Source organism: Streptomyces zhihengii (assembly GCF_016919245.1).
GTDB classification, from domain to species: domain Bacteria; phylum Actinomycetota; class Actinomycetes; order Streptomycetales; family Streptomycetaceae; genus Streptomyces; species Streptomyces zhihengii.
The window spans coordinates 398,509-512,458 of the sequence record NZ_JAFEJA010000001.1; the positions used below are offsets into that span (position 1 = coordinate 398,509).

Genomic DNA, 113,950 nt, shown 5'->3' on the forward strand with positions numbered 1-113,950 from the left:
GTCCGCGAAGGTGAACACGGTGTCGAGGTGCATGGCGGCCCGCAGTCGGGGCATCCCCGCCACGACGACGTGCTCGGCCGCGCCCTGCTCGAAGAGGGCGGCCGCCACCTGGGTGATGGCCTGGCGGGAGGTGCGCTCGCTCATCCCCATGAGGACGACGCCGCCGCCGACGGGCATGATGTCGCCGCCCTCGAACGTGGCCTGCCCCCAGTCCCGTTCGGGGTCGCCCCACCACACCGTGGAGTCCTTGAAGTCGGGATGGAACCGGTAGACGGCCTTCATCAGCAGGGTCTCGTCGTGGCGGGCGGGCCAGTACAGGGGGTTGAGGGTGACACCGCCGTAGAGCCAGCAGGTGGTGTCCCGGGTGTAGAGGGTGTTGGGCAGGGGCGGCATCAGATACTCGCGGACACCGGTGGACTCGCGGGCCAGGGCGACGTAGCCGGGCCGGTAGTCGTCGGGGAGGTCGGAGGTGGCGAGCCCGCCGATGAGGAACTCGGCCAGCCGGCGCGGCTCCAGGGTCTCCAGGAAGGCCCTGGTGGAGTCGACGAGTCCGCCGCCCACCTCGTTGGGCACGATCTTCCGGTCGAGCAGCCAGTCCCTGGCCCCCGGCAGGGCCATCGTCACCGCCAGCAGCTCGTGCAGCTCGACGACCTCGACCCCGCGCGCGGTGAGCTCCTTCACGAAGTCGGCGTGGTCGCGCCGCGCGTTGTCCACCCACATCACGTCGTCGAACAGCAGATCGCCGGCGTTGGTCGGGGTGAGCCGCCGGTGCGCCAGTCCGGGGGCGCAGACGAGCACCTTGTGCAGCCTGCCGACCTCCGAGTGCACACCGTGCACGCGCCCGGCGGCCGTGTTCGTCCCACTCGGCATCGCGAGGACCTCTCTCTCCGACGGGGCCGGACCGGGCAGCGCGGCCCGTCCTGCACAGACAGGCGAAGTCTGCCACCCGAAGTCCGAAATGCCCGATCAGCGCGCCGCCGCGCGGCCTCTCGTTCCGGGAACATGCACGGTCGCCCGGGGCCTGCCAGCATGAACAGGGGTTCGGCACCGGGCGCTCCGGTATCCGGTCGTGCGGATACGCCTCGCCGCCCGGGCACGCCCGCGAGCATGGGAGCCGCGCATGAAAGCACTCCAGTACCGCACCATCGGCAGTCATCCCGAAGTGGTGGACGTGCCGCGTCCGACGGCCGGTCCGGGGCAGGTCCTGCTGAAGGTCACGGCGGCGGGCGTGTGCCACTCCGACGAATTCGTCATGAGCGTCCCCGAGGACCAGTACGTGTTCGGGGAGTTGCCCCTGACCCTGGGGCACGAGGGCGCGGGGATCGTCGCGGAGACCGGGGCGGGCGTCACCCATGTCTCGGTCGGTGACGACGTCGCCGTGTACGGGCCGTGGGGATGCGGCCGGTGCCTCAACTGCTCGGCGGGCAGGGAGAACTACTGCACCCGGGCCGCCGCCGAGGGCATCCTGCCCCCGGGGCTGGGCGCTCCCGGCGCGATGGCCGAGTACATGCTGATCGACGACGCCCGGCATCTCGTCCCCCTGCACGGTCTGGACCCGGTGAAGAACGTCTCGCTGACGGACGCGGGGCTGACGCCGTACCACGCCATCAAGACCTCCCTGCCGAAGCTCGGCGCGGGGACCACGGCGGTGGTGATCGGCACCGGCGGCCTCGGCCATGTCGCGATCCAGCTGCTGCGCGTGCTGTCCGGGGCCGTCGTCGTCGCGCTCGACGTGAACGAGGAGAAGCTGGAGCTCGCGCGGCAGGTCGGCGCCCATCACGCGCTGCTCAGCGACGACGCCGCCGTCGCCGGCATCCGGGACCTCACCGAGGGGCTGGGTGCCGAGGCGGTCTTCGACTTCGTCGGCAGGCCGGAGACGGTCACCACCGCCGCCGCGGCCGCGGCCGTCGAGGGCGACGTGTCGATCGTGGGCATCGGCGGCGGGACGCTGCCGGTGGGCTTCGGGGCGATCGCCTACGACGTCGCCGTGCGCACCCCGTACTGGGGCTCGCGCAGCGAGCTGATCGAGGTGTTCGAGCTGGCCCGCCGCGGACAGGTCGAGGTGGAGGTCGAGACGTACAGCCTGGACGACGCCCCCAAGGCGTACGAGCGGCTGGCGGCCGGCAAGGTGCGCGGGCGTGCGGTGATCGTCCCGGGCGGGTGAGGTCAGCCGCCCGCAGGCGGTGCGGCCCGGGGCACGAGGGAGGCAGCGGTGACACTGCACCGGAGCGCCGAGGAGCGTGCCCGGGCCGGGCGGGCCGCCCGCAAGCGGCTCTCCCGCTCCTCGCACGCCGCCTGGATCCCGTCGGCGGACCGCCCCGACCCGGTCTCGATCCTGCGCCGTCAGGACGCGGGGCGGATCCCGGAACTGCTGCCACTGCGGTACGCGCGGATGGCGGCCTCCCCCGCGGCCTTCCTGCGGGGCGCCCCGGCCGTGACGGCGGCCGATCTCGCCGCCGTGCCGCACAGCGGGCTCGTGGTCCAGCTCTGCGGCGACGCGCATCTGCTCAACTTCGGGCTCTACGCCTCGCCGGAGCGGCCCCGGGTGTTCGACATCGGCGACCTCGACGAGACCCTGCCGGGTCCGTTCGAGTGGGACGTCAAGCGCCTGGCGGCGAGCGTCGCGGTCACCGCCCTGGACAACGGGCACGACGGCCGGGCCGCCCGCCGGAGCGTGCTGGCCTCGGTGCTGGCCTACCGGCGCATGGTGCGCCGGCTGGCCGGACTCGGTGAACTCGCGGCCTGGTACGAGCGGGTGGACATCCGGGGCATGCCGTCGCCGCTGCCGCACGGGCGCGGTGCGGGCAGCGGGCGGTCCGCGCCGCCGGACACGGAACTCCCCCCGCTCGGCCGGCTGACGGAGGTGGTGGCCGGGCGGCGGCGCTTCGTGCCCCACCCTCCGCTGCTGGAACCGGCCGGTGACACCGACCGGTCGGTGCTGCTCAAGGTCTTCGCCGACCACCGTTCCACGCTCGGCGGCGAGCGGCGGCGGCTCCTCGACCGCTTCCACGCGGTCGGGGTGGCGCGCACGGCGACAGGGGTGGCCGGTGTCGGCATCCGCGGCTTCGTGGTGCTGCTGGAGGGACGGGACGTGGACGACGTGCTGTTCCTGCGGTTCGCCCAGGCCCGGGCATCCGTGCTGGAGGCCCATCTGGGGCCGGGGCCGCACCCGCACGCGGGCCGGCGGGTGGTGGCGGGCCGACGGCTGCTCCAGGCGGAGGAGGATCTCTTCGCGGGGTGGGTGACCGGGCCGCTGGGGCGGCACTTCTCGTGGCACCGGCTGCGCGACGTCCGGGGGCCGGCCGAGGTGCCCGCGATGGCGCCGGGGCCGCTGCGGCGGTACGCGGCGCTCTGCGGCGCGGCCCTGGGGCGGGGGCACGCCCGGAGCGGGGACCGGATCGCGCTGGCGGCCTATCTGGGCGGCGGCGACGTCTTCGACCGCGCCGTCTGCGACTTCGCGATGCGGTACGCGGACCGCGCGTCGGCGGACCATGCCGCCCTGCTCGCGGCCCTGGCGGCGGGCACGCCGACGGCCGCCGCGGGTCCGGGCGGGCCGGGGCCGGCGCTGCCGGACCTGCTCACCCGGCGCTGAAGCGGGACAGGTCCACGCCGAACGGCCGGATCTCGTACGAGGGCCTTCGGGCGCGGCCGGTGCCACCGGTGTCCCGGCACGGCGTCCGCTCCGGGGCGGCGCGCCGGGCGGCGGGGCCGCCGATCCGGGCGGGTGCACCCCGGCCCTGGCCGGGCACGCTGCGGCGTTCGTCGCGCCAGGAGCGGACCAGCGCGTCGTAGATCGGTGCGCCGCACGGGGTCACGGACGGCCCCGCCTCCCCGTCCGGTGCGGGGGTGAGCGGTCCGGGCGGCCCCTCCGGGGGCGGTGTCGGTGTCATGCCCTGTCAACGGAGAACGGGCGCGTGAGGCGCACCCGTCCGCTGTACAGACCCGCAAAGTATCCATCGGATAACGAATCAATGTTTCCCGGGGCATAGTCCACAAGATTCAGACATTTTGTTCCGCAGTCGGACGCGGGAGGCGGCTCCGGGGCGGGGACGGACGCGCCCAACAGCCGCCGCGGAGCCCGGGGTTCAGCCCCGGACGCGTTGCGTCCGACGACAGCGCAGGTCAGATGTCCCGGCCCCCGCCGGGACATCGCGAAGGGGGCCGCCGGATGCGACCCGACGACCCCTGATCGACCACCCCGCAACCAGAAATGGGGAAGGCCTTGAATCAACAGGTTATCCGAAGAACCCCCCGGTCAGCGCCCGAGTTGACGGTCCAGCACGCGCGGGAGGGCGACGAGCAGGCGTTCGCGCTTCTCTACGGCGCCTACCGCCAGGAGGTCCTCGGCTTCGTCCGCGCCCGTGTGCACGACGCGCACCTCGCCGAGGACCTCACAAGCGATACGTTTCTGCGCGCGCTGGGCGCGATCGGGCGCTACTCCCCCACCGGCGCGGACATCGGGGCGTGGTTCTGTGCCATCGCCCGCAACCTGGTCATCGACCACTACCGGTCGTCGCGGGTGCGCCGCGAGGTACTGGTCGCCGACAGCCGGGTGTTCAGCACCACGACCGCGGCGTCCGCCGAGGAGAGCGCCCTCGCCGTGCTGCTGCGGGAGCCGGTGCGCGACGCGGTGGCGGCGCTGCCGGCGCAGCACCGCCGCACGATCGTGCTCCAGTACTGGGCGGGCTGGCCCAACGACCGCATCGGCGAGGCGCTCGGCGGGCGCACGCCCGGCGCGGTGAAGGCGCTGCGCCGCCGCGCCCTGAGCCGGCTCGGCACGGTCCTGGGACCGGACATGTCCCCGGGCGCGGGCCCCCGGCCGGACCGGTCCTCATGAGGTGGCGTGCGCGCTCGCGCCCCTCGCCGCGGGCCACCCCGGCGCACACCCCGGTACTCCCGGTGACCGTGCCCGGGTTCACCGCGGAGCCGGGACGGGCACTGACAGCCGCCGACGCGCACCGGGTGCTGCTCCACTGCGCACTGGACGCGGCCGGCATCCGCCTCACCGAGGCGGACCGGCAGGCCGTCGCCGACATCGCGGCGCTGGACTTCAGGGCGGTGAACAGCGTGATCGGCTGGCTGGCGGCGACACCGCTGCGCGGCTGACCCGCACCCCCTCCCGCCGGGGGCCGCCCCGCAAGGTGCGCCGTGGCCGCGCCCCTGCCGGGGCGGGGGCGCGGCGCCCGGGGGGCGCGACGGGGTGATGCGGTGGGCCGTGGGGCGCGATGCGGCCCACCGTCCCGGAGCGGAACGGCACCGGGGGCGCGCCCGCGCGCGGGTCCCCGGCCACACGCCCGGCTGCCCGCGAGCGCCGGGGACGCAGCGCCCGCGGCGCAATGCGGTGGACCGTGCGGCGGACACGACCCACCGCCCCGGGAGCGGAACGGCACCGGGGGCGCGCCCGCGCGCGGGTCCCCGGCCACACGCCCGGCTGCCCGCAAGCGCCGGGGGCAATGCGGTGGACCGTGCGGCGGACACGGCCCACCGCCCCGGGAGCGGAACGGCACCAAGGGCGCGCCCGCGCGCGGGTCCGCCGGTGCCGGGCGGGCTACGGCAGGGGCTCGCCGCGGGCGGTGATCCAGAGGTCGTACCACTCCTCGTGGGAGAGTCGCGCCTCGCCGCGGGCCGCGTCCGCGCAGGCGCGGATGCGCTCCGGGCGGGCGCTGCCGATCACCGGCACGATGCCCGCGGGGTGGCGCTGGAGCCACCACAGCAGCACGGTCTCCGGCGTGGTGCCCTTCGCCTCCGCGAGCGAGGCCACGAGGCGGGCCGTCGCCCGCTCGGCGGGCGTCTCCTGCCGGCCGGAGTAGCGGCCCTGCGCGAGGGCGCCCCACGCCTGGAGGCCGACCCCGTGCGCCACGCAGTACTCGACGGTGCCCGGGCCGATCCCGAGCGTGGCGGCCGCCGGGGTGTTGACCAGGACCCCGGCCTCCAGCCAGTCCCGCCGCTGGAGGCTCATCTCCAGCTGGTCGGCGACCAGGGGCACGTCGAGACGGGTGCGCAGGGCCTCGATCTGCGCGGCGCCCATGTTGGACACCCCGAACGCCCGGACCAGGCCCTGGCGGTGCAGGCCGCTCAGGGCGGCCGCGATGTCGTCGGGGTCGGCCAGCGGATCGGGGCGGTGCAGCAGCAGGACGTCGAGGACGTCGGTGCGCAGCCGGGCCAGGCTCTCCTCGACCCGGCGCACGATGCTCGGGCCGCGCAGGTCGTAGATGCCGGGGCGTTCGCCGTCCGCGAGCCGGATACCGCACTTGGTCTGGAGGACGATCCGGGAGCGCAGTCCCGGGGTGCGCGCCAGGACCTCGCCGAAGACCGCCTCGGCCTTGCCGTGCCGGTAGATGTCGGCGTGGTCGAAGCCGGTGATCCCGCTCTCCAGCGCGGCGGCGACCGCCGCTTCGGCGTGGTCGATGTCCGCCGCGCCGTACGGCCCGGGGTCCCAGCTCCCGCCCAGTCCCATGCAGCCGTAGAGCAGGCCGTTCCCGTCTCCGCCCTGGTGGCCCGTCACGTCGCCCGCCCCGTCCGTCCCGTTGATCGTCACGGTGGCCACCCTATGCGGACGCGGACGCGCGGCCGGGAACGGTGACGGGGTGTGCGGCGGCGGTGGCGCTGTGCTCCTGCGGTGGGACGGATGCCAGAAGGCTTCTACCCTGGATGAAACAGTGCATACACGACCTTTGACTCCTGACGGCTGTCGGGCGGGTGGCCGCTCAGGGCTTCGGGAGGAGAGCTGTCATGACCGGAGCGATCGACGCGGTCGAGGCCGACCGTGCCCTCAAGAGCAAACACCGCGCGATGTGGGCGCTCGGCGACTACACGGTGGTGGCCGCCGAACTGATCCCCGAACTCGGGCGCAGGCTGGTCGCCGCCTGCTCCGTCCGTGCCGGGCAGCGCGTGCTGGACGTGGCCGCCGGATCGGGCAACGCCGCGATTCCGGCCGCCCTGGTGGGCGCGGACGTGGTGGCCAGCGATCTCACGCCCGAACTGCTGGAGGTGGGGCGGCAGTCGGCGGACCGCAAGGGCGCGGTGCTGGAGTGGCGCGAGGCCGACGCGGAGTCGCTCCCGTTCGGCGACGCCGACTTCGACACCGTCATGTCGTGCGTGGGCGTGATGTTCGCTCCGCACCACGCGGCCACGGCCGCCGAACTGCTGCGGGTCTGCCGTCCCGGAGGGACCATCGGCCTGATCAACTGGACTCCCGAGGGCTTCATCGGGCAGATGTTCGCCACCCTGAAGCCGTACGCCCCGCCGCCGCCCCCCGGGGCCCAGCCGCCGCCGCTGTGGGGGCAGGAGGAGCATGTGCGCGAGCTGTTCGGCGACGACGTGACGGATCTGGGGATGCGGCGTGAGACGGTCACGGTCGACCGGTTCGCCACCCCCGAGGCGTTCCGCGACTTCTTCACCACGTTCTACGGGCCGACCATCGCCGTCTACCGGAACATCGCCGACGACCGCGAGCGGACCGCGGCGCTCGACCGCGAACTCGCCGATCTGGCACGCCGGCACGCCGGTCCCTCGGGCGCCATGGAGTGGGAGTACCTGCTGGTCACCGCCCGCAGGCGCGCCTGAGCGCCGTCGGGAGGGGCCGAAGGGGCCGCTCCGGTGGGGGACGCCCGCACCGGGTTAGGCTGCGGGGTGCCTCCTTCGCCCCAGCCGGTTCCCGCGGCAGACCCCGCCGGTACCGCACCGCCGGACGCCGGGGAGACGCCCCCCGCGCCCGCACACGCCACCACCGCGCCGTCCGAATCCGCGCCGTCCCAATCCGCGCCGTCCGACGCCGCGCCCTCCGTCCGCGCGCCGCGTGAGGCAGCGCCGCGTGAGGCAGCGCCGCGTGAGGCAGCGCCGCGTGAGGCAGCGCCGCAGGAGGCAGCGCTGCGCGACGCCCCGCTGCTGACCCGTGAGGAGAGCGGCGGGCGGTGGCCGATGGTGCTCTGGGTCCCGGGCCGCGGCATGCGCATGATCTCCAGCGCGCCGCTCGGCGGCGGCACCGGGGAGCGGGAGTGGGTGCTGAACGCGCAGGTGCCGCCCGGCTACCGGCGTATGGACCCGGCCGCCCATCTCGCCTCGCTGGCCCGCGCGGCGGGCGCGACCGGGCCGGGGGTGGGCCTGATGACCGCCGCTGACGTCCGCGCCCGCCGCTGGGCCGCGGACGGCGGTGTGGAGGCCCTGGTGACCGCGGGGATCGGCGTACGGGGCTGGGCCGCCGTGCCCGCGCCGGGCGAACCGGGGCCGCGCCGGGCGGGCACGATCAACATCGTGGTGTCCGTGCCCGTGCCGCTGTCCGACGCCGCCCTCGTCAACGCGGTCGCGACGGCGACCGAGGCCAAGGTGCAGGCCCTGCTGGACGCGGGCGCCGACGCCTCCGGCACCCCGACCGACGCCGTGTGCGTGGCCGCCGCCCGGCCGGTCGCCGGGCAGCGGCCGGAGCCGTTCGCCGGGCCCCGTTCGGTGTGGGGGGCGCGGGTGGCGCGCGCCGTGCACCGGGCCGTCGCGGAGGCGTGCCGGGCCGAACTCGCCCGCGTGCCCGGGCAGTCCGCCGTCCCCGCGCCGCGGGAGCGGCCCGCCCGCTGAGCGCGTCCGGGCCCCGGTGACACCGGTGATTACGCCGATGCCTCCCGGTCCGCCGCGCCCCGACAGTGGCACCGCCATCGAACACGGCGATGCCACTCGCGGGATCCCCGACGGCGCCCGGTCCTCCCCGGCCGGGCGGCCGTCCCCGCGGGGGCCGCCACGACCGAGAGGACGACTCCGTCGTGCAGCTCACCCCCACCACCTCCCCCACACCCTCCGGCTCCGCGCCGGACACCCGGCCCGGACGGCGCCGTCACCGGACGCTCCTGGCCGGACTGCTCGCCACGGCGGCCGCCGCCGCCCTCACCACCGTCGCGGTGCCCGGCGCGCAGGCCGCCGACAACCCCTACGAGCGCGGCCCCGCGCCGACCACGTCGAGCATCGAGGCCGTGCGCGGGTCGTACGCCGTCTCGCAGACCAGTGTGTCCTCGCTGAGCGTCACGGGCTTCGGCGGCGGCACCATCTACTACCCGACGTCAACCTCCGACGGCACCTTCGGCGCGGTGGCCATCTCGCCCGGCTTCACCGCGTACCAGTCCTCGATCGCCTGGCTCGGGCCGCGCCTCGCCTCGCAGGGCTTCGTCGTCTTCACCATCGACACCAACACCACGCTCGACCAGCCCGACAGCCGGGGCCGCCAACTGCTCGCCGCCCTCGACTACCTGACGCAGCGCAGTTCGGTGCGGGCGCGCATCGACACGACCCGGCTCGGTGTGATGGGCCACTCCATGGGCGGCGGCGGCACGCTGGAGGCCGCCAAGAGCCGGCCCTCGCTCCAGGCCGCCATCCCGCTGACCGGCTGGAACCTGGACACGACCTGGCCGGAGGTCAGCACCCCGACCCTGGTCATCGGCGCGGACGGGGACACCGTCGCGCCCGTCGCCTCGCACTCGGAGCCGTTCTACCAGTCGCTTCCGAGTTCCCTGGACAAGGCGTACCTGGAGCTCAACAACGCCAGCCACTTCACGCCCAACACCTCGGACACGACGATCGCGAAGTACAGCATCTCCTGGCTCAAGCGGTTCATCGACAACGACACCCGCTACGAGCAGTTCCTCTGCCCCATCCCCCGCCCCAGCCTCACCATCGACGAGTACCGCGGCACCTGCCCCCACTCGTCCTGAGCCGCAGCCGCACCGGCCGGCCCGACGCACCACGGCCGGACGGCGGTTGCGCTCCGAGCGCGCCCGCCGTCCGGCACGGGTACCGGCGAATCCGCCGGTACCGCCATGCTCCACCCGAGAGGACGGGACCCCCTCATGCAGCGCAAGGACGACAGCGCCGGATCCACCACATCCACCGCATCCACCGCGCCGGCCGCCCGGCCCGGACGGCGCCCGCACCGCCGGCTCATGGCCGGGGTGCTGGCCACGGCCGCCGCGGCCGCCCTGACCACCGTCGCGGTGCCCGGCGCGCAGGCCGCCGACAACCCCTACGAGCGCGGCCCCGCGCCGAGCACGTCGAGCATCGAGGCCCTGCGCGGGCCGTACTCCGTCTCCCAGACCAGCGTGTCCTCGCTGAGCGTCACGGGCTTCGGCGGCGGCACCATCTACTACCCGACGTCGACCTCCGACGGCACCTTCGGGGCCGTGGTGATCTCCCCGGGCTTCACCGCCTACGAGTCCTCGATCGCCTGGCTCGGGCCGCGCCTGGCCTCGCAGGGCTTCGTCGTCTTCACCATCGACACCAACACCACGCTGGACCAGCCCGACAGCCGGGGCCGCCAACTGCTGTCCGCGCTGGACTACCTGACGGGCCGCAGCGCGGTCCGCTCCCGGGTGGACTCCTCGCGGCTCGGTGTGATGGGCCACTCCATGGGCGGCGGCGGCACGCTGGAGGCCGCCAAGACCCGGCCCTCGCTCCAGGCCGCCATCCCGCTGACCCCCTGGAACCTCGACAAGTCGTGGCCCGAGGTCAGCACCCCGACCCTGGTCATCGGCGCGGACGGGGACACCATCGCGCCCGTCGCCTCCCACTCGGAGCCGTTCTACCAGTCGCTTCCGAGTTCCCTGGACAAGGCGTACCTGGAGCTCAACAACGCCAGCCACTTCACGCCCAACACCTCGGACACCACGATCGCGAAGTACAGCATCTCCTGGCTCAAGCGGTTCATCGACAACGACACCCGCTACGAGCAGTTCCTCTGCCCCATCCCCCGCCCCAGCCTCACCATCGACGAGTACCGCGGCACCTGCCCCCACTCGTCCTGAGCCACCGCGCCGGGACCCTCCGGCACCGCACCACCGCACCACCGCGCCGAACCCTCCGGCGCCGAACCACCGCACCACCGCGCCGGGCCCCTCCGGCACCGCACCACCGCACCACCGCACTCCGCCCGGCGGCGGTCGCGCCTCCCGCGCGTCCGCCGCCTTCGCGCGCCCGGACACCGGCGCGCCCCCGCGGCCCCCGCCCCACCGCCTGTGCCGGCGCACAGAGTTGCCCCGCCCGGCTTGGGAGAACGGCCAGCGTCCTGACCCCGGACGCCGCCTTCGGCGCAGGTCAGAGTGGGTGCGACGGCCGCCCGGGCATGCGGAGCAGCCGCTTCCCCGGCGGGTTACGCGGACGTAACGTACCGGGCGTGACCGGAGACATGACCGCACAGGATTCCCTGCGGCTGTACGGCCGCACCACCGAACTGGCCGATGTGGCCGCCCTGCTGGAGCGGCTGCGGTCCGGCCCGGGCGGCGCCCTCGTCGTCGCCGGAGACCCTGGACTCGGGCGCAGCGCGCTGCTGGAGCACGCGATGCGCGGCTTCGGCGCCGGGGCCGCGCTGCTGGTCCGCGCGGAGCCGGGCGAGCGCCATCTGCCGTCGAGCGGGCTGAGATCGCTGCTGGCCTCCCACGCCCAGGTGCTCGGCCCGGCGCCGCGTTCCCCGGACGGTCCGCCGGAACCCGGGGAACTGCTCGACGCGCTGGGCAGCCGGCGCGGCTCGGGCGGGCCGCTGCTGGTGTGCGTCGACGACGCCGACCTGTGGGACGCGGGCTCCCGCGCCGCCCTCGGCTTCGCGGCGCGCCGCGCCGGCCGGCTGCGGGGCGTGGGGCTGCTGCTGACGGTGGCCGGACGGCGGGTGGACAGCCCGGAGTTCGCCGGCGTGCCCGCGGTCCGGCTGCGCCCGCTGGACGACGGGGCGGCCGGGGAGCTGCTCGACGAGCTGACCGGCGGCTCCTGCCCGTCGGCCGTCCGTGAGGAGCTGCTGCACGAGGCCGCCGGCAATCCCGCGCTGCTGACGGCGCTGGCGGACCGGCTGACGGCCCCGCAGTTGTCGGGGGTGGCGCCGCTGCCGCGGCCGCTCGCCGACGGCGGTGTCCTGATGCGCGTCGCCGGCGGGCGGCTCGCGGAGCTGGCCCCGGACGCGGGGACGCTGCTGCTGCTGGTGGCCGCGGCGCAGGAGCTCGCCCCCGAAGGACCCGGCGCGGACGCGGCGCTGGTGCTGCGGGCGGCGCGGGCGGCCGGGGTGCCGGCCGGGGCGCTGGACGCGGCCGAGGCGGCCGGGATCGTGCGCACCGCCGGGAGCCGGATCCGCTTCGACGACCCGCTGCTGCGCCGCGCGGTCCACGCGGGCGCGCCGCTGTCGCGGCGGCGGGCCGCGCACAGTCTGCTGGCCGCGGCGCTGCACGGGGTGCGGCACCGGCTGCCGCGGCTGCTGCACCGGGCGATGGCCGCGCAGGGGCCCGATCCCCGGCTGGCGGGCGTCCTCGCGGCCGTCGCGTCGTCGCCCGACATCCGGGCGGGGCACGGGGAGCGGGCGGTCGCGCTGGCCCGGGCGGGTGAGCTGTCGGCCGCGGGCAGCGCGCGGACCGCCCGGTTCACGGCGGGGGCCGAGCACGCCCGGCTCGCGGGGCTGCCGCACCGGGCCCGGGAGCTGCTCGCGGCGGCGGGCGAGGGGCCGGCGCACGACGCGGTGCGCGGTTCCGCGGAGCTGGTGCGGGGCACGCTGACGCTCCAGGACGGTCCGGTGGGCGACGCGTACGGCAGTCTGCTGCTCGCCGCCTCGCTGCTGGGTCCCTACGATCCGGAGCGTGCGCTGGTGGCCCGGCTCACGGCGCTGGCCGCGGCCTGGTCCGGGGGTGATCACGCGGCCTGTGTGGCGGCGCTCTCCGGTGTCGGACGGGGTCCGGTGGACGACTACCGCACCGGCATGCTGGCGGCGCTGAGCGCCCGGCTGGACGAGGCGCGGGCGCCGCTGCGGCGGGTGATGGAGCGCGCCGAGGCGGAGCAGGACCCGGAGCGTCTGGTGCAGGCCGGCAGCGCGGCGCTGGTGCTGGGCAACATCGCGGGCGCGTGCCATCTGGGCGCGCGGGCGCTGGCCGCGGCGAGGTCGCACGACGTGGCGGCGTACGTCCCCCGGGCGCTGGAGCAGCTCGCCTACGCCGAGCTGCGCGCGGGCCGGCACACCCGGGCGAGGGCCCATGCGGAGGAGGGGCTGCGGGTGGCCCACCGGGCGGGGCAGCGCAACACCGCGGCGCACCATCACGCCGTGCTGGCGTTCGTGGCGGCGGTGGAGGGGGACGCGCCGGCGGTGGCCCGGCACGCGGACGCGTCGCTGTCGGTGGCCGGGCCGCACGGGCTGGCGCAGGCCGCCACGCTCGCGGAGTGGGCGCGGGGGCTGGCCGATCTGGGGCGGGGCCTGGCCGCCGAGGCGGTGGCACGGCTGGGGCCGCTGGTGCGGCCCGGCCACCGCACGGGGCACTTCGCGCTGCGCTGGCTCGCGCTGCCGTGCTTCGTCGAGGCGGCGGTCCTGGCCGGTGAGCGGGAGGAGACGGCCGCCGCGGTGGAGGAGTTCGCCCTGTGGGCGGCGCAGGGCGCCGATCCCCAGGCGTCGGCGCAGCTCGCCCGATGCCGGGCGCTGCTGGCGCCGCCGGCCGCGGCCGAGGAGTTGTGGGGGCAGGCGCTGGCCCGGCACGAGCTGGCGGGCGGCGACTTCGAGCGGGGGCGGACCCTGCTGCTGTACGGGATGTGGCTGCGGCGCCGGCGGAGGCTGCGGGAGGCGCGCGGGCGGCTGCGGGACGCGCTGTGCGCGTTCGAGCGCTGCGGGGCGCGGGTGTGGGCGGACCAGACCCGCGCGGAGCTGCGGGCGACGGGCGGTGCGACGGGCGGGAGCGCCGGGCCGCTGGAACGTCTCACTCCGCAGCAGTTGCGGATCGCGCGGTGCGTGGCCGACGGGGCGACGAACCGGGAGGTCGCGCTGCGGCTGTCGGTGAGCCCCCGCACCGTCGACCACCATCTGCGGAACGTGTTCGCCGCGCTCGGTGTGCGATCGCGCGTGGAGCTGTCCCGTCTGGTCGACCGTGCCGAAAAGAGACCTTCACACCCCTAGGGACCGACCGGACGGTATGCGATCCTTCGGGTTCGACGCAATGTCCGGTTCGCGGGCCCGCACGCCCACGCCGGACGGAACCGATTTCGGTGGAGGGCCGCGATGCAGCACGTCGTACGAAGCCGGATCAGGGCGCTGCCCGACGTCCCGTCCGCCGTGGCGCACGGCACGGCGCGCGTCCGCTCGCTCGTCAACGCCGAGGCGCTCGGCGTGCTCCACCGGGCCGCGCGGGTCCTGCTGGACGACCTGCCGGAGCTGACCGACCGGCTGGTGGCCGAACTGCGCGACCAGGAACCGGCCTACCAGGCGGCGATCGAGTCCGACGCCGCCGATGTGTGGCAGGAGGTGCACCGGTCGCTGCGGCACAGCGTGAACTCCCTCATCGATCCCCGCAGCAGCCGGGACGCCGCCCGCCGGTGCTCCTGGAAGATCGGCGCGGGCCGGGCGGAGCAGGGGCTGCCGCTCGACGCGCTGCTGCACGCGTTCCGGCTCGGCGGGGCGATGGTGTGGCAGGGCCTGGTCGAGGAGACCGCCCGTCACCACCCCGACGACGTGCGGCTGCTGGTGCACGTGGCCGCCGACGTGTGGAACTTCGTGGACGAGCACTGCACCCTCGTCGCCGAGGCGTACCGCCAGGTCGAGCGCCGGCTCACCTGGCGCCGGGAGAACCGGCTGCGGGTGATGACGGCCGCGCTCCTGGACGGCACCACCCGGATCGCCGATCTCGCCGAGGTCTCGGCCGCGCTCGACCTCCCGGAGCAGGGGCGGTACGCGGTGGTGCTGGTCGACGGCCCGGGGTCCGCCTACGCGGGCGCCCGCACCGCGGCCGTGCTGCCGGGGACGCGCGTGGTGTGGCACACCGGGGCGGACGTGGAACTCGGCATCGTGCTGCTCACCGGCGAGGAGGGTCCCGACGGCACCCTGGCGAGGCTCGCCCGGGACGTCGCGGGACCGCCGGGCGCGCGGATCGGCATCAGTTCGGCCGTCGACGGCCTCGCCTCGGTGGGCGACGCCCGCCGGCTCGCGGAGACCGCGCTGCGCGCCTGTCCCGAGGGCGGCGGGACGGTGCTGCTCGACGAGCACCTGCCGGCCGCCCTGGTGGTGTCGGCCCCCGCGCTCGGCACCGCGCTCGCGGACCGGGTGCTCGGACCGCTGCTGCGGCTCGACCCGTCCGACCGGGACCTGCTGCTGGACACGCTCGCCGTGTGGCTCGACTGCGAGGGCTCGGCCCAGCGCGCCAGCAGCCGGCTGTACTGCCACCGCAACACCGTCCTCAACCGGCTGCGCCGCTGCGAGCAGCTCACCGGCCGGTCGCTGGCCCGTCCCGCCGACGTCGTGGAGATCTCCCTGGCCCTGACGGCCCGCCGGCTGCTGCGCGTCTGAGCCGGGTTTCCGCCCAACACCCTTACGCGGTAAGCCGGTTGTGAGCCCGCACAGCACGTCCGCACAGGTGCCGTGCGGGTGCACCGCCGGCCCGCCGCGCACTGGTCGGCGCGCCGGGCCCGTGGTGCCGTGACCGGCATGTCGATTACCCGTACGCGCCACCCGCGCGAACTCGTGTGGGCGGTGCGGCTGCTCGCCTTCCACCTCGCCCTGATCGCGGCCGGCGCCGCGGCCGGCGGCCTCCTCCCGGCGCCCCTGCTGTTCCTGCTCACCGCGGCCGACGCCGGTCTGCTCCTGTGGTGCCTGTCCGCCTTCGTGACCGGCGGCCGCGGTGCCCGGGGCACGGACGGTGAGGCGTCGTGACCGGCGGAAGCATCGACGGACACGCCCTGGCGCTGGTGCTGTTCGTGGCGTTCGTGTCCGTGTCCCTGCTGCTGTGCGGGCTCGCGGCGGCGGACTCCGACGACCCCGAGCAGTTCTACACCGGCAGCGCCACCGCACGGCCGGCGGCGAGCGGACTGGCCGTCGCCGGCGACTACATCTCGGTCGCCACCCTGCTGAGCACCACCGGCTCGGTCGCGCTCGTGGGCTACGACGGCGTCCTCTTCGCCTTCGCCACCGTGCTGTCGCTGACGCTGCTCGCCGTGGTGCTGGCCAAGCCCCTGCGCGGCAGGAACCGCTTCACCCTGGGCGACCTGCTGTCCCAGCGGCTGGGCGGGCGTCCGGTGCGGGTCGCGATGGGCGTGGCCGTGCTGGTGACGGTGCTGCCGCTGCTCGTCGTCCAGCTCGCCGCGGCCGGCGAGATCATGACCGTGATGCTCGACCTCCCCGAGGACGCCCTCACCGGCTGCACGATCGCCACCGGGGCGCTGATGGTCTGCTTCGCCGCGTCGGGCGGCATGCGCGGCACCGGGTACGTGCAGATCCTCAAGACCGTGGTCCTGGTGGCGGCCGTGCTGCTGCTCGCCGGGCTCGTCCTGGACCGCTTCGGCTGGAACCCGTTCAGCCTGTGGGACGCGGCGGCCGAGGGCAGCGGTCAGGGGGCCGCGTACGGCACCCCCGGGCTCCAGTTCGGGGACTCGGCGGCCGGCACCCTGGACCTGATCGGCTTCCATCTGACCCTCGCCCTCGGCGCGGCCTGCATGCCGCACGTGATGATGCGCCTGCACCCGATGCGCCCCGGACGCCATGTCCGGGCGACCATGGGCTGGGCCGTGGGCGCCGTGGCCGTGGTCTGCGCGGGCATCGTGGTCGTCGGCCTGGGCGCCGCGGCCCTGGTCGGCGCGGAGGTGCTGCGGGCGGCCGACCCGGCCGGCGGGACGGCCCTGCTGATCGTCACGGCCGCCCTGGACCCGGGGGTGGCGCCCGCGCACAGCGTGCTCTTCGCGTTCGTGGCGATCGCGGTGTTCGCGACCACCCTGGCCGCCGTCGCCGGGATCGCCGTGGCGGCCGCCGCCTCGCTCGCCCACGACCTCGCCCCCGCCGCGCGGCGCCGGGACCGGGCGGCCGGCCTGCCCGAGACCGGACGCGCCCGGCGCGCGGTCCTGGCCGTCGGCGCCGTCGCGGTCCTGCTGTCCGTGCTGGCACAGCACCGCAATCCGCAGATCCTGTTCTCCTTCACGTTCGCCGTCGCCGCGTCGGCCGTCGCGCCGGTGGTGATCCTGACGCTGTTCTGGCCGGGCACCACCGCCCGCGGGGTGCGGTGGGCGCTGTACGGCACCCCGGTGCTCACCGCCGTGCTCATGGCCATGTCCCCCGCCACCAGCGGCATTCCCACCGCGCTCTTCCCCGACCGGGACTTCCATGTGTTCCCGCTCCAGACACCGGGCCTGATCACCGTTCCCGTCGGCTTCGCGCTGTGTGTGCTCGGCTCGCGGTGGCGCCCGCGCCGTGGCGACGGGCCCGGCGGGGACCCCGGGCACTGGGCAGCCGCACAGCGGCCGGCCGCCGAGTCTGGGAACCGGCCCTGAGCCTGGTCCGGCGCCTGTACGGCGTCGTCGCGGCCGTGTTGTCGTAGCGCCGTCCCTCCCTCCGTCCGACTCCGCCGCCGCGCGGAACCGAGGAGCCGTGATGCCCCAACCACCCCCCGACAGCCGTCCGGCCCTGTGCGTCGACGCCCTCGACGTGCAGTACGGCCGGGCCGTGACCGCCCTGAACGGCGTGCGGCTCGACGTGCCGCACGGCGGGGTCGTGGCCCTGCTCGGTGCCAACGGCGCCGGCAAGACGACCCTGCTGCGCGCCGTCTCCGGGACGCTGCGGATGCACCACGGGGCCGTCACCGGCGGCACCATCCGCTACGGCGAGGTGACGCTCGACGGCCAGGACCCGGTCGCCGCCGTACGGGCGGGCGTCGTCCAGGTCCCGGAGGGCCGGCGGGTGTTCGCCGGCCTGAGCGTCGACGACAACCTGCGGGCCGGCGGCCTCGGCCTCGGCCGCCGGGCCCCCGCCCAGGTGCGGGAGGCGCGCGACAGGGTGTTCGGCCTGTTCCCGCGGCTCGCCGAGCGGACGGCCCAGCGGGCCGGTCTGCTCTCGGGCGGCGAGCAGCAGATGCTCGCCATCGGCCGCGCGCTGATGGCCGCGCCCAAGCTGCTGCTGCTGGACGAGCCCTCGCTCGGCCTCGCCCCGCTGATGGTGGAGCGGATCGCCGAGGTGGTGCGGGAGATCAACGCCCAGGGCACCTCCGTGCTGCTCGTCGAGCAGAACGCGGCGATGGCGCTGGCGCTGGCCGACGAGGCGTACGTCCTCGACGTCGGCGAGGTGCGGCTCTCCGGCCCCGCCGGGGAACTGGCCCGCACCGACGCGGTGCGCCGTCTGTACCTCGGCGAGGACCCGGGCGCGGCCGGTGACGGGGCCGCGACCCCCGCCGGCGCGGCGTCCGCTCCCGCGCCCGCCGACGAGGGGAAGGGCGCCGCGTGAGCACTGCTCCCCCGCCGCTGCACGTCCGCGGCATCACGGTGCGCTTCGCGGGTCTGACCGCGCTCGACGACCTGTCGTTCACCGTCGCGCCCGGCACCATCCACGCGCTGATCGGCCCCAACGGCGCCGGCAAGTCGACCTGCTTCAACGTCCTGTCCGGTCTGACCCGTCCCGACTCCGGCACGGTCAGCCTGGGCGAGCAGGAGCTGACGGGTCTGCCCGTCCACAAGATCGCCTCGCTCGGCGTCGCCCGCACCTTCCAGAACATCGTCGTCACCGCGGGCACCGTCGGCGACAACCTGATGCTCGGCCGGCACACCCTGTCCAGGGCCGGCTTCGCGGCCAGCGCGCTGCGCCTGCCCAGCGCCGTCCGCGAACAGCGCGAACACCGCGCCCGGGCCCGTGAGATCGCCGAACTGACGGGCCTCGGACCGCTCTTCGACAGCCCGGTGGCGCTGCTCTCCTACGGCGACCGCAAGCGGGTCGAACTGGCCCGCGCCCTGTGTCTCGAACCGCGCGTCCTGCTGCTCGACGAGCCGGTCGCCGGCATGAACGGCGGCGAACGCGCCCGCACCGTCGAGGTCCTGCGCACCGTGCGCGAGGAACTCGGCCTGTCCGTACTGCTGGTGGAGCACGACATGGCCCTCGTCATGCGCCTGGCCGAGGACGTCACCGTCCTCGACTTCGGGCGGCGGATCGCCGCCGGCGCGCCCGATGTCGTGCAGGCCGACCCGGAGGTCCGCCGCGCCTATCTCGGCGCCCCCGCCACCGAGGAGCGAACCCCATGAACACCGTGCTCGACATCGTGCTGAACGGGCTGGCCCTCGGCTCGGTCTACGCCCTCGTGGCACTCGGCTTCGTCATCATCTTCAAGGCCTCGGGCGTGATGAACTTCGCCCACGGCTCCCTGCTGCTGCTCGGCGGCTATCTGACCGCGGTCCTCCACGACAGCCTGGGCTTCGCCGGCGCGCTCGCGGTCGCGGTGCTGGCCACCGCCGCGGTGGCCGGGCTGGTCGACCGGGTGCTGCTGCGGCGGCTCGGCACCGACCCGCACACCGCGCATGTGCTCACGATCCTGACGATCGGCGTGGACATCGTCCTGATGACCGACCTCGCCCGGCGGATCGGCGGCGACCTGCTGTCGCTGGGCGACCCGTGGGGCGGCTCGGTCGCCACCCTCGGATCGGTGACCGTCGCGCACAGCAGGATCGCCGCGATCGTGACCTCCGTCCTGGTCATCGGCGGTGTGTTCGCGCTGTTCCGGTACACCGGCTGGGGACTGTCGCTGCGCGCGGCGGCCGAGGACCGGGAGGCCGCGGCGCTGATGGGCATCCGCCTGAGCCGCATCCGCACCCTGTCCTGGTGCCTCGCGGGCCTGCTCGCGGCGCTCGCCGCGGTGTTCCTCGCCGCCTTCCCCGCGCCGGGCCTGGAGCGCACCACCGGGCAGATCGCGCTGAAGGCGTTCCCCGCGGCCATCCTCGGCGGGATGACGTCACCGCCCGGGGCGCTCGCCGGCAGCCTGCTGATCGGGGTGACCGAGGCCGTGGTCGCGGGCTACCAGTCCGAACTGTCGGTGCTCGGCGACGGGTTCGGCGACGTCGCCCCGTACGCCGTGATGGTGCTGGTCCTGCTGGTGCGGCCCGCCGGGCTGTTCGGTGCGAAGGAGTCCGTCCGTGTCTGACCGCATCGTGAAGGCCGCGGGACTGGTCCTGCTGTGTGTGCTCCCGCTGTACGTCGACGCCTTCTGGCTCCAGGTGGGCCTGTTCGCGATGGCGGCCGCGATCGGCGCCGTCGGGCTCAACGTGCTCTCCGGCACCGCGGGGCAGCTCTCCCTCGGCCACGCGTTCTTCCTCGCCGTCGGCGCCTACGGGTACGTGTGGCTGGCCGGCGAGCCGGGGCCCGGGCTGCCGCCCGCCGTGGCGCTGGTGCTCGCGGTCGCGCTGGCCGGCGCCGCGGGCGGGCTGTTCAGCCCGGTCGCCGCACGGGTGCGCGGGGTGTACCTCGGAGTGGCCACGCTGGCCCTGGTGTTCATCGGCCACCATGTGATGCTCAGCGCGGAGCCGGTCACCGGCGGCTTCAACGGCCGCTCGGTGCCGCCGATGGAGATCGGCGGGTTCACCTTCGCCGCCACCGACCCCGAACTGGTCGTCCTCGGTGTGCCGTTCGGCGCCGAGGAGCGGCTGTGGTACCTCGGGATCGCGCTCCTCGCGCTCACCTGGTTCACCGCCCGCGGCATCCTGCGCGGCCGCCCCGGCCGGGCGCTCACCGCGCTGCGCGACAGCGAGACGGCGGCCGCCGTGATGGGCGTCTCCCTCGCCCGGCACCGCTCGTCCGCCTTCGTGCTGTCGTCGATGTACGCGGGGCTCGCCGGAGTGCTGCTGGCCCTCGCGTTCCGCCGGATCGTGCCCGACTACTTCGGGCTCGCGCTGTCCATCGACTATCTGGCCATGATCGTCATCGGCGGGCTCGGCTCGGTGGCGGGGGCAACCGCCGGCGCGGTGTTCGTCACCGCGCTGCCGCTGCTGATGGCCCGGTACGCCGACCAGCTCCCGCTGGTCGCCGCCCCGGGGGCCCCCGGTCACGCCGTGGGCCCGACCGAGGCGTCCCGCTACCTCTACGGCGTCGCGATCATCCTCATCCTGCTCTTCGCCCCCGACGGCCTGCACGGTCTCGCGCGCAGGGCACGGCAGCGCCTGCGCCGCGGCCCCGCCCGGACGCCGTCGCCCGCCGCCGCACCGTCCGACCCCTCCGGCCCCGCCGCCCGACCCAAGGAGCACATCTCGTGAACCGCACCGCAAGAACCGCCATCGCCGTCTCCTGCGCGGCCTTCGTCCTCGCAGGCGCCGGATGCAGCACCAAGTCCGGTGGCAGCTCGACCGACGACGCCGGCGCCGACGGGGTCAAGGGCGGCCCCGGGGTCACGGCGGACGCCATCACCCTGGGCGCGCTCACCGACCTGAGCGGCCCCTACGCCACCCTCGGCAAGAGCATCGTGCAGGCCCAGCAGATGTGGGCCGACGACGTGAACGCCCAGGGCGGCATCTGCGGCCGCAAGGTGGCCATCACCGTCAAGGACCACGGCTACGACGTGCAGAAGGCGGTGTCCGCGTACACCGAGATCTCCCCGTCGATCGTCGCCATGCCGCAGGTGATCGGCTCCCCCGTGGTCGCGGGCCTGCTCGACGACATCCAGCGCGACAAGGTCCTCACCTTCCCGCAGGCGTGGGCCGCGTCCCTGCTGGGCAAGGACGCCGTCCAGGTGCTCGGCACCACCTACGACATCGACATGATCAGCGCGGTCGACTTCCTGACCCGCACCAAGGGCGTCGCGAAGGGCGACAAGATCGGCCACGTGTACTTCGAGGGCGACTACGGCTCCAACGCCCTGGAGGGCTCCACCTGGGCGGCCGGGAAGGCCGGCGTCACGGTGGTCGGCCAGAAGATCAAGGCCACCGACACGGACCTGTCCGCGCAGGTCACCGCGCTGCGCAAGGAGGGCGTGAAGGCGATCCTGATCAGCGCCGGACCGGCGCAGACCGCGTCCCTGGTGGGCGTCGCGGCCTCGCGGGGCATGCAGGTGCCGGTCGTCACCAGCGCGCCGGGCTTCGCCCCGCAGCTCATGGAGACCCCGGCCGAGCCCGCGCTCGCCGCCATGCTGCACGTCGTCAGCGCCGCCCCGCCCGTCAGCTCCGAACTGCCCGCGGTGAAGAAGATGGTGGCCGACTACACCAAGAAGTACCCGGGCTCCCCGGTGGACTCGGGTGTGCTGTCCGGCTACAACGCGGCCCAGCTCATGGCGGCCGACCTGAAGGCGGCCTGCGAGGCGAAGGACCTGAGCCGCGAGGGCCTGGTCAAGGCGCACCGCTCGCAGTCGGCGGTGGACACCGGCCTGGGCACGCCGCAGAACTTCTCGGACGTGTCGCGCCCGGCGACGTACCACACGTACATCACCAAGCCGGACAAGAAGGCGGCCGGCGGGACGGTCCTGGTGGAGGACGCCCACGAGCTGCCCGCCTCCAAGGAGTACATCGAGTCCCGCGGCTGACACCCCGTCCCGCCGAACGAGCCGGCCCCCGCCCCCGCCGAGGGGTCGGGGGCCGGTTCGCGTGTCCTGAAGGGGCGCGGGCGGTGCGCCCTTCGGCACGTGGGCTGAAGGAGGGAGTGCGGTGCGCCCGTGGCGAGTGAGCCGAAGGGGCGCGGGCGGTGCCGAAAGGGAGAGCGCGCGGAGGTCCCGAGGAACGAGGGATCGAGCACGGTCGACCGTCGGGACCGTCTTGAGCGCCCCGGAGGCGAACCGAGCCCTACGAGATGGGCGCGTCGCCGGTGATCGCAGTGGTCTCGCCGGTGAGGTCGGTGGGGAGCGTGTCCAGCTGGCTCAGGGCGTCCCCGGGGTTCAGCGCCCCGTCGAGGGCGTCCGCCTGGGCCGCGGGCGGCGGGCTGACGGCGGCGATGACCGCGCCGGTGGCGAAGGACATGACGGCAAGGATGCTGCGCTTCTTCATGGCCCTTCCAACGGCGCGGACGGCCCCGGGGACACGGGCTCGGCCGGACCAACCCCGGTTCGTCCGCGTCCGCCCAGGTCATACGGGTGCGACGGCCGGGAATGCTCTGGGCCGGACGGGGCCCGGAGGGATAGCGTGCTGCCGCGTGCGCCCGGCGGGAGGGCCGCGCTGCGACGGAGGGGGACGCGGATGCGACCGGCGGAGCGGGCCGTGCGCGCGGTGAACGGGCTCACCGCCCGCTGGGCGGCCACCGCGGACGGCGGGGACACCGTCTTCTCGGCGGCCGGTGTGTGGCCGCTGCTGGCCCTGCTCGGCGCCGCCGCCGACGAGCGTGCCGCGCCCGGGCTGGAGGACGCCGTCGGCATGCCCCGCGGTGAGGCGGCGTTCGCCGCGCGGGAGCTGACGGCCGCGCTCGCGGACGTGCGGGGCCTGCGCTCGGCGACGGGTCTGTGGGCCGCCGAGGGGCTTGCGCTGCGGCCGGAGTGGGTGGCGGAGCTGCCACCGGACACGCTGGGCCGCCTGACCGGCGACCCGGTGGCCGACACCGCCGCCCTGGACGCCTGGGCGTCCGCCCGCACCGGCGGGCTGATCGGCGCGATGCCGCCGGTCTGCGCCGAGGGGACGGAACTCGTGCTCGCGGCCGCCCAGGCGGTGCGCACCCGGTGGCTCCAGGGCTTCCGGGAGGTCCGGCTGTCTCCGGCGTCCGGGCCGTGGGCGGGGCGTTCCCTGGCGGGGCTCGCCCGGACGACGTCGCTGCTCGCCGGCCTGGGGGTGGCGGCGACGGACGCCGGGCCGGTGTCGGTGCTCAGGGTGCTGGGCGACACCGGGATCGACGTCCATCTGCTGCTGGGCGGCGAGGACATGGCGCCGGGCGCGGTCCTGGAAGGCGGCATCGGGGTGCTGTCCGGCCGCCGCACCGCCGTGCCCGCCGACCGGCTGCCCATCGGGGCGGCCGGCCCCGGGGTGAGCGTCGGCACGGTGCCCGCCACCCGGCGGGATCCGCAACTGCACGCACGCGTCAGCCCGTTCATGCTGCGCTCGGATCACGATCTGCTGGAGCAGGAGGCGCTGGCCGGACTCGCCGACGCCCTGGGCGGCGGCGGGCACTTCCCCGGGATCGGTTCGCGGGCGACGGCGCCGGCCGCGGCGGCGCAGTCGGTGATGGCGGTGTTCGACGCCGACGGCTTCGAGACGGCGTCGGTGTCGGCCGTGGGCACCCGGGCGGGCGGGGCGCCCCGGGCGGCACGGCACGTGGTCCGGCGGGTGGAAGCCGTCTTCGACCGCCCGTTCGGATTCCTGACGGTGCACCGGACCTCGTCACTGGTGCTGTCCGCCGGATGGGTGAGCAGCCCCGTGCCGAGCGCCTGAGCCGCGGACGGGTGAGCCGTGGCCCGGTATCCGAGCCGCGGACGGGTGAGCCGTGGCCCGGCATCCGAGCCGCGGACGGGTGAGCCGTGGCCCGGCATCCGAGCCGCGGACGGGTGAGCCGTGGCCCGGCGCACGGGCCCCGCGCACGAGGCGGTCCCCGGGACGGGCGCGGCCGCGCCCGTCCCGGGGAGTCTCAGATGCCGGCGCGCAGCGCGGCGGTGTGCTCGCGGACCTGGTCGTCGCTGAGGTACGCGTCGGTGTACTCGAAGTCCCGCAGCGTGCCGGGCTTGCGGGCCAGGAAGCCGGTGCGCACGAAGTCGTCCCCGGCCACGGCGTTGAGCAGCCAGTTGGTGAGGACCCGGGTCTTGGCGACCCCGGTGCGCACGGCGCCCCAGTGGTAGCCGCGGGCCACGACCTGTGCGGGCAGTCCGCGCAGTTCGATGCCGAGCGGCTTGGAGACGGCGTCCTTGCCGCCCAGGTCGACGACGAGCCCGAGGTCCTTGTGCACATAGGGCTCCAGCGGCGCGCCGCGCAGGGAGGCGATGACGTTGGCGGCGGCCTTGCGGCCCTGGCGCATGGCGTGCTGGGCGGTGGGCGGGCAGACGGCGCCGTCGCCCTTCGCGAGGTCGGGCACGGCCGCGGCGTCGCCGAGGGCGAAGACCCCGTCCGCGCCGGGGACGGTCATGTCGGGCCGTACCAGCAGCCGGCCCTTGACCGTCTCGGTGCCGAGGGTGGCCATCAGGGGGCTGGCCGCGACTCCGGCCGTCCAGATGAGGGTGCGGCAGGGCAGTTCGCGGCCGTCGGTGAAGGTGACGGTCTCCGGGCCGGCCTTGGCGACGGAGACGCCGAGGGAGACCTCGATGCCGCGCCGGTGCAGGATGTCCAGGGCGACGGCGCCGAGCCGGTCGCCGAGTTCGGGCATCAGCTTCGGGGCGATGTCGATCAGGTGCCACTTGATCTGGCGGGGGTCCAGGCGCGGGTAGCGCTTGACGGCGGCCGTGGTGAGGCGTTGCAGGCAGGCCGCGGTCTCGGTGCCCGCGTATCCGCCGCCGACGACCACGAACTGGAGCCGGGAGGCCCGCTCGGCCTCGTCGTGGCTCGCGTCCGCGATGTCGAGCTGGGCGATGACGTGGTCGCGGATGTAGGCGGCTTCGGCGAGCGTCTTCATCCCGCGCGCGTGTTCGACCAGTCCGGGGATGTCGAAGGTCCGGGTGATGCTGCCGGGCGCGAGGACCAGATGGTCGTAGCGCTGGGCGACGGTCTCCCCGGTGATCTTGCGGACGACGACCGCCTTGGCGGCGGTGTCGATGCCGATGGCGCCGCCGGGGACGATACGGGTGCGGTGGCGGGTGCTGCGCCGCAGGGACAGGGCGACCGACTGGGGTGTCAGCACGCCGGCGGCGACCTGGGGCAGCAGCGGCAGGTAGAGCTGGTAGGAGAACGGCGTCACCAGGAGGATCTCGGCTTCCCCTGGGGACAGTTCGCGTTCCAGGCGGCGTACGCACTCGACTCCGGCGAAGCCGGCGCCCACCACGAGAATCGTCGGTCGTGCCACGGTTTCTGTGTCCCTTCTGCGACGGTGAGGTCTCCTCGCCGGCTGCGGTGTCTCCCCCCTGTCCCGGCGGTCCGGGGGCCGCGGGGCGGGCCGTGGGGGCGAGCCGCCAGCACGTCGATTCTCCGCCAGCGGGCGCGACGCTGCCTGCCCAGACGCCCGGGTGCCCGCTGCGGGCGGCGCCATGCCCGTCCGGCGCCTCCTGTCCCGCTTTATAGGGGTCGGTGCCCTCTGTGCGCGTGGCCGTGGCCTGATTACGCTGCGCTGGAAAGGATCATCTTCAAGCCATGGAGCGTTCGTGGAACTCAAGCGTCGTAAGCCGTACGTACTCGACCCGCAGGCCGATCCGGTGGCCCAGGCCAGGGAGTTGCGCGCGCTCGGGCCCCTGGTAGCCGTCGAGCTGCCGGGCGGGGTCGCGGCCTGGTCGGCGACCGATCTGGTGACGGCGCAGCAGGTGCTGGCCCACGAGGACCTCACCAAGGACGCGGCCCACTGGCCGGATCTCGTCGAGGGGCGGATACCGGACGACTGGGAGCTGATCGCCGTGGTACGCGGTGCGGCGATGCTCCACCAGGGGGGTGACGACCACCGAAGACTCCGGAGTCTGGCGAGTGCCGCCTTCACCCGGGCGCCGATCGAGGCGATGCGTCCGCGGGTGGCGGAGATAGCGCGGGAGCTGCTGGACGCGGCCGACCGCGGGGACGGCGGGGTGGTGGATCTGCGGGAGAGCTACGCGTACCCGCTTCCGGTGCGGGTGGTCTGCGAGCTGCTGGGCGTGCCCGACACCGCGGTGTCGGAGCTGCGCGACCGCTTCGAGCGCCTGGTCACCCCCGGCGCGCCGGGCGACGGCGGGAACATCCAGGAGGCCGTGGGGGCCATCTACGCCTCCCTCGGGGAACTGATCCGCGCCAAGCGCGCCGCGCCCGGGGACGATCTGACCACGGCCCTGATCCAGGCCAGGGACGACGAGGACCGGCTGAGCGAGCAGGAGCTGGTGGAGACCCTGTTCCTCATCATGATCGCCGGTCACGAGACGAGCATCCACGCCATCACCAACACGGTGCACGCCCTGCTGGACGACCCCGCGGCCCTGGAGCGGGTGCTGGCCTCCGACGCGCCCGGGAAGTGGGCGGACGCCGCCGAGGAGGGGCTGCGCTTCTCGTCGCCGGTGCCGCACGCGCTGATGCGCTACGCCGTCAGGGACACCGAGATCGCGGGTGTGCGGGTGGCCCAGGGCGATCCCGTGATCGCCAGCCTCTTCACCGTGGGACGGGACCCGGGCCGCCACAGCGACCCCGAGCGCTTCGACCACACCCGCTCCACCCGCCGCGACCACGCCGCCTTCGGCTTCGGGGCCCACTACTGCCTGGGGGCGCGGCTGGCCCGGCTGGAGATCGAGGTCGCCCTCGGCACGCTGTTCGAGCGCTTCCCCGAGCTGGCGCCCGCCGACGAGTCGTTCGGGTCGGACCGCTACTCGTCCATCCCGATCCAGGGTCTGCGCACCCTGCCGGTGCGGCTGCGCGCCTTCGCCCCGGCCACCGGCTGAGGGACACGGCCCGGGGCGGGAACCGGCCACCGGGGGACGGACGGGCGGAGGCGACGCAATCCCCTAGTGGTCCAGACCTCTCGACTGGTAGACCTCGGGTCCGTGACAGACGAAACCGCGACGGGCCCGAAGGGCCCCGCCTCCCCCGTGCTCCCGGATCCGCCCGCCCCGCTCCGGGCGGATCCGGGGCCGGGCCCCGGGAACCGCAACTTCCGGCTCTTCTTCGCGGCCCGCGCGGTCGCGGTCCTCGGGGACGGCATGATCCCCGTCGCCCTGGCCGCCGGGCTGCTCGACGCCGGCCGGCCCGCCTCGTCGGTGGGCTACGCCCTGGGGTCCTGGATGGGCTCGTTCGCCCTGCTGGTGCTCTTCGGCGGGGTGCTGGCGGATCGTTTCACCGCGCGTCGCATGATGATCGTCGCCGACATCCTGCGACTGGTCGGCGGCGTGGTGCTGACGGTGCTGTTCACCACCGGCAACCCGCCGCTGTGGGCGGTGTACGCGCTCAGCGCGCTGGCGGGTGTCGGCGCCGCGCTGTTCCAGCCCGGGGTCGCCAGCACCATCCCGCGGGTCGCCCCGGACGTGCAGCGCGCCAACGCCGTGCTGCGGGTGTCCGAGGCGCTGATGACCATGGCGGGCCCGGCCTTCGCCGGTCTGGTGGTCTCCCTCGCCGGCGCGGGCGCGGTCTTCGGGGCGAACGCCCTCACCTTCGGCGTCAGCGCGGTCTGCCTCGCCCTGATGCGCCTCGCCCCGCTCCCCGGCGACGACGCGAAGCGCGGCTCGATGGCGGCGGAACTGGTCGACGGCTGGCGCGAGTTCCTGGCCCGGAGCTGGCTGTGGCAGGTCATCGCGGTGTGGACGGTCTACGGGCTGACGGTCCTCGGGCCGATGCTGCCGCTCACCGCGACCCTGGTGACGCAGGAGCACGGCTCGGCCTCCTACGGCGTACTGATGGCGGTGAACGGCGCGGGCAGCGCGGCCGGCGGTCTGCTGGCCCTGCGCACCCGCCCGGCGCGGCCGCTCGCCGCCGGCGCGGTGGCGCTGCTCGGTGTGCCGGTGAACACCGTCCTGCTGGCCTCGGACGCGCCCGTGGCGGTGCTGGGGGCCGGGCAGTTCGTGCTGGGCACCTCGTTCGCGTTCTGGCTGGTGATGTGGTCGACCTCGGTGCAGACCCATGTCCCCCAGGAGGCCCTCAACCGGCTGCACGCCTACGACGTGGCGGGCTCGCTGCTGATGCTGGCGGCCGGCCGGGCCCTGGCGGGGCCCGCGGCGGAGGTGCTGGGGCTGCGCCAGGTGCTGCTGGGCGGCTCGGTGATCGGCGTGGCGGTGATGTGCGTCCTGCTCCTGCTGCCGTCGGTGCGACGGCTCCCCCGGGCCGGGTAGCCCCGCCCGGACGGGTGCGCCGCGGGCGGGGGCTCAGCCCGGGCCCGCGCCGTCCGCATCGGCGGGCCGCCGGCGGATGCGGGCGGCGAGCACCGCGACGTCGTCCTCGGCGTGCTCGGCGTCGCACCGCGCGAGGACGGCGTCCAGCAAGTCCTCGGCGCCGATGCCCGGCGCGGCCCAGCGCCCGGTGACACGGGCCAGGGAGACGTCGATGTCCTCGTCCCTGCGCTCCACGAGGCCGTCGGTGAACATCAGCAGCGTCTCGGTGCCGCCGAGGGCCAGGGTGAGCGGCTCGTACCCGCCCGCGCCGGTGCCGAGGGGCGGCCCCACCGGCACGGGCACCAGTGCCGCGTCGCCGTCGGCGGTGAACAGCACCGGGGGCAGATGGCCGGCGCCGGCGAAGGTCGCCATCCCGCGCGCCGGATCCACCCGCACCAGCAGACAGGTGGCCGGCCTGCGGTCCGTCATGGCCGCCACGGTGGCGTCGAGGTGCCGCAGCACCCGGTGCGGCGGAAGGTCGGCGGAGGCGACGTAGCGCAGGGCCGAGCGGTAGGCGTTCATGTCGACGGCGGCGTCGAGGCCGTGGCCCATCACGTCGCCCACCACGAGCAGGGTGCGCCCGTAGTGCAGCCGGACGGTCTCGAACCAGTCGCCGCCGACCAGGTTGCTGCGGCCGGACGGCAGATAGCGGGTGGCGATCTCCAGGTTCGGGTGCGGCCGGCCGGGCTCGGCGAGCAGGGCGCGCTGGAGGTTGAGCGCCGTGCCGCGGGCGGAGGCGTGGGCACGGGCATGGCCGATCAGCAGCGCGGTCAGATGCGCCGCGTAGCGCAGGCTCCCGGTCTCGTCGCCGGTGAACCCCTTCCCCTCCCGGGCGGCGACCAGCACCCCGTGGACCCGGCCGTGGGCGAGCATCGGGATCCGCAGCACGGTGGGGGCGCGTCCGCGCGGGGTCCGCGCGGCGGGAGCGCCCAGCAGTTCGGTACGCCCCCGGGCGACGGCGCGCACCAGGGGCCCCGCGGCCCCGGGCGGCCCGGCGGCGGGTGAGGCGCCACTGCCGGCCACGGGTGCGGCCGCAGCCGCGGCCCCGTTCCCGGACTCCCCGCCGGGCGCGGTCCGTTTCCCGGTCCCCGCCCCGGATCCGGACCCGGTCGCGGGTGGAGCCCCGGTCGTGTCCCCCGACCCGGACCCGGTCGCGCCCCCGGCTCCGGGGGCTCCCGCGGCGGCGCCGGCCGCCGCCTCGGGCAGGACGTCGACCGCGGCGGCGTCGCACAGCCCCGGGCACAGGTATCCGGCGAGTTCCTCGCACAGCACCCGCTCGTCGAGGGCCGTGCCGATGGCGTCCAGTGCCCGCTCGGCCGCCCGCAGGCGGGCACGCGCACGGTCGCGCCGCCCGTGTATCCCGAACAAGGCCACCTCCCTCGGCCGCCCTCCTACGACGTCACCACATCGGCGGTGCCGCCGCACGGCGGGCCGTGGCCCGCCGTGCCGGGGTCATTCCGGGGCGAGCACGATCCAGACCTGCCCGGGGGCGAAGGTCATCCGCTCGCCCGCGGCGGTGGTGAAGACGGTGTCGCCCGTCGCCGTCCGCCGCTCCCAGCGGGTGTCGAACGCGCGTCCGTCGCGCAGCACCAGGGCCCGCCCGGATCCGACCGTCTCGGTGTAGGGGGTGACACCGCCGAAGCGGTCGCCGAACTCCGAGGGCCGGACGGTCGTGTACTGCACGACGACGGTGGCCGGAGCGAGCGGACCGCCGTCGGTGGTGGCCGCCGGCGTGCCGTCCATCGCGACGCGCCAGCCCTTGTCGGCGGCGGACCAGGTGAAGGTGTAGCGGGCGGAGGGGTAGCGCACGGTGTGCGTGGCGGCGGGGCGGCCCTCCTCGGGCGCGGGGCCGAAGCGCAGCCCGATGTCGGTGGCGTCGCCGACGTCGCCCGCCGCGGTCAGGGCGCGCTCGGGGCGCAGGTAGAGGTTGTGCGGGGCGGGCCGGTCGCCCGAGCGTTCGTATGCGCGCGGCGCCGTGCCGGGCGGGACCGCCTCCAGGGGTGCGGCCTCGATCAGCGGACGCAGCGCCGTCTGGGCGCCGGAGTAGGCGAGCGCCGGGCGGTCGAACTGCCGGAGCAGTTCGAGGTCGGACTCACGGGCGCTGCGCACCGGGCCGACGCGGGGCGGCAGCCGGGAGGAGAACACCGCGAGGATCCGGGTGAGGCCCGCCTCGACCTGTTCGACGTAGACGAGGTCGGCCTGGCCGAGCCCGGTGTGGGGGCGGGCCGGGCGGACGTTGTCGATCTTGACGGCGAGGACCGGGGCCGGCCGGGCGGGCAGGCCGGTGAAGTACGAGGTGTCCTGCGCGCTGCGCCCGCCGGAGGGCGTGGGGGAAGGCCCGCCGCCGGCACACCCGGTCACCAGGCCGAGGACGAGGGCCGCGGCCGTGCACGCGGCCGCCGCGGCGCCGCCGCGTCCCCGCTGTCGTACGCCCCGTCTGCCCATGGGGCTCCTCCTGTCTCACGCACCGCCATCGGCACAAACGGACATTCACCGGCACTGAAGGGGCTCTCACGGTTCGCGCATCGTCCGGGGGACGCGCGGCCCCGCACGCGATCGCGCCGGCGGCCGGCGCGGGTGCCTCACGCGTGGGCTCCGGCGGGGCTGCGCCGGTCGCTCCGGCGGCGCCCGTTCTCCCTGGTGCCGTGCAGCGCGAAGGCGGCGTTGACCAGGGCGACATGGCTGAACGCCTGCGGGGTGTTGCCGAGTTGCCGGCGGACCACCGGGTCCCACTCCTCGGCGAGCAGCCCGACGTCGTTGCGGACGTCCAGCACCCGTTCGAAGACGTCGCGCGCCTCGTGCCGGCGCCCGGTGAGCGCGAGGGCGTCCGCGAACCAGAACGAGCAGGCGAGGAAGGTGCCTTCGCCGCCGGTGAGGCCGTCGACGTCGTGCACCTCGTCGCCGCCCGTCGAGTAGCGGCGCAGGAAGCCGTCGTCGCCGAGCCGCCGCACGGCGTCGATGGTGCCCAGCAGCCGGGGGTCGTCGGGGCGCAGGAAGCCGAGGCGGGGCAGGAGCAGCGCGGAGGCGTCGACGTGGTGGGTGCCGTAGTACTGGACGAAGGTGGAGCGCTCGTCGTCCCAGCCGAGCCGGCAGACCTCCTCGGCGATCTCGCCGCGCATCGCCCGCCAGCGGTCCGCCGATCCCCGCAGGCCCGCGACGCGGGCCATCCGCAGGGCGCGGTCGGCCGCGACCCAGGACATCACCTTGGAGTGGACGAAGTGACGGCGCGGGCCGCGAACTTCCCAGAATCCGGCGTCGGGTTCCCTCCAGTGCTTGCCCAGGTAGTCCATGAACGAGGCGAGCAGCGCCCAGACGTGCCGGCCGATGGGCACCTCCGCGCGCATCGCCGAGTAGACGGTGTTGACGACCTCGCCGTACACGTCGAGCTGGAGCTGTCCGACGGCGGCGTTGCCGAAGCGCACCGGCTGCGAGCCCTCGTAGCCGGCGAGCCACTCGGCGTTGCTCTCGACCAGCCGGCGCTGGCCGCCGACGCCGTACAGCGGCTGGAGATCGGCCGGTTCCCCGGCGATGGCCCGCACCAGCCAGTCCTTCCAGGCGACGGCCTCCTCGCGGTATCCGCTGCGCAGCAGGCAGGAGAGGGTGAACGTCGAGTCGCGCAGCCAGCAGAAGCGGTAGTCCCAGTTGCGCTCCCCGCCGATGTGCTCGGGGACGGAGGAGGTGACGGCCGCGACGATGCCGCCGGTGGGGGCGTAGGTCAGCGCCTTGAGGGTGATCAGGGAGCGCATGACGGCGTCGGAGAAGGGCCCCCGGTAACGGCAGTTCGCGGCCCAGGAGCTCCAGAACTCCAGGGTCTGGTCCAGGGCTGCCAGGGGGTCGATCGTCATGTCCGGCGCGATGTGGGAGGGGCTCCAGCCGAGGACGAAGGCGATCCGCGTCCCGGCCGGGACGGTGAACCGTGCCGAGGTGCAGCGCCTGCTGACGTCCGTGCCGAGGGTGCGGTCGCAGTGGAGGAAGGCGGAGTCCGGCCCGGCGACGGCGGCCGCCGTCCGGGCGTCGACGCTCCAGGACCAGGGCACGATCCGGCCGTTGTCGAAGCGCAGCCGCAGTTCGCTGGCCATCTCGACCCGGCCGGACAGCCCCTCGACGATGCGCACGACCAGGGGGCCGGAGCCGCGTGAGGGCATGAAGTCGGTCAGGCGCACGGCGCCCGCGGTGGTCTCCCACACGGTGTCGAGGACGAGGGTGTCGCCGCGGTAGGAGCGGCGGGTGCAGCGCCGGCGGTCGGCGGGACCGATCCACCAGTGGCCGTTCTCCTCGTCGCCGAGGAGGGCGGCGAAACAGGCGGGGGAATCGAAGCGGGGCGCGCACATCCAGTCGATCGACCCGTCGGTCCCGACGAGTGCCGCGGTCTCCCGGTCGCCAATGAGGGCGTAGTCCTCGATTCGCCCGGCCATAGCCGGAATTCTAGTCCTGTCGGTGCCCGGCGCGCTGCCCGGCGCGTGCGGGGCCCGTTCCGCTTGCCCCGCCGCGCACGCCGGAAGCATCATGAAATGTCCGAGTGCACCGGTCGGTGCACGGGCCGGCTCCGCCGGAGGCGATCGCCTTGGTCAGTCATCCGCTGCGCCGGGCCACGGACCGCGCCCCCGACCGGGCCGCGGCCGCCGCTCCGGCCCCCGCCCCGTCGCGCCCCTCGGTCTCCCTGGTCGTCCCCGTGCGCGGCGACGCCCGCGGCGCGGACTGGCTGCTGGAGCAAGTGCCGGGCTGCGTCGAGGAGATCGTCCTGGTCGGTGACGCCCGTGCGCTGGCGCGCGTGCGGGTGCCCGCGCCGGTGGCGGGCGCCGTGCGCAGGATCGAGCAGCCGGGCGCCCGCAAGGGCGACGTGCCGCACGCCGGGATGCTCGCCGCGTGCGGTGAGCGGGTGGTGCTCATCGCGTCCAACGGGAGCATGTCGCCGAAGGAGATCCCGCACTACCTGCACTACCTGGACAGCGGGTACGACTTCGTCAAGGGGTCGCGCTTCATCGCCGGCGGGTGCAGTGCGGGCTATCCGCTGGTGCGCAGGGCCGGGCATGTGCTGCTGCTGTTCGTCGCACGCCGGCTGTACGGCCAGCGTCTGACCGACCTGTGGTACGGCTTCTGCGCCTTCCGGCGGGAGTTCGTCCCGGTGCTGGACCTGCGGCCCGACGGTGTGGAGCTGGGCGCGGAGATGGTCGTGCACGCGCTCCACTACGGCCTGCGGGTCACGGAGGTCCCGGGGATGGAACGCGCCCGCCCTCCGGAGGCGTTGCGGGCCGCGACGTTCCGCGACGGCACGCGGATCCTGCGCACGATGCTGCGGGAGCGCCCCCGGACCGCGCTGCCGCGGCTGCTGCGGTTGCTGACGCCGGGTGCGCGGCGCCCTCCGAGCCGGGGCGCGGCACCGGGCGGCGGCGCTGCGCCGCCGCCCGGCGACAGGGCGTGAACGCTGCCCCGGGGACCGGCTCCCCCGGGGCGGCGGCTCCATTGACTGCCGGAATTCGTTGGGTTTAGCCTGAATTCAGGCTTGTGTACCGTATGGGGTCCGATGCCGCTCGGACCCGGTGCGGATCCGCGAGCGGACGGGAAGAGGTTCGGATGCCTTCACAGCAGGTCGGCCGCACCGCGGCGCCGCCGGTTCCGCACCCGCTGCGCCGGGTGACGGACTGGCCCGCGCGGCCCGCCCCCGCCGCCCGCCGGCGCCTGGGGACGCATCCCGCACGGCGGGCCACCGACCACCTCCACCACGCCGCACCGGACCGTCGCCCGGCCGCCCGCCGCCGGTGCCCGACCGCGCGGCGCAGGCGCTCGCGCTCGGCCGGCGCCCACTCCTCCCGAAGCCGGGGCGCCGACGACTCGGACGGCGGTCCGGAACCTCCCCCGCCCACGAGCCGCCGCCGCGACACCCCCGGACCCGCGTCGCCCCGACGGGGGGGACGTCATGTCCGGTGAACGGGGGCCGCAAGTGCTGCTGCTGACCGCGGGGCCGCTGGACGGGCCGGAGACCCCCGGCACCGACCTCGCGCGCGAACTGCTGGGCACCGTGCCGCACGTCGAGTACGCCTGGTTCCGGCGCTGGTGGGGCAGGGTCCGGCGGGCCGGCGAGGTGCCCGGCGGGCAGGGGGTGTCCGTGATCAGCCGCGAGGGCGCGCCGTCGCCCGCGGTCCGGCTCCAGATCCTGACGGCCGCGGTACTGTCGGCCCGGCGCACGGATCTGGTGCACGCCGTGCTGCCCGTCGGCCCCGGCTTCGCCGCGTTCTCCCGGATGTGGCCGCGGGTGGCCGGCCGCCGCCCCGTGCTGCACACCGTGCCCGCCGCCGTGGAGGGCGCCGACCTGGCCGACTGCCGGCCGCTGGGGCGGACGGTGGCCCTGTCGGAGGCGACCGCGCGGCAGCTCATGGAGGCCGGCTTCGGTGACGTACGGGTGGTGAACCCCTCGATCCGGCTGGACCTGTGGCCGCTGCGGCGGCGGCAGGAACGCACCCCGCCGATGGTGCTCGCGATCGGCGACGGCGGCACCGAGGAGGCCATGCTGTCCGCCGGGGTCGCGGCCCGGGCGGGCGCCCGCTTCCAGCTCGTGCTGGCGCTGACCGGGGACGGCCCGGGCGCCGCGGCGTCCCGGCCGCCGGAGGACCTGCTGCGCGGCATCGCGGCGCGGGAGGGGCTGCTGGACATGGAGGTGCTGCGGCACATCGGGGACCTCCCCGGGCTGCTCGCCGCGGCGGACGTCCTCCTGTACGTGCCCCGGCGGATGACCGGCCGGGCGGACGTGCCGCCGATGGTGCTGCGGGCGCTGGCGACGGGCCGGCCGGCGATCCTCAGCGATCTGCCGGAGTTCGCCGGGCTGAGCGACACCGTGCTGCGCACCCCGCCGGCCGACCCCCACCACACCGGCCATCTGCTGCGGCAGTTGCTGGACCGCCCCTGGTGGTGGGACCGGATCGCCGAACGCGGACGCGCCACGGTCGCCGGCCGCTTCGGCCCCGACCGCTGCGCCGCCGCGTACACCCGCCTCTACCGCGAACTGCTGAGCTGACCGGACCGCGTCCCTCCGGACCGGGCCGCACACCCGAGGCCCGCACGGGCCGCCCACCCGGAGCCACGCCGACCCACCAAGCCCCGCCGGCGATGGAGGCGCGGGGCGCGGGGCAGAGCCCCGCCGGGCCGGGCCCCCCACCCGGAGCCCGCCCGCCCCGGCAGCACGGCACGCCCTGCGGGCGTGTCCTCAAACGCCGGACGGGCTGGAGCTGCCCACCTCAACGCCCCCGAGCCCAGGAACGCCCCACGGGCTGAGATGCACCGCCTCCGCCCCCGAGCAGGAACTCCGCACGGGCAACCCACCAAGCCCCGCCGGCGATTGAGGCGCGGGGCACGGGGCACAGCCCCGCCGGACCGGGCCACCCATCCGGAGCCCGCCCGCCCCGGCAGCACGGCACGCCCTGCGGGCGTGTCCTCAAACGCCGGACGGGCTGGAGCTGCACGGCATCGGCGCACCCGCGAACCGGCCCCGTACGGGCGCCTCCCCACCCCGTACGGCCGCGAGGACGCACGGACCCGGGGCTACCCCCGCCCCCCGGGGCCGTGCTCCGTGCGGCGCGACGCGCGGAGGAGGACCATGCCGTCGTCGCCGTACTCGGGGAGCGTCGGGTCCTTGGGGACCCGGGTGAGGCGCAGCCGTTCGGTGTGCGGGGCGAAGACCTCGCGCACGGCCTCGGTGTCCACCGGGAACGCGGGCCACACGGGGCCGCGGCCGATGCGGTAGCTCGGCATCCCGGCCATGAAGGCGGCGACGAGCAGCCCGCCGGGACGGACCTGGCGGACGAAGCGCCGGCACAGGCGGGCGAACTCCGCCCCGCTCTCGGTGACGCTCTCGGCGACGAACGTCATGGACGCGAGCCCGTAACCGCCCTGCGGAGCGCTCCACAGGTCTCCCTCGACGACCCGCACCCGGGCCAGCGCCGCGTCGAGCCGGGGCGGCAGTGCCGGGTCGTACCCGCGGCACAGCGCGTAGAACGGCTCCCAGCTCGCGTCGGCGCCCCCGTCGAGCTGGGAGCGGAGGTACGCCCGGCCGGCCGCGCCCGGTTCGAGGGCGTCGACGCGCCGGCAGGCCGCGGCCGCGGCCATCAGCGGATAGAGGTTGGGCCCGGCGCCGCACTCGACCGAGGCGTCGATGCCGTCCGGGGGCAGGGTGCGGTAGAAGGCGGCGTGGTGGCGGATGACGGCGGCGTCGCAGGGGTGCAGCTCGCGGTAGTTCTCCCGGAGGTAGTCGTGGACGGGCCAGCGGTCCCAGTCGGCGTCGCCGTTGCGGCGCGCGGCGGCGGGCGCGGCGGGGCCGCCGCCGGTGTCCGCCCCTCCGGTGCCGCTCACGGGAGCTGCCGGCGCGCCGGGGGCCGCTGCTCGAGCGGGACGGGCGCCAGGGGATCCTCGCCGTGCCCGGTGCGGCGCTTGAGCGGGAAGCGTTCGGTGAGCGCGGTGAGCACCTCGTTGAGTTCGTCGATCTCCTCGTCGGTGTTCAGGGCCGTCATCTGGACGCGGAAGCCCACCTGGTCGTGGGGGACGAGCGGATAGGCGGCGAGGGTGACGTAGATGCCCCGGTGCCACAGGAAGTCGCCGACGGCGTCGAGGTCGCTGTCGTCGCCGAGGGGGATCTCGATGATCGGCAGCCCGTCGGTGTTGGGGGTGGCGAGGCCGAGCCCGCGGACGTGGTCGAGCACCCGGGCCGTTTTGCGGTGCAGTTCGGAGCGGAGTTCGTCGCCGCGCCGGTCGTTGACCTCCAGTCCGGCGAGCGCGGTCGCGAGGGAGGCGGTGGGCGAGGGCCCGGAGTACAGATAGGGCGCGGCGGCCACCTTGAGATGGGCCTTGAGCGCGGGCGGGGCGGTGAGGAAGGCCAGCAGCGAGGAGTAGGCCTTGGAGAAGCCGCCCACCAGGATCACGTTGTCGTAGCCGATCCCCAGGTGCCGGATGATGCTGTTGCCGCGGCTGCCGTAGGGCGAGCTCTCGGCCGCGTCGCGTTCGCCGATGACACCGAAGCCGTGCGCGTCGTCGATGTAGAGCAGGGCGTCGCGCTCCCGGCAGATGTGGGCGAGCGCGTGGAGGTCGGGCAGGTTGCCGGTCATGCTGTTGACGCCGTCGATGCAGACCAGCAGGGGGACGCCGCGGGGCGCCTCGGCGAGCAGCTGTCTCAGTTCCTCGGGCCGTTCGGCGTGGAAGCGCATCACGGACGCGCCCTGTCCCCGGGCGACGAGGCAGCCGTCGTACATGGTCCGGTGGGCGCGGGCGTCGACGAACACCTGCCCGCGGCCGGCGAGGACGGGGATGACGGACGCGTGGATGAGGGTGATCGTCGGCAGCAGCAGGGTGTCGGGGGCACCGAGCAGTGCGGTGAGCCGTTCCTCGATCTCGGGGTAGAGGCGGGGGTTGCCGATCAGGCGCGACCAGCTCGGGTGGGTGCCCCAGCGGCGGATCTGCGGTTCGACCGCGTCCATGACCTCGGGGTCGAGGTCCAGGCCGAGGTAGTTGCAGGAGGCGAAGTCGACCAGCCACTGCCCCTGGCTGCGGATGCGCCGGCCGCGCACCTCGTCGATGACCGCGTCGCACATGCGGCTGGACTTCTGGAGCCTGGCCAGGTCCCGCCAGCGCTGTTCGCTGCGGACCCCGCCGCCGGCGGGCAGCCTGCGGCGGCCCTGGCGGCCGGCGACCCGCGCGGACTGCCAGGTGTGCCCCTCGTCGAGGAAGCGCTGCGCCTCGGCGGCGGTCATGGGGTGCGCGAAGAGGAAGCCCTGACCGAAGCGGCAGCCCATGGCGGAGAGCAGGTCCCGCTGGCCGCTGTTCTCGATGCCCTCCGCGATGACCTGGAGCCCGAGCACGTCGGCGATCCGGACGATGCCCTCGACGAGGGCGACCTGCTGGCCGTCGGTGACGATGTCGTCGATGAACGACTTGTCGACCTTCAGCACGTCGATGGGGAACTCCCGGAGGTAGCTCAGCGAGGAGAATCCGGTGCCGAAGTCGTCGATGGCGAGCGAGACCCCGAGGCTCTTCAGCACCCGCATCGCGGCCCGGATCTGCTCGTTGCGCACCAGGACGGACTCGGTGAGCTCCAGCACCAGCGACCCGGGGGCCAGGCCCGTGGTGTCCAGGACGTGGCGTACGCCGTCGACGAAGCCCGGGTCGGCGAACTGCCGCGGGGAGACGTTGACGTTGAGGTAGAGGGGGGTGGCCCCGGGGCGCGCCCGCTGCCAGCGGGCGACCTCGGTGGCGGCGCGCTCCAGCACCCAGGCGCCGAGCGGGGTGATGTGGCCGGTCTCCTCGGCCAGGGAGATGAACTGGGCCGGCGGCACCAGCCCCCGGCGGCGGTGCGGCCAGCGGACGAGGGCCTCGAAGCCGGCCACGGTGCCGCCGGCGAGCTCGACGATCGGCTGGTAGCGCAGGGCGAAGGACTCCTCGCTGATCGCGTCGTCCATGCTGGCCTGGAGTTCGTGGCGTTCCACCATGCCGGTGTGGAGGTCGGGCCGGTAGCGGCGCCACTGGCGCTTGCCCGCGGTCTTGGCCGCGTACAGGGCGAGGTCGGCGTTGCGGAGCAGTTCCTCGGCCTGCGCCCCGTCGCCGGCGGTGGCGACGCCGACGCAGGCGGAGACGCTGTGCGAGCCGCTGCCGAGGCGGAACGGCCGGCCGAGGGCGTGCACGACCTGCGCGGCCAGCACCTCGGCGTCGTACGTCTCCTTCACGCCTTCCATGAGCACGGCGAACTCGTCGCCGCCGAGCCGGGCGGCGGTGTCGCTGAGCCGGAGGGTGCCGGTCAGGCGGCGGGCGACGGCGACCAGGAGTTCGTCGCCGACGGAGTGGCCCATCATGTCGTTGACGATCTTGAAGTCGTCGAGGTCGACGAAGAGGACGCAGGTCAGCGTGGAGTTGCGGCGGCCCCGCAGCAGCGCCCGCTCGATCCGTTCGAGGAGCAGCAGACGGTTGGGCAGACCGGTCAGCGCGTCGTGGAAGGCACGGTGGGTCAGCTCGCGTTCGAGCTGCCGCTGCTCGGTCACGTCACGCAGGGTGAGCACGATGCCGTGCACGGTCCGTTCGTGGCGCAGGTTGCTGCACCGGACCTCGACGTCGACCCCGGTGCCGTCGTTGCGCAGCACCCGCCAGTCGTCGTGCAGGTCGGGGGCGTCCGCCTCGCGGGCCCGGGCCAGGGTGCGCAGGGCGCGCTCCCGGTCGCGCGAGTCGACGAGCCGGGTCAGCGGCGTGGCGGCGAAGGAGGTGCCACCGAACATGCCGTCGGCGGAGGGGCTGGCGTACCGGACGGTGTTGTCGTCGTCCAGGATCAGGATGGCGTCCGAGGTGTTGTGGACGAGGGTGCGGAAGTAGGCCTCGCTCTTGCGCCGGTTGATCTCCTCGCTGAGGCCGACGCGCTCCAGGGCCAGTGCGGCCTGGGAGGCGAGGGACTGGACGGCTCCGGCGAGGTCTCCCACCTCCTCCTCGGACACGGCGAGCAGCAGGGCGCCGGTGACGGTGGTCCGCGAGTCGGGTGCCTCGACGACGAGCGGGCTCAGCAGCCCGGAGCGGAAGGGGGCGGCGGCGGCCTCGATCTCCGGCCCGAGCGCGGCGGTGGCGACGATCCTGGTGCCCGGCCCCGGCAGGGCGGGCGGTCCGCCGCCTCCGCCGGGGTCCTCCCCGGTGTGCGGCAGGTGCCGGTGCCAGCCGCCGTCCTCGGTGGGGACGGGGCTGAGGTGCCCGCCGGTGTCGACGAGGAGCAGGGCCTTGTGCTCCACGGGCCGGGGGAAGAGGGCGCCGATGGCGACGTTCACCGAGCGGGCCACGTCCTCGGGGGTGACGGCGCCCACGAGGGAGGCGGCGGCGACCCGCAGGCCGCGCTCCCGGGTGACGGCCTTGCGGTGGTCGGTGACCAGCCCCCACAGCCGGGCGAGCACCAGCAGGAACATCACCGCGGAGAACGCGGCGGTGACGGCCGTGTCCTGCACATTGCCCCGCAATGACTGGGAGAGCAGCATCGCGGGGGCGACGAGCGAGGCGGCGGCGAGGACGGCGAGCCGGCGGTGGGCGATCCCCGGCGGCTGCTCGGGGGCCCGTTCGGTGAGCTTGACCATCGACGGGTGGAGGGCGGCCAGGCCCCAGGCGGTGAAGAAGACCACCCAGCCGAGGTCCATCCAGGTGCCGACCCGCCAGGTGCCTTCGAGCTGGAGCAGTCCGTAGACGACGTCGTTGGCGAGGATCCCGATGGTGCCGAGGGTGAGGAGCTGGACGGATCTGTCGCGCATCCCGCCGAGGGTGAGCAGGCGGACGAGCATGGCGAGGATGAGGACGTCGCCGAGCGGATAGGCGATGGTGATCGCCTTCTCGTACCAGCTCATGGAGCTGTCCTCGGACAGCGGATGGATCAGGTGGACCCAGGAGAGCAGGGCGAGGCCGCTGGTGAGGAGCAGGGCGTCGAGGAGGCTGGCGATGTCGCGGGACACGCAGCGGAAGCGGATGAAGCCGAAGATCCCGGCGGCGAAGAGCGGATAGGTGACCAGGTACAGCAGGTCCGCCACGGAGGGGAACGGGTTGTCCTGGTGGAGGAAGGTCTCCAGGATGTTGTACGAGGTGTCGCCGGCGGTGAAGGTGAAGTTGGCGGCCGCCAGGAGCAGCCAGGGCCAGCGGCGCGCGGGCCGGTTGACGTGGATGCCGGCGAGGATGGCGACGACGCTGCCGAGCCCGATGACGGCCCAGGCGACGGTGTGCCGATCGGGGACCGCCAGGTACACGACCACGGGCGGGATGACGCACAGGACGTAGATCAGCATCATCCGCCGGTGGGCGGTGGGCGGATTCCCCCGGCCCGCGGGGAGCGCGAGGCGCTGAGGAGGATCGGAGCCGGACGGCTTCCCACTCGCTGGAGGCTGCTGCACAGTGCCCGCCCGGTACGTCTCGACGCCAGTGACTGCCCGATTCCGTGACGATTCAGACCCTTATGTACACTCTGCGCCTCCCGCCAAAGGCGGGCAAGGCGGCCGAAAGGGTCACTGAACGGGGCAGACCGGACGCCCGAGCGGGCGGTCAGCGCAGCGCGCCGGCTCCCTGGAGGTCGAAGTCGAGCGTGCGGCCCACCTCGCGGAGGGTCTCCTCGGCCGTGCGCCGGACGTCGGCGGGGACGTCGCCGCGCTCCTCGACCAGGCTGTCGTAGATCGGTGCGTCAGCCCTGTCGGCGGAGCTCACTGTCGGTACCTTTCGTCGGTTTCACGGTTCGCTCGGCGGCACGGGCAGGAGGCCCTGCCGCCAGAGCACCGGCGAGTGTACGGGGTCCCCACCTGGGCTCATGTCGGCGGCCCCCCGCTTCCGCGGTGTGGCCGAAAGACGACCGGCAGGGCATCACCCTCGGCCAATCGCCTGTACCGGGGTGCCCAGCCTCCCTAGCATGTTCGTCCCAACGGCCGAATCGTCATCGACGCGGGTGAGGACTGGATGCAGCGCAAGTCGTGGAGCCCCGAAGCCATCGACACCAAGGTGCCGAGCGTGGCACGCATGTACGACTACTTCCTGGGGGGCGACGACAACTACCAGTCGGACCGTGAAGCCTGCGAGCAGTTGCTCCAGCAGGTGCCGAGCACCAAGGTGCTGGCCGTCAACAACCGCCGCTTCCTGCGGCGCGTGGTGCGCATGCTCGCCGCCGAGTACGGGATACGCCAGTTCATCGACCACGGCTCCGGCCTGCCGACGCAGGACAACGTGCACCAGGTCGCCCAGACCGTGGCCCCGGACTCCCGGGTGGTCTACGTCGACAACGACCCGATCGTCCTCGCGCACGGGCGGGCGCTGCTCGACGAGAACGAGCGCACGGCCGTCATCCAGGCCGACATGCGTGACACGGAGGGCATCTTCGGCCACGAGGAGACCAAGCGGCTGATAGACCTCAGCCAGCCCGTCGCCGCCCTGTTCGTCTCGGTGATGCACTGCATCCCGGACACGGACGACCCGGGCGCCCTGGTCCGCCGGGTCGCCGAACGCCTGGCTCCGGGAAGCTTCCTGGTGGTGTGTCAGCTCGTCAGCGACCGGCCGGAGATCAGGGCCTTCGTGACGGACTTCATGGAGCAGGCGACCGGGGGCAACTGGGGCCGGGTGCGCGAGGAGCACGAGGTGACGCGCTTCTTCGACGGCCTCCAGATCCTGGAGCCGGGGCTGGTGGAGGTGTCCACCTGGCGCCCGGACACCGAGCTCGCCCCCGTGCAGCAGACCGACGAGTGGATCGAGTGGGGCGGCGTCGCCCGGCTCGCCTGAGCACAACACCGGAGCCGGCCGGGTGACCGCCCCCACGGGCGGCCACCCGGGCCGGCTCCTCGTCGTACGCGGCACCCCCGGGCGGTCAGCCCAGCGAGGCGAGCCGCTCCTCCAGCTTCCGCACGGTCTCCTTGGGCGTCAGCGCGCAGGCGCCGAGCCGGTCCAGCATGTCCCGGTACTGCTCGACGGTCGCCGGCTTCTGGGAGAACGTGCTGTCGGTGAGGTGCTCGATGTAGACGGCGTCCTTGAGGTCGCCGAGGGCGAAGCGGAGATAGCTGACGCCGGTGCCCACGCCGACCGCGGCGGTGACGTCCAGCGGCGCTATCTGGAGGGTGACCCGCGGTCGCCGCATCATCTCGACGAGATGGGTGAGCTGATCGCGCATCACCTGGGCGCCGCCGACCGAACGCATCAGCACGGACTCGTCGATCACCGCCCACAGCCGCGGGGCGTCCGGCTGGTCGAGCTGCCGCTGCCGTTCCTGCCGCAGGTCCACCCGCCGCCGGATCTCGTGCGCCAGCAGATGGCCGGGACCCGACTCGATGACCGCCCGCGTGTAGGCGGGGGTCTGGAGCAGCCCGGGGATGTAGAAGGGCTCGTAGGTGCGGATGGTCGCGGCGGCGCCCTCCAGGGCGACCAGCGGCGTGAAGAAGTCGGAGAGCACGTCACCGAACGACCGCCACCAGTCGGGCTGCCGGGACTGCTGCACCAGCCGCATGAACTCGGCGACGTCCTCCTCGTCGCGCACGCCGTAGAGCGCGAGCAGCGCCTCGGCGTCCGACGGCTTGCAGCCGTGCCTGCCCAGCTCGATGCGGCTGGTCTTGGACCGCGAGAAGCCGAGCTTCTCGTCGACGTCGGCCGGGTCGAGTCCGGCACCGGTCCGCAGCTCGCGCAACTTGCCGCCCAGGATGAGCTTCAGGGCGGTCGGGTTGCTCTCGACCGCCCCCAGCGGCCGGACGAACAGCGACGGACTCGGATCGGCGGCAGTCATCGCACACTCCTGCGGAGACTATGGAAGGCGCCAGTATCCCAGCACATCGCCGCTCGCACCAATGGCCGAACAGCCCCGGCAGCATACGATTTCAGCCAACCATGGCGTCGAAATCACCGTCCCTGGCGCCGGCCACGAACGCGGCGACCTCGTCCCGCGTATAGACCAGGGCCGGTCCCTGCGGGTCACGGGAGTTGCGCATCGCTATACGCCCGTCCGGCAGCGCGGCGAGCTCCACGCAGTTGCCCGTCGCGTTGCTGCGACTGCTCTTGACCCAGACGGCTCCGGTCAGCTCCCCGGCCGCCATTCCGTTGATGAACTCCATTCGTACCAGCCCCTCGCCAGTCGTACGCCAGTTCCGCCGTTCCTCCGGTGCAATCCCAGATGCAATTGCATCATGGGACACGCGTCGACAATACTCGTCCAGCGCCGGCTGTCGAACAGCGAATCCTCCAGGGAGACATGACCCGTGACGATTCATCTGCCGCACCGCGTCAGCAGTGGCACAGGGCACGAAGAGGCGTTCGGGCACGCGGGCACGGAGGCGGTGCCGCCCGCGCGTTCCACGGAGTTCTGCGGCCACGCGCCGCCCTGCGCGCTCGGCGGGTTCGCCGCGTGCGGGCTCGACGGAAACCCGCGCAACGCCGGGCAGGCACGGCGGTTCGTCAGCACCACGCTCGACGGGTGGGCACTGCCCCAGCTCACCGGTGACATGCATCTGCTCGTCACCGAGCTCGTCACCAACGCCGTCTGCCACGCCCTCGGCCCCGGTCCTCGCGAAGGCTCCGACTACCCCGTCTGGCTGGGCCTGTTCAGGCATCCGCGCCATGTGGTGTGCGCGGTCACCGACCCGAGCCCCGAGCCGCCCCGGCCCCGCGCGTCCGACGCCTCGTCACCCGGCGGGCGGGGGCTCGCCCTGATCGGCGCGCTCTGCGACACCTGGTCCTGGTGCCCCACCGCGCCGCACGGCAAGACGGTGTGGGCGACGCTGCCGCTCCCCGCCCCCGCCGGCTGAACTCCCGCGCACGGCCGGGAGCCGCGCCTCCCGGGACGGCCCGGGAGGCGCGGCGCGGTCAGCCGGCCGCGGGCTCCTCGCCGCCGGCGCGGCGGGGTTCGCCCCCGTCGTCCCGGCGCCGTTCGGCGGGCGGTTCGGCTCGGTGTCCGGTGTCCTCGGGCACGGCGGTCCTGGTGGCTTCGGCGCGCACCATCGCGTGGAGCGCCGCGAAGGGATCGATGGGCATGGGTCACACCTCACTGCTGTCGCTGGATGACGGTCGGGCGGGGCCCCGGCCGTACCGGGGCGCGGCCCCGTCAGCAGCGCAGCACCGTCCAGCACACGGCCCGCGCCGCGGTGCGCGCGGCGGCGGAGGGGGCGGCGCACCTCCTGGGCACCGGCGTCCTGCGGGCGCGCCGGGCTGGGAGTGCGCGGCGGCGGGCCGGGTATCCGGCCCCTGACCGCACCCGGCCCGCCCGAGCCGCCGACGCCTGTGTCTCGGCCTCCTCGGCCTGTCCGCCCTGCCCTCCCGCGTCGAGCGGAGCCTGCGCCGGCACCCGGGGTCCCGCGGCCGGGGAGGCGGCGGCACCGGCCGTGACGGCGAGCAGAGAGACAAGGGACAGCAGTACGAGGAGCACCGCCGGCAGCGCCGGCACCCGTGGCCGCCCGGCGGCGCGCCGGTGGCGCACGGCGGGCACGGACACGGGGGCGGTCATGGCGGAACCTCCTGGACATGCGTCCCCTGCCCACGGCGGCACGGGACCGGGCGTGCCCGCGGGCGGAACCGCTCCATCGGGGGAAGCCGTTGGGCCGAACCCCCGACAGCGCGGCGCGCCTGAGGGCCGACACACCGCCGTCCATGCGATGAGCGGGGGGCGTGAACCGGCCGGGCGCGAGCGCCCCCATGGCGCAGCCGTCCACGCACCCGCCGCGCGGGGCTCCTCGGCAGGGCGCGTCCAACATGGCTGCTTTCAGGTCCCGTTGACCGGTGCGGCCCCGGCGCATCCGGGAGGCGCACGCGGGCGCACGCCGTCAAGTGCCGCACGGCGATTGAATATTTCACGACATTTGTGCAGGTCCGCGCCGTTTGCGAGGTTCTCCGGACTGGGTTCCACTGGTACTGCATCTGCTCATGGATCCCGAAAGGGGATGGCATGTCTTCCACGAAGCCCGTGACTCAGCAGCCGCGTACGACGGCCCTGGACACCGACCTCGAAGCAGCTCTCAACCCGGTCGAGCCCGAGGGTTTCTACCGTGACACCCGCGAGTGCGCGTCCCTCGCGCTCATCGCGGGCGGCGGGGCCCTGTTGCTCTCGCCCCCGACTCCGCGGCCCAAGAAGGGCTGACGGGATTCACGAATGGAGCAGCCCGGCACGTCCCGTCTGACGGAGGCAGTGCAGGAACTCGCTTCACAGGTGGTCTCCGCTCTTCGGAGCGGGGACCACCTCGTGGCGTTCCGCAGCGCTTCCGGCCCGGCCGGCGACGAGGATCTCGCCCTCGCGGCGACACGTGTTCTGGGGGCGGACACCATGCTGCCCGCCCTCCTTCCGGGCCGGACCGCCGCGCCCGACGACCTGGCCGGCTTCGAGAAGGCCGTCGTCGGCTTCCCGCCGGCCCCCGATGCCGCGCCCACCACCCGCTGGAGCCACTGGGCGATGACCCGGACGCTGACGCGTCTCGGCGGTTCCGCCGCCGGCCGGGCCGGCGAGGCGGAGCCCGACGCCTCCTGGCTCGACGGCGCGCCCTGGCAGCAGTTCACCCATCAACTCGCGGTCCTGGGCGCCCTCGCGCTGCCCGGATCGCCCTGCGCCGTCACCAGGGCCGCCGCCGAACGGCCCGTGGACGTGGCGCGCGGCTTCGTGCGCGCGGTACGGCGACGGGACTGGCTCCAGGCCGCGGCGGCCGGACGCTGGCTGGTCCTTCTCGACGGCGTCCCCGACACCCTCGGCCTCGACACCGGGCTGGAGTTCGTCGGGCAGATGGGCGGCGCCGACGCGCGGGTGCGGATGCACCTGGAGGCGGCCCGTCTGCTGAGGGAAGGGGAGCCGCGGTGACCACCGGCATCGGAGCCCTGGCCGACAACGCGCTCGGCTGGGTGTCGGCGAACAGGGACGGCTTCCGGCTCGGCGAGGACGCGCTCGCCCCGGAGGCCGATGTGAACCGCTCCTGGAAGCCGCTGGGCGAGCTGGCCCAGGTGTGCGTCACCGTGCGCTCGCGGACGGCCCCGGGCACCGCACTGCACGAGCGGGCCGGCGAACTGCTCTCCTTCGCCTGGGAGCAGACCCGCGAAGGCGGGCTGCTGCTCGACCTCCAGCGTCTCGAACCGGCCTCCACCTACCCCCTGGAGATCTACGCCGCGTTCGCCTCGGCGGGGCTGCGGCACCCCGGGTACGACTCCTACGCGGCCCTGCTCGCGCGCACCCGGAGCTGGCGGCTGACCGAGCACCAGCCGAACCGCCGGCTCGGCCTCCTCAACTCCGAGCGGCGCTGCGGACTTCCGGCGCGCGACGACGCCGGGGCGGTGCTGCGGAGCACCTGGCTCGGCGGTCTCCCGGAGCCCTGGACCTTCGAACGCGCCGCCGGGTACACGCTGACGCATGTGGTGTTCCATCTCACCGACTGGGGCCACGACATCGAAGCCGTGCCGGGCGACGTCGTCGCCTACCTCGACGACTGGCTCCCGCCGTGGCTCGACGGCTGTCTGGAGGACGAGCAGTGGGACCTCGGCTGTGAGCTGCTGGCCGTGGCGGCGGCCCTGCCGAGCACGCCCGACCCGGCGATGCTCGCCCGCGCGTTCGCCGGACTCGCGGGCGCGCAGGAGGAGTCGGGGGCGATCCCGGAGATCGGGCCGGGCCCCTCGGGCCGTCCGGTGCGGCGCGACTTCGTCGGCACCTACCACTCCACGCTGATGGCGCTCTTCGCCTCGGTCCTGGTGCTCGCCCGCTCCGGCGGGCCCGTACGGGCGGGGGTGCCGGCGTGACGACCGCGACCCGCCTCTTCCACGACGTGGGGCAGCAGGCGGTGGCCTGGCTGCACACCCACCGCGACGGCTTCCGGCTGGAGCCGGACGCCGACCCGGAGACCGGCTTCCTGGAGCGGTTCAAGCCGGTCGGCGAGCTGGCCCTGATCTGCAAGGTGCTCTTCCGCGAGGGTGTCTCCGGCTCGCGCGAGTCGGCGATGGCCCGGGCGCTGATCGACCACGCCTGGCGCGAGGTGCTGGACGGCGGGCGGATGCTGGTGCGCGCCCAGCGCACCGAGCCGGCCTCCCCCGTCCCGTTCGAGGTGTACCTCCCGTTCAGGGAACTGGGCTACTCGCAGCCGGAGCTGGAGCAGGCCGTGCGGCTCAACCACCGGCTGGCGAGCTGGGCGGCGCTGGAGGTCACCCCGGTGCGCCGGCTGGGGCTCTCCCGGTTCGAGCAGCGGTTCGGGCTGGAGGCCTCGCTGGATCCGGCACAGGCGCTGCGCCGCACCTGGCTGGGCCGCAGACCGGAGCCGTGGACCGTCGAGGGGCACACCGGTTACGCGATCACCCACACCGTCTTCCATCTCACGGACTGGGGCGAGCGCCCCGAGGGCCTCCCCGGCGAGCTGGCCGGCTATCTGGGCGACTGGCTGCCGGTGTGGCTGGACGACTGGCTGGACCTGGGGCGCTGGGACCTGCTCGGCGAGCTGCTGGTGGTCGACGCGTGCCTGCCCCGTCCCGCGCTCGACGAGCGGATCTGGGAGGGCTTCGCCGCGGCCCAGTTGCCGGACGGTTCGATGCCTGCGGTGGGCGAGGCCCCGACGGGCGACCCGCAGGACGTGTTCGACATGCTCTACCACCCCACGCTGGTCGCCGCGTTCGCCTCCGTGCTCGCCACCTCGCGCTCGCTCGACCGGCTCTCCGGATGACGGCCGCTCCGGTGGCCCCGGCGGAGTGCGACGAGGCGGAGCCGGTGCCCGCCCTGGAGGAGGCGGTGGCGGCGGTCGACGCCCCGGACGTCGTGTTCGCCCTCTCCCGCGACGGCCGCCGCACGGTGCTCGCCGGGGGCACCGGACCGGCCCCGGCGGTGCCGCGGGAGAGTCTGCGGTACGAGATCGGGTCGGCGTCCAAGACGTTCACCGGACTGCTGCTGGCCCGGCTGGAGGAGACGGGCCGGCTGACGGGCTCGGAGCCGGCGGCGCGGTACTTCGATCCCCGGCGCGCCCTGGGCCGGGACCCGGTCACCCTGACGCATCTGATCACCCACACCTCGGGGCTGCCGCCGCTGCCCGCGGACTTCTACCCGCAGGCGGTGCGCCGCTGGTCCACCAATCCCTACGCGCACTACCCGGCCGACCGGGTGGTGCGCGCCTTTCTGCGGGCGAGGCCGCGCCACCGGCCCGGCAGCCGGTGGCGCTACTCCAACTTCGCGGTGGCCTCGCTCGGGCACGCGCTGTCGGTGGCCGCCGGGACGCCGTGGGATGAGCTGCTGTCGTCCGAGGTGCTGCGCCCGCTGGGGCTGTCCGGGACCGCGCTGCGGCCCGGCGGCCCGGAGACCGACGCCACGGGCCACGGCGCGGACGGGGTGCGGCGCACTCCCCCGCTGGACATCGGCGGCTTCGCGGCGGCGGGCGCGGTGCGGGCCACCGTCCACGACCTGCTCGGCTATCTGGAGGCCCATCTCCGCCCGGACGGACACCCGTTGGCCGGGGCGCTGCGCGAGGTCCGGCGGCCGGTCCTGCGGCGCGGGTTCCGGCACCGGCATGTGCACACGCTGACGTGGTTCCGTCATGCGACCGACCACGGTCACCTGTACTTCCACTCCGGCGCGACCAGCGGCCAGCAGGCGTTCCTGGGATTCAGCCCGGCGACGGGCACGGCGCTGGTGGCCGTGTCCACGCGCCGCTTCCGGCTCCGGGACAACCTGATCCCCGTCGCCTACGGCCTGCTGGCCGGCGCCGGACCGCCCCGCTGACGGGTCGCCACGGGCGGCGGGTCAGCCGCCCGTGGCGAAGTCCTGGACCCACCAGGGGCCGCCCGGCTCCAGGCTCACGCCGACCCCGGTGTCCTTCAACGCGCAGTCGGTGACGATCTGTTCATGGGTGGGGCTCTCCAGCCAGCCCGTGACGGCCGCCTCCGGTCCCTCGGGCCCCTTGTGGATGTTCTCGGCCCAGCGGCTCCACCGGTATCCCTCGGCGGCGATGCGGTCTCCCCCGTCACGGCCCTCGGGGCTCTTGTGCTCGTAGTAGCCGCGGGAGGCCATGTCGCCGGCATGGGCGCGTGCCGCGGCGGCGAGGCGGTCGTCGGTCCGCAGCGGTTCGCAGCCGGCCTGCTCGCGACGGGTGTTGACGAGGGCGACGACCCGGCGGGCGTACTCGTCCGCCGTGCTCCGCGCGCCGGCGCCGGGCGGCACGCCCAGGGCCGCCGTGCTCCCGGCGGCGGCCGGCTCGCGTGCGGTGCAGCCGCCGAGCAGCGCGGTGACCGCGAGCAGGACGGCAAGGGCGGGGGCGGAGCGGCGGTGCTGCACGGGGCCGGGCTCGCTCTCTGTCACGGGGGGTACGGGACGGCCGCGGCGGGGCCGGGGCGGTCCCGGTCGTGATCGTCATCGTGGCACGCCCGGCGCGCGCACGGCGGCGGACCGGCGGCGGTCCCTCCGATGGAGGGACAGCGGGATGTCCTGGATGTCCGATACGATGGAACACCTGAGCGAAACCCGGTCACCCGCCCCGGTGCGGGGCACCGACCCCGTCCCCGGCCCCGATCCGGAACGCCATGACATCACTGCGCATCCTTCCCCCCGTCCTCGCAGGCACCCTGCTGGTCGCCCTGGCCGCCTGCGGCGCGCCCCCGGCCGAGCGCTCCCCGGACCCGGCCGCCTCGTCCCCGCGCGCCGCCGCGACGGCCGGCGAACTCCCCGTGGCCGCCGTGAGCGGTCCGGCCGGCGGGGCCGCTCCGGCCGAACCGTCCCCGGCACCCGATCCGCGGACCCGGGCGGCGCTGCTGTCCATCCCGGAGATCGGCCTGGCGGAGCTGAAGGTCGTGCCGTACGAGGGGACGACGGACGACTGGCCCGGAACCCGGATCCAGAACCGGGGGCTCGGCGCCAGCCCGTACGGCGAGCACGGCGGGGTCGGCCCCGGCGAGGTGGGCAACTACCTGGTGACCGCCCACCGGCTGTCCGCCGGCGGGCCGCTGCGCGATCTGCCGTCGCTGGACGAGGGCGACCTGGTGAAGGTCACCCTGGGCGGCGAGGTCTTCACCTACGAGATCACGGGGACACGGGAGACGTCGTTCCGCTCGGAGCGCTCGCTCGCCGAACAGCGGGCGGCGGTGCCCGGGCACCCTGGCCGTGAGCCGACCCGGGCGATGATCACCATCTCGACGTGCGCGACCCCGGAGGACGACGCGGCGGGCAACCACTGGCGCGACGACCGGGGCAACCCGGAGCACCGGATCGACAAGATCGGCGTGCTGCGCGAGCCGTGAGGCCCTCGGGGGCTCCCGCCGCGCCGGCGGCTCAGGCCCGTCGCGACCAGCGGTGCCACCAGTGGGTGCGGCGCGGGTGCACCGCGCGGCCGAGCCGGCGGCCGAGCAGCAGATAGCCGATGAGCGCGCCGCTGGTGTTGAGGATGACGTCGTCGATGTCGAACGCGCGGCCGGTGATCAGCGAGCCCTGCACGAGCTCGACGCAGATCATCACGAGGGAGGTCAGCACCGCCACCCGCAGCAGACCGCGGGCGCGCGGCGCGAGGACGGGGAGCAGCACCCCGAACGGCACGCCCAGGGCGATGTTGCCGCCGAGCTGCTTGACGGTGTCCTTCAGCGCGGGCTGCGACAGATAGGCGCGGATCGAGTCGCCCGGCTGGAGGTTGTTGTGGGTGAGGTGCTCGGAGGCGACCGAGGGCTCCAGGGTCAGCCGGGCCAGCACCAGACTGAAGGCGACGGTGCCGGCGAACGCCAGCAGCATCGCGGCCGCTCTGAACAGGGGCCCCGCGGGGGCCGCCCCGCCCGGTGGACCGTCGACGACCGACGCGCCCTTGCCCGTTTCCGCTCCCGAGCGCCCCATGACTGCCCCCACTTCGTCCTGCCTGCTGGTCCACGACAGGAGTGCGACTACCCCCTGTGACGGCAAGCATGTGGCGGCCTGCGGCAGGCTTGTGAGGGACGCGCCGCGAGGGCCGCCAGGACCCCTCAGCGCGCCACCGGGTCCTGGCGGCCCTCGGGGTCGATGTGCGGCAGCAGCCGGTCGAGCCATCTCGGCGTCCACCAGGCCGCCTTGCCCATGAGGGTCATCGCGGCCGGGACGAGCAGCAGCCGCACCACGGTGGCGTCGATGAGCACGCTGGCGGCGAGACCGAGGCCGAGCATCTTGACGACGATGTTGTCGCTGAGGATGAACGCGGCGAACACGCTCACCATGATCAGCGCGGCGCAGGTGATGACCCGGGCGGTGATCTCCAGCGCGTGGGCGACGCTCGCCTTGGCGTCCCCGGTGCGCACCCATGCCTCGTGGACACGGGACAGCAGGAAGATCTCGTAGTCCATGCTGAGGCCGAACACGATGGCGAACATCATCATCGGCACATAGCTCTCGATGGGCACGTCGCCGGAGACGCCGAGGGCGGGGCCGCCCCAGCCCCACTGGAAGACGGCGACCACGACCCCGTACGAGGCGGCGATCGACAGCACGTTGAGCACCGCGGCCTTGACGGCGACGAGCACACCGCGGAAGACGGCGAGGATCACCAGGAAGGCCAGCCCGACGACGACCAGGATGATCAGCGGCAGCCGGGAGGAGACGATGTCGAGGAAGTCGACCTGGGCGGCCGTGGTGCCGGTGACATAGGTGGTGGCGTCGGTTCCGGACACGGCGTCGGGCAGGACGTCGTCCGCGAGGTGGTTGGTGAGTTCGGTGGTGCGCTCGTCCTGAGGGGGCGCCACGGAGTACGCGGTGGCGATCAGGACGTCGCCGTCGGACGTCGCTTTGGGCGGGGTGATGTAGGCGGCGTTCGGGACGCTCTTCAGCGCGTCCTGCACCTGGGTCGCGAGGGCCGAGCGGTCCGACTGGGACACCGAGGTCTGGTCGACGACCAGGGTCAGCGGCCCGTTGGAGCCCGGCCCGAAGGCGGAGGACATCAGGTCGTAGGCGCGGCGGTCGGTGAAGGACTTCGGATCGGCGCCGTCGCCGATGTGGCCGAGCTGGATGGAGAACAGCGGGACGGCCAGCACGGCCAGCACGGCCACTCCCCCGCCCAGGAACCACCAGGGGCGCCGCTCGACCCGCTGGGCGTAGCGGTGCCAGGTGCCCTGGACCTCCTCGCCGGGCTCGGCCTCCGTCTCGGCGACCGGTCTGCGGACGTGCAGCCGGTCGATGTGGCGGCCGATCATCCCGAGCATGGCGGGGACGAGGGTCAGCGCGCCGAGCACGGCGGTGACCACGGTGACGGCGGCGGCCAGACCGAGCTTGCCGATGAACGAGATGCCCGAGACCCACAGGCCGGAGAGGGCGATCACCACGGTGCATCCGGAGACCAGGACGGCGTGGCCGCTGGTCGCCGCCGCCCGTCCGGCGGCCGTGACCGGATCCTGTCCGTCCATCAGGTTCTGCCGGTGGCGGGTGAGCAGGAACAGCGAGTAGTCGATGCCCACACCGAGGCCGATCATGGTGGCCAGGGTGGGCGAGACGGTGGCGAAGGTGGTCGCCGCCGCCAGCAGGCCGAGCAGGCCGAGACCGCAGACGACCGCGAGCAGGGCGGTGACCAGCGGGAGGACCGCGGCGATCACGCTGCCGAAACCGATCAGCAGGACGATGATCGCCACCGCGAAGCCGATGCCCTCGCTGGTGCGGTCGTCCGCCTCGGGCCGGGCCAGTTCGCCGAGGGATCCGCCGTACTCGACGGTGACGCCCGCGGAGCGCAGCGGCTCGACGGAGTCGTCGATGCCGTCGAGGTAGGAGGAGCCGAGGACGGACGGCTGCTGGTCGAAGCGGACGGTGATGTAGGCGGTCTTCCCGTCGGTGGAGAGCGGGCCCACATCGGTGCTGCCGGAGGACGGGGGCGGGGTGCCGGGCGGCGGCAGCGGGTTCTGCGCCGACAGCACGTGCGGCAGCTTCTCGAGATCGGCGACCGTGGTCGAGATCTGGTCGGAGAAGTCGGTCAGCGGTTTGTCCGCGTCGTGCAGCACGATCTGCGAGCCGTATCCGCCGGCGGACGGTTCATGGGCCTGGAGGACGTCGAGTCCGTCCTGGGACTGGGTGCCGGGGAGGGCGAAGTTGTCGGAGTAGTCGCCGCCCCAGACGCGGTCGAGGGCCTGGGCGCCGACGACGGCGGCGACCCACAGCACGAGGACGACGACGAAGTGCCGGGCGCACCACTCGCCGATGCTCCGCAGCGCTCCTCGGGGCCGCGGTGCGGCGGGCGGCTCGGGCGGGGCGGACGCCGTGGACGACATCGGGGCTCCCGGGGAGTCGGGCTCCGGCAGGCGAAGCGGTGGATGCTCTCGGGCCGTGCGCACGAAACGCAGGGGACGCGAACATTGGAATCCGGCCGGGCCTCGTCGGCACTCCGGCGCGGGGGAACGGGTGACGGCGCCCCGGCGGGCGGGGCTCCCGGGACGCCGAAGGGGCGCACCCGTGACGGGTGCGCCCCTCCTGGTGTGACGACGTGCTGCCGCCGCGGGATCAGTTCCGGTTGCGGGCCTGGTCCTCGTCCAGCATCTGCTGGCGCGGCTCACGCTCCTGACGTCCGCGCTCCTGCTCCTGCCGGCCGTTCTCCCGGTCCTGGCGGCCGCGCTCCGGCGTGTCGCCCATGCGCTTCTGGGCCTCCTGCTTGAGCTGCTCGGCCTTGTCCTGGAACTGGTCCTTGATACCCATCAGTCTCTCCTTCGAGGTGGGGTAGGGGCGGGATCAGCCTCGCACGGCCGGACATTCCTCGCATTTCTGTTGAATACGGACGGTCATCGGGGCCGGTCGGAGCCCGTTCCGGGCCGCTTCAGTGGGGGTGCGCGTGCCGCGCCCCGGGGGGCAACTCGCTGATGCGCACGAGGCGGTCGAAGTCCACGGCGGCACCCCGCAGCAGGAGGTCGGCCAACGGCCGTGCCGGGAGCGGCCGTTGCACACCGCCGCCGAGCAACGCCCGCTGGTAGACGGCGGACGCGAGCAGGTCGACGAGCAGGTCGGGGTCGACGTCGGCGTGCAGATCGCCCCGGTCGACCGCCCGGCGCACGGCGGTCGCGGCGGCCTGCCGGCTCGGCTCCACGACCGTCCCGAGAAGCCTCCGGTGCAGTTCCGGATCACGCGCGCAGTCCGCGAGCAGCGGGGCGAGCACACCGGGCGGCAGGCGCTCGTCCAGCGCCTCGGTGAGCAGGCGCACGGCGGCGGTGAGGTCGCAGCGGGTGCAGCCGTTGTCGGGGACGGGGGGTGCGACGAGGACCGCGGCGAGGGCGTCGATGACGAGGTTCTGCCGGACCGGCCAGCGGCGCCGGATCGCCGGCTTGGTCGTCCCCGCCCTGGCGGCGACGGCCTCCAGGGTGAACCCGCCGTACCCCTGCTCGCGGAGGACGTCGAGCGTCGCGGCCAGCACGGCGGCGTCGATCGCCGGGTCCCGGGGGCGGCCGGCCGCGACGGGGCTCACGCCGGGACGTCCTGCGGGTACCAGCGCAGCTCCACGGTGTTGCCGTCCGGGTCCTCGACGTAGACCGACGTCGCGTCGCCCCGGGCGCCGAAGCGGCCGACCGGGCCCTCCAGGACGGTGAAGCGGCCGGAGTCGATGACCTCCTGCCAGTCGAGCGGGTCGACGACCAGGCAGATGTGGTCGACGTTCGACGTGCCGCGCGGCCGGCGGAAGAGGTCGATGATCGCGGTGGGGCTTATCCGCACGGACGGGAAGGGCACCTTGCCGGCGCGCCACTCCTCCACACGGACGGGCTCCAGACCGAGCGGACCGCAGTAGAACGCGAGCGAGCGCTCCACGTCCTCGACGTTGAGCACCACATGATCGAAATCCTTGACGCGCACGGTGACCCTCCCCTAGATCCATTTCCATTCCGTTGCGGAACGGATCGTAACACGGGAACGCCGGTGACGCACGGGGCGTTTGGGGCGATTTGTCACGGTTACCCGCTTGATGAGGGACTCCACGGAAGAGGGAGAGACATGATCACGCGAGAGCAGATCCCGAAGGTGCTGGACCATCCGGTCCACGACTCCGAAGGCAACAAGGTCGGCAACGCCAAGCACGTGTTCGTCGACGACGCGACGGGGCAGCCCGACTGGGTCAGCGTGCAGACCGGGCTGCTCGGCACCGGTGAATCGTTCGTCCCCATACAGAACGCCACGATGGTCGACGACCACCTCGAGGTGCCGTACCCGAAGGACAAGATCAAGGACGCCCCCGACGTCGACGTGGACGCCAGCGGCCACCTCTCCCGGCAGGAGGAGGAACGGCTCTACCAGCACTACAGCCTCGACTGGGACGCCGCCTGGCGGGACGCCAACCGTCCCGACAAGGGCTGGGCGGCGGACGGTTCGGACACCGACGGCACGGGTGCGGCCGGAGCCGCGGGGGCGGCGGGTGCCGCGGGGGCGGCGGGTGCCGCCGGGGCGCGGGGGAAGCAGGACGGCGGCGGAGCTGCCGGGGCGGCGGGTGCCGGCGGGACGGTGGGCGCTGCCGGGACGGTGGGCGCTGCCGGGACGGCGGGCGCTGCCGGGACGGGGCGTCACGCACGGGCCGGGGACACGACGGCGGCCGGGATGACCGCGAAGGAGGCCGGTGCCGCGAAGGCCGCCGGGCGCGGCGCGGGCGAGAGCGACATGGCGATGACCCGGTCCGAGGAGCACATGCACGTCGGCACCGAACGCCACGAAGTGGGCCACGCGCGGCTGCGCAAGTACGTCGTCACCGAGGAGGAGAGCCAGAGCGTGCCGCTGCGCCACACCGAGGTACGGCTGGAACGCGAACCCATCACCGAGGCCAACCGCGAGGCGGCGCTCTCCGGCGCGGAGATCTCCGAGGCGGAGCACGACGTCACGCTCTACGAGGAGCGCCCGGTCGTCGAGACCCGCGCCGAACCCGTCGAGCGGGTCAGGCTCAACGTCGAGGAGCACGTCGAGGAGACGACCGTCACCGGCCAGGTCCGCAAGGAGCGGATCGAGGCCGACATCCCCGATGAGAAGGGACGTGAGCGCCCGGCCTGACGCTGGCGGGACGGAGGTCCCCGGCCTGGCGACGGGCGGGAGGACGGCCCCCGGCCCGACGACGGTTCACGGCCCGACGGCGGTGGGACGGAGGTGTTCGGCCCGACGGCGGTGGGACGGAGGTGTTCGGCCCGACGGCGGTGGGACGACGGCTCCCGGCCGGCTCTCGCGGAAGCCGGCCGGGAGCCGTCCGCGGACCGGGGCCTCGCGCCACGTCCTAGCGGTGGTGCTGAAGTTGCTCCAGCCGGTGCTGGAGCAGCTTCAGCGCGCCGCGCTGGCGTCCGGGGACGCGGCGGCGCAACTGCACCAGCGGCGGCGCGAGCCGGCGGGCCCGCGCCATGTCGCGGACCTGCTCCCACTGGTGGTGCGCGCGGTCGACGGCTCCTTCGACATCGGGGTCGTCGGTGGTCTGCTGCCTGCGCAGCCTGCTGTCGGCGACCGCCATCCACAACTCGCAGCTACGCGCAGGGTCCCCGGCGAGGCGGGCCAGATCGGCGCGCACCTCCAGCCAGTGGAGCGCCTGCGCGGAGGCGGGTCCGTGGGTGCGCAGCGCCTCGCCCTCGCACGCGGCGGCGGCAGCGGCGGCCTCGGTGTGCCGGCCGGCCCGCGCGGCGTCCAGGATCGCCGCATGGGGGTCGGTCCCGGCGGCGGGCGACGGCACACCGTGGACGGGCCGGCCGGCAGCCGCGATCACCTCGCGGACGGGGCCGGTGGGAACGGAGGTGGTGGGAACGGGGGGCGTGGGAGCGGGAGTCGTGGGAGCGGGGGTGGCGGGAACGGCGGGCGTGGCCGGTGCGGGCGCCGGGCGGGTGGCGGCGGGGTGCGGCTCGGCCGGCGTCGCGCCTGCCCGGGAGGTGGCCCTGCTCCCGGAGGTGGACGGGGCCGGCACCGGCGGGGCGGGTGTCGCGGGGGACGGTACCCCGGGAGCCGCCGGCGCGACCGGCGCGGGCAGGGAGGTGTGGCCCGGCGCGGGCGACGGGTCGGGTGACGGGGCGTCAGGAGCGGTGGGCCGGGCGGGCGGGTGCGGGGCCGGCATGGGCGCGTTCCCCGGAGAGGCGGGCGCGGCGGGCCGGAGCGGCTGTGCGGCGACGAGCGCCGGGGCGGGGACGTACGGCGTCGGCGTCGGCGTCGGGGCGCTTGATCCCCGGAGCGGGAACAGCAGTTCTCCCTCGACCCGTTCGGCGCGAGCGAGGGCCGCCTCGTGGAGCTCCGCCAGGGGCGGCCGGGCTCCGCTGCGCCAGATCTCCGCCATCGCCCTGAGGTACGCGGGCTGTGCGAGGTTCCTGCGGCCGGTGGCGGGCACGGCCCTGCCGTACAGGAGGACGGAGGAACCGAGACCGGCGCCGCCCTCCTCCAGTTGCCGCCAGGCGTCCCCGTCCGCCACCAGGTCGACGACCAGGGTGGTCGAACCGGGCGGGCGCGGGCCGAGTTCGGCGGCCAGCCAGTGCCAGGGCAGTGCGGTGTAGCGCAGTGTCGTGGGGGTGGAGCGTGCCAAGGCGAAGTGGAGGCGCCGCTGCTTGCGGTCGAGGTGCAACTGGCCTGCGAGATAGAGGAAGAGCGGGCCGGGCGCGGCCGCGGCGGCGCGGATCCTGGTCAGGACGGTCTGCGGGTCGAGCGGGTCGGCGAGTTCGACGACCGTCGCGGCCGTGCTCCCCGCACCGGTCAGCACCTCCGCGGGAACGGCGGCCAGGGACGGCAGCACGGACGCCGCGTCGACCAGCCGCCCCTTGCCCGCCGGGGCCGCTGCCAGCAGCAATGCCGTGCCCGGCGCCGAGGTCTCCCTTGTGATCACCACACCGGAACCGTATCCGACGCCGGGCTCCGCACCGTGCCGCCGCCCGGGGAGGGACGGCGGCACGGCCCGGTGACACGGGGGACGCGTGTGCGGGGCGACGGCGATCCGCACGCGCGGCCGGGGTCAGGCGGTGTGGAGCGTCAGGCCGTAGCGGCCGAGGATCTCGTTGATGGGCTGGTGCCAGGTCTGACCGCCGGTGCTGCAGTTGCCCCAGCCGCCGGAGGTGACACCCTGCGCCTGGTCGCCGCTGATGAACGAGCCACCGGAGTCGCCGCCTTCGGCGCACACGCTCGTCTTGGTCATCTGGTGCACGGCGCCCTGGCTGTAGTTGACGGTCTCGTTCTTGGCGAGGACGTTGCCGCAGTGCCAGCGGGTCGTCGAGCCGGAGCGGCAGACCGAGGCGCCGATCGGCGCCTCGTTGGAGCCGCGGACGAGCTGGTCGGGCACGGTGCCCCAGCCGAGGACCACCGGGACCGTCCACCAGCCGCTGCCGACGCTCACCCAGGCGTAGTCGTTGCCCGGGAAGGACGAGCCCTGGAAGTGGCCGATGTGGGAGCCGTCCCAGCCGCGCACGGCCTGGCCCTGCGGTCCGCAGTGACCGGCGGTCACGAAGCCGCCGTGCACCGAGAAGCCGATGGAGCAGCGGACGTTGCCGGTGTAGTACGGGTCGCCGCCGACGGTCCCCGCGGCGAAGGTGCGCGGCGCCTCGGCGACCTCCGCGACGGCGACCGGACCGGCCGCGCGGGCCCGGTCGAGGAAGCGCCGGACATCGTTGTCGGAACGCTCCGACGCGACGACGGAGACGACGACCCGGTTGCTCTTCGGGTCCACGTGCCAACTGCTCACACCGGCGGGGGCGGGCAGCGCGTCGATCGCCGCCTTCGCCGCGTCGAGGCGGCGTTCGGTGTGCCGCACGACGCGGGTGTCCGCGCCGGTCGCCCGCACGGCCGCGGCGCGGTCCGCGTCGGTGACCGCCACGGTCAGGTTTCCGCTGGCGGCGTCGAACCAGGAGCCGCCGTACGCGGCGCCCGCGGCCTGCCGGGCCTCGGCCTCGATGCGGCCCGCGGCCTTCTCGGCGGCCATGCGCTCGCGCGCCTCGGTCGCGGTCAGTCCGAGGTCCCGCTGCATGGCCTCGACCAGGCCGGTGGAGACCTCGGCCGTGGCCGCCGGTGCCTGTCCGGCACTGCTGGCGGCGGCGACCTGGCCGGCTCCGGTGGCGGCCCAGGCACCCAGCAGCAGGAGCGTGGACAGACCGGTGCGCAGCACGGTGGTGCGTCTCATGGCGTCGACCTTTCGGTTGTTCCAGCAAAGGTGGGGGTGGAACAGGCGCGCATTTTGAGAGCGCTCTCAGAGGCGCCCGGGGCGGAGCGTAGCGGAGATCGCACGGCAGGTCCATGCCAATCACAACGGGGCGGTCCGTCCCGGCCAACTCCGCTCCCCTCCAACCCCGTTCGCCTTCGTGGGCCTGGCAGCCGTGTGCCGGGCGCGCCCCGCACGCCGGGCGCCGGGAACCGTCCGTGGAGAAACGGTGTCTGTGCCGGGGACGGGACGTGGCGCTACGGTGTGCGGCGGCGACGGCCGGTTTCGGGGGGAACGTGATGGGTGTGTGGACGGTACCGGGCTACACGGAGTCCCGGGAGCTGGGATCCGGCGCCGGCGGGCGCGTGGTGCTCGCGGTGCACGACGCCACCGGTGTGCCGGTGGCCGTGAAGTACCTCGGTGAACGACTGCGGAGCGACGCCTCGTTCGTGCGCGAGTTCCGGGCGGAGGCGCGGCTGCTCGGCGGGCTCGACACGCCGTACGTCGTCCGTCTCTACGAGTACGTCGAGGCCCCCTCGGGCGCGGCGATCGTGATGGAGCTGGTCGACGGGATCGCGTTGCGCGCGCTGCTGGCGCAGGAGGGCGCGACGGGGCCCGAGGCCGCGCTGGTCGTCCTGAAGGGGTCCCTGCTCGGGCTGGCGGCCGCCCACGCGCGCGGGGTGGTGCACCGGGACTACAAGCCGGAGAACGTGCTGGTGGCGGCCGACGGCTCGTCCAAGCTGGTCGACTTCGGCATCGCCACCCGGCACGGCGCGACACCCGGCGTCGCGGGCACACCGGCGTACATGGCCCCCGAGCAGTGGGAGGGCGGCGCCGCCTCGCCGGCCGCCGACGTGTACGCGGCCACGGCGGTCTTCTACGAGTGCCTGACCGGGCGGAAGCCGTTCCGCGGCGAGAACTTCGCCGAGCTGGCCCTCCAGCACATCGGCGCGCCGGTCCCCGAGGACGACACGCCGGAGCCGGTACGGCCGCTGATCCGGCGCGGGCTCGCGAAGGCGGCCGCGGACCGGCCGGCGGACGCCGCGGCCTTCGTCGCGGAGCTGGAGGAGATCGCCGGTGCCGCCTACGGCCCGGACTGGGAGGAGCGCGGGCGCGGGCGGCTCGCCGCGCTCTCCGCGCTGCTCCCGCTGCTGTTCCCCTCCGCCGCCGGGCGGGCCGCGGGGACGACCGACCGGGCGACCACGGCGCTGGCACCGCCGGGAGCCGGGGGCCCGCCGGGCGCGGGCAGGCGGCTGGTCCCGGGGCTGCCGGGCATCGTGGCGGCGATCGTCGCGCTGGTGCTGGCCGGGCTCGCCGCCGTCGCGGCGCAGGCGGGCGAGGACCGGCGGGAGACCACCGCCGAGGCGATGGCGACCACCAGCGCGGGACCGGCCGCCCCGGGCGCGCCGTCGCCGTCCCCGGGCACGCCCGGCGGACCGTCGCCCTCGGCCACCCAGCCGTCCCCGACGCTCTCCCCGTCCCCCACTCCGTCCGGCCCCTCCGCGTCGCCGACGGCCTCCCCCACCACGAGCGCGGCCACCTCGCCGGCGCCCGGGCCGACACCGACGCCCTCGGTGTCCCCCACGGTCTCCGCGACGCCGACACCCGCCCCCGTGCGGGTCGACTCCGTCGCCGTCACCCTCTTCCGGCAGACGGGCACGGCCACCGGGCAGGCGTCCGTCGACGTGGCGACGGACGGGCCGGGGCCGGTCACCGTCGTGATCACCTGGTACACGGGCAACGCCAAGGGAGAGCTCGGCGTCCCCGACGGGAGCGAGACGTTTCGCCGCAGCGGCGCCACGCGCTACACGCTGCCGCTGACCCACACCTTCCAGGGGCAGGGCTGCTACTGGGGCGTGGTGGCGTCGACCGACCCCGCCCCGGGCAGCGGGAGTTCGACGCAGCAGCTGCTCACCCGGAGGGGGTGCCCGGTCTCGTGAATGGCCACTCCGCGACGCCGCCCGGGCAGGGGCGGGACGGCGCGCCCGGGCAGCAGCCGGGCGGGCACGAGGACACACCGGCCGCCGGGGCGGCACCGACCGCCGGGACCCACGAGGGCGCCGTGCAGGACACGGTGCGGCTGCCCGCGGCCGGGGACGGCGCGTCCGACACAGTGCATCTGCCGCCGACCGGGGACGGCGTGCCCGCCACCGTGCGTCTGCCGCTGACCGGCGATGCCGGTCACGAGGGCTACAGCGCGACCGCTCTGGGCAGCCACTGGTTCGAGCGGCCCGGACCGGAAGGCTCCACCGCGCGGACGGACGCGCCCACGGCACGGGCCGCCGGCCCGGTGGGCGGAGGGGCGTTCCGGCCGGAAGGCCCCGTGGGCGGAGGGGCGTTCCGGCCGGAAGGCCCCGTGGGCGGAGGGGTGTTCCGGCCGGACGCGGAGGTGGTGCCCGACCGGGTGGAGGGCGAGGTGCTCCGGTTCGGCCCGGGGGTGACCGCCGTGGTCCGGCAGCGGGGGGACGCCGCCACGCTCGCCGGGGTGTGGCACGGCACCCTCGCGGGCGAGGCCGGGTCGTCGCGGGGCACGCCGGACGGACGGACGCGGCGCGGGCGGCCGGCGTGGCGGCGGTACGCGCCGGCGGCGGTGATCCTGGTGGCGGTGCTGGTGTTCCTCGCCTGGCAGCGCTTCGGTCCCGGTGTGGAGGTCCGCGGGGTCTCCGTCGAGGCGCCGGCGGAGGGGCCGGGGTGCGGCGGCACCGCCGATGTCACCGCGCTGGTCGAGACGAACGGGCGCGCCGGGACGATCGCGTACCGGTGGGAGCGCAGCGACGGCACGTCGTCCGGGCCGCTGTACGAGACGGTGACGCGCGGGCAGCGCCAGGCGCGGCTCCACCTGGGGTGGACGTTCACCGGGGTGGGCGCGTACGCGGCCCGGGCCGAGGTGCGGATCGAGTCGCCCGGGCGGCACACGGCCGCGGCGGAGTTCGTGTACGTGTGCCGCTGACCCCGCCCGGAGGTACCGCTGACCCCGCCCGGGCCGCCGGACGCGCGGTGGTGCCGGGGCCCCGGGCGGGGCACCGGCACCACCGGGACCGCCGCGCGCCGGGGCGCGCGGCGGCGGTTCGCCGTCAGGGGAAGCTGACGACCGTGGAGGGGACCGTCGACGTGCCGGAGGTCGGCGATCCGGTGCTGTTGATCACGTGCTCGAACTGCCCGTTGCCGCCCAGGGACACGACCAGCAGGTTGTGGAACTTCACGCCCGGCTTGACCGGGGCGCGGAATCCGTGGTCCTGGCGGATCGTCGGGTCGACGTTGTAGTAGCAGTAGCTGCCCATGCCCCAGCCTTCGTGCTGCTCGACGGAGTCGTCGACGCGGTACGCCGCGTAGCCCTTGACGGAGCCGTTCTGGATGGCTGCCTGGTTCGGGGCGTCGTACGCCTTCTCGTTCTGGAAGAAGATCGTGCGTCCGCGTTCGCCGTACCACTCGACGTCGTACTTGTTGAAGTGCTCGACGAACAGGCCGGTCGCGAGGACGTCGTCGCCGTTGACCCGCACGCCGTAGTCGGCGCGGTTGGTCTCCCAGCCCCAGCCCTCGCCGTGGTCGGCGCGCCAGACCCAGGTGTGGTCGATGATCGTGTCGTCGCTGTTGACGACCATGCTGGTGGTGGCCTTGCCGGGGCCGGCCCCGCCGATGCGGATGAACACGTCCTGCACGGTGGTCGGGTTGGCCGCGTGGTCGGCGGAGGAGCCCTGGGGGCCGATCTCCAGCAGGGTCGGGGAGTTGACCGGTCCGGCGTCGATGAGGAAGCCGGCCAGCCGGACGCCGTCGACGTCGGCGACCTTCATGGCGGTCACACCGTTGTCGGGGATGATCGTGGCGAGGCCGAGGCCCAGCACGATCGTGTCGGGCCGGTCGATCTCGATGGTGCGGTCGATGTGGTAGACGCCCGGGGTGAAGAGCAGGTGCAGGCCCTGGTCGAGCGCCGCGTTGACGGTGGCGGCCGTGGCGCCCTGCTTCACTACGTAGAACCGGTCGAGCGGGATCGACGTGCCCTGCGGTGTGCCGTTGCCCCAGGAGGTGCCGCGCGCGTCGACGCGCTTGGCGGGGGCGAAGACCTTGTAGTCGTCGCCGTCGAGGTAGAGGAAGGGCTTCTCGCGGGAGATCGGCGTGGTGTCGAGCGTGGTGTAGGGCGGGTTGGGGTAGCTGGTGGCCGGTGCGCCCTGGACGCCGGAGAAGGTCATGTTCCAGACCGCGTTGGTCCAGCCGCCGACCGAGCTGTCGCGGGTGTACCACTGCTGCTGCGAGTAGGGGCCGACCGTGCCGTCGATCCTGCTGTCCGCGATGTAGCCGCCGCTGGCCCAGCCGTAGCCGTCGGGGGCCAGGTTGAGCCCGCCCTTGACGTGCATCCGGCGGAACGGCGCCGCCTGCGACACGGCCCAGCGGTTGGTGCCGCTCACCGGGTTGAGGGCGAGGTTCTCGGCGGAGCGCCAGAAGTTCTGGGTGGCGTTGCCGTTGAACCACCCGGCGTCGACGGTCACATCGCCGTTGAAGGTGGTGTCGTCGGGGTTGAGGCCGAGGCCGGCGATCGAGGTGTAGAAGCCGATCTGGGCGTTGATGTCGTCGTAGGTGCCGGGCTTGAAGAGCAGGGCGTGCCGGCCCGGGCCGAACTGCGCGGACTCCTGCTGCTCGAAGATCGCGTCGACCTTGCCCTGGATGTCGGGCGTGGCGGGGTCGAAGACGTGGACGTTGGGGCCGAGGTCACCGCCGCCGGGGATCTCGGGGCCGCCGCCGTTCGTGGTGCCGTAGACCTTGAACTCCCAGAGTGAGTAGCCGTATCCGGTGGAGCGGGCGGTGCCGGTGAGCCGCACGTAGCGGGCGTCGCCGCTGACGTTCAGGGTCTCGTCGCCGCCGGGGCCGGTGGTGGTGGAGTACGCGGTGGTCCAGTCGTTGCCGTCGGTGGACAGCTCGATGCGGTAGGCCGTGGCGTACGCGGCCTCCCAGGCGAGCTCGACAGCGGTGACGGAGGCGGTGGCACCCAGGTCGATCCGGATCCACTGCGGGTCGGCGAAGGCGCTGGACCAGCGGGTGCCCGGGTTGCCGTCGACCGCGTTGGCCGCGGCCGTGCCGCCGTTCTCCTGGCTGGAGGCGGTCACCGCCTTGCCCTGGGAGAGCAGGGCGGGGGCGGCCGTCGCGGGGGCGGCGGGCAGCACGCCGAGGAGCGCCGCGACCAGGGCGGTGACGATCAGCGCGCCGAGGGTGCGCCATCGTGCGGGACGGGTGGCGGGTGGTCGCGGTGGGCCGGTGAGAGCAGCAGGCATGGGGGGTCTCCTGGCTGGTGCGGGTGGAGGCGGGCGGGTGCCGGGCCCGCGCGAGAGGCGGAGAGCGCTCTCATGGGCAGGGATGATTCTCCGGGCGTCACATCCGCGTCAAGAGTTGTGCACGAATGCCCGGCGTACGGGCCGAGATCGCACCCTTCACCTTCAACTTCCGAAGCCATGCCGGCAGTTGGTGTGCCGCCGGAACCGGACAAGAGGCGTCGATGCGGACGCCGCTCCGGGCGGGGCGACGACAAGGTCCGACGGCGGGGCCGCCCACCGGGGGCCGGGCGGCAACGGGAGCGCGCGCCGTCGCCCCGAGGCCGCACACCGGGACCGTGTTCCCACTGTTCCGCTGAACGGAATATATTTTCCGCATGACGACATCCGAGGAGAGACCGCCGGGACTGCCCCGCCGTGCCGCGGCCGAGGCGATCGGTACCGCGGCACTGGTGACGGCCGTGGTCGGCTCCGGCATCAAGGCGGACGCGCTGACCCCCGACGCCGGGACGGCGCTGCTCGCCAGCTCCCTGGCCTCGGCGATCGCGCTGGGACTGCTGATCACCCTGCTGTCACCGGTGTCCGGCGGTCATCTCAATCCGGTGGTGACCCTGTACGCGTGGTGGAGCGCACGGGAGCGCGGCTCGCGGGCGGGGCGCGACGCCCTGGTCTTCGTCGTGGCGCAGACGGCCGGGGCGCTCGTCGGCGCCCTGGCAGCGGACGCCCTGTTCGGCCGCGCGCCGGGCGTCCTGTCCGTACAGGACCGGTCGGCGGGGCATCTGCCGGCCGGCGAGGCGGTCGCCACGGCGGGCCTGGTGTTCCTGATCGCCGGGCTCCGGCGGACCGGGCGCGCCCGGTGGACACCGCTCGCCGTGGCCGCCTATCTGATGGCCGCGATCTGGTTCACCTCGTCCGGTTCGTTCGCCAACCCGGCCGCCACGGTGGGGCGTTCGCTCTCCGACTCGTTCGCGGGCATCGCACCGGCGTCGGTCCCCGCCTTCGTCGGCGCCCAGGTGCTGGGCGGGGTGCTGGGCTGCGCGCTGGCGGCGGCGCTGTTCGGCGGCATGCCGGCGCGCGGCGGCGCCGGGCGCGGGCCTGCCGGGCGGCACCGGGCCGGCGCGCGGCGGGACGCCTCGCGCGAACGCCGGTGGCCGCGCCGTCAGTACCTGATCCGCGCGAGGACCGGGAGATGGTCGCTGCCGGTGGCCGGGAGGGCACGGAGGCCGACCACGGCCGACGTCCGGGCGAGCACCTGGTCGATCCGCGCCACGGGGAAACCGGCCGGCCAGCTCAGGGCGAACCCCGGGCCCTCGGCCTCCAGGCGTGAGGTCAGCGGACGCAGACCGCGGTCGTCGACGGTGCCGTTGAGGTCACCGAGGAGCAGGACGCGTTCGACGGGCTCGGCCTCGATCGCCGCGCCCAGCAACCGGGCGCTCTCGTCCCGGTTGCCGGATCGCAGCCCCTGCACACCGAGCCGGATCGACGGCAGATGGGCCACGTAGACGGCGATGTCGCCGTGGGGGGTGCGGGCGGTGGCCCGCAGTCCGCGGCTCCAGCCGGGCTCCACGGCGCGGGGCCGGATGTCCACCGGCGCCACGTCCGTGAGCGGGTACCGGGACCACAGTCCGACGGTGCCGATGACGGCGTGGTGGGCCCAACCGGGGGCGAGTGCCCGCTCGTAGGCGGGGAGGGCGGCCGGAGTGACCTCCTCCAGGGCGATGAGGTGGGGTCGTTCGCGGGCCAGCGCCCGCGCCGTGCCCGCCGGGTCGGCGTTGTCGTCGGCGACGTTGTGCTGCACGGCGAGCAGGTCGTGCCGTGCGCCGTCCGCCGGTACGAGCAGCGGTCCGAAGAGGGCGAGCCAGGCCACCACGGGGAGCACCAGCGCCACCAGCGCCGTCGCGGAACGGCGCAGCAGGCCCGCGAGGAGCAGCACGGGGACGGCGAGGCCCAGCCAGGGCAGGAACGTCTCCAGCAGGCTGCCGAGCCGGATGCCCGCGTTCGGCACCAGGCGGTGGAGTGCGAGCAGGGCGGCGGTGAGGACGGCGCACCCCGCGAGGACCCGGCCGCGCCGCCACCGCGAGGGGCGTGCGCCGGGGCGGCCGGATGGCGTACCCGCCGTGTCGTCGCCGCCCGTGCCGCCCGTGCCGTCCATACCCGCCCCGATCTCCGTGTGGTGCCCCCGCGGGGAATCCTGCCAGGCCGGCGGGGTGAGGCGTCGTCAGCGGGTGGCGGCGGGGGCGGGGCGCTCCTCGCGGCGGGCGATCAGCAGGCGGGCCCGGGGCGCGCCGTCCGGGCGCCGGCCCAGGGCGGTCAGCGGGGTCGACTCCACCGAGAATCCGGCCCGGTGGAGGTCGGTGAGGACGCCCGAGAGCGGGAACGTCCGGTAGTACATGACGAACCGGGGCCGCCACACGGCGTTGCGCACCCGCATGGTGGCGTCGAAGCCGAGCAGGGCCCAGTAGAGCCAGGAGTCGGGGCCCGGGGGCGCCAGGACGGGGAAGGCGAAGCGTCCGCCGGGGCGCAGCGCGGCACGGACCTGCGCGAAGAGCAGCGGCCGTTCCTTCGGGAGGAAGTGGCCGAACGCGCCGAAGCTGACGGCGAGATCGAAGACGCCGTCGAAGGGCAGGGCGCGCGCGTCCGCCTGTACCCAGTCGACCCGCGGGCCGGGGCCGGGCGGCGCGGTCCGGGCCGCGACGCCGAGCATGCCGGCGCTGAAGTCGACTCCGGTGACGCGCTCCGTGCACACCTGCCGGAGCACGTCGACGCCCGCGCCGGTGCCGCAGCAGACGTCCAGACCCGCACGGAACGGACCGAGGGTCCGCAAGGTCTCGCGCACCGGGTCGAGGACGGCGTCCGGCGTGCGGAAGGGGGTCCGGTCGAACGCGGGAGCCAGCAGGTCGTAGCCCCGTCGCGTGGAGGAGAGGGCCTGGACGGCGAGCTCGGTGAGGGTGGGTCCCTGTGCGGTGAACATCGGCACCCAGCCTACGGGCCGGGCGGTCCGGGGGACGGGGAACGGAGGCACGGACTCCCCTTTTTCGTCTGCTTGACGACAACCACCGGGCTCGATATCGTCATGAAGACGAAAAGGGGGTTCCCATGGCAGACATCACCGCGCGCCTCGGCTGGCGTCATCTGCGGGCCGCGCCCACCGCCCATGTGCGGTGCCACCGGCGCGGCCGGCTCGTCCACGACGGGCCGGGGCTGAGCTTCTGGTTCCGGGCACTGACCGCCGCCCTGTCCGAAGTGCCCGTCGACGACCGGGAACTGGCCGTCTCCTTCCACGCGCGCACCTCGGACTTCCAGGACGTCGGCGTCCAGGCGACCGTGACGTACCGGATCCACGACCCGGCGACGGCGGCCGCCCGTCTCGACTTCTCCATCGACCCGGACACGGGCGCCTGGCGCGGCGCGCCGCTGGAGCAGATCGCCACCCTGCTCACCGAGTCCGCCCAGCAGCACGCGCTCGACGTGCTCGCCCGCACCACGCTCGCGTCGGCGCTGGCGGACGGGGTCGCCACGGTGCGCGAGCGGGTCGGCGGCGGCCTCGCCGCCGAGCCGCGCCTGCCCGCCACCGGTATCGAGGTGGTCGCCGTGCGGGTGGTCGCGATCCGCCCCGAGCCCGAGGTCGAGCGCGCGCTGCGCACCCCGGCCCGCGAGCAGATCCAGCAGGAGGCGGACCGCGCCACCTACGAGCGCCGGGCGGTGGCGGTCGAACGCGAACGCGCCATCGCCGAGAACGAGTTGGCCAGCAAGATCGAACTCGCGCGCCGCGAGGAGCAGTTGGTCGAGCAGAGCGGCATCAACGCGCGCCGCCGGGCCGAGGAGAGCGCGGCCGCCGACGCCGTCCGGGCCGACGCCGAGGCCTCGCGGACGGTGCGCCTGGCCCGCGCGGAGGCCGAGGCGGCCGAGCGCATCGGCGCGGCGCGCGCCGAGGCGCAGGCCGCCTGGCTGCGGGTCCACTCGGCGGCCGACCCGGCCACCCTGCACGCCCTGGCGGTGACCCGGCTGGCGGAGAACCTGCCGCGCATCGACAGCCTCACCCTCTCGCCGGACGTCCTCACCGGGCTGCTGGCGAAGCTCGGCGCGGCGCCGGCCGGCGGGGCCGCGGGCGCGGAGGGCGCCGGGGGCGGGCCCGCGGCCGGAGCGCGGCCGTGAGTCTCGCCCCGCGCGCCGTGCTGGTCCACCGGACCACCGAGTACGAGGAGCTGATCGCCCGGCACGGCACCCGCGGCCAGGCGGAGTTCTTCCTCGCCTCCCGGGGCCGGAGCATCGCCGAGGTGGCCGAGCGCCACCACCGGGCGGTGCAGGCGCTCGCGGACGTCGCGGCCGCCGTGCCGCTCACCTGGCGCAGGGCGCGGGTCGAGCGGGCCGATCTCGACCGCTTCCTCTTCGGCCCGGAGGACGTCGTGGTGGTCGTGGGGCAGGACGGGCTCGTCGCCAACACGGCGAAGTACCTGTCGGGGCAGCCGGTGGCCGGGATCGACACCGATCCCGGCCGCAACCCCGGGGTGCTCGTGCGTCACCGGCCCGGGGACGCGGGGCGGCTGCTGCGGTCCGCCGTGTCGGCGAGCCCGGCGGCGGACGCGCTGGCGATGGTGGAGGCGGTCGCGGACGACACCCAGCGGCTGGTCGCCCTGAACGAGATCTTCCTGGGCCCGGCGGGCCACCAGACCGCCCGCTACCGGGTCGGCCCCGACCTCGACGGGGCCGACCCGGAGGCGCAGGCGTCGTCGGGCATCCTCGTCGGCACCGGCACCGGGGCGACGGGCTGGCTGCGCTCGCTCTGGCTGGAACGGGCCAGCACCCTCGCGCTGCCCGCCCCCGAGGAGCGGCGGCTGCTCTGGTTCGTGCGCGAGGCCTGGCCGTCGCCGGCGACGGGCACCACACGGGTGTCGGGCGCCCTGTCGGGCGCGGAGGGCCTGCGCGTCACCGTGGAGTGCGACCGCCTCGTCGCCTTCGGCGACGGCATGGAGACGGACGCGCTCACGCTGACCTGGGGGCAGAGCGTGCGCGTCGGCGTCTGCGACACCGCCCTCCACCTGCTGTCCTGACGGTGCCCGGCGGGGTGCGGCCCACTGCTGCGGCCGCACTCGCCGCCGGGCCACGGCGAGCTACCGCCCGGCCTCCCGCCACGGAGTAGCCGCACCGGCGCCACCGCGGGCGCCACTCCCCCGGCCGGGTGCGGGCCCCGCGCGGCGGGCGGGGCGCCGGCGGCGGCCCGGTCCTTGCAGGCATGCTCGCTGCGGCTCGACGGGCGCAGCGGCGCCGCCGGGGACGAGCGTCGCCCGGCATGGCCCCGGCCCGGGCGGGCCCACCGTCGGTCGATGGCCGGGCCCGGACGCCGTCCCGCCGCCGGTGCCGCCTTCCGGGCCGGGCCACCGCCCGAGCCTGGCGGCACCGGCAGGTCGGGCCATCGGCACGGCGGGGCCATCGCCGGGTGCGGCCGGGTGACGGGCCCACCGGCGACCAGGGCACCCGGCCCGCCCCGCGCGTACCCCGTGGCCGGCGGACCGGCCCCGGTGCATCGGGGGGAACGCCGGTACCGGCCAGTTACGGGCGGGGTGGAGGGGTGTCATTGGCCGGGCATCGTCCTGCCCGGCCGGGCCGGGACTCTCTAGCATTCGACCACTCCCCGCCTCCGGTACGGGCGGGGCGAAGCGAGAGACCTGACATGTGCATGATACTTCAACCATCGTGGCCATGCCAGCCCCACCACCCCGCCCGGCCCACGAGCCGCACGAGCCACGCGTGTCGCGCGGGCTCGGCGCGTCCCGCGGGATCCGGCGCGGTCGGTCCGTGACGGCCGCCGCACCACGCGGTGTACCGCACCCCCCAGCCCGAGGCCCGGCCCCGGTGGGCCGGGCCGCCCGGCACCGAAGCCATGGACGGAGAACCATGAGAGCACCGCTCCTGGTGGGCGCGGCGACAGCCGCGCTGTTCACCTCCGCACTGCCCGCACAGGCCGGCGCGTCGTCGATCGTCGACCCGCCGCCGGACAGGATCGTCATCGATGTCGCCACCGTCAACGGGTCCGGCTGCCCGCTCGGCACCGCGGCCGTCGCGGTGTCCGAGGACAACACCGCGTTCACCGTGACGTACAGCGACTACCTCGCCCAGGCCGGCGGCGACGCCGCCCCCACCGCCGCACGCCGCAACTGCCAGCTCAACCTGCTGGTGCACGTGCCGCAGGGCTTCACCTACGCCGTCGCCAGCGCCGACTACCGGGGATACGCCTCCCTGCGGCCCGGGGCTAGCAGCACGGAGAAGGCCTCGTACTACTTCCAGGGCTCGCCGAGCACCGCGTCCAGGACCCACACCTTCCGCGGCCCCTACGAGGACAACTGGCAGGCGACGGACGACACCGACTGGGCGCAGCTCGTCTGGGCGCCGTGCGGTGTGCAGCGCAACTTCAACATCAACACCGAGCTGCGCGTCAACGCCGGCACCTCGGACCCGGCGGCCACCAGCTACATGACGATGGACTCCACCGACGGCGACATCAGCACCGTCTACCACCTCGCGTGGAAGGAGTGCCCCGCGCGCTGACCGGCCCGGGGCCCTGATCAAGGGCCCTGATCCGGTCCTCCGGACAGCCCCGGCCGGGCCTCCCCCTCCCGGCCGGGGCCCTCGTGCCGCCGGTGCCGCACGCGCCTCGGCGCCCGGCGGCTCCGGCGGCGCCGCACGTGGCCTACGCTGAGCGGCGACAGACTGCGGGCCGAGCGGACGGGGAGGGCGCGGATGGACCGGCGTGTGCGCCGCACCGCGGCAGCGGCCCTGCCCTCCGTGCTCCTCGGGGTGTGGGCCGTCTTCCTGGTCCTCCTCGGTACCTCGCCCGGCTCGCCGGCCGTCCCCGGGCAGGCCGCGGCCTCCCCCGCGACGGTCCGGCCGGCGGTGCTCCCCGCCTCCGCTCCCCCGCGTGACGGCCGGCCGCACGCCGAGGTGCGGGCGCCCTCCCGTTCCGCGGCGGACAGCGCCGTGCAGCAGACCGCGGCGGCCGAGCACACCGTACGGCTGCCGGGCGCCCCGCCGGCCGTGGCCTCCGCCGTCCACACCGCCCGCCCGGCGCAGCCGCGCGGCATCGCGGGCGCCGGACCCCGCCAGGAGCGGGCGCCCCCGCGCGACGCGTACGACCCCCGCCACACCCGCGGTCCTCCCGCCACCCGGTTCAGCTGACGTTTCCTCGCGCCCGCCGTACCGGGAGCCGCGGCATGCCCGCGGACCGGTGCCGAGGGGTGTCGGCCACCGTGTGCCGGCGCCCGGCGGACGCGCCTTCCCCTGCGTCCGCCCGTCCCCGGGTGCGGCGTCCGCCGCCGTGCGGCCGTCCCGTCCCCGCGGACCGCCCGTGGAGTACCCATGTCATCTCGCCGTGCCACGTACTGGCGCGCGCTCGTCGCGCTCGCCGTCGTCGGCCTCTCCCTCTACATCGCCCTGACCACACCCGCCCGGCTCGGACTCGATCTGCGCGGCGGGACCCGGATCGTCCTGGAGACCGAGGACTCGCCGACCGTCCGCGCCGACGCCGCCGCCACCGACCGGGCCCTGGAGGTGCTGCGCAAGCGCGTCGACGGCCTCGGCGTGGCCGAGCCGTCGCTCGCCCGGTCCGGGGAGCGGCGCATCGTCGTCGAATTGCCCGGGGTGCAGGACCCCCGCAAGGCCGCCGAGGTGATCGGCCGCACCGCCCAGCTCACCTTCCACCCCGTCACGGGAGCCGCCGGCGCCGCGGACGCCGGGCCCCCGGCGGCGGACGGCTCGCGCGTCCTGGCCGATCCCGGGACCCCCGGGAGCCATCTGCGGCTCGGACCGCCGGCGCTGACCGGCGACGGCGTCGACGACGCCGAGGCCGTCCTGGACACCCAGTCGGGCCGCGGCTGGACGGTGGACCTCTCGTTCCGCGGCAAGGCCGGCGACACCTGGGCCCGGCTGACCGGCGAGGCGGCGTGCGCCGCGCCGTCGGACCCGGGCCGCCGGGTGGCGATCGTGCTCGACGACCGGATCCTGTCCGCGCCCGGCATGGAGAGCGGTGTGCCCTGCGGCGCGGGCATCACCGGCGGGTCTGCGCAGATCACCGGCGGCTTCTCGGCCGACGAGGCGCGCGATCTGGCGGCGCTGGTCAAGGGCGGGGCCCTGCCGGTGCCGGTGACCGCGATCGAGCAGAGCACCGTCGGTCCGACGCTCGGCGCCGAGGCGATCCGGGCCAGCGCGGCGGCCGCACTGATCGGCCTGGTGTGCACGGGCGTCTTCATCATCGTGGTCTACCGGCTGCTGGGTCTGCTGGCGACCGTCGCGCTCGGGCTGTACGGGCTCATCTCGTACGCCGCCGTGGTCGGGCTCGGCGCGACGCTCACCCTGCCGGGCCTGGCCGGGTTCGTGCTCGCGATCGGGATCGCGGTGGACGCCAATGTGCTGGTGTTCGAACGTGCCAGGGAGGAGTACACCAAACCGGGGGCGGGCGGCCGTGCCGCGGTCCGCGACCTGCGGGGGCCCCTGCGCACCGGCTTCGCCAAGGCGTGGAGCGCGGTGGCCGACTCCAATGTGACGACGCTGCTCGCGGCGGGGCTGCTGTTCGCGTTCGCCACCGGGCCGGTCAAGGGCTTCGGGGTGACGCTCGTCATCGGTGTGCTGGCGTCCATGGTGTCGGCCATGCTCATCACGCGGCTGCTGGCCGAGTGGGCCGTGCGCCGGCGGTTCGTCGCCCGGCGGCCCGCGATCACCGGCATGGCGACCACCGGCAGGCTGCGGGCGCGGCTGGTGCGCCGGCCGCCCCGGCTGATGCGCAACCGGCGCCGCTGGCTGGGCATCTGCGCCGGTCTGCTGATGCTCGCCCTGGGCGGGATCGGGGCGCGCGGGCTCGACTTCGGGGTCGAGTTCACCGGTGGGCGGGTGGTGCAGTACACCGCCGAGCGGCAGGTCGACGCGGACGCCGCCCGGGCCGCGGTGGTCGACGCCGGCTTCCCGCAGGCGGTGGTGCAGACGACCGGTGACGAGGGCGTCTCCGTACGCACCAAGGAGACCGGCGACGACCAGCAGGAGCGCATCCGCGAGGCCCTCACCGGGGCCGTGGGCGAGGTGTCGGTGGAACGGGACGACCTGATCGGCCCGAGCCTCGGCGACGAGCTGCGCACCTACGCGCTGATCGCGCTCGCCCTGGCGGTGACGGCGCAGCTGCTGTACCTCACCGTCCGGTTCCGCTGGACGTTCGCGGCGGCCGCGGTGGTGGCGATGGTGCAGGACGTGCTGCTGGTCGTCGGGCTCTTCGCCTGGCTGGGCAAGCCCGTCGACAGCGTCTTCCTGGCCGCGCTGCTGACGGTCGTCGGGTACTCGGTCAACGACACGGTGGTGGTGCTGGACCGGCTGCGCGAGCTGCGGCGTACCGGCACGACGCTGAGCTGGGCGGAGCTGGCGGACCGGGCGGTGGCGCAGACGCTGCCGCGGACGGTCAACACCGGGATGGGCGCGCTGTTCGTCCTGATGGCGCTGGCGGTCCTCGGCGGGGACTCGCTCACGGACTTCTCGGTGGCGCTGCTGGCGGGCGTGGTGGTGGGCATGGCGTCGACGGTGTTCACCGCGATGCCGGTGGCCGTGCTGCTCCAGGGCCGGTTCCCGGACCGGCCGCGGTCCGGGGCGGCGTCCCGGAGCGGCGGCGGCACCCGCAAGGACGGCCGGTCGCGGGCGGGCGACCGGAGCGGGGCCGTGGTCTGACCGTCCGCCGGCCGGGGCCGGTTCCCGTGTGGCGCGTTCGCGCGGTGCGCGGGGACCGGTCTGGACCAAGCTCTTGACACCCCCTTATTTCACTTCTTGAATCACATGCTGAGGTAAGCGCCCGTCACCCGCGGGCCCCCCTCGCAGCGACCTGTCATATGCACGACAGCCCCTTCCACCCCCACGTACCGGAAGGGAGAGTCATGGACTCCCCCCGCATTTCCCGGCGTCCGCTGCGCCGCCCGGTGACCGTACTGGCGCTCGCCGCCGCCATGGCCGGCCTGCTGGGCGGCGCCCCCGCCGCCGGCGCCGACCGGACACCGGCCCCCGCACCGGCCGCGGCCGCCGCGGCGGTGACCTTCTCCGACGACTTCAACGGACCCGCCGGCGCGGCCGTCGACTCCGGCAAGTGGCAGATCGAGACCGGCGACAACGTCAACAACCACGAGCGGCAGTACTACACGGCCGGCAACAACAACGCCGCGCTCGACGGGCAGGGCAACCTGGTCATCACCGCCCGCCGCGAGAACCCGGGCAACTACCAGTGCTGGTACGGCCGTTGCGAGTACACCTCGGCCCGGCTCAACACCGCCGGAAAGTTCACCACCACGTACGGGCACGTCGAGGCCCGTATGAAGGTGCCGCGCGGACAGGGCATGTGGCCCGCGTTCTGGATGCTGGGCAACGACATCGGCCAGGTCGGCTGGCCCGCGTCGGGCGAGATCGACATCATGGAGAACGTCGGCTTCGAACCGTCCACCGTCCACGGCACCCTGCACGGACCGGGCTACTCGGGCTCCGGCGGCATCGGCGCGGGCTACACCCTGCCCGGCGGGCAGAAGTTCGCGGACGCCTTCCACACCTTCGCCGTCGACTGGTCCCCGAACGAGGTGACCTGGTCGGTGGACGGCACCGTCTACCAGCGCCGCACACCCGCGGACCTCGGCGGCCGGCAGTGGGTCTTCGACAAGCCGTTCTTCCTCATCCTGAACCTGGCCGTCGGCGGCTACTGGCCCGGCGACCCGGACGGCAGCACGGTCTTCCCGCAGCAGCTCGTCGTCGACTACGTGCGCGTCAGCACCGGTGACACCCCGGCGGCGGGCGGGCCGATCACCGGCATCGGCGGCAAGTGCGTGGACGTCGCCGCCGCGAACACCGCCGACGGCACCCCGATACAGCTCCACGACTGCAACGGCAACGCCGCGCAGAAGTGGACCGTGGGCGCCGACGGCACCATCCGCGCGCTGGGCAAGTGCCTCGACGTCGCCTCGGGCGGCACCGCCGACGGGACCGTCGTGCAGCTCTGGACCTGCAACGGCACCGCTGCCCAGAAGTGGGTCGCCAACACGGCCCGCGACATCGTGAACCCGCAGGCGAACAAGTGCCTGGACGCCACCGGGAACAGCTCCGCCAACGGTACCCGGCTCCAGATCTGGACCTGCGCGGGCACGGCCAACCAGAAGTGGACGGTCACCCGCTGACCTTCCGTCACCTGCGGCCGGGCAGCCTCACGGCGCCCCGGCCGACGGACCACGGGCGCCCCGGTCGGGCGGGGCGCCCGTGACCGGGGCACGGTCCGGCGCCGTCCGGACCGTGCCCCGTTGCTTCACAGGCCGGTGGCCCGTCACCGGCCGCCCCCGGCCGCCTCGCGCAGGGCGTCCAGCATGGCCCGCAGCGCCGGGCCCTCCCGCTGCGTGCGCCGTCTGACGGCCTGGACGACACGGACGGGCTGCGGACCGCGGACCTTGCGGACGACGACCCCCGGGTGCCCGCCGCCGATGCCGAGCAGCGGCATCAGAGCGACCCCCAGCCCCGCGGCGACGAACCCCAGCGCCGTGGCGTGGTCCTCGCTGCGGACCGCGAAGCCGGGGACGAAGCCCGCCTCGGCGCAGGCGTCGGTCACCAGCTCCAGGCAGGGGCCCGGCGGCCATTCGTTGCCGACCCACGGCTCGCCCGCGAGCCGGCCGAGGTCGACGACCCGCTTCGCCGCGAGCGGATGGCCCTTCGGGAGCACCACGCGATAGGGATCCTCGGCCAGGCGCTCCGCCATCAGCAGCTCGTCCGCGTCGCCCTGCCGCGCGAGCGGGACCACCAGGGCGATGTCGGCCTCTCCCCGGCGCACCGCGCCCAGCGGGTCCTCGGGGTCGGCGAGCGCCAGGTCGACGCGTACGCCGGGGTGCTCACGGCGGAAGGCGGCGACCGCGGGGGCGACCAGACCGGCCCCCGCGGTGGCGAAGTAGCGGAGGGAGAGGCTGCCGGTGCGCCCCGCCCTCAGATCCGCGAGCGCGGTCTCGGCCTCGGCGATCCGCCGGCCGATGGCGGCGGAGTGCTCGGCGATCAGCCGCCCCGCGGCGGTGGGACGCACCTGCCGGCCGACCCGCTCCAGCAGCTCCGTGCCCGTCTCCTTCTCCAGGGCCCCGATCTGCTGACTGACCGCCGAGGGCGTGTAGCCGAGCTCGGCGGCGGCCGCCGTCACCGACCCCAGGGTCACCACGGCTTCGAGCATCCGCATCCTGCGCACATCGAGCATGTAGCACAGGTTAACGGAGTGTCCAGAAGCTTTCACTGGTGCTTCAGCGGGGCCGGGGTGCACGGTGGACTCCTCGAACGGTGGGCTCCCCGGACAGCGGACTCCCCGCCGCGGTGGAGGGAGACGGACGTGGCGCGCGGTCGTGGCACGCTGATGCGGATGGGACTGCTGGCCCTGCTGTGGGGATCGGCGTTCCTGTGGACCGAACTCGCCCTGGAGGGCGGCCTGTCGCCGGGCCTCATCGCCTTCGCCCGCTGCGCGCTCGGCGCTCTGGTGCTGGTGGCGGTCTGCCTCCTGAGCGGGCGGCGGCTGCCGTCGGACGCGGTCACCTGGCGGCGGCTGCTGGTGGCGGCGTTCTTCTGCAACGCGCTGCCGTTCGTCCTGTTCGGCATCGGTCAGCAGTCGGTCGACTCGGGGGTGGCCGGAGTGCTCAACGCGACCACACCGCTGTGGTCGCTGCTGATCGGCCTGGCCACCGGAGCCGAGCGCGGCATCCGCCCGGTGCGGGTGGCCGGTCTGCTGCTGGGCTTCGCCGGTGTGCTGCTGATCTTCGCGCCCTGGAGCGGCGCCGGGCTCCTCGGACCGGGCGCCCTCGCGATCCTGGGCGCGGCCCTCGCGTACGCCGTGGCCTTCGCGTACATGGCGCGCAAGCTCTCCGGGCTGGGCGGCGACCCACTGGCGCTGTCGGCCGCGCAGTTGGTGACGGCGACGGGCTACGGCGCGTTCGCGGTCCCGCTCACCGGGCGGGGCACGGGTTCCTGGGGCGCGGTGGAGCCGTCGGGGGTGCTCGCCGTCGTCGCGCTGGGGGTCCTGGCCACCGGGTTCACCTTCGCGCTGACCAACCGGCTGATCGCCGACGAGGGACCGACGACGACGGCCACGGTCGGCTATCTGCTGCCGGTGGTCTCGGTGGCGCTCGGCGCCGTCGTGCTGGGCGAGGAGGTGGGCCCGCGGGTGGTGGCGGGGATGGCCGTGGTCCTCGTCGGCGTGGCCATGAGCCGCCGCGGGACACCCCGCGGTACGGGTGCCGCGCGGGGCACGGTAGCGTCGGGCGGCCTCGACGATCGGAGTCATGACGATGCCACGGATCTTCACCGTCTCGGACAGCGTCGTGATCGACGCGTCCCCCTCGGACGTCTACGCCCAGGTGAGCGACCCGACGCTGATGGGCCGCTGGAGCCCCGAGAACCGCGGCGCCGTCGTGCGCGACGCCCCGGGCGGGACACGGGTGGGGACGGTCTTCGACGGCCGCAACACCCGGGGGCCGCTGTCGTGGACGACGCGCTGCACGGTGACGGCGGCCGATCCGGGTGAGCGGTTCGCCTTCCGGGTGCGGGCCATCGGACTGCGGCGCCCGGTGCTGCGGGGCCCGATCGCCACCTGGGAGTACCGCTTCGAAGCGGCCGAGGGCGGCGGGACGCGGGTCACGGAGACCTGGACGGACGACCGCCGGGCCTGGCCGGACGCGCTGGCCGGGGTGTTCGACCGCATCGCCACCCGCGGCCACACCTTCGCCGACTTCCAGCGCCGCAACATCCGCACGACGCTGGCCAACCTGAAGAAGGCGCTGGAGGCCCCGGCGGGGTAGTCCCGCCGGGGCGGGGCGGGGGTTCCCGGGCGGAGCCGGGGCAGGCAGGCGGGCCGGTCCGGGGGGCCCGGGCCGGGCCGGGAGCCCGAGCCAGAGGGCTGAAAGCCCGAGCCAGGGGCGGGGGTTCCCGGGGCGGGGCCGGGAGCCCGAGCCGGGGGCGGGCGCGGCGGCGGTCGGCGCCTGGCGGCGGAGCCGCGGGCGTGCTGCCGCGAGGGGGCTCCCGCCTGCGCGTGCCGCGCCCGGCCGGCGCGCGGTGCCGGCGCCCCGCGTCGCGGTTTCGCCCGGACGGCGCGCGGTGCCGGCGCCCCGCGTCGCGGTTTCGAGCCGCGCCCTCCGGCGGGCGCGGCGGGGCCGGTCCGGGGAGGACTCGGCACCGTGGCCCGGTAGTGCCGGGCGGGCGGGGCCTGGTGTCGCGTTCCCCCGCGCCGCCGGGACGTGTGCGCGGCGACCGGCGGGCGGGCGGGTCGGGTCCGTCAGGCGGTCGGGGCGGTGTCGGCCGAGAGGCCGGAGGCCGTGGCCGCGAGGGCGTCCAGGACAGGGCGGATCAGGGGGTGCTCCTCCGCGCCGCGGCGGACCGCCGCGAACACCCGGCGGGTGGCCGCGGGGCCCGACACCGAGCGCACCACCGCGCCGTTGAGCTCCATGCCGCGCAGCGCGGAGCGGGGCACCAGGGCCACCCCCGCACCGGCGCCGGCGAGGGCGACCACGGCACGGAAGTCGTCCGACTGGTGCACCAGCCGCGGCTGGAACCCGGCGAGCTCGCAGGCGAGCAGCACCATGTCGTGGCAGGGGTTGCCGGGGTAGGGGCCGATCCAGTCGCTGCCGGCGAGCCGGGCGAGCTCCACCCGTTCCGCGGCGGCCAGCGGGTGGTCGGCCCGCAGCACGGCGTCGAACGGCTCCGCGTACAGCGGCACCCGGGACAGCCGCCGGTCGTCCGCGCCCGGCGCGCCCCGGTACTCCACGGCGACGGCCAGATCCGCCTCCCCGTCGAGGACCAGCGGGAGGCTCTCGTCGCCCTCGGCGTCCCGGACCCGCACCCCGATGCCCGGCCGCTCACCGGCCAGCCGGACGATCGCGGGGGCGACGACCTCGGCGATGCCGGTGGCGAACGCGGCGACGGTCACCTCGCCCGCGGCGCCCTGCGCGTAGGCGGCGAGCTCGGCCTCGGCCCGTTCGAGCTGGGCGAGGACGGCGTGGGTGTGGCCGAGCAGGATCTCCCCCGCCGCGGTGAGGGCCGCGCCCTTGCCGCCGCGGATCAGCAGGGTATGGCCCGTCTCCTGTTCCAGCGCGTTGAGCTGCTGGGACACGGCGGACGGGGTGAGGTACAGCGCGGAGGCCGCGGCGGTCACCGTACGGTGGTCCGCCACGGCCCGCAGGATGCGCAGCCGGCGGGGGTCGATCACGCGGTCATTGTGTCACCGGCCGCGACACCCGCCGTCCGCGCCCGGGACCGGTGCCGCGCGGGCCGGTCTCCGCCCCGGGGGCGGCGCGATTCCCGGCCGGCGTCCACCCCGGGGCGGCGCGATTCCCGGCCGGCGTCCACCCCGGGGCGGCACGGTTTCCGGCCGGCGTCCGCACCGGGGGCGGCGGGCCCTCAGGCCGCCGTCTCCGCCTCCAGGGCGGCGCGGGCGTCGGTGAACGCGGCGACCACGCGCTCGACGTCCCCGGTGGAGTGCGCGGCGGAGAGCTGGACGCGGATGCGCGCCTGGCCCATGGGGACGACGGGGTAGGAGAAGCCGATCACGTACACCCCGCGCTCCAGCAGCAGCTCGGCCATCCGGCCCGCCTTCGCCGCGTCGCCGATCATGACGGGGGCGATGGCGTGGTCGCCGGGGAGGATCTCGAAGCCGGCGTCGGTCATCGCCGAACGGAACAGCGCCGTGTTGGCGGCGAGCTTCTCGCGCAGGTCGCCCGCAGACTCCAGAAGGTCCAGCACCTTCAGGGAGGCGGCGGCGATCACGGGCGCGAGGGAGTTCGAGAAGAGGTAGGGGCGCGAGCGCTGGCGCAGCAGCTCGACGATCTCGGCGCGGGCGGCGACGTAGCCGCCGGAGGCGCCGCCGAGCGCCTTGCCCAGGGTGCCGGTGATGATGTCCACGCGGTCCATCACACCGTGCAGTTCGGGGGTGCCGCGCCCGCCGGGGCCGACGAAGCCGACGGCGTGCGAGTCGTCGACCATGACCATCGCGTCGTAGCGGTCGGCGAGGTCGCAGATCTCGGCGAGGGGGGCGACGTAGCCGTCCATGGAGAAGACGCCGTCGGTGACGATCAGCCGGCGGCGGGCGGCCTGGGTCTCCTTGAGCTGCTGCTCCAGGTCGGCCAGGTCGCGGTTGGCGTACCGGTGGCGGCGGGCCTTGGACAGCCGGATGCCGTCGATGATGGAGGCGTGGTTCAGCGCGTCGGAGATGACCGCGTCCTCGGGGCCGAGGAGGGTCTCGAAGACACCGCCGTTGGCGTCGAAGCAGGAGGAGTAGAGGATCGTGTCCTCCTGGCCCAGGAAGGACGACAGGCGCTGCTCCAGCTCCTTGTGGATCTCCTGGGTGCCGCAGATGAAGCGGACGGACGCCATGCCGTAGCCCCAGCGGTCGAGGGCGTCCTTGGCGGCGGCGACGACCTCGGGGTGGTCGGCGAGGCCGAGGTAGTTGTTGGCGCAGAAGTTGAGCACCTCACCGGCGGCGCCGCCGGCGGTGACGGCGACGGAGGCGCTCTGCGGGGTGCCGATCACGCGCTCGGGCTTGTAGAGGCCGGCTTCGCGGATCTCGTCGAGGGTGGTGCGCAGGTCGTCGCGGACGGACGCGTACATGAGGGGTCTCCTTGAGGCTGTCGCCGGGCGGGCGAGGGGCGGGACGCGGGCGGTCCGGACGGGCTCAGACGGTCCAGTCGAGGATGATCTTGCCGCTGCGGCCGTGCGCGGCCTCGTCGAAAGCGGCGTCGAAGTCGCGGTAGCCGTAGCTGCCGGTGATCACCGGGCTGAGGTCGAGGCCGCCCTCCAGGAGCACGGTCATGGCGTACCAGGTCTCGAACATCTCGCGGCCGTAGATGCCCTTGATGGTGATCATCGAGGTGACGATCTTCGACCAGTCGACGGCGAACTCGTCGGCGGGCAGGCCGAGCATGGCGATGCGCCCGCCGTGGGTCATGTTGTCGACCATGTCGCGCATGGCCTCGGGGCGGCCGGACATCTCCAGGCCGATGTCGAAGCCCTCCTTGAGGCCGAGCTGCCGCTGGGCGTCCGCGATGCCGGTCTCGGCGACGTTGACGGCGAGGGTGGCACCGGCCTTGCGGGCGATTTCGAGCCGGGGCTCGCTGACGTCGGTGATGACCACGTTGCGCGCGCCGGCGTGCCGGGCGACGGCGGCCGCCATGATCCCGATGGGGCCCGCGCCGGTGATCAGCACGTCCTCGCCGACCAGCGGGAAGGACAGCGCGGTGTGCACGGCGTTGCCGAACGGGTCGAAGATCGCGGCGATGTCGAGGTCGACCGGGGTGCGGTGCACCCAGACGTTGGAGGCGGGCAGCGCCACGTACTCGGCGAACGCGCCGTCGCGGCCGACGCCGAGGCCCACCGTGCTGCGGCACAGGTGCCTGCGGCCGGCGAGGCAGTTGCGGCACCTGCCGCACACCAGGTGGCCCTCGCCGCTGACGATGTCGCCCACCGCGATGTCCGCGACGTCGGAGCCCACGGACGCGACCTCGCCGACGAACTCGTGGCCCAGCACGCGCGGGGTGGTGACGGCCCCCTGTGCCCAGTGGTCCCAGGACCTGATGTGCAGGTCCGTGCCGCAGATGCCGGTGCGCAGCACCTTGATCAGCACGTCGCCGGGGCCGGTCTCGGGCTCCGGCACATCCATGAGCCACAGGCCGGGCTCGGCGTGCTGCTTGACAAGTGCCTTCATCGATACGGCTCCAGGCATGCGACGGGACTGACCGGATACCGAAAATACGGCTCCGCTCAGTGGACGGGCTCCAATCTGCCCAGCTCGGAGCGTCGCGTCCATCGAGGTTTTCTTAAGCGGGCCCACAGCGGAGCTTCACGGGGTGCGCGCGCCCCGGTGCCCGGCACCGGCCGGCGCGCCTGCCCGCCGGTGCCGGCGGACGGCGCCCCGGCCCTGCCGTCGCCGGTGAAGAACCTCGTCGTCGCAGGTCAGCCGTCCCGGGTCAAGTCGGCGCAGGTCGGGCCGTCGCAGGTCAGGCCGTCGCAGGTCGGGCCGTCGCAGGTCAGGCCGTCGCAGGTCGGGCCGTCGCAGGTCAGGCCGTCGCAGGTCGGGCCGTCGCAGGTCAGAGAGTGCTGTCGCCGGGCTGGCGGGCCGCGACTCCCAGGTGCTCGCCGACCCGGTTGACCATCAGCGTCATCTCGTAGGCCACCTGGCCGACGTCCGCCTCGGCGGAGCTCAGCACGCACAGGCAGCTTCCGTCGCCCGCCGCGGTGACGAAGAGCATGGCGTCGTCGAACTCGACCATGGTCTGCCGGGCCCGGCCCGCGCGGAAGTGGCGGCCCGATCCGCGGGCGAGGGAGTGCAGTCCGGAGGAGACGGCCGCGAGGTGCTCGGCGTCCTCCCGCGCGAGCCCGGTGCTCGCCCCCGTCACCAGCCCGTCGTTGGAGAGCACCAGCGCGTGCGTGATGTGGTCGACCCGCTTCGTCAGGTCGTCCAGCAGCCAGTCGAGTCCCTTGTCCAACGCCATCGCCGTCCCTCCCCCTCGTACGTTCCCCGTGGCCGTACGTCTGCCGGTAAGCCTTTCGTACGCGGCGTCCCTCGGCAAGGTCCTCTCGCCGCGAAGCGGCACCGCCCGGCCATGATCCGCGCAGGTCCGCCGGTTTCCGTCCGGTGCATTCGGCGCCGGAGCGCGCGCCGTCCGCGCGCCGGCGCACGCCCTTGCGGGGCTCCCCCGCGCAGAACCCGACACGTTCGCCCGCCGTGTGGGCCGGGAACCGACGCGTTCGCGCGACGGCGCACATCAGGTGCCGACGGAGTCGAGCAGCCGGGCGGTGTGCACGCGGCCGGCGTACTCGACGAGGCGCACGAGCACCTCCTTGCCCGAGTCCTTGTCGCGAGCGTCGCACAGGACGACCGGGGTGCCGCGGTCGAGGTCGAGGGCGCGGGCCACCTCGTGGGCGCCGAACGCCCGTGCTCCGGGGAAGCAGTTGACGGCGACGACGAACGGGATCCGGCGGTGCTCGAAGTAGTCGACGGCGGGGAAGCAGTCGCCGAGGCGGCGGGTGTCGGCGAGCACCACGGCGCCGAGGGCGCCCTGCGCGAGCTCGTCCCACAGGAACCAGAAGCGGTCCTGCCCGGGCGTCCCGAAGAGGTAGAGGGACAGTCCCGCACGGATGGTGATGCGGCCGAAGTCCATGGCGACCGTGGTGGTGGTCTTGCGGGCGACGCCCTCGGTGTCGTCCACCCCGCTGCCCGCCTCGCTGAGCGGCTCCTCCGTCCGCAGGGGGCGGATCTCGCTGACGGCTCCGACGAGGGTGGTCTTGCCGACGCCGAAGCCGCCGGCGACGAGGATCTTCAGCGCGAGGGCGCCGGAGTCCTCGCCGCTGTCCTCGCCGCCGCCCGGGGTGGGGTGGTCGGATGCGGGGCGGTCGGTGGGGGTGGTCCAGGTGCTGTCGGGGGCCATGCGTCGTCATCTCCCAGGTGTCGTCGGGCAAGGGTGGCGGGCGTGCCGGTACCGGGGGCGGTGCCAGGGGCGGAGCCGGTGCCAGGGGCGGAGCCGGTGCCGGGGGCAGGGGCGGTGCCGGGGGCGGACGCGGGCTCAGGGAGGTGCGGGACGCGGGAAATCCGCTCGCGGGCGGTCGCCCGCGGCGGCGAGAATCCGCGCATGCACGTGTTCCTGGAGACCGACCGCCTCGCACTGCGGCCCTTCACCCCGCGGGACGTGGAGCGCGTCCTGTCCCTCGACGCGGACCCGGAGGTCATGCGCCATCTGAACGGCGGGCGCCCCGCGACCCGGGAGGAGGTCGAGCGGGAGACGATGCCGGCGCTGCTGCGCCGCTTCCCCTGCCTCGACACGGAGCGCGGCGAGGGGCGTGGCCACTGGGCGGCCGAGGACCGCGCGTCGGGCGGCTTCCTGGGCTGGTTCGAATTCCGGCCGACGTCGCCGGAGAGCAGCGCGGAGGTCGAGCTCGGCTACCGGCTGCACCGGCGTGCCTGGGGGCGCGGCCTCGCCACCGAGGGCTCCCGCGCCCTGATCCGGCTCGGCTTCACCGAGCTCGGCGTGCGCCGGGTGACGGCCACCACCATGACGGTGAACTCCCGTTCGCGGCGGGTGATGGAGAAGTCCGGGCTCGTCTTCGTCCGTACCTTCTTCGAGGAGTGGCCCGAGACGATCGAGGGCTCCGAACACGGTGACGTCGAGTACGCGCTGACGGAGGAGGCGTGGCGGCAGGCCCCCGCCGGGCGGGGCTGAGCCGTGGCGCGGCCGGACCGTGCGCGGGCGGCGCTCACAGGGCGCGCAGGCCCTCGATGACCTCACGCAGGATCCTTTCGTCGGGCAGCCGTGCGGGAGGCACCGGGCTGCTGACCTTCACATGGCCCGCTTCGAGCAGATCGCCGAGGAGGACGCGCACGACGCCGACCGGCAGATCGGCGTCGGCGGCGAGTTCGGCGACGGACTGGGTCTCGCAGCGGCACAGGGCGAGCAGCGTGCGGTGCTCCGGGCCGAGGAGCGATTCCTCGGCGTCAGGGGGCGTCCGCTCGTCCACCACCACCAGCGCGATCAGGTCGAACCGCACATTGCTCGGGCCCGGTCTGGTGCGCCCGCCGGTCATCGCGTACGGACGGACCAGCGGCCCCGCATCGGCGTCGTACCACTGACTGCCGGGCGCCGCGGCGGCGCCGGTCACGGCGTGCTCACGCGGGCCGGGGTGCGCAGGTGCTCGCCGACGCGGTTGACCAGCCGGGCCATCTCGTAGGCGATCAGGCCGATGTCGGCGCGGGCGGCGGTGAGCAGCGCCAGGCAGGACCCCTCGCCCGCCGCGGCGACGAAGAGGAAGCCGTCGTCCATCTCCACCATCGTCCGGCGCACACCGCCCGCCCGGAAGTGACGTCCGGCTCCCTTGGCCAGGCTGTGGAAACCGGAGGCGACGGCCGCCAGGTGCTCGGCGTCCTCGCGGCTCAGGCCGGCGGAGGCGCCCACGGGGAGCCCGTCACCGGAGAGGACGACGGCGTGGCGGACCTCGCCCACCCGGACGACGAGGTCGTCCAGCAGCCAGTCGAGGTCACCGAAGCGGTGGTGGCCCGTCGCCGGCTCGTGCTCGGTCATGATCGGTCTCCTTCTACGAGGGCCGCGCGGGCGGCGGCGGGGTGGGACGTGGGGGCGCGGCCGGTGTTCCGGGCGGCGTCCCGCCGCCGCGCACCCAGCCGTCGCGGTAGGCGGCCATCCGGTCGCGTACCGCCTCGGGGCTGCGTCCGGCCGCGCCGCCGGGGGGCGCGGCGGTGCGCGGCGGCTCGGGGTTCGTGACGTCGCGGAGCTGCGGCACGAGGTGCGACTGCCGTATGCGGCGCGGCAGTTCGCCCTCGGGCGGCTGCGCGGGCACGTCGCCCGGCCGCAGCACGCGTACGCCGGGCGGCGCGGCGTACGGGAGCGGAGCGGTGGGAACGGCGGCGGTGGGCCCGGAGTCCGGGGGAACGGAGGCGATGGACGCGGCGCGCCCGGGGTCGGTGGGAACGGAGGCGAGGGACACGGCGGGCCCGGAGTCGGTCGGCCCGGGTGTGGGGGCGGGGTGGTGGGCGCGCCGGGGGCGTGGCGGTGGGGCGGGGTGGTCCGGGGTTGGGGTGGGGACGGGTGACGGGGTCGTCCCCAGGGGCGGCGTGGGGGCGGGCGGTGGGACGCGGCGGGGAGGTGCGCGTCGGGCCGCCGGGGCGGGCGGGCCGGGCCGTGCGGGGGTCGCCGGCCGGCAGCGGCTCCGCGTGGCGGGGCGGTCCGGGGACGGGGCGCGGACCCGGGGCGGGACGGTGGCCGGTGGTGCCGGAGTCCGCGGGCGCGGGGAGGGCGGGCTGGAGCAGGGCCGTGGGCAGCAGCACCACCGCGGTGCTCCCGCCGTACGGCGAGGTGCCGAGCCGGACCTTGATGCCGTGCCGGGAGGCGAGCCTGCTGACGACGAACAGCCCCAGCCGGTCGCTGTCGAACAGGTCCAGCGCCTCGGACTCCTCCAGCTTGCGGTTGGCCTCCGCGAGGGCTTCCCTGCCCATGCCGAGCCCGCGGTCCTCCACCTCCAGCGCGTAGCCGTTCCCCACCGGTTCGCCGGTGATGCGGACCTTGGTGTGGGGCGGTGAGAACTGGGCCGCGTTCTCGACGAGTTCGGCCAGGAGATGGGTGACGTCGGCCACGGCGGCGCCGTTGACCGCCGCCTCCGGCAGCGTGCGCATCTCGACCCGGGCGTAGTCCTCGATCTCGGAGACCGCGGCCCGCACGACGCCGGTCAGCGGGACGGGGGTGCTCCACGCCCGGCCGGGGGCGGCGCCGGAGAGGATGATCAGGCTCTCCGCGTGGCGGCGCATCCGGGTGGTGAGGTGGTCGAGACGGAACAGGTCGCCGAGCTCGCCCGGGTCGTCGGCCCGGCGCTCCATCGCGTCGAGCAGGGCGAGCTGACGGTGGACCAGCGTCTGGCTGCGCCGGGCGAGGTTGACGAAGACGCCGGAGATGCCGCCGGCCAGTTCGGCGCGCTCCGCCGCCGCGCCGAGCGCCGCCCGGTGCACGGTGCCGAGCGCCTCCCCCACCTGCCCGATCTCGTCCTCGGCGGGCGGGCCCTCGGGCGCCTCGGCGTGGATGTCGATCTGCTCGCCGGTGCGCAACCGGGCCATGGCGTGCGGCAGTTTGCGCCGGGCGATGTCCAGGGCGCCGTTGCGCAGGGTGACGAGTTCGACGACGAGGCCCCGGCCGATGCGCACGGAGATCACCAGGGAGGCGACGACGGCCACGAGGCCCAGGGCCACGGCGGCGCCGGCCGCCGTCAGCATGCCGCCCCCGGCCGGGGTGTCGCGGTCGGCGGCGGCGCGGCGTGCCGAGGTGCCGATGTCGCGCAGGGCGCCCGCGACCGCGGTGTGCGCCTCCTCCCACGCCGCGGCGGAGACGGCCGTGGCCGCCGCGCGCCCCGCCCGTGCGGCGCCGATGCGGTCCTCGGCGGTGCGCAGATCGCGGTACTCGGCACGGCCGGTGAGTGCCCGCCACGCGTCGCGCTCCGGGCCGCGCAGGTCCGCGGCAGCCGCGCCGAGAAGCGCGGCGCGGGTGGCGGCGACACCGGTGAACAGGCGGAGACGGGCCGCCGGCAAGTCGCCCGCGAGCCGGGCGGTGGTGACGAGGGCGTCCTCCCGGGCCAGCATGTCCTCCGCCCTGGCGAGCTCCAGCAGCACCCGGGCGTCGGACGCCGACCGGCCGCCGTCCCGCAGCGCGGCGGTCGCGCCGGTGACGGTGAACGCGGTCTCCACGACCGCGTTGTAGGTGTCGTACACCGGCTCCCAGGACGCCCTGCCGCCGGCCACCGCCTTGCGGGTCGCGTCCAGCGCGTCGGCCGCGTCGACGAACGCGGTGAGCCGGTCGCCGATCTCCCCGGGCACCTCGCCGCCCGCGGCGACCGTCGGGCCCCCGTCGACGCGCAGGGCGCGCACGGTGGCGTCGGTGCGGGCCGCCGCCGCCCGCAGCGCGGCCGCGCGTTCGGCTCCGGGGGCGGCGATCTGCCGCAGGGCCGCGAGGCGTTCGGCCCGGAGCGCCGTGACGGCGGTGGCGACGGGGGCGCCGATCCGCGTGTCGACGTGGCGCAGCAGGCGCAGTCCGGCCATGTCCTGGGCGGTGGTCACCGTGGCGAAGCCCCACAGGGTGAGGAGCGAGAGCACGGGCACCATCAGCAGGCAGATGACCTTCGCCCGTACGGTCCGGGCCCGGAGCGGAAGCCGCCGGGAGGGGCGGCGCTCCGGCTCGGGGTCCGCCGGGGCGGGTGCCGGACGGTGGCCGGTGTGCTCGACCGCCGGTGCTCCGGCGTGGGCACGCCGTCCGCGTCCGGAGGCTCCCGGCCGGGGCGGGCTCTCGCCGTCCTGGGGGGTGCGGGGTGTGTGCATGGCCTCCTCGTTCCGGCTGCGGGGCGGGGACGGCGGCTCCGCCGCTCGGGGGCGTCGGGCCGGTGGACGGGACGGCTGCCGGGCTCGGACGGCCGGTGGACGGGACGGCTGCCGGGCTCGGGCAGCCGGTGGGGGACGGGCTGCCGGGCTGCCGGTGGGGGGAGGCGTTCAGAGGGTCGGGGCGGGGGTCCGGCGGGGGTCCGGGGCCGCGGTGGCCGCGCTCCTCCGGTGGGAGGCGTCGGACGCGGGGCCGCCGGGGCCCGCAGGGGCCGCCCGCTCACCCGCCGCCGGGGACAGCGCGACGAAGGCGGCGGTGACGAAGAGGTACGAGCCGAGGCCGACGGCGAGCGGGAAGATGAACTGCATCGCGCTCGCGCCCGGCAGTTCGCCGGTCGCCGGTGTCACCTCGACACCGACGGCGAGCATCCCCGTGTAGTGCATGCTGCTCACCGCGGCTCCCATGACGAGGGAGGCGACGGCCACCGCCAGCGGCGACCTGATGTTCAGCGCCGCCCACAGCGCCGCGGTGGCGGCGACCACGGCGATCGCCACGGACAGGGCGACGAGCAGCGGGTCGTAGTCGACGCTGCCGTGCAGCCGCAGGGCCGCCATGCCCAGGTAGTGCATGCTGGCGACGCCGACGCCCGTGGAGAGCCCGCCGACCAGCAGCGCGCGCCGCCTGTCCCGGCCGTAGCCGACGCAGAAGACGCCCGCGCCGACGACGAGCATGGCGACGAGCAGGCTGAGGATCGTCAGCGGCACGTCGAAGCGGATGTCGGTGCCGCGGACGGCGAAGCCGAGCATGGCGACGAAGTGCATCGTCCAGATCCCGGTGCCGATCGCGGAGGCGGCGGTGAGCAGCCAGTTCCGGCGGGAGCGGCCGGTGGTGCCGAGGGCGCGCACGGTGCAGCGCAGTCCGAGGGCTGCGCCGATGACGGCCATCAGGTACGAGAGCGCGGGTGTCAGCACGCCGAATGCGGCGTGGTCCAGGTGTCCCATGGCTCAGGGACGCTAGTCCGAGGGGGTGGGCGGTTCCGGGGCTCAGTTCGAAAGCTGATGGAATGTGACAGGCGGCTGCCGCCGGACGACCGCCCCGCGCTCGAACATGCGCGCAGTTCGCTCGATACGGTCTCGCGCCGGCCACCGCACGGCGAGATCCGGCCGCGGCGGGGCGGCCGGGCGAGGAGGCCCGGGCGGGCCTGACGAGGCGGCCCCTCGGGTCGGGTCGGGTCGGCCGGGGTTCAGCGGCTCACGCGCCCCGGCGGAGGTTCAGCGGCTCACGCGCCCCGGCGAAGGTTCAGCGGCTCACGCGCCCCGGCGGAGGCGGTCCGGACGGGGAGGGGAGGGTGGGTGACGGACCGGCCTCGCAGGCGGATCATGGACGGATGGCCGACGACCACGTGGACGACCCCACGCACGTACAGGAATTCTTCGGCGCGCGCGCCGCGGACTGGGACAGCCGCTTCCCCGACGACGGGCCCGCGTACGCCGCCGCGGTCGCCCTGCTCGGGCTGCGGGGCGGGGACCGGGTGCTCGACGCGGGGTGCGGCACCGGCCGGGCGCTGGAACCGCTGCGGGCGGCCGTCGGCGCGGACGGCGTGGTGATCGGCATGGACCTGACCCCCGGGATGCTCGACGCGGCACGTGCCGCGGGCCGCGGGGGGAGCGGTGCGCTGGTGCTCGGCGACGTGGCCCGGCTGCCCCTGCGCGCGGGCGCGCTCGACGCGGTGTTCGCGGCGGGGCTGATCGCGCACCTGCCCCGGCCCGCGGAGAACCTGCGGGAGCTGGCCCGTGGCGTGCGGCCCGGCGGGGTGCTCGCGCTGTTCCACCCCATCGGACGGGCCGTGCTCGCCGCCCGGCACGGCCGGACGCTCGGCGACGACGACCTGCGGGCCGAACCCAACCTCCGTCCGCTGCTGGCGTCCTCGGGCTGGCGGACGACCTCCTACACGGACCGGGACGACCGCTTCCTGGTGCTGGCCGAGCGCGAGGAGGGCTGACGCGCGCGCTCCCCCGGCGACGCGGACCGCGCCCCGCGCACGCCCACCCGGCCGTTCGAACTCCGTTGCCGGGTGGAAGACTTGATGTGTCAGCGGTATACGCCGACCGCATCGTCCCGGGAAGGTGGATCCACATGATCGCCGTTCGTCCTGCGCTCGCACGCCTGCGCAAGGTCTTCGCCGCCCATCCTCCCGTCCCCGTACCGCCGCCCGACCCGTCCCGGCCGCAGCACAACGTCTTCGAGGCCGCCGCGACCTATGTGACCGCGAGTGTCGAGGACGACGAGGACCGCCTCGACGAGGCGGCGGGCTGGGTCGCGCCCGACGCCCTGGTCTTCGGCATCAACGAGCTCGCCTGCCGGGCGGTCATCGCTCTGGCCCGGGAGCGCGACGAACCGGTCGAGGCCGTGGCCCGCGGTCTCCTCGGGCTGCCCGGAGCGGAACCGTCCCGGCCGGTTTGACCGGAGCCGGCCCTCTCCCCCTCTCGACGCGCGGGTTACCCGCTGGTTAAGGTGCGCCGACGAACGATCGGACGGGGAGGTGGCCGTGCCCGGGTCGGAAGAGACCGTGGACGACGACGCGCTGTACGTACTGACGGCTGTGCTGCTCACACCCGCGCAGTTCCCCAGCGTGCTCGGCGACGACTACCCGCAGGCGTGCCGCTCGCTGGCGCTGGAGCCCTACGCGGAGGGATACGGCCTGGTCATCGGGCAGGACGCGGAGGGCGCCCGGTGGACCGTGGTGGTCGACGACGTCTCGCTCGTCGCGGTCGCGATCGCCTCCTGGGACTGCGGCATGGAGTACGACCTCTCCCCCGACGAGAACTCGGTCGTCGCCGCCCTGCCCGGGTGGCCGCTGGAGCTCGCGGTCGCCGCGCCGGGTGTGCCGGCGCCGCACGACCCGGTCCCCGAGGAGGGCGACCGGCCGCCGCTGACCCCGCCGAACACCGAGGAGTGGGGCCCGGCACAGCGCCGGATGGGCGCCGACGAGGTGGCTCAGCAGTGGGCCCTGTGGCGGGAGCAGGCGGGGAACGGGGACACGGCCGGTGCGGCGGAGGACACCGACGCGGCTGACGCGGCGCCCGGTGCGGCGGAGGACGCCGGCCCGGCTGATGCGGCGCCCGGCGCGGCGCCCGAGGCGGACGGTCCACAGGCAGCCGAGGCCGACGGCCCGCAGGTGCCCGGGGCGGACGCCGCGAAGGCCCCCGAGGCCGTCGCGGAGGCGGACGGCTCGGGCGACGCGGGCGACGGCGGCGAGGCGCGGCTCGCCGAGGGCCTGCGACGCGCCCTGCGCGAGGCGCGCGCCTACGCGGAGGCCGTACCGCCGCCCGGCCGGGTGCGGTCCGCCTTCGCGCCCGGCGGCGCCCGCACCATCCGTGCCGACGGACCGGGCTGGTCGATGGTCGCGCGGACCGACGACATGGCCTTCGTACTGCTCGACGACGAGCCGTGCGAGGTCATCCCGGTGGAGCGGGGCCCGGAACTGGAAGCGCTGCTCGACGTGCTGGAGAAGGTCGCGGTCCACCCCTCCTGAGCCGACCGCCGCCGCGCGGGGCGGGGCGGGGCGGCGGCGGGTGGCGGGTGGCGGACCGGAAGGGCTCAGGCCACGGTCAGCGCCCGATCTCGCGCCGGGAGACCCGGCGGAGTCTGCGGCGCTGGCTCGGGTCGAGCATCAGATACGCGGCGGCCGGCACACCCAGCACCACCAGCAGGGACAGCCAGAATCCGATCAGCGGCATCAGGAGCAGGCCGACGGCCACTCCCCCGATGACGACCTTGGTACGTGTCGACATGTCGTCGCCTCCTTCGCGGCTGTGGCCGCATATGTCCCGAGAACGCGCGATCGCTCTCCGTGGTTCCCCGCATGGTCCCCGCCTTCAGGCTCCGGCGCTCCCGGTGCCGCCGTCCGCCCCGTCCGCAGACCCGCCGGCCGGCCCGCGGCTCCCGGACCGCCCGGTGGCCCGCAGCGGTTCGCCCACGTCGTGGAGGTGGGCGAGGGCCTGCCGGTAGGAGTCGGCGAGACCGGTCTCCGTGTACGGCACGCCGAGCGCGGCGCAGTGGGCGCGGACCAGCGGCCGGGCCAGCCGCAGGTGCGGGCGCGGCATGCTCGGGAAGAGGTGGTGCTCTATCTGGTAGTTCAGCCCGCCGAGCAGCCAGTCGGTGACCCGTCCGCCCCTGATGTTGCGGGAGGTGAGGACCTGGCGGCGCAGATGGCCCCAGTCCTTGCCGTGCTCGCCGTCGGGCATCTCCATGCCCTTGTGGTTCGGCGCGAAGGCCATGCCGAGGTGCAGGCCGAGCAGCATCTGGTGCAGCAGGGCGAAGGACAGCGCCCGCGCCGGGCCCATGGTGGCCAGCAGCGCCACGTAGCCGGCGACGTGGGTCAGCAGCAGTCCGGCCTCCAGGGCGCGCCACGCGGTCCAGGGACGGCCCGGGGAGGTGCGCGAGAAGACGGCGCGGAAGCCGTAGACCTTGAGGGCGATGCCTTCCAGGGTGGTCAGCGGGAAGAACAGCCAGGCCTGGTGCCGGGTGAGCAGGCCGCGCAGCCCGGTCCGGCCGCCCGCCTGCCGCCGGGTGAAGACCAGGATGTCCGCCACCACGTCCGGGTCCTTGTCGACGTGGTTGGGGTTGGCGTGGTGCCGGTTGTGCTTGTCGTTCCACCACTCCCGGCTCATCCCGAGGAGCAGGTCGGCGTGGACGAGCTGGATCACCCGGCTCGCGCGCCGGTCGCCGGTGATCTGGGCGTGGCCCGCGTCGTGGCCGAAGAAGGCGGCCCGGGTGGAGAACAGGGCGAGCAGCGGGGCGAGCGCCAGCACCCACCAGGATCCGGCGGCCAGGACGACGCCCGCCACCACCGCCGCGAGGGCGAGCAGATTGACGGTGATGCCCCGGGCGTACCACCCCGGGCGGTGCTCCAGCAGGCCCTGTTCCCTGACGGTGCGCAGCAGCGGCGCGAACTCGCTCGCCGGGCGGGTGCCGGTGCCGCGGGCGGGCGGCTCGGCCGGCGGGGCCGCGAGGGCGGCGGTGGCCTGGGGCATGTCGGTCTCCGGTCTGTGATGCGGACATGAGGCGTGCGGGCGCCTTCGGCCGGTGACGGAGAGGTGTCCCGGCCTGGGAAAACGTACGGATCGGGCGGTCGCCCGGGCCATGGCGCCACCACCCGGACCGCGCGGGGGGACGCCCGCCGTCCGGGGTGGTGCTGCCTACACCCCAGGCACCCGGGACCGCGGCGCGCGAGGACACCGGACCGGCTCCCCGGAGCGCGGCGCGCGAGGGCACCGGCGCCCGGACGGTGCGGGAGCCCGGGCACTCCGACCCGCCGATGAGACCGGCATCACATACGCGCCCCGCCCGGGAGGGCTCGCGATGGGGTACCCTCGGCGACTCCGAGTCGAGTAGTCAAATTTGAGGAATGCATCGTCGCTGTGCACAGGCCCCCTTCGCCGACGCCGCCCCCGCCCGTCGCACCCCGCCTCTCCCCCGCGGCGGTCCAGGCCCTCGCCGCCTGCCCCGCGCTCTTCCTCCCCGGTGATCCGGCCCGCACGGGCCGCGTCGCCTTCCTGCTCCCCGACGGCCTCCGGGAAACGGACGGGACACCCGCCCGGCGCCCCGGCCCGGCCGGACCGCACGCCTCCGCACCGCATGCCTCCGGCCCGGAGGGAGCACCGGCCTGCGCTCCCGACGAGTTGTCCGGGTGGCCGCGCGAGACTCTGACCGTCGTCACGGACGACGGGCTCGGCACGGCGGACGCGACCGCGCTGCTGCTGCCCGTCGCCGACGCCCTCCCGGTGCTGACGCGTGCGCGGGCGGCGGCCACGGCACCCCCGCCGGCCGCCCCCGCCACGCCGACCGTGCCCTCCACGCCGACCACGCCGTCGACGCCGACCGCTGGGTCCACGCCCGCGCTCCCCACGCAGTCCGCGGAGTCGGGCTCGGCCGGGCTGCCCGCGCCGGCCGTGGAATCCGGTTCGGCAGACGTGTCCGCGTCGGCCGCCTTCTGGGGCGCGGCCGCCGTCCTCGCGCTGCAACTGGCCGCCAGGGGACTCCTGCTGCCCGGCCTGAGCGCCACCGACACGGACGCCTGGCGGATGGGCCCGCTCGCTCCCGAGGATCTCGGCAGGCTGCGGCGGCTCGCGGCGTCGATGCCCCCGTCCGCGCACGCCGTGCCGCTCGACCCGGACGCGCTCCCGCTGCTGATGCCCGAACCGGAGCGGCTGCTGCGGCAGTTCACCGATGCCGTGGCCGACGCGCTGCCGCGGTCGCCCGCCGCCCCGATGGCCGCCGGCGACCCCGCGTACGCCGCGGCCGAGCCCCGGCGCCTGCCCGGACACCGAGCCTGGGCCGCCGAGGTGGCCGCCGGGCACGACGCGGGCGTGCGGCTGTCGCTGCGCGTCGAGGTCCTCGGAATCGACGACGACCCCGACGGCGGTCCCGCCGCCCCCGACGACCGTCCCGACGGCGGTCCCGACGCCCCCGACGGCGGCCTCGCCCGCACCGCCAACACCGCCCGCACCGCCAACACAGCCCCCACCGCCGGCACCCCGGGCTCCACGGTCACCGACGGAGCGCGTCCGTCCTTCCGCGCCGTGGTGCAGATGCACAGCGTCTCCGACACGGCGGTCGTCGCCGACGCCGCGGACGTCTGGTCCGGCACCGGAGCGCCTGCGGCGGCCTTCGGCCCCCGGGCCCGGCTCGACGCGCTGCTGGCGCTGCGCCGGGCGGCGCACGCCTGGCCGGCGCTCGCGCCCCTGCTGCACGCCCCGGTGCCCGACGCGATCGAACTCGCCGACGAGGAGGTCACGGACCTGCTCGGTCCGGCCGCCAAGGCCCTCGCCGCAACCGGTCTCCAGGTCCACTGGCCCCGCCGGCTCGCCCGCGGCCTCACCGCGCGGGCCGTCGTCGGCGGCCCGGTGTCCCCGGACCACGACCCGACGTGCAGCACGGACGGCACGTACGGCGCGTACGGCCCGGACGCCGCGGACGACACCACGCACGGGGGCGGGCCGTCGCGGGCCGGCCGCGAGTCCTCGGGCCTGCCGTCCTTCCTCTCGGCGGACTCGCTGCTCGCCTTCGACTGGCGCTTCGCCCTCGGCGACCGGGAGCTCACCCGTGACGAGCTGGACCGGCTCGCCGAGGCGGGACGCCCCCTGGTGCGGCTGCGCGACGCGTGGGTGCTGATCGACCCCGAGGAGGTGCGCCGCGCCCGGGAGGCCAAGGACGACCGGATCTCCCCCGTGGACGCGCTCGCCGCCGCGCTGACCGGCTCCGCGGAGGTCGGCGGACGGCGCGTCGAGGTCACGGCCACCGGCGCGCTCGAACGCCTGCGTGCCGCACTCGCCGACCCGGAGGGCTCCGCGGGAGCGGAGGCCGTCCGTCCGGACGTCGCCCAGCCCGCGGCGCTCGCCGCGACCCTGCGCGACTACCAGCTCCGTGGCCTGAACTGGCTGAACCGCATGACCTCGCTCGGTCTCGGCGCCTGTCTCGCCGACGACATGGGCCTCGGCAAGACGATCACCGTCATCGCCCTCCATCTGCACCGTCAGACGGAGCCGTCGGCCGCCGGCCCGGCACTCGTCGTCTGCCCGACGTCCCTGATGGGCAACTGGCAGCGCGAGATCGAGCGCTTCGCGCCCGGCACCCCCGTCCGCCGCTTCCACGGCGCGTCCCGCTCGCTGTCGGACCTGGCGCCGGACGAGGTGGTGCTGACCACGTACGGCACCATGCGGCTGGACGCCGAGCGGCTCGCGGACGCCGGCTGGGGCATGGTCGTCGCCGACGAGGCGCAGCACGTCAAGAACCCCTACGCGGCCACCGCCCGCCGGCTGCGCACCATCGGCGCCCGGGCCCGGGTCGCCCTCAGCGGCACTCCGGTCGAGAACAACCTCTCCGAGCTGTGGGCGATCCTCGACTGGACCACCCCCGGGCTGCTCGGCCGTCTCGGGACCTTCCGCAGGCGTTACGCCCAGGCCGTCGAGGGCGGCACCGACCCGGCGGCGGCCGCCCGGCTGTCGGCGCTGGTCGGACCGTTCCTGCTGCGCCGCCGGAAGTCGGATCCGGGCATCGCGCCCGAGCTGCCCCCGAAGACGGAGACCGACCGCGCCGTCTCCCTGACGACCGAGCAGGCCGGACTGTACGAGGCGGTCGTCCGGGAGTCGCTCGACGCGCTCGCCACCGCCGACGGGATGGAGCGCCGGGGGCTGGTCGTCTCCCTGCTCACCGGCCTGAAGCAGATCTGCAACCACCCCGCGCAGTACCTGAAGGAGGACGGTCCGGGCACCGCCGGGCGCTCCGGAAAGCTCGAACTCCTCGACGAACTGCTGGACACGATCCTCGCGGAGGGGGCGAGCGTGCTGGTGTTCACCCAGTACGTGCGGATGGCGCGGCTACTGGAGGCCCATCTGGCCGGCCGCGGGGTGCCGACGCAGTTCCTGCACGGCGGCACCCCCGTCGCCGGGCGGGAGGCCATGGTGAACCGGTTCCAGCGGGGCGAGGTGCCCGTCTTCCTGCTGTCGCTGAAGGCGGCGGGCACCGGTCTGAACCTGACCCGGGCCGAGCACGTCGTGCACTACGACCGCTGGTGGAACCCGGCCGTCGAGGCGCAGGCCACCGACCGCGCCTACCGGATCGGGCAGGACCGGCCCGTGCAGGTGCACCGGCTCATCGCCGAGGGCACCGTCGAGGACCGGATCGCGCGGATGCTGGACCGCAAGCGGGAGCTGGCCGACACGGTGCTCGGAGGCGCCGGCGAGGCGGCGCTCACGGAACTGACGGACGCGGAGCTGGCGGAGCTCGTGGAACTGCGAGGGAGCGGACGATGAGCCACGGTCACGACGAGGGACGGGCGCCGGGCACCGGGGACGACGCCGGGCGGACGTTCGACGCGCTGCCGCCCGCGCCGGGGCGCGGCTTCGCCGCCACCTGGTGGGGCCGGGCCTGGCTGAAGGCCCTGGAGGACTCCGCGCTCGACGGCGCGCAGCTCAAGCGGGGCCGTGCGCAGGCCCGTTCGGGTGCGGTGGGCGCGGTCACCGTCCGGCCGGGGCGGATCACCGCGGTGGTCCGCGACCGCGACGGCACGGCGCACCGCGGCGATGTGCTGCTCCCGGTGCTCCGCGACGAGGAGTGGGACCGCTTCCTCGCCGTGGCGGTGGAGCGCGCGGGGCACATCGCGGCGCTGCTCGACCACGACATGCCGCCGCATCTGGTGGAGGACGCGGCCGCGGCCGGGGTGGAACTGCTGCCCGGCATCGGAGATCTGGAGCCCGAGTGCTCCTGCGAGGCGTGGGACCTGTGCCCGCACACGGCGGCGCTCTGCTACCAGGTCGCACGGCTGCTGGACCAGGACCCCTTCGTGCTGCTGCTGTTGCGCGGGCGCGGGGAGCGGCGGCTGCTGGACGACCTCCAGTCGGGCAGCGCGGCGCGCGCCGCCGCGCCCGCCGGTCCGCAGGCGGCGGAGGCCCCGGATCCGGGGCCGTCGGTGCGGGCGGACGAGGCGTTCGCCGCGCGGGGCATCCTGCCCGTGCTCCCCGACCCGCCGCCGCTGCCCGCGGAGGCGGGGCTGCCGCCCACCCTCGACACGGAGACGCCCCCGGCGCCCGGGGTGGACCCGGACGCGCTGGAGTTCCTGGCCCGGGACGCCGCCTCCCGGGCGCTGGTCCTGCTGGCGGGGGCGCTCGCCCCGGGCCACGGCGAACGGCGGGCGGCGGCCGCGCTCACCCCGGACCAGGACGCGGTGCGGATGGCGGCGGCCGCGCCGCCGCCGGTCGTCATGGCGCGGCTGGCGGCCGGTACGGGGCGTTCCCGCACCGGGCTGGAGCTGGCGGCCCGCGCCTGGCACCACGGCGGAGCGGCCGGACTCGCCGTCCTGGAGGGCGACTTCACGCCCGGCGAAGCGCTGCTGGCGCGGGCGACGGCGGCGCTGGAGTCGGCCTGGGACGGCACCGGGGACGATGCCGGACGGCCCCGGCTGCGGGCGGCCGGGCCTTCGCGCTGGACGGTCGTCGGCGCGCGTCTCCAGCTCCGCCTCGGCCCGGACGGGAGCTGGTGGCCGTACCGCAGGGAGGGTGCGGCATGGGCTCCCGCCGGGCCGCCGTCGCCCGACCCGGCGACGGCCCTGGCGTCGGCGTCGGAGCCGCTCCCACCGGCGGAGCCGGAGCCGGCCGGCTGACCGCCCCGTGTCCGCAAGGGGCCCGCCCCCTCGGGGACACGGACCCCCAACTCACGTGTCGTTCAGCCCTGTTGACGGAACCGGCCATCTGTCGCACGGTGGCCGGCACCAGTACCGTGTGGGCTCGCTCCACCGGCCGGCCGCCGACCGGACCCGCGACATCCGCACCTCCGCTGTCGCGTGGCTCCGTGCCGTGCGGCCTCCGGCACGGGATGCTCATGGTCCCTGACACCCCCACAGGTCACACCGACAGGAGAGGTCCCATGGACCGCAGAAACCTGCTCCGGGGCGCCGCGGCGACGGCCGCCGCCGGCATCCTGCTCCCGGCCCCCCACTCCCCGGCCGCCGCCGCGCCCCTGGCGGCAGCGGACTTCCCGTCGGCCGAGTGGATCCCCGCCGCGGCGTCCAACCGCACGGCGTCGACCAGACCGACGGCGTACCCCGTCCGGTACGTGGTCGTCCATGTCACCCAGGAGACGTACGCGGACACCCTGTCGATCTTCAAGGACCCGGCCCGCAAGGTGTCCGCGCACTACGTCGTGCGCTCATCGGACGGACACGTCGCCCAGTGCGTGCAGGAACGCGACATCGCCTGGCACGCCGGGAACTGGGACTACAACACCCGCAGCATCGGCATCGAGCACGAGGGCTGGGTGGACCGGCCCTCGTACTTCACCCACGCGCTGTACGAGCGTTCCGCCGCGCTCACCGCGAACGTGTGCGACCGCTACGGCATCCCGAAGGACCGCGCCCACATCATCGGCCACCACGAGGTGCCGGGCGCCACCCACACCGACCCGGGGCCGCTGTGGGACTGGACCCGCTACATCCGGCTGGTCAACTTCGCCTGACGGACGCCCGTCCCGCCTCGCCGGTGTGAGCGCCGGGGGCGGCGCCCGCGCCGGCGGGTGCGCGCCCGCCCGTGCGCGCCGGCGTGCGCGGGGCCGCCGTCGAGGCGTGCGCGCCTCCCTGCCCGGGGGCCGTACGAAGAGGATCGTCCCGGACGCTTGTCGGTTGCCGCGCCCCGGGTCACGATGGGGCGCAGGGAGGCCGGAGTGAGCGACACATGGGTGGCCCTGGAGCCCGGAGCCGATCCCGCGAAGCGGAGCGCGGCACTGCGGCGGGCCTACGACGCGTACCTGACGGCGGGCCGTGTCGAACTGCCGGTGCGCCCCGAGGTCGCCGACTCGTGGCGCCGCTCGGCGCGCGCCCGGGTCAGCCCCGAGGGGCTCGCCGGGGTGGAGCTGGACGGCGACGACCTCGGCGCCTACCGGGACGCCCACGCCCTCGCCCGGGTGATGCCCGTCATCCGCGAACTCACCGGCGCCTACGCGCGGGACGGCGAGCATCTCGTCGCCGTGTGCGACGCGCACGGCCGGCTGCTCTGGGTCGAGGGACCGCCCGCGACCCTGGCCAGGGCGGACACGATGAACTTCGTGCCGGGCGCCCGCTGGGCCGAGACGGCCGCGGGGACGAACGCGCCGGGCACCGCCATCGCCGTCGGCCGGCCGGTCCAGGTGTTCGCCGCCGAACACTTCCGCAGGGACGTGCAGTCCTGGACGTGCGCGGCGGCCCCGATCCACGACCCGGCGACCGGCCGGGTGCTCGGGGCCGTCGACATCACCGGTGGCGACCGGCTCGCCCACCCGCACAGTCTGGCGTTCGTCGGCGCCGTGGCACGCGCCGCCGAGTCCCAACTGGCCCTGCTCACACCTCCCGCGCCGGATCCGTGCGCCCGGCTGACCGCGCTCGGGCGGGACGAGGCGCTGCTCACCGCCGGCGGCCGCAGGCTGCGGCTGTCACGCCGCCACAGCGAGATCCTCACCGTGCTGGCCGGCCGCCCCGAGGGCATCGGCGGCGACGAACTCCTGGTCGAGCTGTACGAGGACGAGAGGGTCACACCGGTCACCCTGCGCGCCGAACTGTCGCGGCTGCGGCGGCTGCTGGGGCCCGATGTGCTGCGGTCCCGCCCGTACCGGCTCGCGATGCCCGTGGAGGCGGACTTCGACACCGTGACCCGGCGGCTGGCGGCGGGGGCCCTGACGGGTGCGCTCGGCGCCTACGCGGGGCCGCTGCTGCCGCAGTCGCAGGCCCCGGCGGTGACACGGCTGCGCGACCGGCTCGGCGACGGGCTCCGGGCCGCCCTGATCGCCCGCGGCGACCCGGCGCTGCTCGCCGACTGGGCGTACAGCGCCTGGGGCGGCGAGGACCTGCCCGTCTGGCGGGCGCTCGCCGCCGCGCTGCCCCGCGCCCAGCGGGCGGCGGCACTGGCCCGGGTGGCCGCGCTGGACGCGTGGCAGCGGGCGTGAGGGACGCAACCCGGTTGCAACGTCCCGGCTCCTAGCCTCCTCGCGAGCGTCGTCCGACGGCGGGCGGCGCGCGCACACCGGGAGGCCCAGGACATGACCCGATACGCGAAGCCGAACACCGACGGCGCGGTCGTCTCGTACGAGTCCCGTTACGACCACTGGATCGGCGGCGAGTACGTCCCGCCCGCCCGCGGGCAGTACTTCGAGAACCCCAGCCCGGTCGACGGCCGCCCCTTCACCGAGATCGCCCGGGGCACCGCGGAGGACGTCGAGAAGGCCCTGGACGCGGCCCACGCGGCGGCGCCCGGCTGGGGACGGACCTCGGTGGCGGAGCGGGCCGGCATCCTGCTGAAGATCGCCGACCGGATGGAGGCCGGCCTGGAGCAGCTCGCCGTCGCCGAGACCTGGGACAACGGGAAGCCGGTGCGGGAGACGCTGGCGGCCGACATCCCGCTCGCCATCGACCACTTCCGGTACTTCGCGGGCGCGCTGCGGGCGCAGGAGGGCGGGCTCAGCGAGCTCGACGACGACACGGTCGCGTACCACTTCCACGAGCCGCTGGGCGTGGTCGCGCAGATCATCCCGTGGAACTTCCCCATCCTGATGGCCACCTGGAAGCTGGCGCCCGCCCTGGCCGCGGGCAACGCGGTGGTGCTGAAGCCGGCCGAGCAGACGCCGGCGTCGATCCACGTCTGGCTGAGCCTGGTGGCCGACCTCCTGCCGCCCGGTGTGCTGAACGTCGTCAACGGCTTCGGCGTGGAGGCCGGCAAGCCGCTGGCGTCCAGCCCGCGGGTCGCGAAGATCGCCTTCACCGGGGAGACCACCACGGGGCGGCTGATCATGCAGTACGCCTCCGAGAACATCAAGCCGGTCACCCTGGAGCTCGGCGGCAAGTCGCCCAACATCTTCTTCGACGACGTCTCCCGCGCCGACGACGACTTCCGCGACAAGGCGCTGGAGGGCTTCACCATGTTCGCCCTCAACCAGGGCGAGGTGTGCACCTGTCCGTCACGGGCGCTGATCCAGCGGGGCCACTACGGCGAGTTCCTGGAGGCGGGCATCGCCCGCACGGAGGCCATCGTCGCCGGCCACCCCCTGGACACGGACACCATGATCGGCGCGCAGGCCTCCAACGACCAGTTGCAGAAGATCCTCTCCTACCTGGACATCGGGCAGCAGGAGGGCGCCAAGATCCTGACGGGCGGTCAGCGCATCGAACACGGCGGCGACCTGGCGGGCGGCTACTACGTCCAGCCCACCGTCTTCGAGGGCGACAACCGCATGCGCGTCTTCCAGGAGGAGATCTTCGGCCCGGTGGTCGCGGTGACCTCCTTCTCGGACTTCGACGACGCGATCACCACGGCCAACGACACCCTCTACGGCCTCGGCGCCGGCGTCTGGACCCGCGAGGCCAACACCGCCTACCGCGCGGGCCGCGCGATCCAGGCGGGCCGCGTGTGGACGAACTGCTACCACGCCTACCCGGCGCACGCCGCCTTCGGCGGCTACAAGCAGTCGGGCATCGGCCGCGAGACCCACCGGATGATGCTGGACCACTACCAGCAGACGAAGAACCTGCTGGTGTCGTACTCGCCGAAGAAGCTCGGCTTCTTCTAGAGGCCTCGCAGAGGGCGCCCGACCAGGCACGATGCCTGCCGGGCGCCCTCGGCAACCCCTGCCTCCCAGCGCCGCTCCACGTATGCCTCGGCAAGGTCGTACCGCGCGGTCTGCTGCCGGCGCGCCCGGACTGCCCACGCCCGCCGACCGTCCGGCGACCGCCGACCCTCTTCCTCCGCTCCGGACGCATCCGGCGCAGGAGACCCACCCCCGGTGCGGACACCGGGGCGTGGTCGCCGTGCTCGGGGCACGTCATCTCCGATACCGCTGCGCCACTGCCGTGAAGGCGGCCTTGGGTTCCCATTCCATGTCGGGGTAGGTATGTCCCCGTCGCCCTTCGAGGAGTTTGACGATGCCCAGGCCGGCCCGGTCCAGGTCGTGTCTGGGGTCGCCGTCCGGGCGGTGCGGGTAGCCGGGCAGGGCGAACAAGAACACGAACGCGCTGTCCACGCCCTCGGTCTCGAAGATCTCCAGCAGTTCGCTCACGTATGCGGCCTGGCCGGCCTCGTCACGCTCGTACATGCCGTTCAGCCGGACAGGGGCCCGGGTCTCCGGGTCGTGCTCGACGACGTCCAGCACGCGCCCACCGCGGTCTCCCGCGCCGCGGTAGGCCGCGGTGCCGAAGCCGGTGACGGCGAGCGGCTTCGGGCCCCGGGCCAGGGTGCGTACCGCGTCCCGGAACCGGTCGGCGACCTCGGCGGAGCGGATCAGCTCGAACGTCACCATGTCGAACGGCGTCCAGTCGACCTGTTCGAACTGGATGGCCGCGTAGGTGAGCTTGCCGTGGAAGCGCTCGCGGACCGTGGCCGCGGCGTCGCGGAGGAATGTGTTCATGCGCAGGCCGAGTTCACGCATCGCGTCGGCCCTGCGTCCGGGTTCGTTCATGAACTGCTCGACCCGCTCTTCGGGGCTGTCTCCGGGCAGGAACCCGCGGTTCATCACGCTCAGCTCGACGCCTGCAACGAACACGACGGCGGCCCCCTGCTGCCGGAGCCGTTCCGCTCGCTCGGCGCAGTCGCGGAAGAGCGTGAGGATCTGCTCCGGATCCAGCTCCAGCGGATAGGGCGAGAACCAGACCTCCATGCCGAGTTCGGCGGCGGCACCGGCGGCCAGTTCCAGTCGGTCCGGGTCTCCGCCGATGATCTGGACCGCGTTGCAGTGCAGGTCGTCGCGGATGATGGCGAGCTCGCGCCGGACGACAGCGGGGTCGAAGTGCTCGCGGGACATCCGGCCGTGCACGACGAATCCGGTGTCGTAGGTCATTCCTCTTGCGCGCATGCTGACGTCCTTAATGTCGGGTCTCGGCGGGTCGAGACTGACAGCAAACATGCGCGCACGCAAGTTTGCGTGCGCGTAACTTTGCGCGCGCGCAGTCATGTGTGGAACGCTGACGCCGTGACGACACCAACACCGGGGCTGCGGGAGCGGAAGAAGCAGGCCACGCGCCAGGCGCTGCGCGAGGCGGCCCTGCGCCTGGCCATGGAGCGCGGACCGGACCAGGTGCGGGTCGAGGACATCGCCGAAGCCGCCGGGGTCTCGCCGCGCACCTACAACAACTACTTCGCCAGCCGGGAGCAGGCGATCGTCTCCGCAGTCACCGCGGACCGGGAGGCCCGCATCGCGGCGGCGGTCGCGGCCCGGCCCGCAGGAGTGCGCCTGGCCGACGCCATCACCGAAGCAGTGGTCGAGCAGTACACGGCCACAGGCGAGCGCGCACACAAGGCGCTGCTGCTGATCACCACCCGGACCGCGCTGCGCGACGCGTTCCTCGATGCCACCGCCGGCATCGAGCCCCCTCTCACGGCGGTGATCGCCGAACGCCTGGACGACGCCGAAGCGCCTGCAGCCCGTGTCCTCGCGGCGAGCGTGGCCGCGGCAGTGCGCATCGCGCTGGAAGGCTGGCTCCGGCCGGCCGGGAACGCGGAGTCCGCCGCGAGCTTCGCCACCGGAGGACTGGTGGTGCCCTCCGGCTCACTGCCCGACAGGATCCGCACGGCACTGGCCCCGCTCGCGCCCGCGTTCGACGCCGCCGAGCAACCCGCCCGGGCGTGAATACGGCAACCGGTTCACCGCGGATCCGACGGCTGGTGTCGAACACCCCGCTGGCGGGGAGGGGCGGATCGCGCGCGCAGCCCGTGGGCACAGACGGCGAGGGACAGCACAGCAGCCCCGGCAAACACCGTGGCCGGCGCCAGGTGCCGGTACAGTCCCGCCCGCCAGCGAAACCCGCAGGTCAGACAGCAAAGTCCTGCTGGAGTACCAGGACGTGTTCCGGAAGTGATTCCGTGAGGCGGGCTCCGAGGCTGCTCTTCGAAGCTGAATCGGCGGACCGGCACACGTCAGCTCTGGGCCGGCGCTCCTTGCCGAACGTCTGCCTCAGCGAGACCACCGGGCGAGAAGACCGCGGCGGCGATCCGAAGCTGAGGCGGCAGAGAGTCCCACAGCTCGTCCAGAAGACCGCGGCGGTTTCCGGCGGTGATGCGGACCTCGGTGAACGGGTCGCCTGTCGCGATCTCGTGTCCGTCCGAGCGATACGTAGTGAGGAGCACCCCCTCACCGGGCTCCAGGTGACTGACCTCCAAAGTCAGCCGGTTGGTAGCCGTGCGTCCCCCGTTGCTGTGCCGCGCGGCGCCGAACCAGGCTCGCCCGCCGGCTCGGCCGTCAGCAACGACGGTCAGCCGGGGGGTGAAGATCGGCGGGTCCGGTTCGTAGTCCAAGCCGTCCAGGGCCAGGGCGGGAAGCTCTCCGGAGTCGAGCCGGTCGGCGACCGTGGCCACCTGTTCGCCGTTGCCGAAGACCAGCCACTGGCCGCTTTGGCGTGCGGCGACGTAGTGACGCAGGTGATCGTGTGCGCTCGGTTCCGACGGGGCGACAAGCAGAGCCCCCTCCGGAGTGCGGTGCAGAGCGCGGGCCTTGGAGGCAGGGCTTCGTCCCGTGAGGAAGTACCCGCCAAGCGAATCCCCGTTGCCGGTTCGGCACCACAGCACCCCGCGTCCGGGGTAATGGTTGTCCGCCAGTACGTTCTTCAACTCGTTCACCGAGCTCAGCACCCCTTCGACTCTGTGGCTTCCCCAGAATCGCGCGAAGCCGTTGGCGACATCCAAGCGAATCGCCACGTGAGGTCGTTGGCGGGGGCTGCCATCGGGCCTGTCACGGATCCCGCGCCGGCGCAGATAGGCGCGGTTCCTGCGCAGCGTGACCGACGGTGTGCCCGACCCCGACCTCTGCGACGGCCCGCCCCGCGCGTGCGGCACCCAGGACAGCAACACACCGACCTGGTCCGAACCCAACGACACCACTGGCACCACCCGCACCACCCGCACCACCCGCACCACCGGCAGCGCGAAAGCGGCCGAAGCCGGAACGGTGCGGCCGCTGCCACCTGTTTCGCCTCGGTCGAGGTCTACTCGGGATCCGGTACGGCCGGCTACGAGTGCACGCTGACGACATCGTGGAACTGCCGCGCAACTCGGCGGCGGACCGCAGCAGTCGTGCGCTGCGGCCCGCCGCCTCTGCGGGGCCACGGGGCGATGAGACCGGAGAGAGCACCTGCTCCGCCCGCCGCCTCGCAGACGGAGTGACGCGGCTAGGTACCTGGCACGTCACCGTTCACCGTGAGGTGCACGCGTGACCGGGGCAGTCGAGTCAGTGCTGTGCGAGGGGCAGCGCGACATCGACGACGTGCCGGTCGGAGGGGAAGGTGCCCACGAAGGTGGTCTCGCCGTCGAGGATGTCGACCTTGTAGAAGCGGTGCTTCCCGGACGTGTCGAGTGCGGCGAAGCCGTGGTTGGAGCCGTCGGACGCGCGGTAGTAGATGTCGAAGCCTGCGGACGGTCCGGCGTTGACGCCGAGGTTGCCGGTGGGGGCGAGGGTACCTGCGTTGGCCGGGGACTGGAGGGAGACCCGGTCGTTCGCCGTGTCGATGTCGAAGAGCGTGGTCGCGGTCGCGGTGTTGAGGTCGTTGTTCGTGTAGGCGGCGCCGGTGACGCCGAGCGCGGTGGACGGCGGCGTGGTCGGGTTGGTCAGGGTGCCGTCGACGGTGGTGGTGCGAGGGGCGGCCGGGTCGTCGATGTTGTGGCGCAGATTCTGCCCGGTGTCGCTGATGACGCGCAGGCGATTGGCGGCGGGGTTGAAGTCGACGCCGAAGCTGCGGCCCACCAGGGCGACGGTCAGCTGCGAGACCTTGACCGCGCGGGCTTCGCCGTCGAGGGTGTAGACGCCGCCCTTGTCGCCGACGCCGTAGAGCTTGCCGTTCTGGACACGGAAGTCGATGCCGACGAGCTTGCCGTCACCGCGCAGTCCGCGGACCGTGCCGAAGCTCCATGTGGCGGCCGGGTTGTCGACGCGGAAGCCGACCAGACGCTGGTCGGTGGTTCAGCCCCACACTCACCAGAGCGCCCTTGGCCGCCCGCCCCTGGGACGCGAAGGGGCTGGGCGTGGCCTGGTCGGCCGATGCCAGAGCGGAAGCGAACAGCGACGCGGCGACAGCGGCGGTCGCCGCGATGGCGGACGCGACGAGACGAGTACGCACGAAGGTGACTCCGATCGAATACGTGGCCCGCACCCGGGTCGGGGCGAGTCCACCGATGCTTCGATGCCGTCACCGCACAGGATTGCCCAAAAGGTCATCAACCACCCGAACAGCTCATAAAGCACGCCTCCGGGCCCTCGGGAAGCGGTCCGGGCACTCGGGAAGCGGACTGGCCGGCTCCCTTGCCCCTGTCCCGTGGCTGAGGGCTGCGTGAGGCTCCTGAGAGTTCCACGACGATGTGAGGAGGAGCCCCGGAGCGCCGATGTTGCCGTCGTCGTTCGGCGCTCGCTTCCGACCCGGGCCGAACGGTCCTCATGAGGGCCCTTGGGCCCCTCCCCGCCGACGGGCACCGCGTGGAAGCGTGAGGTGTGGAAGAGCCTGTCCCTTTCGACGGAGAAGGCCGCGATGACGCGCACCGTCGAGGCGGCGCCCCATGGGGCTCGGGCCGGTGCTCGGCAAGGTGGCGCACGCGGTGGTCCATCACGCGGACGGCCCCGTCGTGATCGTGCCCCGCGGGAGCGTGCGCGGCGAGGAGGAGCGATGAGTGTCACCGGATCCCGCACCGACATCCTCGTCGGCATCGACCCACGCGACATCTCCGTGCCGGTCCTCGCCTGGGCGGCCGACGAGGCGGAGCGCAGAAACGCTCCGCTGCGACTCGTGGTGTCCGTACCGCCCCTGCACGACACCCAGCACGTCGACACCGGGCCGCAGCACATGACGCTCGCGTCGCGGGGCACGGCGGCACTGGCGCAGGCAGCGGAAACCGTGCGCGCCCTGCACCCGGACCTGACCGTCGCGACCGGACTGCTCGACGGCATGCCCGCCCCCATGCTCTGCCGGCAGGCGGCCGCCTCGGGGCAGCTCGTCGTGCTGGGCTCCCGGCGGCTCAGCCGGCCGGAGGAGTGGCTGAGCGCGAGTTCGGTGGCCGTCCCGGTCAGTGCGCAGGCCGACTGCCCCGTGGTCGTCGTACGGGAACCCGAGCACACGGCACCGGACCCCGGTCGTCTGGTGGTCGGCGTCGACGGCAGTCCGTCGTCCCGTGCGGCGGCCGGCTTCGCCTTCGCGGAGGCGCGTCTGCGGAAGGCGTCCGTGCACGCGCTGTGGGTGTGGCGGCCGCCGCTCGTCGCCCTCCACGGCGAGGACGCCGCCGTGGAGAAGCGGCGGACCCTGCTCGCGACCACGCTGGCCGGACTGCCGGATGCCTACCCCGACGTCGACCTCGTGCAGGAGGTCCGCCGCGGCCACCCCGTCGAGGAGTTGGGCGAAGCCGCGCGCGATGCCCTGGCGGTCGTCGTCGGACGCCGGGGCCAGGGAGGCTACTCCGGTATGCGCCTCGGGTCGGTCGTCCACGGCCTGCTGCACCGGGCCGAGTGCCCGGTGATCACCGTGCCGACAGCGGGAGGGTGAGCGGCCGTTGCCCGAAGGACGCGGAGCCCACCCGCCCGGCACTCGCCCCGCACGCCCTCCGGGGACGGAAGACCGTCCCCGGAGACCGCGTGAGAGCCCCGGAGACCGCGTCAGAGCTTGTAGGGGCCGCGGACGATGCTCGCCCCCGAGTGGTCGGGCTTCCCGTTGTAGGGCTGCACCGAGACGTCGACGACCGAGTACTCGCCGAGGTCGATCGTGTCGGGGACGGGCAGGGTCGCCCGGCCGTCGGGGCCGAGCACCCCCATGGACACGAGCTTGGTGTGGGTGCGGTCCATGAGCCAGACCTCGAAGTATCCGCTGGTGGACGGGAGTCCCTTGACGGTGATGTCGAGGGCTCGGTGGCTGCCGTCGTCACTGACGCGTGCGTACCCGGCCGAGCTGGTGCGCAGCGATTCGAGCCGGTTGCCGTCGTCCGCCGGGGCCGCAGTGGTGGCGTCGGCGTCGGCCCGGGTCACCCACCAGGTGACGGTGCTGCCCGCGGCCGCCCCCAGCAGTGCGGCACACGCGGCGAGCACCACGGCGAACCGCCCCGCTCCGCGGACGACCGGACGCCCGCGGATTCCCGCTCTCTCGCCGGCATCGCTGGCATCACCGGCATCACGGATATCACCGGCATCAGCGGCGCCACCGACCTCGCCGGACCCGACGACCTGCGGCTGCGACGGCGGCGCCAACGGCGACTGCAACGGCACCGGCGACTGCGACTGCGACTGCGGCTGCGGCTGCGCGGGAAGGCGCAGCTCCTCGGTGATGGAGGTCCAGACATGGTCCGGGGGTGCGAGCAGGTCGGCGTCGGCGTGGGACGGGACCTCCATCGAGGTGACGACCCGTCGCAGCTCCGCCAACTCGGCGCTGCACTCTCCGCACTGGCGCAGATGGACGGCGGCCGCGGGATTCGTGTCCTCGCCGAGTGCCAGCATCGCCAGGGTCTCTTCATCGGTGTGCTTCACCGTCCACCTCCAACCGGCTCTTCAGACGCATCAGTCCGCGTCGGGTGTGGCTCTTGACCGTGCCGAGGGGCATCCCCGTGCGTTCGGCGATCTGCGACTGGGACAGGTCGTCGTAGAAGGCCATTTTCAGCACACGTTGCTGCTGTTCGGGAAGATGCTCGATCTCCCTCACGAGGACCACGTAGTCGACGAGCGAGTCCGTCAGCGGCTTCGCCTGCTCCGCGGTGCCCGCGAGGGCGCCGACGGCGTCGACGACCCGCAGGTGACGGGTGCGCCGTTCGAGCGCGTCGACGAACTTCTTGTGGGCGATGCCCAGCAGCCAGGCCCGCAGGGGCGCCCGCCGGGGATCGAAGGTCTTCCGGCTGTTCCAGGCCCCGACGAACACCTGCTGGGTGACGTCCTTGGCCTCCTCCTGGTCCCCGAGCCTGCGCACCGCCAGCGTGAAGACGAGTGCTCCCCAGCGGCGGTACGCGTCGTTCAGTGCGGCTTCGTCGCCGGCGGCGAATCCGTCGTCCACGCTGTCCTCCGACACGGCCGTCACGGGCGCCGCACCGGCGGCCAGTACCTGCGAGCCGCCCCATACGGCCGTCATCGGGGCACCTCCACCGCGGTGACGACCAGGTTGTTCCGGTAGCCGCCGCGCTCCGGCTCATAGGGCCCGGCGCAGGTGACGAGGGTCAGCACGGGGTCGCCGTCGCGGCGGAAGGCGTCCGTGCCGGCGAGTTCGGTCTTGGGCACCGTCCGGCGCGAGACGACGCGGTAGGCGACGGTGCCGCCGTCCGCCCGCCGTACCGTCGCGCGGTCGCCCTCGCGGACGTCGTTCAGGGCGACCAGCACGCCAAGGCCCTCCTCCTCGTCGTCGACGTGGCCGACGACCACGGACGATCCGGCTGCCGAGCCCGGCGCGGGAGAGAAGCGGTACCAGCCGACCCGGTCCGGATCCTCCGGCACCTCGACCTGCCCGTCGGGCGCCACGCCGACGGGATCGATCGGTGCGCCCAACTCCAGTCGGGGGATCTCCAGTCGGACGGGCCCGGCAACGGCTGCCGCGGCACCGCCCGACGTGTCCGGCGCGGGGGCTTCCGTTCGGCCCGTCGGCTCGACCGCCCCGGCAGGCGTCGCCCGCGACGGTCCGAAGTCCTTGTCGCCGCCCGTCCCGTCGCGCCAGTGGGCCGCGGCGGCCATTCCGGCGAGGACGAGGCCGACGAGTGCCGCCGCCACGCCGAGTACCGCACCGCGTCGTGCCCGCGGCGTTCCCATCAATCGACCACCTTTGTCGTGTGGGGTGCCGTCGCACCGCACCCGGGGTGCGGTGCGGTGCGACGGCACCCTGATCGGCTGTGCGGGGCGGTGCGCCCGGTGTCAGACGGCGTCGGTGCGCCGGCGCAGCAGCAGGCCGGCCGCGCCGAGGGCGACGACGGCGCCGAGGGACAGCGCGCCGACGGTCAGGCTCTGGTTGTGCGCCGCCGCCTGTCCGGTCCCGCCGGCGGGGACGCCGCCGGGTGCGGAGTGCATGCCGGTGATGCTCTGCGTCTTCAGGGCGAGGTCCTTGTCGTCGGCGCTGCCCCAGGCGTAGACGATCGTGTGGGCGCCCTCGGCGAGGTCCAGTTCGGCCGGACCGATCGCCACGGTGTCGGTGCCCGCGAGGACGACGTCGGCGGACAGGATTCCGGCCGGAACCTCGGCCGAGACCTCCTTCGGGTTCTCCAGGCCCTTGAACACGGGGGCGCCGTCGGCCCGGACGTCGACCGCGGGAGCCGCGGCGACATGGCGGACGGTCAGCCGGGCCTTGCCCGCGGGCACCTTGGCGGTGTCGTTGACGAAGGCGTCCAGCGCGGGCTTGCCGTCCGCGGTCAGATGGGCGACGAGGGTGGCGTTCGCACCGGCGGGGACCTCCACCGTCTTCTCGACGGCCGGCTTGCCGCCCGGCCCCTCGCCGTCCTTGAAGACCCTGATGTCGTAGGACCCGGCGTCCAGCGTCAGAGGATCCGTCAGCGTGCCCGGCTCGAAGGCGGGGATCAGTTCCTTGTCACCCGCGTACACGTCCACGGAGAGCCCGGGCACCGCGTGCAGCACGGACACCGTGGCCTGGTCCGCCGCGGCCGCCTTCGGCTGGGCGACGGCGGGCATGGCGACGGCGGACAGCGCCACGGCGATTCCGGTGGCGACGACGGCGCCGGTCGTACGAGTGCTCATTGCGGTACTCCCCTTCGTCCGGCCGGAGGCTCCCGACCCTGTGTGGGAAGGCATTCCGGCAGCGGTCGCGGATCGGTTGCACCGGTGGTTGAACTTTCGACCTGCGTACGAACGGACGGCCGCGGCTGCATCCGCCCCGGGCTCATCGGCCGAAGTCACCGGCGAGCGGCAGCCGCTCACGAGGACTCAGGGGCAGGGGACACGCATGCGGGTGGACGAAGCGGGTGAGGCCGCATGCCGTGTCGTGCACGGGGCACCCGGCCGCGGGCAGCAGACTCGGCTCACGCGACCGCGTGGCGGGCTCCCGCCGGCGGCCGGAAGACGGAGCACCCGGCCCTCGACCGTACGAACCCCCCGACGAGAGGTACCTTCATGCCCAGCGGCCCCACGGCGCGCGCCCCGGTCTCGACGAGCCGGCCCCCACACCGTCCGGCTCGGGACGGCGTGACGGGCGGTGCGCCGCCGGACGTGATCGCCCACGGCCGGCTCCGTACGGAACCGGCCCCCTCGGACGAACTCCCCGGACCCGGTGGGCGGTGTGTCGTGCCCGGCCGCGGTGCGCCCGCCGCTGCCGGGCACGCCGTCGGCCCCGACGCCGACCCGTCGCGTGCCGTCGAACAGGTGCTGCGGATCCATCTGCACGAGCGCGTGACCGAGGCGGCCGGTGTCGACCCGCTGTTCGCGCACGAGGTCGCGGCACGCGTGCAGTCCCTGACGATGCGCGGCGGCAAGCGGCTGCGCGCCCGCTTCGCCTGGTGGGGCTGGCGTGCGGGCGGCGGCTCCCCCGAGGGCCGCGGGGCGCGTGCCGCGCTGCGTCTCGGTGCCGCGCTGGAACTGATCCAGACATGCGCGCTGATCCACGACGACGTCATGGACGGCTCGTCGCTGCGCCGCGGGGCGCCCACGCTGCACGTGGACTTCGCGGACTTCCATGCCGCGTCCGGGATGCCCGGCGACCACGGAGGCTACGGGCGGGCCGCCGCGATCCTCGCCGGCGACCTGGCACTGGCCTGGGCCGACGACCTGGCCGGCGACACCGGGGCGGACGGCAAGGCGCAGCAGGCCCTGCTCGTCCCCTGGCGTCGGATGCGCCAGGAGATGGTGGCGGGCCAGTACCTGGACATGCGTTCCCAGGCGGGCTCCTCCTCCCCCGAACAGGCCCTGCGGATCGCCCTGCTGAAGACGGCGCTGTACACGGTCGAGCGGCCGCTGGCCCTGGGCGCGGCACTCGCCGGAATGGACGACCGCGACGCCGCGGCACTGTCCGCCGCCGGCCGGTGCGCCGGCGTGGCGTTCCAGCTGCGGGACGACCTGCTGGGCGTGTTCGGTGACCCCGCCCGCACCGGCAAGCCCTCGGGTGAGGACATCCGCAGCGGCAAGCTCACCTATCTGACCGCGGTCGCCCGCACGCGCTTGACGGAGGCCGGCGACACGGCCTCCCTGGGACTGCTCCACCGGGCCGTCGGCGACCTCGGACTGGGCGAGGAGGACATGCGGCGGGTACGCGGCGTCCTCGAGGATTCGGGCGCGCGGGGTGCCACGGAGGCGGAGATCGACCGCCTCGTCCGGCGCAG

General features: G+C 74.9%; 97 protein-coding genes and 3 pseudogenes (2 of these 100 running past the window's edge). 54 read left to right on the forward strand and 46 right to left on the reverse strand.

The annotated features are described in order from the left end of the window. Window positions 1-870: the 5' portion of an arginine deiminase gene (locus JE024_RS01690; protein ID WP_205371845.1), read on the reverse strand. It extends 396 nt beyond the left edge of the window; the window shows 870 of its 1,266 coding nt (coding positions 1-870); it begins with the start codon at window positions 868-870; the stop codon falls past the left edge of the window. Between the two features lie 250 nt (window positions 871-1,120). On the opposite strand from JE024_RS01690, the gene JE024_RS01695 reads away from it, so the two are divergent. Both JE024_RS01695 and JE024_RS01700 read left to right on the forward strand, forming a co-directional pair. Continuing rightward, the gene (locus tag JE024_RS01695; protein WP_205371846.1) at window positions 1,121-2,164 is read left to right on the forward strand and encodes an NAD(P)-dependent alcohol dehydrogenase; all 1,044 of its coding nucleotides are present in this window, start codon (window positions 1,121-1,123) and stop codon (window positions 2,162-2,164) included. A gap of 48 nt (window positions 2,165-2,212) precedes the next feature. Beyond that, on the forward strand, window positions 2,213-3,592 hold the full coding sequence (locus JE024_RS01700) for a DUF2252 domain-containing protein (protein WP_205371847.1): 1,380 nt from the start codon (window positions 2,213-2,215) through the stop codon (window positions 3,590-3,592). On the opposite strand, the gene JE024_RS01705 is transcribed toward JE024_RS01700, so the two are convergent. Further along, window positions 3,579-3,890, reverse strand: coding sequence for a hypothetical protein (locus JE024_RS01705; protein WP_205371848.1), 312 nt, complete (start codon window positions 3,888-3,890; stop codon window positions 3,579-3,581). The genes JE024_RS01700 and JE024_RS01705 overlap by 14 nt on opposite strands. 377 nt (window positions 3,891-4,267) lie before the next feature. On the opposite strand from JE024_RS01705, the gene JE024_RS01710 reads away from it, so the two are divergent. Further along, window positions 4,268-4,837, forward strand: a complete 570-nt coding sequence (locus JE024_RS01710) for an RNA polymerase sigma factor (RefSeq protein ID WP_205371849.1) — start codon at window positions 4,268-4,270, stop codon at window positions 4,835-4,837. Beyond that, window positions 4,834-5,106, forward strand: coding sequence for a hypothetical protein (locus tag JE024_RS01715; RefSeq protein WP_205371850.1), 273 nt, complete (start codon window positions 4,834-4,836; stop codon window positions 5,104-5,106). The genes JE024_RS01710 and JE024_RS01715 overlap by 4 nt, the downstream gene beginning before the upstream one ends. Window positions 5,107-5,548: 442 nt before the next feature. Here the strand turns inward: JE024_RS01715 and JE024_RS01720 are convergent, their stop codons facing one another. After that, window positions 5,549-6,538: an aldo/keto reductase gene (locus tag JE024_RS01720; RefSeq protein ID WP_244882511.1), complete on the reverse strand. Its 990-nt coding sequence runs from the start codon at window positions 6,536-6,538 to the stop codon at window positions 5,549-5,551. A 194-nt stretch (window positions 6,539-6,732) separates the two neighbouring features. Here JE024_RS01720 and JE024_RS01725 point away from each other — a divergent pair, with 194 nt between their 5' ends. The 13 genes from JE024_RS01725 (at window position 6,733) to JE024_RS01785 (ending at window position 22,229) form a co-directional block, all read left to right on the forward strand. Then, on the forward strand, window positions 6,733-7,566 hold the full coding sequence (locus JE024_RS01725; protein ID WP_205371851.1) for a class I SAM-dependent methyltransferase: 834 nt from the start codon (window positions 6,733-6,735) through the stop codon (window positions 7,564-7,566). Between the two features lie 354 nt (window positions 7,567-7,920). After that, on the forward strand, window positions 7,921-8,568 hold the full coding sequence (locus tag JE024_RS01730; protein WP_205371852.1) for an adenosylcobinamide amidohydrolase: 648 nt from the start codon (window positions 7,921-7,923) through the stop codon (window positions 8,566-8,568). Between the two features lie 182 nt (window positions 8,569-8,750). Continuing rightward, window positions 8,751-9,692, forward strand: a complete 942-nt coding sequence (gene bdeA, locus JE024_RS01735; RefSeq protein WP_372449753.1) for a bis(hydroxyethyl) terephthalate hydrolase — start codon at window positions 8,751-8,753, stop codon at window positions 9,690-9,692. Window positions 9,693-9,827: 135 nt separating this feature from the next. Then, window positions 9,828-10,778 carry a bis(hydroxyethyl) terephthalate hydrolase gene (gene bdeA / locus JE024_RS01740; protein ID WP_205371853.1) on the forward strand — a complete coding sequence of 317 codons (951 nt, stop codon included), beginning with the start codon at window positions 9,828-9,830 and terminating at the stop codon, window positions 10,776-10,778. A 380-nt stretch (window positions 10,779-11,158) separates the two neighbouring features. Beyond that, window positions 11,159-13,885, forward strand: coding sequence for a helix-turn-helix transcriptional regulator (locus tag JE024_RS01745; protein ID WP_205376317.1), 2,727 nt, complete (start codon window positions 11,159-11,161; stop codon window positions 13,883-13,885). Window positions 13,886-13,987: 102 nt separating this feature from the next. After that, window positions 13,988-15,268 carry a PucR family transcriptional regulator gene (locus tag JE024_RS01750; RefSeq protein ID WP_205371854.1) on the forward strand — a complete coding sequence of 427 codons (1,281 nt, stop codon included), beginning with the start codon at window positions 13,988-13,990 and terminating at the stop codon, window positions 15,266-15,268. A gap of 138 nt (window positions 15,269-15,406) precedes the next feature. Then, window positions 15,407-15,631: a hypothetical protein gene (locus JE024_RS01755; protein WP_205371855.1), complete on the forward strand. Its 225-nt coding sequence runs from the start codon at window positions 15,407-15,409 to the stop codon at window positions 15,629-15,631. Beyond that, window positions 15,628-17,238, forward strand: coding sequence for a sodium:solute symporter family transporter (locus JE024_RS01760; protein ID WP_205371856.1), 1,611 nt, complete (start codon window positions 15,628-15,630; stop codon window positions 17,236-17,238). Before JE024_RS01755 ends, JE024_RS01760 begins: the two co-directional genes overlap by 4 nt. A gap of 100 nt (window positions 17,239-17,338) precedes the next feature. Next, window positions 17,339-18,184, forward strand: coding sequence for an ABC transporter ATP-binding protein (locus tag JE024_RS01765; protein ID WP_205371857.1), 846 nt, complete (start codon window positions 17,339-17,341; stop codon window positions 18,182-18,184). Further along, the gene (locus JE024_RS01770) at window positions 18,181-18,972 is read left to right on the forward strand and encodes an ABC transporter ATP-binding protein (protein ID WP_205371858.1); all 792 of its coding nucleotides are present in this window, start codon (window positions 18,181-18,183) and stop codon (window positions 18,970-18,972) included. Before JE024_RS01765 ends, JE024_RS01770 begins: the two co-directional genes overlap by 4 nt. After that, window positions 18,969-19,865 carry a branched-chain amino acid ABC transporter permease gene (locus tag JE024_RS01775; RefSeq protein ID WP_205371859.1) on the forward strand — a complete coding sequence of 299 codons (897 nt, stop codon included), beginning with the start codon at window positions 18,969-18,971 and terminating at the stop codon, window positions 19,863-19,865. The genes JE024_RS01770 and JE024_RS01775 overlap by 4 nt, the downstream gene beginning before the upstream one ends. Beyond that, window positions 19,858-20,970, forward strand: a complete 1,113-nt coding sequence (locus tag JE024_RS01780) for a branched-chain amino acid ABC transporter permease (protein WP_244882513.1) — start codon at window positions 19,858-19,860, stop codon at window positions 20,968-20,970. Before JE024_RS01775 ends, JE024_RS01780 begins: the two co-directional genes overlap by 8 nt. After that, the gene (locus tag JE024_RS01785) at window positions 20,967-22,229 is read left to right on the forward strand and encodes an ABC transporter substrate-binding protein (RefSeq protein ID WP_205371861.1); all 1,263 of its coding nucleotides are present in this window, start codon (window positions 20,967-20,969) and stop codon (window positions 22,227-22,229) included. Before JE024_RS01780 ends, JE024_RS01785 begins: the two co-directional genes overlap by 4 nt. Window positions 22,230-22,485: 256 nt before the next feature. Here the strand turns inward: JE024_RS01785 and JE024_RS01790 are convergent, their stop codons facing one another. Then, a complete protein-coding gene (locus JE024_RS01790; RefSeq protein WP_205371862.1) occupies window positions 22,486-22,686 on the reverse strand; it encodes a hypothetical protein in 201 nt (66 codons plus the stop codon). A 189-nt stretch (window positions 22,687-22,875) separates the two neighbouring features. Between JE024_RS01790 and JE024_RS01795 the strand changes: the two genes are divergently transcribed. Beyond that, entirely contained in the window at window positions 22,876-24,054 is a 1,179-nt protein-coding gene (locus tag JE024_RS01795; protein WP_205371863.1) for a proteinase inhibitor I4 serpin, read from the forward strand. Between the two features lie 193 nt (window positions 24,055-24,247). On the opposite strand, the gene JE024_RS01800 is transcribed toward JE024_RS01795, so the two are convergent. After that, a complete protein-coding gene (locus tag JE024_RS01800) occupies window positions 24,248-25,609 on the reverse strand; it encodes an NAD(P)/FAD-dependent oxidoreductase (protein WP_205371864.1) in 1,362 nt (453 codons plus the stop codon). A gap of 295 nt (window positions 25,610-25,904) precedes the next feature. Here JE024_RS01800 and JE024_RS01805 point away from each other — a divergent pair, with 295 nt between their 5' ends. Further along, on the forward strand, window positions 25,905-27,152 hold the full coding sequence (locus tag JE024_RS01805) for a cytochrome P450 family protein (RefSeq protein ID WP_205371865.1): 1,248 nt from the start codon (window positions 25,905-25,907) through the stop codon (window positions 27,150-27,152). Between the two features lie 102 nt (window positions 27,153-27,254). Then, on the forward strand, window positions 27,255-28,532 hold the full coding sequence (locus tag JE024_RS01810) for an MFS transporter (protein WP_205371866.1): 1,278 nt from the start codon (window positions 27,255-27,257) through the stop codon (window positions 28,530-28,532). Between the two features lie 33 nt (window positions 28,533-28,565). Here the strand turns inward: JE024_RS01810 and JE024_RS40830 are convergent, their stop codons facing one another. The 3 genes from JE024_RS40830 to JE024_RS01825 all read right to left on the reverse strand — a co-directional run bounded on the left by JE024_RS40830 (window position 28,566) and on the right by JE024_RS01825 (window position 32,986). Next, on the reverse strand, window positions 28,566-29,939 hold the full coding sequence (locus JE024_RS40830) for a PP2C family protein-serine/threonine phosphatase (RefSeq protein ID WP_244882515.1): 1,374 nt from the start codon (window positions 29,937-29,939) through the stop codon (window positions 28,566-28,568). A gap of 84 nt (window positions 29,940-30,023) precedes the next feature. Continuing rightward, window positions 30,024-31,016 (reverse strand): DUF3048 domain-containing protein, encoded by a 993-nt coding sequence (locus JE024_RS01820; RefSeq protein ID WP_205371867.1) that lies wholly within the window; start codon window positions 31,014-31,016, stop codon window positions 30,024-30,026. A gap of 137 nt (window positions 31,017-31,153) precedes the next feature. Next, window positions 31,154-32,986 (reverse strand): glycoside hydrolase family 15 protein, encoded by a 1,833-nt coding sequence (locus JE024_RS01825; RefSeq protein WP_205371868.1) that lies wholly within the window; start codon window positions 32,984-32,986, stop codon window positions 31,154-31,156. A gap of 149 nt (window positions 32,987-33,135) precedes the next feature. Here JE024_RS01825 and JE024_RS01830 point away from each other — a divergent pair, with 149 nt between their 5' ends. Both JE024_RS01830 and JE024_RS01835 read left to right on the forward strand, forming a co-directional pair. Next, window positions 33,136-33,993: a glycosyltransferase family protein gene (locus tag JE024_RS01830; protein WP_205371869.1), complete on the forward strand. Its 858-nt coding sequence runs from the start codon at window positions 33,136-33,138 to the stop codon at window positions 33,991-33,993. A 495-nt stretch (window positions 33,994-34,488) separates the two neighbouring features. Then, window positions 34,489-35,583 carry a glycosyltransferase gene (locus JE024_RS01835; protein ID WP_205371870.1) on the forward strand — a complete coding sequence of 365 codons (1,095 nt, stop codon included), beginning with the start codon at window positions 34,489-34,491 and terminating at the stop codon, window positions 35,581-35,583. Window positions 35,584-36,107: 524 nt separating this feature from the next. Here JE024_RS01835 and JE024_RS01840 read toward each other — a convergent pair. The 3 genes from JE024_RS01840 to JE024_RS01850 form a co-directional block, all read right to left on the reverse strand. Continuing rightward, window positions 36,108-36,914, reverse strand: coding sequence for a class I SAM-dependent methyltransferase (locus JE024_RS01840; RefSeq protein ID WP_205371871.1), 807 nt, complete (start codon window positions 36,912-36,914; stop codon window positions 36,108-36,110). Continuing rightward, window positions 36,911-41,347: an aminotransferase class I/II-fold pyridoxal phosphate-dependent enzyme gene (locus JE024_RS01845; protein ID WP_205371872.1), complete on the reverse strand. Its 4,437-nt coding sequence runs from the start codon at window positions 41,345-41,347 to the stop codon at window positions 36,911-36,913. Before JE024_RS01845 ends, JE024_RS01840 begins: the two co-directional genes overlap by 4 nt. Before the next feature lie 253 nt (window positions 41,348-41,600). After that, entirely contained in the window at window positions 41,601-41,759 is a 159-nt protein-coding gene (locus JE024_RS01850) for a hypothetical protein (RefSeq protein ID WP_205371873.1), read from the reverse strand. 246 nt (window positions 41,760-42,005) lie between these two features. Here JE024_RS01850 and JE024_RS01855 point away from each other — a divergent pair, with 246 nt between their 5' ends. Continuing rightward, the gene (locus tag JE024_RS01855) at window positions 42,006-42,818 is read left to right on the forward strand and encodes an SAM-dependent methyltransferase (protein ID WP_205371874.1); all 813 of its coding nucleotides are present in this window, start codon (window positions 42,006-42,008) and stop codon (window positions 42,816-42,818) included. A gap of 85 nt (window positions 42,819-42,903) precedes the next feature. Here JE024_RS01855 and JE024_RS01860 read toward each other — a convergent pair whose 3' ends face one another. Beyond that, complete coding sequence (locus tag JE024_RS01860; protein WP_205371875.1) at window positions 42,904-43,809, reverse strand: helix-turn-helix domain-containing protein; 906 nt, start codon at window positions 43,807-43,809, stop codon at window positions 42,904-42,906. 91 nt (window positions 43,810-43,900) lie between these two features. After that, window positions 43,901-44,134, reverse strand: a complete 234-nt coding sequence (locus JE024_RS01865; RefSeq protein ID WP_205371876.1) for a DUF397 domain-containing protein — start codon at window positions 44,132-44,134, stop codon at window positions 43,901-43,903. 144 nt (window positions 44,135-44,278) lie between these two features. Between JE024_RS01865 and JE024_RS01870 the strand changes: the two genes are divergently transcribed. Beyond that, window positions 44,279-44,824 carry an ATP-binding protein gene (locus JE024_RS01870; RefSeq protein WP_244882516.1) on the forward strand — a complete coding sequence of 182 codons (546 nt, stop codon included), beginning with the start codon at window positions 44,279-44,281 and terminating at the stop codon, window positions 44,822-44,824. A gap of 58 nt (window positions 44,825-44,882) precedes the next feature. Here JE024_RS01870 and JE024_RS01875 read toward each other — a convergent pair whose 3' ends face one another. Together JE024_RS01875 and JE024_RS01880 are read right to left on the reverse strand one after the other, a co-directional pair. Continuing rightward, window positions 44,883-45,050, reverse strand: a complete 168-nt coding sequence (locus tag JE024_RS01875) for a hypothetical protein (protein WP_205376765.1) — start codon at window positions 45,048-45,050, stop codon at window positions 44,883-44,885. Between the two features lie 70 nt (window positions 45,051-45,120). Further along, window positions 45,121-45,519, reverse strand: a complete 399-nt coding sequence (locus JE024_RS01880; protein WP_205371877.1) for a hypothetical protein — start codon at window positions 45,517-45,519, stop codon at window positions 45,121-45,123. Between the two features lie 438 nt (window positions 45,520-45,957). On the opposite strand from JE024_RS01880, the gene JE024_RS01885 reads away from it, so the two are divergent. Genes JE024_RS01885 through JE024_RS01905 form a run of 5 tightly spaced genes read left to right on the forward strand, consistent with a single transcriptional unit; the run spans window position 45,958 to window position 49,740 of the window. Continuing rightward, window positions 45,958-46,149 (forward strand): hypothetical protein, encoded by a 192-nt coding sequence (locus tag JE024_RS01885; RefSeq protein ID WP_187744040.1) that lies wholly within the window; start codon window positions 45,958-45,960, stop codon window positions 46,147-46,149. Window positions 46,150-46,161: 12 nt separating this feature from the next. Further along, complete coding sequence (locus tag JE024_RS01890; protein WP_205371878.1) at window positions 46,162-46,857, forward strand: hypothetical protein; 696 nt, start codon at window positions 46,162-46,164, stop codon at window positions 46,855-46,857. Further along, window positions 46,854-47,783, forward strand: a complete 930-nt coding sequence (locus tag JE024_RS01895; RefSeq protein ID WP_244882518.1) for a DUF6895 family protein — start codon at window positions 46,854-46,856, stop codon at window positions 47,781-47,783. Before JE024_RS01890 ends, JE024_RS01895 begins: the two co-directional genes overlap by 4 nt. Further along, on the forward strand, window positions 47,780-48,694 hold the full coding sequence (locus tag JE024_RS01900; protein WP_205371879.1) for a DUF6895 family protein: 915 nt from the start codon (window positions 47,780-47,782) through the stop codon (window positions 48,692-48,694). Before JE024_RS01895 ends, JE024_RS01900 begins: the two co-directional genes overlap by 4 nt. Then, entirely contained in the window at window positions 48,691-49,740 is a 1,050-nt protein-coding gene (locus tag JE024_RS01905; RefSeq protein ID WP_205371880.1) for a serine hydrolase domain-containing protein, read from the forward strand. The genes JE024_RS01900 and JE024_RS01905 overlap by 4 nt, the downstream gene beginning before the upstream one ends. Window positions 49,741-49,761: 21 nt before the next feature. Here the strand turns inward: JE024_RS01905 and JE024_RS01910 are convergent, their stop codons facing one another. Beyond that, the gene (locus JE024_RS01910; RefSeq protein WP_244882519.1) at window positions 49,762-50,316 is read right to left on the reverse strand and encodes a CAP domain-containing protein; all 555 of its coding nucleotides are present in this window, start codon (window positions 50,314-50,316) and stop codon (window positions 49,762-49,764) included. A gap of 221 nt (window positions 50,317-50,537) precedes the next feature. Between JE024_RS01910 and JE024_RS01915 the strand changes: the two genes are divergently transcribed. Next, a complete protein-coding gene (locus JE024_RS01915; protein WP_205371881.1) occupies window positions 50,538-51,251 on the forward strand; it encodes a class E sortase in 714 nt (237 codons plus the stop codon). Window positions 51,252-51,282: 31 nt separating this feature from the next. On the opposite strand, the gene JE024_RS01920 is transcribed toward JE024_RS01915, so the two are convergent. From JE024_RS01920 to JE024_RS01940, 5 genes are all read right to left on the reverse strand, one after another. Beyond that, window positions 51,283-51,831, reverse strand: coding sequence for a VanZ family protein (locus JE024_RS01920; RefSeq protein ID WP_244882521.1), 549 nt, complete (start codon window positions 51,829-51,831; stop codon window positions 51,283-51,285). 125 nt (window positions 51,832-51,956) lie between these two features. Further along, window positions 51,957-54,215: an MMPL family transporter gene (locus tag JE024_RS01925; protein ID WP_205371882.1), complete on the reverse strand. Its 2,259-nt coding sequence runs from the start codon at window positions 54,213-54,215 to the stop codon at window positions 51,957-51,959. A 229-nt stretch (window positions 54,216-54,444) separates the two neighbouring features. After that, window positions 54,445-54,636, reverse strand: coding sequence for a hypothetical protein (locus JE024_RS01930; RefSeq protein WP_205371883.1), 192 nt, complete (start codon window positions 54,634-54,636; stop codon window positions 54,445-54,447). A 118-nt stretch (window positions 54,637-54,754) separates the two neighbouring features. Then, window positions 54,755-55,396 carry a TetR/AcrR family transcriptional regulator gene (locus tag JE024_RS01935; RefSeq protein WP_205371884.1) on the reverse strand — a complete coding sequence of 214 codons (642 nt, stop codon included), beginning with the start codon at window positions 55,394-55,396 and terminating at the stop codon, window positions 54,755-54,757. Beyond that, window positions 55,393-55,779, reverse strand: coding sequence for a VOC family protein (locus JE024_RS01940; RefSeq protein ID WP_205371885.1), 387 nt, complete (start codon window positions 55,777-55,779; stop codon window positions 55,393-55,395). The genes JE024_RS01935 and JE024_RS01940 overlap by 4 nt, the downstream gene beginning before the upstream one ends. A 138-nt stretch (window positions 55,780-55,917) precedes the next feature. On the opposite strand from JE024_RS01940, the gene JE024_RS01945 reads away from it, so the two are divergent. Beyond that, on the forward strand, window positions 55,918-56,958 hold the full coding sequence (locus JE024_RS01945) for a YsnF/AvaK domain-containing protein (protein ID WP_205371886.1): 1,041 nt from the start codon (window positions 55,918-55,920) through the stop codon (window positions 56,956-56,958). 217 nt (window positions 56,959-57,175) lie between these two features. Here JE024_RS01945 and JE024_RS01950 read toward each other — a convergent pair whose 3' ends face one another. Then, window positions 57,176-58,753, reverse strand: a complete 1,578-nt coding sequence (locus JE024_RS01950; RefSeq protein ID WP_244882523.1) for a hypothetical protein — start codon at window positions 58,751-58,753, stop codon at window positions 57,176-57,178. Window positions 58,754-58,876: 123 nt separating this feature from the next. Next, window positions 58,877-60,034 carry a S1 family peptidase gene (locus JE024_RS01955; RefSeq protein WP_205371887.1) on the reverse strand — a complete coding sequence of 386 codons (1,158 nt, stop codon included), beginning with the start codon at window positions 60,032-60,034 and terminating at the stop codon, window positions 58,877-58,879. A gap of 317 nt (window positions 60,035-60,351) precedes the next feature. Between JE024_RS01955 and JE024_RS01960 the strand changes: the two genes are divergently transcribed. Then, the gene (locus JE024_RS01960; protein WP_205371888.1) at window positions 60,352-61,992 is read left to right on the forward strand and encodes a protein kinase domain-containing protein; all 1,641 of its coding nucleotides are present in this window, start codon (window positions 60,352-60,354) and stop codon (window positions 61,990-61,992) included. Further along, entirely contained in the window at window positions 61,989-63,002 is a 1,014-nt protein-coding gene (locus JE024_RS01965) for a hypothetical protein (protein WP_244882525.1), read from the forward strand. Before JE024_RS01960 ends, JE024_RS01965 begins: the two co-directional genes overlap by 4 nt. A 124-nt stretch (window positions 63,003-63,126) precedes the next feature. On the opposite strand, the gene JE024_RS01970 is transcribed toward JE024_RS01965, so the two are convergent. Continuing rightward, window positions 63,127-65,316 carry a discoidin domain-containing protein gene (locus JE024_RS01970; RefSeq protein ID WP_205371889.1) on the reverse strand — a complete coding sequence of 730 codons (2,190 nt, stop codon included), beginning with the start codon at window positions 65,314-65,316 and terminating at the stop codon, window positions 63,127-63,129. A gap of 374 nt (window positions 65,317-65,690) precedes the next feature. Here JE024_RS01970 and JE024_RS40835 point away from each other — a divergent pair. Next, a pseudogene (locus JE024_RS40835) lies at window positions 65,691-66,179 on the forward strand (aquaporin); the annotation flags it as partial. Window positions 66,180-66,193: 14 nt separating this feature from the next. Here JE024_RS40835 and JE024_RS40840 read toward each other — a convergent pair. The 3 genes from JE024_RS40840 to JE024_RS01985 form a co-directional block, all read right to left on the reverse strand. Next, complete coding sequence (locus JE024_RS40840; RefSeq protein ID WP_244883245.1) at window positions 66,194-66,379, reverse strand: hypothetical protein; 186 nt, start codon at window positions 66,377-66,379, stop codon at window positions 66,194-66,196. Between the two features lie 93 nt (window positions 66,380-66,472). After that, window positions 66,473-67,465, reverse strand: a complete 993-nt coding sequence (locus tag JE024_RS01980) for an endonuclease/exonuclease/phosphatase family protein (RefSeq protein WP_205371890.1) — start codon at window positions 67,463-67,465, stop codon at window positions 66,473-66,475. Between the two features lie 66 nt (window positions 67,466-67,531). Next, window positions 67,532-68,284, reverse strand: a complete 753-nt coding sequence (locus JE024_RS01985; protein WP_205371891.1) for a class I SAM-dependent methyltransferase — start codon at window positions 68,282-68,284, stop codon at window positions 67,532-67,534. A 125-nt stretch (window positions 68,285-68,409) separates the two neighbouring features. Here JE024_RS01985 and JE024_RS01990 point away from each other — a divergent pair, with 125 nt between their 5' ends. The 6 genes from JE024_RS01990 to JE024_RS02015 all read left to right on the forward strand — a co-directional run bounded on the left by JE024_RS01990 (window position 68,410) and on the right by JE024_RS02015 (window position 76,493). Continuing rightward, window positions 68,410-69,468, forward strand: coding sequence for an SPFH domain-containing protein (locus JE024_RS01990; protein ID WP_205371892.1), 1,059 nt, complete (start codon window positions 68,410-68,412; stop codon window positions 69,466-69,468). Then, window positions 69,465-70,364 carry a hypothetical protein gene (locus JE024_RS01995; RefSeq protein ID WP_205371893.1) on the forward strand — a complete coding sequence of 300 codons (900 nt, stop codon included), beginning with the start codon at window positions 69,465-69,467 and terminating at the stop codon, window positions 70,362-70,364. Before JE024_RS01990 ends, JE024_RS01995 begins: the two co-directional genes overlap by 4 nt. An 844-nt stretch (window positions 70,365-71,208) precedes the next feature. Beyond that, entirely contained in the window at window positions 71,209-71,859 is a 651-nt protein-coding gene (locus JE024_RS02000) for a DUF4360 domain-containing protein (protein ID WP_205371894.1), read from the forward strand. 192 nt (window positions 71,860-72,051) lie between these two features. Beyond that, entirely contained in the window at window positions 72,052-72,486 is a 435-nt protein-coding gene (locus tag JE024_RS02005) for a hypothetical protein (RefSeq protein ID WP_205371895.1), read from the forward strand. Between the two features lie 180 nt (window positions 72,487-72,666). Then, window positions 72,667-75,012 carry a protein translocase subunit SecD gene (gene secD, locus JE024_RS02010; protein ID WP_205371896.1) on the forward strand — a complete coding sequence of 782 codons (2,346 nt, stop codon included), beginning with the start codon at window positions 72,667-72,669 and terminating at the stop codon, window positions 75,010-75,012. 203 nt (window positions 75,013-75,215) lie between these two features. Beyond that, window positions 75,216-76,493: a glycoside hydrolase family 16 protein gene (locus JE024_RS02015; protein ID WP_205371897.1), complete on the forward strand. Its 1,278-nt coding sequence runs from the start codon at window positions 75,216-75,218 to the stop codon at window positions 76,491-76,493. 143 nt (window positions 76,494-76,636) lie between these two features. On the opposite strand, the gene JE024_RS02020 is transcribed toward JE024_RS02015, so the two are convergent. Continuing rightward, window positions 76,637-77,542 (reverse strand): LysR family transcriptional regulator, encoded by a 906-nt coding sequence (locus JE024_RS02020; protein ID WP_244882527.1) that lies wholly within the window; start codon window positions 77,540-77,542, stop codon window positions 76,637-76,639. 159 nt (window positions 77,543-77,701) lie between these two features. Here JE024_RS02020 and JE024_RS02025 point away from each other — a divergent pair. Together JE024_RS02025 and JE024_RS02030 are read left to right on the forward strand one after the other, a co-directional pair. Beyond that, window positions 77,702-78,529, forward strand: a pseudogene (locus JE024_RS02025) (DMT family transporter); the annotation flags it as partial. 91 nt (window positions 78,530-78,620) lie between these two features. Continuing rightward, window positions 78,621-79,130 carry an SRPBCC family protein gene (locus JE024_RS02030; RefSeq protein ID WP_205376326.1) on the forward strand — a complete coding sequence of 170 codons (510 nt, stop codon included), beginning with the start codon at window positions 78,621-78,623 and terminating at the stop codon, window positions 79,128-79,130. Window positions 79,131-79,603: 473 nt separating this feature from the next. Here JE024_RS02030 and JE024_RS02035 read toward each other — a convergent pair whose 3' ends face one another. The 5 genes from JE024_RS02035 to JE024_RS02055 all read right to left on the reverse strand — a co-directional run bounded on the left by JE024_RS02035 (window position 79,604) and on the right by JE024_RS02055 (window position 84,746). Next, on the reverse strand, window positions 79,604-80,533 hold the full coding sequence (locus tag JE024_RS02035) for a LysR family transcriptional regulator (RefSeq protein ID WP_205371898.1): 930 nt from the start codon (window positions 80,531-80,533) through the stop codon (window positions 79,604-79,606). 191 nt (window positions 80,534-80,724) lie between these two features. Next, window positions 80,725-81,930 (reverse strand): glycine C-acetyltransferase, encoded by a 1,206-nt coding sequence (locus JE024_RS02040; protein ID WP_205371899.1) that lies wholly within the window; start codon window positions 81,928-81,930, stop codon window positions 80,725-80,727. Between the two features lie 64 nt (window positions 81,931-81,994). After that, on the reverse strand, window positions 81,995-83,023 hold the full coding sequence (gene tdh, locus JE024_RS02045; RefSeq protein ID WP_205371900.1) for an L-threonine 3-dehydrogenase: 1,029 nt from the start codon (window positions 83,021-83,023) through the stop codon (window positions 81,995-81,997). Window positions 83,024-83,405: 382 nt separating this feature from the next. After that, on the reverse strand, window positions 83,406-83,810 hold the full coding sequence (locus JE024_RS02050; protein ID WP_205371901.1) for a roadblock/LC7 domain-containing protein: 405 nt from the start codon (window positions 83,808-83,810) through the stop codon (window positions 83,406-83,408). 273 nt (window positions 83,811-84,083) lie between these two features. Further along, on the reverse strand, window positions 84,084-84,746 hold the full coding sequence (locus JE024_RS02055; RefSeq protein ID WP_244882528.1) for a GTP-binding protein: 663 nt from the start codon (window positions 84,744-84,746) through the stop codon (window positions 84,084-84,086). 201 nt (window positions 84,747-84,947) lie between these two features. On the opposite strand from JE024_RS02055, the gene JE024_RS02060 reads away from it, so the two are divergent. After that, complete coding sequence (locus JE024_RS02060; RefSeq protein ID WP_205371902.1) at window positions 84,948-85,535, forward strand: GNAT family N-acetyltransferase; 588 nt, start codon at window positions 84,948-84,950, stop codon at window positions 85,533-85,535. Window positions 85,536-85,569: 34 nt separating this feature from the next. On the opposite strand, the gene JE024_RS02065 is transcribed toward JE024_RS02060, so the two are convergent. The 4 genes from JE024_RS02065 to JE024_RS02080 form a co-directional block, all read right to left on the reverse strand. Continuing rightward, window positions 85,570-85,971 carry a DUF742 domain-containing protein gene (locus JE024_RS02065; protein ID WP_205371903.1) on the reverse strand — a complete coding sequence of 134 codons (402 nt, stop codon included), beginning with the start codon at window positions 85,969-85,971 and terminating at the stop codon, window positions 85,570-85,572. Next, window positions 85,968-86,390 carry a roadblock/LC7 domain-containing protein gene (locus JE024_RS02070; RefSeq protein ID WP_205371904.1) on the reverse strand — a complete coding sequence of 141 codons (423 nt, stop codon included), beginning with the start codon at window positions 86,388-86,390 and terminating at the stop codon, window positions 85,968-85,970. The genes JE024_RS02065 and JE024_RS02070 overlap by 4 nt, the downstream gene beginning before the upstream one ends. Then, the gene (locus tag JE024_RS02075; RefSeq protein WP_205371905.1) at window positions 86,387-89,182 is read right to left on the reverse strand and encodes a sensor histidine kinase; all 2,796 of its coding nucleotides are present in this window, start codon (window positions 89,180-89,182) and stop codon (window positions 86,387-86,389) included. The genes JE024_RS02070 and JE024_RS02075 overlap by 4 nt, the downstream gene beginning before the upstream one ends. Window positions 89,183-89,350: 168 nt before the next feature. After that, window positions 89,351-90,181 carry an MHYT domain-containing protein gene (locus tag JE024_RS02080; RefSeq protein ID WP_205371906.1) on the reverse strand — a complete coding sequence of 277 codons (831 nt, stop codon included), beginning with the start codon at window positions 90,179-90,181 and terminating at the stop codon, window positions 89,351-89,353. Window positions 90,182-90,567: 386 nt separating this feature from the next. Between JE024_RS02080 and JE024_RS02085 the strand changes: the two genes are divergently transcribed. From JE024_RS02085 to JE024_RS02095, 3 genes are all read left to right on the forward strand, one after another. Further along, entirely contained in the window at window positions 90,568-91,182 is a 615-nt protein-coding gene (locus JE024_RS02085; protein ID WP_205371907.1) for a class I SAM-dependent methyltransferase, read from the forward strand. Window positions 91,183-91,316: 134 nt separating this feature from the next. After that, window positions 91,317-91,643 carry a hypothetical protein gene (locus JE024_RS02090; RefSeq protein WP_205371908.1) on the forward strand — a complete coding sequence of 109 codons (327 nt, stop codon included), beginning with the start codon at window positions 91,317-91,319 and terminating at the stop codon, window positions 91,641-91,643. Window positions 91,644-91,728: 85 nt separating this feature from the next. Further along, complete coding sequence (locus JE024_RS02095) at window positions 91,729-92,715, forward strand: hypothetical protein (protein ID WP_205371909.1); 987 nt, start codon at window positions 91,729-91,731, stop codon at window positions 92,713-92,715. Window positions 92,716-92,791: 76 nt separating this feature from the next. On the opposite strand, the gene JE024_RS02100 is transcribed toward JE024_RS02095, so the two are convergent. Both JE024_RS02100 and JE024_RS02105 read right to left on the reverse strand, forming a co-directional pair. After that, on the reverse strand, window positions 92,792-92,974 hold the full coding sequence (locus JE024_RS02100) for a tail-anchor membrane protein (RefSeq protein WP_147986076.1): 183 nt from the start codon (window positions 92,972-92,974) through the stop codon (window positions 92,792-92,794). Between the two features lie 84 nt (window positions 92,975-93,058). Further along, window positions 93,059-94,216: a fatty acid desaturase family protein gene (locus JE024_RS02105; protein WP_205371910.1), complete on the reverse strand. Its 1,158-nt coding sequence runs from the start codon at window positions 94,214-94,216 to the stop codon at window positions 93,059-93,061. A gap of 387 nt (window positions 94,217-94,603) precedes the next feature. Between JE024_RS02105 and JE024_RS02110 the strand changes: the two genes are divergently transcribed. The 5 genes from JE024_RS02110 to adh all read left to right on the forward strand — a co-directional run bounded on the left by JE024_RS02110 (window position 94,604) and on the right by adh (window position 103,268). Continuing rightward, window positions 94,604-97,996: an SCO1167/SCO6262 family helicase gene (locus JE024_RS02110; protein ID WP_244882530.1), complete on the forward strand. Its 3,393-nt coding sequence runs from the start codon at window positions 94,604-94,606 to the stop codon at window positions 97,994-97,996. Next, window positions 97,993-99,342 (forward strand): SWIM zinc finger family protein, encoded by a 1,350-nt coding sequence (locus JE024_RS02115; RefSeq protein WP_205371911.1) that lies wholly within the window; start codon window positions 97,993-97,995, stop codon window positions 99,340-99,342. Before JE024_RS02110 ends, JE024_RS02115 begins: the two co-directional genes overlap by 4 nt. Before the next feature lie 263 nt (window positions 99,343-99,605). Beyond that, window positions 99,606-100,193, forward strand: a complete 588-nt coding sequence (locus tag JE024_RS02120) for an N-acetylmuramoyl-L-alanine amidase (protein ID WP_205371912.1) — start codon at window positions 99,606-99,608, stop codon at window positions 100,191-100,193. A 204-nt stretch (window positions 100,194-100,397) separates the two neighbouring features. Then, complete coding sequence (locus tag JE024_RS02125; RefSeq protein ID WP_244882532.1) at window positions 100,398-101,651, forward strand: GAF domain-containing protein; 1,254 nt, start codon at window positions 100,398-100,400, stop codon at window positions 101,649-101,651. 93 nt (window positions 101,652-101,744) lie between these two features. Further along, window positions 101,745-103,268 (forward strand): aldehyde dehydrogenase, encoded by a 1,524-nt coding sequence (gene adh / locus JE024_RS02130; protein ID WP_205371913.1) that lies wholly within the window; start codon window positions 101,745-101,747, stop codon window positions 103,266-103,268. Window positions 103,269-103,520: 252 nt separating this feature from the next. Here the strand turns inward: adh and JE024_RS02135 are convergent, their stop codons facing one another. Next, a complete protein-coding gene (locus JE024_RS02135) occupies window positions 103,521-104,531 on the reverse strand; it encodes a glycoside hydrolase family 113 protein (RefSeq protein ID WP_205376330.1) in 1,011 nt (336 codons plus the stop codon). Between the two features lie 132 nt (window positions 104,532-104,663). On the opposite strand from JE024_RS02135, the gene JE024_RS02140 reads away from it, so the two are divergent. Further along, window positions 104,664-105,320 carry a TetR/AcrR family transcriptional regulator gene (locus JE024_RS02140; RefSeq protein WP_205371914.1) on the forward strand — a complete coding sequence of 219 codons (657 nt, stop codon included), beginning with the start codon at window positions 104,664-104,666 and terminating at the stop codon, window positions 105,318-105,320. 287 nt (window positions 105,321-105,607) lie between these two features. Here the strand turns inward: JE024_RS02140 and JE024_RS02145 are convergent, their stop codons facing one another. Together JE024_RS02145 and JE024_RS02150 are read right to left on the reverse strand one after the other, a co-directional pair. Further along, window positions 105,608-106,306 (reverse strand): IMP cyclohydrolase, encoded by a 699-nt coding sequence (locus JE024_RS02145; RefSeq protein ID WP_244882534.1) that lies wholly within the window; start codon window positions 106,304-106,306, stop codon window positions 105,608-105,610. 607 nt (window positions 106,307-106,913) lie between these two features. After that, window positions 106,914-107,799, reverse strand: a pseudogene (locus tag JE024_RS02150) (DUF4394 domain-containing protein). Window positions 107,800-108,339: 540 nt separating this feature from the next. Here JE024_RS02150 and JE024_RS02155 point away from each other — a divergent pair. Beyond that, complete coding sequence (locus JE024_RS02155) at window positions 108,340-109,209, forward strand: universal stress protein (protein ID WP_205371915.1); 870 nt, start codon at window positions 108,340-108,342, stop codon at window positions 109,207-109,209. A 110-nt stretch (window positions 109,210-109,319) separates the two neighbouring features. Here JE024_RS02155 and JE024_RS02160 read toward each other — a convergent pair whose 3' ends face one another. From JE024_RS02160 to JE024_RS02175, 4 genes are all read right to left on the reverse strand, one after another. Further along, window positions 109,320-110,180: an anti-sigma factor gene (locus tag JE024_RS02160; RefSeq protein ID WP_205371916.1), complete on the reverse strand. Its 861-nt coding sequence runs from the start codon at window positions 110,178-110,180 to the stop codon at window positions 109,320-109,322. Beyond that, window positions 110,164-110,772: a sigma-70 family RNA polymerase sigma factor gene (locus tag JE024_RS02165; protein ID WP_205371917.1), complete on the reverse strand. Its 609-nt coding sequence runs from the start codon at window positions 110,770-110,772 to the stop codon at window positions 110,164-110,166. The genes JE024_RS02160 and JE024_RS02165 overlap by 17 nt, the downstream gene beginning before the upstream one ends. Beyond that, a complete protein-coding gene (locus JE024_RS02170) occupies window positions 110,769-111,440 on the reverse strand; it encodes a class F sortase (RefSeq protein WP_244882536.1) in 672 nt (223 codons plus the stop codon). The genes JE024_RS02165 and JE024_RS02170 overlap by 4 nt, the downstream gene beginning before the upstream one ends. A gap of 102 nt (window positions 111,441-111,542) precedes the next feature. Beyond that, entirely contained in the window at window positions 111,543-112,376 is an 834-nt protein-coding gene (locus JE024_RS02175; protein ID WP_205371918.1) for a DUF4397 domain-containing protein, read from the reverse strand. Between the two features lie 543 nt (window positions 112,377-112,919). Here JE024_RS02175 and JE024_RS02180 point away from each other — a divergent pair. Further along, window positions 112,920-113,950, forward strand: partial view of a polyprenyl synthetase family protein gene (locus JE024_RS02180; protein WP_244882538.1) — the 5' portion only. Its footprint extends 160 nt past the window's final position; 1,031 of the gene's 1,191 nt are visible here — the first part of the coding sequence; its start codon is at window positions 112,920-112,922; the stop codon falls past the right edge of the window.

What these genes read in the sequence shown, in the direction of transcription:
- secD (WP_205371896.1), top strand. Translation starts at nt 72,667, where the DNA reads ATGTCATCTCGCCGTGCCACGTACTGGCGCGCGCTCGTCGCGCTCGCC.
- JE024_RS02015 (WP_205371897.1), top strand. Translation starts at nt 75,216, where the DNA reads ATGGACTCCCCCCGCATTTCCCGGCGTCCGCTGCGCCGCCCGGTGACC.
- JE024_RS01765 (WP_205371857.1), top strand. Translation starts at nt 17,339, where the DNA reads ATGCCCCAACCACCCCCCGACAGCCGTCCGGCCCTGTGCGTCGACGCC.
- JE024_RS01880 (WP_205371877.1), bottom strand. Translation starts at nt 45,519, where the DNA reads ATGACCGCCCCCGTGTCCGTGCCCGCCGTGCGCCACCGGCGCGCCGCC.
- JE024_RS01825 (WP_205371868.1), bottom strand. Translation starts at nt 32,986, where the DNA reads ATGGCCGGGCGAATCGAGGACTACGCCCTCATTGGCGACCGGGAGACC.
- JE024_RS01890 (WP_205371878.1), top strand. Translation starts at nt 46,162, where the DNA reads ATGGAGCAGCCCGGCACGTCCCGTCTGACGGAGGCAGTGCAGGAACTC.
- JE024_RS01970 (WP_205371889.1), bottom strand. Translation starts at nt 65,316, where the DNA reads ATGCCTGCTGCTCTCACCGGCCCACCGCGACCACCCGCCACCCGTCCC.
- JE024_RS02055 (WP_244882528.1), bottom strand. Translation starts at nt 84,746, where the DNA reads ATGGCCCCCGACAGCACCTGGACCACCCCCACCGACCGCCCCGCATCC.
- JE024_RS01915 (WP_205371881.1), top strand. Translation starts at nt 50,538, where the DNA reads ATGACATCACTGCGCATCCTTCCCCCCGTCCTCGCAGGCACCCTGCTG.
- JE024_RS01860 (WP_205371875.1), bottom strand. Translation starts at nt 43,809, where the DNA reads ATGACTGCCGCCGATCCGAGTCCGTCGCTGTTCGTCCGGCCGCTGGGG.
- JE024_RS02085 (WP_205371907.1), top strand. Translation starts at nt 90,568, where the DNA reads ATGGCCGACGACCACGTGGACGACCCCACGCACGTACAGGAATTCTTC.
- JE024_RS01705 (WP_205371848.1), bottom strand. Translation starts at nt 3,890, where the DNA reads ATGACACCGACACCGCCCCCGGAGGGGCCGCCCGGACCGCTCACCCCC.
- bdeA (WP_205371853.1), top strand. Translation starts at nt 9,828, where the DNA reads ATGCAGCGCAAGGACGACAGCGCCGGATCCACCACATCCACCGCATCC.
- JE024_RS01775 (WP_205371859.1), top strand. Translation starts at nt 18,969, where the DNA reads ATGAACACCGTGCTCGACATCGTGCTGAACGGGCTGGCCCTCGGCTCG.
- JE024_RS01715 (WP_205371850.1), top strand. Translation starts at nt 4,834, where the DNA reads ATGAGGTGGCGTGCGCGCTCGCGCCCCTCGCCGCGGGCCACCCCGGCG.
- JE024_RS01960 (WP_205371888.1), top strand. Translation starts at nt 60,352, where the DNA reads ATGGGTGTGTGGACGGTACCGGGCTACACGGAGTCCCGGGAGCTGGGA.
- JE024_RS02100 (WP_147986076.1), bottom strand. Translation starts at nt 92,974, where the DNA reads ATGTCGACACGTACCAAGGTCGTCATCGGGGGAGTGGCCGTCGGCCTG.
- JE024_RS01745 (WP_205376317.1), top strand. Translation starts at nt 11,159, where the DNA reads ATGACCGCACAGGATTCCCTGCGGCTGTACGGCCGCACCACCGAACTG.
- JE024_RS01955 (WP_205371887.1), bottom strand. Translation starts at nt 60,034, where the DNA reads ATGAGACGCACCACCGTGCTGCGCACCGGTCTGTCCACGCTCCTGCTG.
- JE024_RS02030 (WP_205376326.1), top strand. Translation starts at nt 78,621, where the DNA reads ATGCCACGGATCTTCACCGTCTCGGACAGCGTCGTGATCGACGCGTCC.
- JE024_RS01925 (WP_205371882.1), bottom strand. Translation starts at nt 54,215, where the DNA reads ATGTCGTCCACGGCGTCCGCCCCGCCCGAGCCGCCCGCCGCACCGCGG.
- JE024_RS01730 (WP_205371852.1), top strand. Translation starts at nt 7,921, where the DNA reads ATGGTGCTCTGGGTCCCGGGCCGCGGCATGCGCATGATCTCCAGCGCG.
- JE024_RS01865 (WP_205371876.1), bottom strand. Translation starts at nt 44,134, where the DNA reads ATGGAGTTCATCAACGGAATGGCGGCCGGGGAGCTGACCGGAGCCGTC.
- JE024_RS02120 (WP_205371912.1), top strand. Translation starts at nt 99,606, where the DNA reads ATGGACCGCAGAAACCTGCTCCGGGGCGCCGCGGCGACGGCCGCCGCC.
- JE024_RS02000 (WP_205371894.1), top strand. Translation starts at nt 71,209, where the DNA reads ATGAGAGCACCGCTCCTGGTGGGCGCGGCGACAGCCGCGCTGTTCACC.
- JE024_RS40840 (WP_244883245.1), bottom strand. Translation starts at nt 66,379, where the DNA reads ATGCCGCCGAACAGCGCCGCCGCCAGCGCGCAGCCCAGCACCCCGCCC.
- JE024_RS02115 (WP_205371911.1), top strand. Translation starts at nt 97,993, where the DNA reads ATGAGCCACGGTCACGACGAGGGACGGGCGCCGGGCACCGGGGACGAC.
- JE024_RS02050 (WP_205371901.1), bottom strand. Translation starts at nt 83,810, where the DNA reads ATGGCGTTGGACAAGGGACTCGACTGGCTGCTGGACGACCTGACGAAG.
- JE024_RS01835 (WP_205371870.1), top strand. Translation starts at nt 34,489, where the DNA reads ATGTCCGGTGAACGGGGGCCGCAAGTGCTGCTGCTGACCGCGGGGCCG.
- JE024_RS02075 (WP_205371905.1), bottom strand. Translation starts at nt 89,182, where the DNA reads ATGCACACACCCCGCACCCCCCAGGACGGCGAGAGCCCGCCCCGGCCG.
- JE024_RS01885 (WP_187744040.1), top strand. Translation starts at nt 45,958, where the DNA reads ATGTCTTCCACGAAGCCCGTGACTCAGCAGCCGCGTACGACGGCCCTG.
- JE024_RS01855 (WP_205371874.1), top strand. Translation starts at nt 42,006, where the DNA reads ATGCAGCGCAAGTCGTGGAGCCCCGAAGCCATCGACACCAAGGTGCCG.
- JE024_RS01980 (WP_205371890.1), bottom strand. Translation starts at nt 67,465, where the DNA reads ATGGACGGCACGGGCGGCACGGGCGGCGACGACACGGCGGGTACGCCA.
- JE024_RS01905 (WP_205371880.1), top strand. Translation starts at nt 48,691, where the DNA reads ATGACGGCCGCTCCGGTGGCCCCGGCGGAGTGCGACGAGGCGGAGCCG.
- JE024_RS02165 (WP_205371917.1), bottom strand. Translation starts at nt 110,772, where the DNA reads ATGACGGCCGTATGGGGCGGCTCGCAGGTACTGGCCGCCGGTGCGGCG.
- JE024_RS02020 (WP_244882527.1), bottom strand. Translation starts at nt 77,542, where the DNA reads ATGCTCGATGTGCGCAGGATGCGGATGCTCGAAGCCGTGGTGACCCTG.
- JE024_RS02175 (WP_205371918.1), bottom strand. Translation starts at nt 112,376, where the DNA reads ATGAGCACTCGTACGACCGGCGCCGTCGTCGCCACCGGAATCGCCGTG.
- JE024_RS01725 (WP_205371851.1), top strand. Translation starts at nt 6,733, where the DNA reads ATGACCGGAGCGATCGACGCGGTCGAGGCCGACCGTGCCCTCAAGAGC.
- JE024_RS01845 (WP_205371872.1), bottom strand. Translation starts at nt 41,347, where the DNA reads ATGCTGATCTACGTCCTGTGCGTCATCCCGCCCGTGGTCGTGTACCTG.
- JE024_RS02080 (WP_205371906.1), bottom strand. Translation starts at nt 90,181, where the DNA reads ATGGGACACCTGGACCACGCCGCATTCGGCGTGCTGACACCCGCGCTC.
- JE024_RS02170 (WP_244882536.1), bottom strand. Translation starts at nt 111,440, where the DNA reads ATGGGAACGCCGCGGGCACGACGCGGTGCGGTACTCGGCGTGGCGGCG.
- JE024_RS02060 (WP_205371902.1), top strand. Translation starts at nt 84,948, where the DNA reads ATGCACGTGTTCCTGGAGACCGACCGCCTCGCACTGCGGCCCTTCACC.
- JE024_RS01790 (WP_205371862.1), bottom strand. Translation starts at nt 22,686, where the DNA reads ATGAAGAAGCGCAGCATCCTTGCCGTCATGTCCTTCGCCACCGGCGCG.
- JE024_RS01695 (WP_205371846.1), top strand. Translation starts at nt 1,121, where the DNA reads ATGAAAGCACTCCAGTACCGCACCATCGGCAGTCATCCCGAAGTGGTG.
- JE024_RS01875 (WP_205376765.1), bottom strand. Translation starts at nt 45,050, where the DNA reads ATGCCCATCGATCCCTTCGCGGCGCTCCACGCGATGGTGCGCGCCGAA.
- JE024_RS01930 (WP_205371883.1), bottom strand. Translation starts at nt 54,636, where the DNA reads ATGGGTATCAAGGACCAGTTCCAGGACAAGGCCGAGCAGCTCAAGCAG.
- JE024_RS02090 (WP_205371908.1), top strand. Translation starts at nt 91,317, where the DNA reads ATGATCGCCGTTCGTCCTGCGCTCGCACGCCTGCGCAAGGTCTTCGCC.
- JE024_RS01820 (WP_205371867.1), bottom strand. Translation starts at nt 31,016, where the DNA reads ATGGGCAGACGGGGCGTACGACAGCGGGGACGCGGCGGCGCCGCGGCG.
- JE024_RS02040 (WP_205371899.1), bottom strand. Translation starts at nt 81,930, where the DNA reads ATGTACGCGTCCGTCCGCGACGACCTGCGCACCACCCTCGACGAGATC.
- JE024_RS02155 (WP_205371915.1), top strand. Translation starts at nt 108,340, where the DNA reads ATGAGTGTCACCGGATCCCGCACCGACATCCTCGTCGGCATCGACCCA.
- JE024_RS02005 (WP_205371895.1), top strand. Translation starts at nt 72,052, where the DNA reads ATGGACCGGCGTGTGCGCCGCACCGCGGCAGCGGCCCTGCCCTCCGTG.
- tdh (WP_205371900.1), bottom strand. Translation starts at nt 83,023, where the DNA reads ATGAAGGCACTTGTCAAGCAGCACGCCGAGCCCGGCCTGTGGCTCATG.
- JE024_RS02070 (WP_205371904.1), bottom strand. Translation starts at nt 86,390, where the DNA reads ATGACCGAGCACGAGCCGGCGACGGGCCACCACCGCTTCGGTGACCTC.
- JE024_RS01990 (WP_205371892.1), top strand. Translation starts at nt 68,410, where the DNA reads ATGGCAGACATCACCGCGCGCCTCGGCTGGCGTCATCTGCGGGCCGCG.
- JE024_RS01795 (WP_205371863.1), top strand. Translation starts at nt 22,876, where the DNA reads ATGCGACCGGCGGAGCGGGCCGTGCGCGCGGTGAACGGGCTCACCGCC.
- JE024_RS01750 (WP_205371854.1), top strand. Translation starts at nt 13,988, where the DNA reads ATGCAGCACGTCGTACGAAGCCGGATCAGGGCGCTGCCCGACGTCCCG.
- JE024_RS02105 (WP_205371910.1), bottom strand. Translation starts at nt 94,216, where the DNA reads ATGCCCCAGGCCACCGCCGCCCTCGCGGCCCCGCCGGCCGAGCCGCCC.
- JE024_RS01985 (WP_205371891.1), bottom strand. Translation starts at nt 68,284, where the DNA reads ATGTTCACCGCACAGGGACCCACCCTCACCGAGCTCGCCGTCCAGGCC.
- JE024_RS01755 (WP_205371855.1), top strand. Translation starts at nt 15,407, where the DNA reads ATGTCGATTACCCGTACGCGCCACCCGCGCGAACTCGTGTGGGCGGTG.
- JE024_RS02135 (WP_205376330.1), bottom strand. Translation starts at nt 104,531, where the DNA reads ATGACCTACGACACCGGATTCGTCGTGCACGGCCGGATGTCCCGCGAG.
- adh (WP_205371913.1), top strand. Translation starts at nt 101,745, where the DNA reads ATGACCCGATACGCGAAGCCGAACACCGACGGCGCGGTCGTCTCGTAC.
- JE024_RS01920 (WP_244882521.1), bottom strand. Translation starts at nt 51,831, where the DNA reads ATGGGGCGCTCGGGAGCGGAAACGGGCAAGGGCGCGTCGGTCGTCGAC.
- JE024_RS01945 (WP_205371886.1), top strand. Translation starts at nt 55,918, where the DNA reads ATGATCACGCGAGAGCAGATCCCGAAGGTGCTGGACCATCCGGTCCAC.